This window comes from Hyunsoonleella aestuarii, assembly GCF_006148925.1.
In the GTDB taxonomy this organism is placed as follows: domain Bacteria; phylum Bacteroidota; class Bacteroidia; order Flavobacteriales; family Flavobacteriaceae; genus Algibacter_D; species Algibacter_D aestuarii.
In genome coordinates this window covers 976713-1092055 of the sequence record NZ_VAWB01000001.1, presented here as the reverse complement: position 1 = coordinate 1092055, position 115343 = coordinate 976713, and the positions used below count along the sequence as shown (strand labels likewise).

General features: G+C 34.0%; 94 protein-coding genes and 1 tRNA gene (2 of these 95 cut by a window edge). 44 read left to right on the top strand and 51 right to left on the bottom strand.

The genetic code is table 11. The features are described 5' to 3' along the window. Together FEF17_RS04955 and FEF17_RS04950 are read right to left on the bottom strand one after the other, a co-directional pair. Positions 1-1656, bottom strand: the 5' portion of a protein-coding gene (locus FEF17_RS04955) for a SulP family inorganic anion transporter (protein ID WP_139001245.1). Its footprint begins 543 nt before the window's first position; only the first 1656 of its 2199 coding nucleotides appear in the window; the start codon lies at positions 1654-1656; the stop codon falls past the left edge of the window. Continuing rightward, positions 1653-2501: a universal stress protein gene (locus FEF17_RS04950; RefSeq protein WP_139001244.1), complete on the bottom strand. Its 849-nt coding sequence runs from the start codon at positions 2499-2501 to the stop codon at positions 1653-1655. Before FEF17_RS04950 ends, FEF17_RS04955 begins: the two co-directional genes overlap by 4 nt. Before the next feature lie 96 nt (positions 2502-2597). Between FEF17_RS04950 and FEF17_RS04945 the strand changes: the two genes are divergently transcribed. Then, positions 2598-4439, top strand: coding sequence for a cation:proton antiporter (locus FEF17_RS04945; protein WP_139002139.1), 1842 nt, complete (start codon positions 2598-2600; stop codon positions 4437-4439). Positions 4440-4499: 60 nt separating this feature from the next. Here the strand turns inward: FEF17_RS04945 and FEF17_RS04940 are convergent, their stop codons facing one another. The 6 genes from FEF17_RS04940 to glgA all read right to left on the bottom strand — a co-directional run bounded on the left by FEF17_RS04940 (position 4500) and on the right by glgA (position 15050). Further along, the gene (locus tag FEF17_RS04940; RefSeq protein WP_139001243.1) at positions 4500-6902 is read right to left on the bottom strand and encodes a glycoside hydrolase family 31 protein; all 2403 of its coding nucleotides are present in this window, start codon (positions 6900-6902) and stop codon (positions 4500-4502) included. A gap of 140 nt (positions 6903-7042) precedes the next feature. Further along, complete coding sequence (gene glgB, locus FEF17_RS04935; protein WP_139001242.1) at positions 7043-8950, bottom strand: 1,4-alpha-glucan branching protein GlgB; 1908 nt, start codon at positions 8948-8950, stop codon at positions 7043-7045. Between the two features lie 3 nt (positions 8951-8953). After that, positions 8954-10576 carry a trehalose synthase gene (locus FEF17_RS04930; RefSeq protein ID WP_139001241.1) on the bottom strand — a complete coding sequence of 541 codons (1623 nt, stop codon included), beginning with the start codon at positions 10574-10576 and terminating at the stop codon, positions 8954-8956. Between the two features lie 8 nt (positions 10577-10584). Beyond that, a complete protein-coding gene (locus FEF17_RS04925; protein ID WP_139001240.1) occupies positions 10585-12522 on the bottom strand; it encodes an alpha-1,4-glucan--maltose-1-phosphate maltosyltransferase in 1938 nt (645 codons plus the stop codon). A 39-nt stretch (positions 12523-12561) separates the two neighbouring features. Continuing rightward, a complete protein-coding gene (locus FEF17_RS04920) occupies positions 12562-13830 on the bottom strand; it encodes a glucose-1-phosphate adenylyltransferase (protein WP_139001239.1) in 1269 nt (422 codons plus the stop codon). A 17-nt stretch (positions 13831-13847) separates the two neighbouring features. Then, positions 13848-15050, bottom strand: coding sequence for a glycogen synthase (gene glgA / locus FEF17_RS04915; RefSeq protein ID WP_139001238.1), 1203 nt, complete (start codon positions 15048-15050; stop codon positions 13848-13850). Between the two features lie 722 nt (positions 15051-15772). Between glgA and FEF17_RS04910 the strand changes: the two genes are divergently transcribed. Next, on the top strand, positions 15773-16045 hold the full coding sequence (locus FEF17_RS04910; RefSeq protein WP_139001237.1) for a hypothetical protein: 273 nt from the start codon (positions 15773-15775) through the stop codon (positions 16043-16045). A 39-nt stretch (positions 16046-16084) separates the two neighbouring features. Here FEF17_RS04910 and lepA read toward each other — a convergent pair whose 3' ends face one another. Further along, positions 16085-17881, bottom strand: a complete 1797-nt coding sequence (gene lepA, locus FEF17_RS04905; RefSeq protein ID WP_139001236.1) for a translation elongation factor 4 — start codon at positions 17879-17881, stop codon at positions 16085-16087. A gap of 125 nt (positions 17882-18006) precedes the next feature. On the opposite strand from lepA, the gene dusB reads away from it, so the two are divergent. Beyond that, positions 18007-19002, top strand: a complete 996-nt coding sequence (dusB, locus tag FEF17_RS04900; protein ID WP_139002138.1) for a tRNA dihydrouridine synthase DusB — start codon at positions 18007-18009, stop codon at positions 19000-19002. Between the two features lie 3 nt (positions 19003-19005). Here dusB and FEF17_RS04895 read toward each other — a convergent pair whose 3' ends face one another. Both FEF17_RS04895 and rbfA read right to left on the bottom strand, forming a co-directional pair. After that, positions 19006-20223: an ABC transporter permease gene (locus FEF17_RS04895; RefSeq protein WP_139001235.1), complete on the bottom strand. Its 1218-nt coding sequence runs from the start codon at positions 20221-20223 to the stop codon at positions 19006-19008. Further along, positions 20224-20619: a 30S ribosome-binding factor RbfA gene (gene rbfA, locus FEF17_RS04890; protein ID WP_139001234.1), complete on the bottom strand. Its 396-nt coding sequence runs from the start codon at positions 20617-20619 to the stop codon at positions 20224-20226. A 121-nt stretch (positions 20620-20740) separates the two neighbouring features. On the opposite strand from rbfA, the gene mce reads away from it, so the two are divergent. After that, positions 20741-21145 carry a methylmalonyl-CoA epimerase gene (gene mce, locus FEF17_RS04885; protein WP_139001233.1) on the top strand — a complete coding sequence of 135 codons (405 nt, stop codon included), beginning with the start codon at positions 20741-20743 and terminating at the stop codon, positions 21143-21145. Between the two features lie 49 nt (positions 21146-21194). Then, positions 21195-21268 (top strand) — tRNA-Ile (locus FEF17_RS04880). A gap of 85 nt (positions 21269-21353) precedes the next feature. Here the strand turns inward: FEF17_RS04880 and FEF17_RS04875 are convergent. From FEF17_RS04875 to FEF17_RS04860, 4 genes are all read right to left on the bottom strand, one after another. Next, positions 21354-22082, bottom strand: coding sequence for an SOS response-associated peptidase (locus tag FEF17_RS04875; protein WP_139001232.1), 729 nt, complete (start codon positions 22080-22082; stop codon positions 21354-21356). A gap of 85 nt (positions 22083-22167) precedes the next feature. Continuing rightward, the gene (locus tag FEF17_RS04870) at positions 22168-23190 is read right to left on the bottom strand and encodes a LacI family DNA-binding transcriptional regulator (protein WP_139001231.1); all 1023 of its coding nucleotides are present in this window, start codon (positions 23188-23190) and stop codon (positions 22168-22170) included. 49 nt (positions 23191-23239) lie between these two features. Then, positions 23240-25276: a kojibiose hydrolase gene (locus tag FEF17_RS04865; protein ID WP_170180967.1), complete on the bottom strand. Its 2037-nt coding sequence runs from the start codon at positions 25274-25276 to the stop codon at positions 23240-23242. Between the two features lie 152 nt (positions 25277-25428). After that, positions 25429-25860: a DoxX family membrane protein gene (locus FEF17_RS04860; RefSeq protein WP_139001230.1), complete on the bottom strand. Its 432-nt coding sequence runs from the start codon at positions 25858-25860 to the stop codon at positions 25429-25431. 235 nt (positions 25861-26095) lie between these two features. On the opposite strand from FEF17_RS04860, the gene FEF17_RS04855 reads away from it, so the two are divergent. The 20 genes from FEF17_RS04855 to FEF17_RS04760 all read left to right on the top strand — a co-directional run bounded on the left by FEF17_RS04855 (position 26096) and on the right by FEF17_RS04760 (position 62404). Beyond that, complete coding sequence (locus FEF17_RS04855; protein WP_139001229.1) at positions 26096-27421, top strand: sugar porter family MFS transporter; 1326 nt, start codon at positions 26096-26098, stop codon at positions 27419-27421. Then, the gene (locus FEF17_RS04850) at positions 27411-29024 is read left to right on the top strand and encodes a glycoside hydrolase family 32 protein (RefSeq protein WP_139001228.1); all 1614 of its coding nucleotides are present in this window, start codon (positions 27411-27413) and stop codon (positions 29022-29024) included. The genes FEF17_RS04855 and FEF17_RS04850 overlap by 11 nt, the downstream gene beginning before the upstream one ends. A gap of 14 nt (positions 29025-29038) precedes the next feature. Further along, positions 29039-29920 (top strand): carbohydrate kinase family protein, encoded by an 882-nt coding sequence (locus tag FEF17_RS04845; RefSeq protein WP_139001227.1) that lies wholly within the window; start codon positions 29039-29041, stop codon positions 29918-29920. A gap of 534 nt (positions 29921-30454) precedes the next feature. Further along, the gene (locus FEF17_RS04840) at positions 30455-33547 is read left to right on the top strand and encodes a SusC/RagA family TonB-linked outer membrane protein (protein WP_139001226.1); all 3093 of its coding nucleotides are present in this window, start codon (positions 30455-30457) and stop codon (positions 33545-33547) included. A 13-nt stretch (positions 33548-33560) separates the two neighbouring features. Further along, positions 33561-35117: a RagB/SusD family nutrient uptake outer membrane protein gene (locus FEF17_RS04835; protein ID WP_139001225.1), complete on the top strand. Its 1557-nt coding sequence runs from the start codon at positions 33561-33563 to the stop codon at positions 35115-35117. Between the two features lie 92 nt (positions 35118-35209). Continuing rightward, entirely contained in the window at positions 35210-38515 is a 3306-nt protein-coding gene (locus FEF17_RS04830) for a VCBS repeat-containing protein (RefSeq protein WP_139001224.1), read from the top strand. Beyond that, positions 38512-41874: a VCBS repeat-containing protein gene (locus FEF17_RS04825; RefSeq protein WP_139001223.1), complete on the top strand. Its 3363-nt coding sequence runs from the start codon at positions 38512-38514 to the stop codon at positions 41872-41874. The genes FEF17_RS04830 and FEF17_RS04825 overlap by 4 nt, the downstream gene beginning before the upstream one ends. Further along, a complete protein-coding gene (locus FEF17_RS04820; RefSeq protein WP_139001222.1) occupies positions 41867-45115 on the top strand; it encodes a VCBS repeat-containing protein in 3249 nt (1082 codons plus the stop codon). Before FEF17_RS04825 ends, FEF17_RS04820 begins: the two co-directional genes overlap by 8 nt. Before the next feature lie 10 nt (positions 45116-45125). Further along, positions 45126-46460, top strand: a complete 1335-nt coding sequence (locus FEF17_RS04815) for a vanadium-dependent haloperoxidase (protein ID WP_139001221.1) — start codon at positions 45126-45128, stop codon at positions 46458-46460. Continuing rightward, a complete protein-coding gene (locus FEF17_RS04810) occupies positions 46461-47378 on the top strand; it encodes a GyrI-like domain-containing protein (RefSeq protein WP_139001220.1) in 918 nt (305 codons plus the stop codon). A 167-nt stretch (positions 47379-47545) separates the two neighbouring features. Next, positions 47546-49294, top strand: a complete 1749-nt coding sequence (locus FEF17_RS04805) for a glycoside hydrolase family 13 protein (RefSeq protein WP_139001219.1) — start codon at positions 47546-47548, stop codon at positions 49292-49294. Beyond that, complete coding sequence (locus tag FEF17_RS04800; protein WP_139001218.1) at positions 49287-51965, top strand: alpha-L-rhamnosidase-related protein; 2679 nt, start codon at positions 49287-49289, stop codon at positions 51963-51965. Before FEF17_RS04805 ends, FEF17_RS04800 begins: the two co-directional genes overlap by 8 nt. 31 nt (positions 51966-51996) lie before the next feature. Further along, positions 51997-53310 (top strand): MFS transporter, encoded by a 1314-nt coding sequence (locus FEF17_RS04795; RefSeq protein WP_139001217.1) that lies wholly within the window; start codon positions 51997-51999, stop codon positions 53308-53310. Between the two features lie 18 nt (positions 53311-53328). Continuing rightward, entirely contained in the window at positions 53329-54561 is a 1233-nt protein-coding gene (locus FEF17_RS04790; protein WP_139001216.1) for an MFS transporter, read from the top strand. Next, the gene (locus FEF17_RS04785; RefSeq protein ID WP_139001215.1) at positions 54558-56432 is read left to right on the top strand and encodes an alpha,alpha-trehalase; all 1875 of its coding nucleotides are present in this window, start codon (positions 54558-54560) and stop codon (positions 56430-56432) included. The genes FEF17_RS04790 and FEF17_RS04785 overlap by 4 nt, the downstream gene beginning before the upstream one ends. 3 nt (positions 56433-56435) lie before the next feature. Then, the gene (locus FEF17_RS04780; protein WP_139001214.1) at positions 56436-57611 is read left to right on the top strand and encodes an MFS transporter; all 1176 of its coding nucleotides are present in this window, start codon (positions 56436-56438) and stop codon (positions 57609-57611) included. Between the two features lie 76 nt (positions 57612-57687). Further along, entirely contained in the window at positions 57688-59058 is a 1371-nt protein-coding gene (locus FEF17_RS04775; RefSeq protein WP_139001213.1) for an alpha-amylase family glycosyl hydrolase, read from the top strand. A gap of 150 nt (positions 59059-59208) precedes the next feature. Then, positions 59209-60135: a carbohydrate kinase family protein gene (locus FEF17_RS04770; RefSeq protein WP_139001212.1), complete on the top strand. Its 927-nt coding sequence runs from the start codon at positions 59209-59211 to the stop codon at positions 60133-60135. Positions 60136-60149: 14 nt separating this feature from the next. Next, entirely contained in the window at positions 60150-61886 is a 1737-nt protein-coding gene (locus FEF17_RS04765; protein ID WP_139001211.1) for an alpha-amylase family glycosyl hydrolase, read from the top strand. Positions 61887-62185: 299 nt separating this feature from the next. Then, on the top strand, positions 62186-62404 hold the full coding sequence (locus FEF17_RS04760) for a hypothetical protein (RefSeq protein WP_139001210.1): 219 nt from the start codon (positions 62186-62188) through the stop codon (positions 62402-62404). Here FEF17_RS04760 and FEF17_RS04755 read toward each other — a convergent pair. Next, positions 62401-63000: a riboflavin synthase gene (locus tag FEF17_RS04755; protein ID WP_139001209.1), complete on the bottom strand. Its 600-nt coding sequence runs from the start codon at positions 62998-63000 to the stop codon at positions 62401-62403. The two genes, FEF17_RS04760 and FEF17_RS04755, sit on opposite strands and share 4 nt — an antisense overlap. Before the next feature lie 154 nt (positions 63001-63154). On the opposite strand from FEF17_RS04755, the gene pdxA reads away from it, so the two are divergent. From pdxA to FEF17_RS04715, 8 genes are all read left to right on the top strand, one after another. Continuing rightward, on the top strand, positions 63155-64207 hold the full coding sequence (gene pdxA, locus FEF17_RS04750; RefSeq protein WP_139001208.1) for a 4-hydroxythreonine-4-phosphate dehydrogenase PdxA: 1053 nt from the start codon (positions 63155-63157) through the stop codon (positions 64205-64207). Between the two features lie 103 nt (positions 64208-64310). After that, positions 64311-64850 carry a YceD family protein gene (locus tag FEF17_RS04745; RefSeq protein ID WP_139002136.1) on the top strand — a complete coding sequence of 180 codons (540 nt, stop codon included), beginning with the start codon at positions 64311-64313 and terminating at the stop codon, positions 64848-64850. A 9-nt stretch (positions 64851-64859) separates the two neighbouring features. Further along, positions 64860-65063: a 50S ribosomal protein L32 gene (rpmF, locus tag FEF17_RS04740; RefSeq protein WP_042240381.1), complete on the top strand. Its 204-nt coding sequence runs from the start codon at positions 64860-64862 to the stop codon at positions 65061-65063. A 180-nt stretch (positions 65064-65243) separates the two neighbouring features. Next, positions 65244-66236, top strand: a complete 993-nt coding sequence (locus FEF17_RS04735) for a beta-ketoacyl-ACP synthase III (RefSeq protein ID WP_139001207.1) — start codon at positions 65244-65246, stop codon at positions 66234-66236. A gap of 31 nt (positions 66237-66267) precedes the next feature. After that, a complete protein-coding gene (accB, locus tag FEF17_RS04730; protein ID WP_139001206.1) occupies positions 66268-66759 on the top strand; it encodes an acetyl-CoA carboxylase biotin carboxyl carrier protein in 492 nt (163 codons plus the stop codon). Between the two features lie 86 nt (positions 66760-66845). Then, positions 66846-68198 carry an acetyl-CoA carboxylase biotin carboxylase subunit gene (accC, locus tag FEF17_RS04725; RefSeq protein ID WP_139001205.1) on the top strand — a complete coding sequence of 451 codons (1353 nt, stop codon included), beginning with the start codon at positions 66846-66848 and terminating at the stop codon, positions 68196-68198. Between the two features lie 232 nt (positions 68199-68430). Continuing rightward, on the top strand, positions 68431-69543 hold the full coding sequence (locus FEF17_RS04720) for an NAD(P)/FAD-dependent oxidoreductase (RefSeq protein ID WP_139001204.1): 1113 nt from the start codon (positions 68431-68433) through the stop codon (positions 69541-69543). Further along, entirely contained in the window at positions 69543-69992 is a 450-nt protein-coding gene (locus FEF17_RS04715) for a 3-oxoacyl-ACP synthase (RefSeq protein WP_139001203.1), read from the top strand. Before FEF17_RS04720 ends, FEF17_RS04715 begins: the two co-directional genes overlap by 1 nt. Positions 69993-70000: 8 nt before the next feature. Here FEF17_RS04715 and FEF17_RS04710 read toward each other — a convergent pair whose 3' ends face one another. The 6 genes from FEF17_RS04710 to FEF17_RS04685 form a co-directional block, all read right to left on the bottom strand. Continuing rightward, complete coding sequence (locus tag FEF17_RS04710) at positions 70001-70909, bottom strand: ABC transporter ATP-binding protein (RefSeq protein ID WP_139001202.1); 909 nt, start codon at positions 70907-70909, stop codon at positions 70001-70003. Positions 70910-70978: 69 nt separating this feature from the next. Continuing rightward, positions 70979-73135, bottom strand: coding sequence for a prolyl oligopeptidase family serine peptidase (locus FEF17_RS04705; protein ID WP_139001201.1), 2157 nt, complete (start codon positions 73133-73135; stop codon positions 70979-70981). A gap of 92 nt (positions 73136-73227) precedes the next feature. Further along, positions 73228-74217, bottom strand: a complete 990-nt coding sequence (locus FEF17_RS04700) for an aspartate-semialdehyde dehydrogenase (protein WP_139001200.1) — start codon at positions 74215-74217, stop codon at positions 73228-73230. 138 nt (positions 74218-74355) lie between these two features. Then, positions 74356-74757: a large-conductance mechanosensitive channel protein MscL gene (mscL, locus tag FEF17_RS04695; protein WP_139001199.1), complete on the bottom strand. Its 402-nt coding sequence runs from the start codon at positions 74755-74757 to the stop codon at positions 74356-74358. A gap of 71 nt (positions 74758-74828) precedes the next feature. After that, on the bottom strand, positions 74829-75935 hold the full coding sequence (alr, locus tag FEF17_RS04690) for an alanine racemase (protein WP_139001198.1): 1107 nt from the start codon (positions 75933-75935) through the stop codon (positions 74829-74831). Continuing rightward, positions 75928-76575 (bottom strand): thymidine kinase, encoded by a 648-nt coding sequence (locus FEF17_RS04685; RefSeq protein WP_139001197.1) that lies wholly within the window; start codon positions 76573-76575, stop codon positions 75928-75930. The genes alr and FEF17_RS04685 overlap by 8 nt, the downstream gene beginning before the upstream one ends. Before the next feature lie 226 nt (positions 76576-76801). On the opposite strand from FEF17_RS04685, the gene FEF17_RS04680 reads away from it, so the two are divergent. From FEF17_RS04680 to FEF17_RS04670, 3 genes are read left to right on the top strand one after another with little or no spacing between them, the layout of a single operon-like run. Further along, entirely contained in the window at positions 76802-77545 is a 744-nt protein-coding gene (locus FEF17_RS04680) for a DUF8457 domain-containing protein (RefSeq protein WP_139001196.1), read from the top strand. Next, positions 77545-78216, top strand: coding sequence for a 16S rRNA (cytidine(1402)-2'-O)-methyltransferase (gene rsmI / locus FEF17_RS04675; protein ID WP_139001195.1), 672 nt, complete (start codon positions 77545-77547; stop codon positions 78214-78216). Before FEF17_RS04680 ends, rsmI begins: the two co-directional genes overlap by 1 nt. A gap of 33 nt (positions 78217-78249) precedes the next feature. Beyond that, positions 78250-78819 carry a uracil-DNA glycosylase family protein gene (locus FEF17_RS04670; protein ID WP_139001194.1) on the top strand — a complete coding sequence of 190 codons (570 nt, stop codon included), beginning with the start codon at positions 78250-78252 and terminating at the stop codon, positions 78817-78819. Positions 78820-78874: 55 nt separating this feature from the next. Here the strand turns inward: FEF17_RS04670 and FEF17_RS04665 are convergent, their stop codons facing one another. Further along, the gene (locus FEF17_RS04665) at positions 78875-79657 is read right to left on the bottom strand and encodes a toxin-antitoxin system YwqK family antitoxin (protein ID WP_170180966.1); all 783 of its coding nucleotides are present in this window, start codon (positions 79655-79657) and stop codon (positions 78875-78877) included. A 4-nt stretch (positions 79658-79661) separates the two neighbouring features. Then, a complete protein-coding gene (locus tag FEF17_RS04660) occupies positions 79662-80252 on the bottom strand; it encodes a carboxymuconolactone decarboxylase family protein (protein ID WP_139001192.1) in 591 nt (196 codons plus the stop codon). A 58-nt stretch (positions 80253-80310) separates the two neighbouring features. Here FEF17_RS04660 and FEF17_RS04655 point away from each other — a divergent pair, with 58 nt between their 5' ends. The 3 genes from FEF17_RS04655 to FEF17_RS04645 are packed head-to-tail and all read left to right on the top strand — an operon-like array spanning position 80311 to position 83748. Then, a complete protein-coding gene (locus tag FEF17_RS04655; RefSeq protein WP_139001191.1) occupies positions 80311-80739 on the top strand; it encodes an OsmC family protein in 429 nt (142 codons plus the stop codon). Between the two features lie 43 nt (positions 80740-80782). After that, positions 80783-82477 (top strand): single-stranded-DNA-specific exonuclease RecJ, encoded by a 1695-nt coding sequence (gene recJ, locus FEF17_RS04650; RefSeq protein WP_139001190.1) that lies wholly within the window; start codon positions 80783-80785, stop codon positions 82475-82477. Positions 82478-82479: 2 nt separating this feature from the next. Next, entirely contained in the window at positions 82480-83748 is a 1269-nt protein-coding gene (locus FEF17_RS04645; protein ID WP_139001189.1) for an MFS transporter, read from the top strand. Here FEF17_RS04645 and FEF17_RS04640 read toward each other — a convergent pair. The 5 genes from FEF17_RS04640 to FEF17_RS04625 form a co-directional block, all read right to left on the bottom strand. Further along, complete coding sequence (locus tag FEF17_RS04640) at positions 83745-84497, bottom strand: UDP-2,3-diacylglucosamine diphosphatase (protein WP_139001188.1); 753 nt, start codon at positions 84495-84497, stop codon at positions 83745-83747. The genes FEF17_RS04645 and FEF17_RS04640 overlap by 4 nt on opposite strands. A gap of 273 nt (positions 84498-84770) precedes the next feature. Next, on the bottom strand, positions 84771-85226 hold the full coding sequence (locus tag FEF17_RS04635) for a 6-pyruvoyl trahydropterin synthase family protein (RefSeq protein ID WP_139001187.1): 456 nt from the start codon (positions 85224-85226) through the stop codon (positions 84771-84773). 100 nt (positions 85227-85326) lie between these two features. Next, positions 85327-85497 (bottom strand): hypothetical protein, encoded by a 171-nt coding sequence (locus FEF17_RS14270; protein WP_170180965.1) that lies wholly within the window; start codon positions 85495-85497, stop codon positions 85327-85329. 23 nt (positions 85498-85520) lie between these two features. Beyond that, positions 85521-86855, bottom strand: a complete 1335-nt coding sequence (locus tag FEF17_RS04630) for an MATE family efflux transporter (protein ID WP_139001186.1) — start codon at positions 86853-86855, stop codon at positions 85521-85523. Then, positions 86852-87352, bottom strand: a complete 501-nt coding sequence (locus FEF17_RS04625; RefSeq protein WP_139001185.1) for a GNAT family N-acetyltransferase — start codon at positions 87350-87352, stop codon at positions 86852-86854. The genes FEF17_RS04630 and FEF17_RS04625 overlap by 4 nt, the downstream gene beginning before the upstream one ends. Positions 87353-87412: 60 nt before the next feature. Here FEF17_RS04625 and FEF17_RS04620 point away from each other — a divergent pair, with 60 nt between their 5' ends. Then, positions 87413-88207: a universal stress protein gene (locus FEF17_RS04620; protein ID WP_139001184.1), complete on the top strand. Its 795-nt coding sequence runs from the start codon at positions 87413-87415 to the stop codon at positions 88205-88207. A 117-nt stretch (positions 88208-88324) separates the two neighbouring features. Here the strand turns inward: FEF17_RS04620 and FEF17_RS04615 are convergent, their stop codons facing one another. Beyond that, the gene (locus tag FEF17_RS04615) at positions 88325-89746 is read right to left on the bottom strand and encodes a clostripain-related cysteine peptidase (protein ID WP_139001183.1); all 1422 of its coding nucleotides are present in this window, start codon (positions 89744-89746) and stop codon (positions 88325-88327) included. 165 nt (positions 89747-89911) lie between these two features. Continuing rightward, on the bottom strand, positions 89912-90907 hold the full coding sequence (locus FEF17_RS04610) for a GlxA family transcriptional regulator (RefSeq protein ID WP_139001182.1): 996 nt from the start codon (positions 90905-90907) through the stop codon (positions 89912-89914). Positions 90908-91036: 129 nt separating this feature from the next. Between FEF17_RS04610 and FEF17_RS04605 the strand changes: the two genes are divergently transcribed. The 4 genes from FEF17_RS04605 (at position 91037) to FEF17_RS04590 (ending at position 94534) form a co-directional block, all read left to right on the top strand. Beyond that, entirely contained in the window at positions 91037-91408 is a 372-nt protein-coding gene (locus FEF17_RS04605; RefSeq protein WP_139001181.1) for a hypothetical protein, read from the top strand. A 274-nt stretch (positions 91409-91682) separates the two neighbouring features. Continuing rightward, positions 91683-92600: a hypothetical protein gene (locus FEF17_RS04600; protein ID WP_139001180.1), complete on the top strand. Its 918-nt coding sequence runs from the start codon at positions 91683-91685 to the stop codon at positions 92598-92600. Positions 92601-92783: 183 nt separating this feature from the next. Next, positions 92784-93296: a fasciclin domain-containing protein gene (locus tag FEF17_RS04595; protein WP_139001179.1), complete on the top strand. Its 513-nt coding sequence runs from the start codon at positions 92784-92786 to the stop codon at positions 93294-93296. Between the two features lie 323 nt (positions 93297-93619). After that, positions 93620-94534, top strand: a complete 915-nt coding sequence (locus FEF17_RS04590) for an FISUMP domain-containing protein (RefSeq protein WP_139001178.1) — start codon at positions 93620-93622, stop codon at positions 94532-94534. 487 nt (positions 94535-95021) lie between these two features. On the opposite strand, the gene FEF17_RS04585 is transcribed toward FEF17_RS04590, so the two are convergent. The 20 genes from FEF17_RS04585 to FEF17_RS04490 form a co-directional block, all read right to left on the bottom strand. Next, complete coding sequence (locus FEF17_RS04585; RefSeq protein ID WP_139001177.1) at positions 95022-97181, bottom strand: S9 family peptidase; 2160 nt, start codon at positions 97179-97181, stop codon at positions 95022-95024. 30 nt (positions 97182-97211) lie between these two features. Next, entirely contained in the window at positions 97212-98879 is a 1668-nt protein-coding gene (locus FEF17_RS04580; protein WP_139001176.1) for a DUF885 domain-containing protein, read from the bottom strand. Between the two features lie 110 nt (positions 98880-98989). Next, positions 98990-100039 (bottom strand): serine hydrolase domain-containing protein, encoded by a 1050-nt coding sequence (locus FEF17_RS04575; protein ID WP_139001175.1) that lies wholly within the window; start codon positions 100037-100039, stop codon positions 98990-98992. Between the two features lie 163 nt (positions 100040-100202). After that, complete coding sequence (locus tag FEF17_RS04570; RefSeq protein ID WP_139001174.1) at positions 100203-100574, bottom strand: nuclear transport factor 2 family protein; 372 nt, start codon at positions 100572-100574, stop codon at positions 100203-100205. 174 nt (positions 100575-100748) lie between these two features. Beyond that, positions 100749-101276, bottom strand: a complete 528-nt coding sequence (locus FEF17_RS04565) for a nuclear transport factor 2 family protein (RefSeq protein ID WP_170180964.1) — start codon at positions 101274-101276, stop codon at positions 100749-100751. A 195-nt stretch (positions 101277-101471) separates the two neighbouring features. Further along, positions 101472-101843, bottom strand: a complete 372-nt coding sequence (locus FEF17_RS04560) for a hypothetical protein (RefSeq protein WP_139001172.1) — start codon at positions 101841-101843, stop codon at positions 101472-101474. 163 nt (positions 101844-102006) lie between these two features. Further along, positions 102007-102819, bottom strand: coding sequence for an NIPSNAP family protein (locus FEF17_RS04555; RefSeq protein ID WP_139001171.1), 813 nt, complete (start codon positions 102817-102819; stop codon positions 102007-102009). Positions 102820-102957: 138 nt separating this feature from the next. Continuing rightward, positions 102958-103650 carry a hypothetical protein gene (locus FEF17_RS04550; protein ID WP_246046783.1) on the bottom strand — a complete coding sequence of 231 codons (693 nt, stop codon included), beginning with the start codon at positions 103648-103650 and terminating at the stop codon, positions 102958-102960. 98 nt (positions 103651-103748) lie between these two features. Continuing rightward, complete coding sequence (locus tag FEF17_RS04545) at positions 103749-104513, bottom strand: DUF6090 family protein (protein ID WP_139001170.1); 765 nt, start codon at positions 104511-104513, stop codon at positions 103749-103751. 171 nt (positions 104514-104684) lie between these two features. After that, entirely contained in the window at positions 104685-105467 is a 783-nt protein-coding gene (locus tag FEF17_RS04540) for a carboxylesterase family protein (protein ID WP_139001169.1), read from the bottom strand. Between the two features lie 183 nt (positions 105468-105650). Further along, positions 105651-106697: a proline iminopeptidase-family hydrolase gene (locus FEF17_RS04535; protein ID WP_139001168.1), complete on the bottom strand. Its 1047-nt coding sequence runs from the start codon at positions 106695-106697 to the stop codon at positions 105651-105653. 99 nt (positions 106698-106796) lie between these two features. After that, the gene (locus tag FEF17_RS04530; protein WP_139001167.1) at positions 106797-107345 is read right to left on the bottom strand and encodes a hypothetical protein; all 549 of its coding nucleotides are present in this window, start codon (positions 107343-107345) and stop codon (positions 106797-106799) included. A 146-nt stretch (positions 107346-107491) separates the two neighbouring features. After that, positions 107492-109018 (bottom strand): serine hydrolase, encoded by a 1527-nt coding sequence (locus FEF17_RS04525; protein ID WP_139001166.1) that lies wholly within the window; start codon positions 109016-109018, stop codon positions 107492-107494. A gap of 187 nt (positions 109019-109205) precedes the next feature. Continuing rightward, a complete protein-coding gene (locus tag FEF17_RS04520) occupies positions 109206-109724 on the bottom strand; it encodes a hypothetical protein (protein WP_139001165.1) in 519 nt (172 codons plus the stop codon). A 235-nt stretch (positions 109725-109959) separates the two neighbouring features. Further along, positions 109960-110388: an acyltransferase gene (locus tag FEF17_RS04515; protein ID WP_139001164.1), complete on the bottom strand. Its 429-nt coding sequence runs from the start codon at positions 110386-110388 to the stop codon at positions 109960-109962. A 170-nt stretch (positions 110389-110558) separates the two neighbouring features. Beyond that, positions 110559-111755, bottom strand: coding sequence for a serine hydrolase domain-containing protein (locus FEF17_RS04510; protein WP_139001163.1), 1197 nt, complete (start codon positions 111753-111755; stop codon positions 110559-110561). Between the two features lie 146 nt (positions 111756-111901). Beyond that, positions 111902-112834, bottom strand: coding sequence for a sterol desaturase family protein (locus tag FEF17_RS04505; protein WP_139001162.1), 933 nt, complete (start codon positions 112832-112834; stop codon positions 111902-111904). Between the two features lie 241 nt (positions 112835-113075). Next, positions 113076-113870: a cation efflux transmembrane domain-containing protein gene (locus FEF17_RS04500; protein WP_139001161.1), complete on the bottom strand. Its 795-nt coding sequence runs from the start codon at positions 113868-113870 to the stop codon at positions 113076-113078. Between the two features lie 171 nt (positions 113871-114041). After that, positions 114042-114716 carry a hypothetical protein gene (locus tag FEF17_RS04495; protein WP_139001156.1) on the bottom strand — a complete coding sequence of 225 codons (675 nt, stop codon included), beginning with the start codon at positions 114714-114716 and terminating at the stop codon, positions 114042-114044. A gap of 199 nt (positions 114717-114915) precedes the next feature. After that, positions 114916-115343, bottom strand: partial view of a type ISP restriction/modification enzyme gene (locus FEF17_RS04490; protein ID WP_139001160.1) — the 3' portion only. The gene runs 2758 nt beyond the window's last position; the window shows 428 of its 3186 coding nt (coding positions 2759-3186); the start codon falls outside the window, past its right edge; it ends in the stop codon at positions 114916-114918.

The window sequence follows — 115343 nt, the reverse complement described above, 5'->3', positions numbered from 1 at the left end:
TTCCATACTTGTCTGACGCCTGGTGAGACTGTTTTTAATTATTTTAGGAACAGGCAGCAAACGTCTTGAAGCAAATGGGTGTTTAGAATCTGTATCGTGCATGTCTAAGCCAATAACATCAAAATGACCGCCACGTTTAGAAAATAACTCCTGATAGTTATTAATATTTTCCATGATAGTATCGTCTACAAATTCACACATGGAAAAATCCACTATAACATCTTCATCTTCTGGAACAGCGTCGAGGTGTTTTTTTAATCGGAAATAATTCAAAAAACTACAAAAATGCTTGACGCTAACGTAGTAACTACCATTCTCTTCTTCTTTAAACATTAAAACATTAGGTTTTAACACATTTCTTAAAAAGAGTCCAGCACTTTTATTTACGATAATATGAATAATAAAGGTTGTAATCACGCCAGATATTATACCTGTTATTAATCCAATTTTTAAAGTTAAAATTAGTGTAACAAAGAAGATTATAAGTTGTTCTTTCCCTATAGAAAACATTTTGGTAACAACTTTCGGTGACGCTAATTTATAACCTGTATAAACCAAAATTGCCATTAATGCAGGAAGCGGAATTCGGGTTAATTGTGTGCTAAAGAAAACAATAAAAAGGACTAAAAAAAGTGCATGAAAGAAATTGGAAGATCTATTGGAGGCGCCTTGATTTACATTTACAGAGCTACGCGCTATTACCGTTACAACATTTAAGCCGCCTAGAAAACCACTACCTATGGTTGCTATCCCCAGAGCTTTTAAATCTTTATTAACATTAGAGCGTCTTTTTTCTGGATCCAGCTTATCTACTGCTTTTATACTCAATAATGATTCGATACCGGAAATTAAGGTAAGAGCTAAAACACTCCCTAAAAAGGAGAAGCTTAGAATACCACTAAAATCGGGGCGAGGTAAATCTGCAATAATAGCTTGGATGGTTGGTATACCAGAAATCATATACTCCTTAGAGATAGGATTAGTCTCATGCAGCCCTATTTCAAAATAATAGCTGAATCCAATAGAGAGAATAACAATCCACATTGGAGCGGGTATAAGCTGCAAATATTTATTTCTAATTTTAGAATAAAATATCATAATCGTTAAACTTATAATACCAGCTAATGCAGCGAATATCAAACCCTTGTTTCCATAATGAAGAGCGTCATTTATGGTATATGGAATTTCTATTAAATAATCTACAGTATCTTCTCTATTAATTTTATGAGCAAGCATAATATGAAATTGCTTTCCCAGAATAATTAACCCTATAGCGGCTAGCATGCCTTGAATTGCAGAAGAAGGAAAAAAATCTGCAAGCGCTCCCATTCTAAAAAAACCAAGCATTAAGAGCAATATTCCAGAACAAATAATTGCCACATAAGTGCTTTCCAAGCCTAAAGTGGAGATAGCAACAAGTAAAACACCTACTAAGCCATTTCCAGGTCCCGAAATGGTAACATGGCTGCCCCCTAAAATAGAAACTACAATACCGCCAACAACAGCGGCAATGACTCCAGAAATTGGGGGAGCTTCACTTGCCATAGCTAGCCCTAAACCTAGCGGCAATGCAATAAGGCTTACTACGAAACCTGAAAACATATTTTTAGGTAAAGCCTTTAAAAAGTCTTGTATGTTATTTTTTCTCGGGCTCATTGCAGAATTAATACATCGGTTGGTAATTCGGTTAAAATATGCTCAATATCATGTGGGAATAACCTATCCCAAAATGTCATTTTAGAAGGCGCATTCATTACTAAAAGGTCTGCTCGAGACACTTGAGCATAATGACCGATGGAATACCCTTTTTTACCAAAAATAGGCTGCAACTTTATGGTTTTCCCTTTGGTGTGTTCTTCTGGAATATGACTAATAATTTCTTTTATTCTAGAGTTTTCGCGAAGCTTAATACGTTCTTTAATAATATTAGCGCGCCTTAATGATTTATCGTCTTCAACTTTAACAGAAACTTGATCTTCTTTAATTTCTTCAACAATCGTAATTTTTTCAGAATTTAACTTATGTGAAACATAAAACGCCGCTTTAATGGTTTCTTCTGTTTTAGGGTGTTTTAAGCCATTTACAACAATATGCTGACAAGTAATACGGTCAACAGAAGGTTTAATAAGAAGTAAAACAGAACATGCCGCTTGACGAGTGATTTTTCTAGCAATAGAGCCGACATAATATTTTAGTAAGCGCTCTCTTTGAACAGCTCCTAATATTAATAAATCTATACTCTTTTCTTTTGAAGTCGATAATATAACTTCAACCGGGTCACCTGTTTTGAATACAACCTCGTAATCTAAATGGTCTTTTTTAAAAGCGTTTAGAATAACTTTAAGCGCCTTTATTTTATCTTCTGAAAATTCCCCAACGTGTATTAAAAATAATTTCGACTGAAAAAATACAGACAGTCTTGCTGCTTCATAAAGGTTTGCTTTTAGGTTGGGCGAAAAAGCAATTCCTATTCCAATACTTTTGAATGGTTTTATGGACACATTATAAATTTAGCGAAAAGTTGAAAGATAATATTTTTAAAAAACATGGAATCATCTGTTTTGTTTAAATTAGTGTTTTTTAAAACAAAATCAAATATGTTAGAACTAGCAGGAATCATTATTTTAGGCATATTAGCACAATGGTTCGCATGGAAATTTAAGATACCAGCTATTTTACCATTAATATTAATAGGTTTATTAGTTGGGCCAATTGCAGCAGAGTTTTTGTCTGAAGACGGCACTAAATGGATAGAGCCTATTTGGAATGGTGAAAAGGGACTATTTCCAGGAGAAGGTTTGTTTTACTTCGTTTCACTAGCTATCAGTATTATCCTTTTTGAAGGAGGCTTAACATTAAAGCGGGCTGAAATAAAAAATGTTGGACCTGTTATAACGAAGCTAATCACATTAGGCTCTGCGGTAACATTTTTTGGAGCAGGCATGTTAGCATATTTCATTTTTAATTTAAGCTGGGAGCTCTCGTTTTTATTTGCAGGCCTTATTATTGTTACTGGACCAACGGTAATAACACCAATTCTACGAAACATACCTCTAAAAAAAGATATTTCTACAGTTTTAAAATGGGAAGGCATTTTAATTGATCCAATTGGCGCCTTGGTTGCGGTATTGGTTTTTGAATTTATTAGTGTAGAAGGTGACAGCGGGTTTACTAAAACAGCTTTAATTGAGTTTGGAAAGATTATTCTTTTTGGAACCACTTTTGGGTTTACGTTTGCGCATGCTTTAGCATTTGCAATCAATAAGAAATTGATTCCACATTACCTTTTAAATGTGGTCTCATTATCTACTGTTTTATTGGTTTTTGTAGAGTCTGAAATTTTTGCTCATGAGTCGGGATTACTTGCCGTAGTTGTTATGGGAATGGTATTGGGTAATGGAAAATTAAATAATATTAAGGAGTTATTATACTTTAAAGAATCACTTAGTGTTTTACTCATTTCCATTTTATTTATTCTGTTGGCAGCTAATATTAATATTGAAGACTTAATGCTGCTTTACACCTGGAAAACAGCCCTATTGTTTGCTTTAGTTGTTTTTATAATTCGACCTATTGCTGTTTTTGCAAGTACTTATAATTCGAAACTAAAATTTAATGAGAAACTCTTTATTAGTTGGGTGGGGCCAAGAGGAATTGTGGCGGCAGGAATCGCATCTCTTTTTGGAAGTAAACTTATTAAGCAAGGTGTTGAGGGGGCAGAATATATTACGCCTTTGGTTTTTATGATTGTTCTTGGAACCGTTTTATTGAACGCTACAACTGCACGTTTGTTTGCGAAATTGGTTGGTGTATTTCTTAAAAAATCTGAAGGTATTTTAATTGTTGGGGCTTCAAAAATATCTCGTTTACTTGGACATTATTTAGTAAACAATAACCGTCATGTTGTGCTTATTGATAGTAATGAGAATAATATTGAAATGGCTAAAGAGCTTGGTTTGGAGGCTATTAGCACAAATATTTATTCTGAAACGCTTACTGATAATATAGAATTAAATGATGTTGGGTATTTAATGGCGTTAACAGGAAACCCAGATATTAATAAATATGCTATAAATAAGTTTAGTAAACAATTTGGGGAGAACGGAGCGTTTAGATTAGTAAGCGCCAAAGAAATGGAAGATGATACCAATAACCCAAAAGAGGGATTGTTTTCTCATAAGGATGATTACAATAGGTTGATGGATGTAACCCAAAAACATCCTTCTATTCAAGAAATTGATTTGAAAGACAAAAATCATTACAAGAAGCTTATTGAAACATCAAATAAAGACGAAAACATCATCCCTTTGTTTGTAAAAGACAATAAGGGAGAGCTTCATATAATCTCGTCCTACAATTTAGGGTTTGAAAATATTCAAAAAGGATATCAACTTGTTTATTTAGGGAAAGCTTTGGATCCTGAAAAAGGTAATTCCTAAAAATTAAAGAAGCCTCAAAGTATAAGTAAGTGAGGCTTTTAGGTATTGAAAACTTGTTGTCTATGACATAATATGAAGCTCTGTAAATTCTTTAGTAAGCACTAAAGTGTTATCACCGTTAAGCTTTATATCTTTAAAAGCAATTTCTTCATTATCAATTTGCACTTTAGAAATTTTAAAAGGCAAACCGTGTAAATTTAATTTGAACATTTTATAAGTCGTTATAAATTTTCCGGATTTATGTTGCTGGATTATAAGTTCATCCTTTTTACCATGCAACTTAAAATTTCTTAAACTGTAACGCCCTTTAATGTAATCGTATCCATCCGTATCATCTTCATAAACCATAGAAATTTCTTTTCCAGATTTATAGTAAACATCTAGTAATAATTCATCAATGGTTTTTTCACCAACGTATTGTTGAATAGGGTATTTAGGAATGATTGCTCCTTCCTTAACAAAAATTGGCATACTATCTAAATCTGCATCAACCCATAACTCTTGTCCACCGTTTACTATCTCATCGGTCCAGAAATTATACCATTTCCCTCTAGGAACATATAAGCGCCTTCCTTTTTGATTAGGACCCGTTATTGGGCAAATTAATATTTTTTCACCAAAAATAAATTCATCATTTCTATAGTGTGTTTGCGGGTCCTCTTGGTCATATAATACCAATGATTTAAGGATGGGGATTCCTTCTGAAGCATAATTCCAAAAAGCAGTATACAAGTAAGGTAATAATTGATATCTTATTTCAATAAATTTTCTCACTACATCCGTAATAGTGTCTCCAAAAGTCCACGGCTCCTGATCACCATGATCACCAGAAGAATGCGTTCTGCAGAACGGATGGAAGACCCCTAACTGAATCCATCTAGCATATAATTCGCCATTTGGTTGCTCGGCAAAACCGCCTATATCTGATCCAATAAAGGAGAACCCAGACATACACATGCGTTGAGCTTGAAGGTTCGCAATATTTAGGTGATCCCATGTTGCAACGTTGTCTCCAGTCCAACTTGAAGTATAACGTTGCGTTCCAGAATAAGCAGCTCTTGTAATTACAAAAGGTCTTTTAGGGTAACAGAATTTTTTAAGACCCTGGTAAGTAGCACGAGCCATTTGCATTCCATAAACATTATGAGCCTTTCTATGAGAACAAGGATTACCGTCGTAATCATGCCTTACATCGTTAGGAAATGTCTTACCAGGAACATCCATAACCGCAGGTTCATTCATATCGTTCCAAACACCTTTTACACCGATATCTTCAATTAGTTCTTTAAAAAGATTAGACCACCATTCTCTTACTTCTGGCCGAGTAAAGTCTGGGAAATAACATTCACCAGGCCAGACTTTGCCTTTCATGTATGGGCCATCTGCACGCTTACAGAAGTAATCCTTTTCTAATCCTTCTTTAAACACAGAATATTCCATGTCTATTTTAATTCCGGGATCAATAATAACAATAGTTTTAAAGCCGTCATCTTCAAGCTCTTTGACCATGCGCTTTGGGTTAGGAAAATTTTCTTCACTCCATGTAAAACATCTAAACCCTTCCATGTAATCAATATCCAGATAAATCGCATCACAAGGTATTTGTAATTCTCTAAATTTAGCGGTGATTTCCTTAACGTTAGATTCTGGATAATAACTCCATTTACACTGGTGATATCCTAAAGCCCACAATGCGGGCATTGCATGTGGTTTACCTGTTAAATCTGTGTAGTTAGCAACAACTTCAGACATTTCTGGGCCATAAATAAAATAGTAATTCATTTCGCCACCGTGAGCCCAAAAGCTTGTTATATTTCTACGTTCATTACAAAAATCGAAAAACGATCTAAACGTATTATCAAAGAAAATACCATAAGCTTTTTTGTTGTGTAAAGCCGTGTAAAAAGGTATTGCCTTGTAAATGGGATCTGTATCTCTCCCGTAAGCATAAGAATCTGTTACCCAATTCTCAAAACGCTTGCCTTTTAAATTATTATCTACCGGCTTATCTCCTAAACCATAATAACTTTCACCCGGCTGAGCTGTTTTAGACATTTTCACTACATCACCTCCGAACTCATAACTTTCTTCCCAATGAAAACCAAGCTCATCTTCACAAATTAAACTTTTATTTTTTGCATCAAAAATGGAGATTCTCAAATCCTCTTTTGAAACTTTACAAATGAGCTTCTTTGTTGTAATAATATAATGGCTATCGTCTGCAGCCACCTCAAGGTAATTGTAACCACGGCTTGCGTATTTTGTTATTGCATACGAAAAATCATTCTCAAAAATTCCAGTAGTGGTATATCTAAACCTTAAAACACTATCTCTACGAACAGTTATCTGTAAAACGACACCGTTTTCTGCTTTAAAAGACAGGACGTTTAGATTTTTCTCGTAGCTGGTTATTTTAGAAGGGAATAGGTTTCCTTTAAATTCTAATTCCGTATTTAATATCATAAATCCTCAAATTTATTGATCAACGAAAATAGTAAATAAATTAGGCTTTTAGGATTTAAAAATTACAAAAATACCATTGATTGTTTGTGCAAAAATCAAACAATCAATGGTATAATTATAAAAACTCCAAATTTTTCTTATCACAGAAATTTAAAGACAGTTACGGCTAATGGAGGTAGTGTAACTTCGGCAGAATAATCTTTACCATTCCAATGCTCTTTTTTAATAGTTATTTGTCTTGTATTTGAAACACCGCTACCGCCAAAGGCTTTGGAATCACTATTAAAAATTTCTTTTATTTTACCTTTAACAGGAAGACCAATTTTGTAGTTTTCTCTAATAGAAGGTGTTAAATTACAAATAACAACGACGTTTTCTTCTTCTTTATAGCCTTTTCTTATATAAGAAATAACACAGTTTTCATGGTCATCATAACTAATCCATTCAAAACCTTCTCCACTAAATCCTTTTTCATAAAGAGCTGGAGTGGTTTTATAAAGTTTATTTAGTTCTTTATAATAATTTTGAGTGTCTTGGTGTGTTTTAAATTCTAATAAATTCCAATCTAAACTTTCCTGGAAATTCCACTCGTTATATTGCCCAAATTCACCACCCATAAATAAGAGCTTTGTGCCAGGGTGGGTAAACATATAACCATAAAGTAGACGAAGATTCGCAAAGCGTTGCCATTCGTCACCAGGCATTCTCCCTAAAATTGAGTTTTTACCATATACCACTTCATCATGGGAAAGAGGTAACATAAAATTCTCTGTAAATGCGTAGGCTAAGCTAAATGTGATTTCGTTATGATGGTACTTTCTGTAAACTGGGTCTTTCGCAAAATACTCTAGGGTATCATGCATCCACCCCATCATCCACTTCATTCCAAAACCTAAACCTCCAACAAAGGTGGGCTTAGACACCATAGGGAATGCTGTAGATTCTTCGGCAATGGTCTGGACATCTGGAAATGATGCATAAATTTCTTCGTTAAGTTCCTTTAAGAAGCTAATAACAGCAAGATTTTCTCTGCCGCCATAAATGTTTGGCTCCCATTCACCATCTTCTCGAGAGTAATCTAAGAAAAGCATCGACGCTACAGCATCAACACGCAAACCGTCAGCATGGTATTGGTCTATCCAAAACACAGCATTACTAATAAGGAAAGAGCGAACCTCATTACGTTCGTAATTAAAAATTAAACTCTTCCAGTCTTGATGATATCCTTTTCGTTTATCTGGATGCTCATATAAATGCGAACCATCAAAGAACCCTAACCCGTGCGCATCTTCAGGGAAATGGGATGGCACCCAATCCAAAATAAGACCAACACCAGCTTGATGTAATTTATCCACTAAATATTTAAATTCTTCTGGATATCCAAAACGAGAGGTTGGTGCGAAATATCCTGTAAGTTGATATCCCCAAGACGGATCGTAAGGATATTCCATAATAGGCATGAGCTCCACATGGGTAAAATTCATTTCGCTAACATATTTTACTAAATCGTCTGCCAATTCAAAATAGGACATGAATCGATCTTCTTCAATTTGTTTTTTCCAAGAACCTAAATGGACTTCATAAACAGAAAATGGTGCATCAATTGCATTATTCTTTTTACGGGTTTTCATCCAATCCTTATCTTTCCATTTGTAACCATCATCCCAAACTATAGAGGCGGTTCTTGGAGGGTGTTCGAAACGTCTTGCGTATGGATCTGCTTTTTCAGTCTTTATGTCATTATTATGGCTTTGGATTTTATACTTGTAACTCGTTCCTTTACCAATTAGCGGGATAAAACCTTCCCATATACCACTAGAATCCCATCTAACATTAAGCTGATGTTCGCCTTCCATCCAATAGTTGAAATCGCCAATAACAGATACTTGTTTTGCTGTAGGAGCCCAAACAGCAAAATAAACCCCGTCTATACCGTCTACAGTTACTAGGTGAGAGCCAAATTTTTCGTAGAGCCTAAAATGCTTCCCAGCCTTAAAGAGATTAATATCAAATTCTGTAAATAAACTGTGAACTTTTACTTGAGCCATAAATTAATGATTTATAATATTTGATATTCCTTTTAATGGAATAACCGCCCATTTTGGGCGTGAATTAAGTTCGTAACCCAATTCGTAAATTGCTTTTTCTAGTAAGCAGTATTTTAATATGAATATACGTTCTTGATTGTATCCTAAATTTAAATTTGCATTTTGTGTTAAGGTAACATAGGTGCCTAAAAATAGTCCTGTAATATAACGGTATAAAATCTCTCCACCTTTAAATAAGTTATTCTGACTAGATGGATAACTATCTTTATTATTAAAAATAGTGGCATAAATTGCATAGTGAAATGACCTGAACAAACCAGCTACATCTTTTAACGGTGGTTGCTTTACTTTTCTGTCTCTTATAGTGCTTTCTGGCTCACCTTCGAAATCTAAAATATAAAAATCATTATTCTCAACTAATACTTGCCCTAAATGATAATCGCCATGAATCCTTATGCGTTCTCCTTTAAGCTTTGTCCAGTCAAAATCCACAAAACGTTTTCTAATACTATTTTTTTTATCGAGAAATTCTTTTGCTAAATCTAAAGCCAAACCATCAAGCTTGTGCATGTTGTTTTCAACAGTATTTAATCTGTTTTGAAATTGGTAAAGCATTTTATTTTTTAACCACACTTCATAATCACCATTATAGTGTTCTGGTGTAAAGGCCGTCTCTTCGAATTCTGAACCAAGAGCAATATGCATTTCTGCGGTACGCTTAGCTAAAGTTTGAACTTTTAAAAATAAATTTAATCCAGCCCAATCAATAATTTGTGGTGGAATATTTTCGATGCTTAATCGCTCATATAAGTCAATATTAGGTAAAGATTCAATATCGATACTCTTATATTCTAAGTTAGAAAAGACTTTATGTAGTTCTTTAAGCATATAATCCCAAGAATCCCCCTCATTTGGAATCATCTCCTGCATTAATCCTATTGTAATATTGGAGTTTTCAGAATCTACCAAATTAATACTACCTAAATAAGAAGGTGTGTTTCTGAAACCTTTTTTTTCTGATAAAAAACGACTCATTTCATAATCAGGATTCTTATCAGCAAAAATTCGCCTAAAAAACTTTAACACATACTTTTCATTATAAACTAGCGATGTATTACTTTGCTCTAAACCCATAAACCGAGATGATTCATAGGATTTATTTTCAAACCCATGACTTTTATGGTACTGTACTTTTGTAGTATCTATTGGATCTGCCGTAGCAATTCGTTCAAAAACTAACTTTCTAAAAGCTTCTAGATTGGCAGCATCAATTATGTATCCTCTCTGGTTGTTAATTTCAATAGGCAGAATTCTGTCGTGTTGTGCAAAATTATCATCTGTTACGAATGCAATAGGCAGAAAATAATGCTGATAAAAAGCTTCAACAAAATTTACTTCTAGAATAAGTCCGTAATATACTTCGCCTTTCTGCTGAATTTTAAAAAATTCAGCTAGTTCTATATATTTCAGTTTACTAGCCTTACCAGCATACCACCTCTGTTTAACAATATATTCCTCTAAAACATCCGACAAAAAAATCTGAACAAACTCGCTGCTGTCCAGCAATTCTTCCCAAGTTTTATTAAACTGAAAGGCGGGGGTATTATCTGTTGCAGCCGTTTCCATTATATGTCCTACTTATTAATCTTGAAGATGTGAAATGGCAGTGTTGGGTGTAATTCAACAAAGCTCCATTCGTTGTACCAATTGTAACGGCTATCGGTGATTAGATCATGCATTTCTAGGTTGTGACCAGGGTGAATACCTAATTCATATAAAGGCAACTGTACAGTCCCTTGCTGAGAATTATAAGCATCTAAACTAATAACTACAAAGATTTCATTGGTTCTATCATCATTCCACTTGTAGAACGCTAATAAATTGTTGTTTTCAACATGACAGAACTTAATATTATTAGTTTGCTGAAGAGCCTCATTATGGTTTCTTATATAATTAATCTTAGCAATAATGGTTATTAACTTGTTTTGAATAGTCCAATCGTAGTGAGTAATTTGAAACTTTTCAGAATTTAAGTACTCTTCTTTTCCTAGTAAAGAATCTGAAAGCATATATTCAAATACAGGACCATATATACCAATGCATGAACTTAAAGTTGCAGCAAGCGCATAGCGCTGTATATGCTTAGATTCGTTCGCTCCTTGTAAATGATATGGGTTAATGTCTGGTGTATTTGGCCAAAAATTGGGTTGCATGTATTCTTTTAGCTCACTTTGGGTAAGCTCATTTATGTATTCAATTAATTCATGCTTAGAATTACGCCATGTGAAATATGTATACGACTGGGCATAACCTTGTTTTGCTAGTTGTTGCATAACTTTTGGAGCTGTAAAGGCTTCAGCTAAAAATATAACATCCGGATGGGACGCCTTAACATTTTTTATAATCCAATTCCAAAAGTTAAATGGTTTTGTATGCGGGTTATCTACCCTAAAGATTTTAATACCACAATCAATCCAATATAGTAAAATGTCTAAACACTCGCTCCAAAGCGCTTTATAATCCTCGCTTTCCCAATAAATTGGTAAGATATCTTGGTATTTTTTTGGAGGGTTTTCAGCATATTGAACAGTGCCATCGGGACGCCACTTAAACCATTTAGGATGTTCTTTTACCCATGGATGGTCTGGTGCTGCTTGAAGAGCATAATCCATTGCAATCTCCAAATCATTGTCTTTTGCTCGTTGTATTAAAGACTTAAAATCGTCAAGAGATCCAAGTTGTGGATGAATATCTTTGTGCCCACCATGTTTGGAGCCAATACCCCATGTAGAACCAACATCACCTACAACTGCTTCGGTTGTGTTATTTTTACCTTTTCTGTTAACCTCTCCTATCGGATTTATAGGGGGTAAATAAACTACATCAAACCCCATGTTTTTAACTCTAGGAAGCAAACGTTCACAATCTTTAAAAGTACCATGAACACCTTCTTTTTCTGAAGTGGAACGCGGGAAAAACTCATACCAAGTACTAAACCTAGCTTTTTTTCTGTCCACGTAAACTTTATATTCTGGGGACGTTTGGTCAAGAAACTTAATAGGGTTATTAAAAAACAGTTGAAATAGTTTATCTGAAGTCGCTTCGGTAATAGCTTCACCATAATCATTTTCATTTTTAAAAATATTATGTAAATGCAGGAGGTAGGCTTTGTCCTTTCCTTTGACCCTTCTTGAAACGGCCTGCACATAATCTGCTCCTTCTAGAAGTTCTGAAACAACATGTTGTCCGTCATCAATTTTTCGAATAAGGCCATGCCTCCAATTTAAAGCATAATCTACCCAAGCTTGGACTTTATAGCTATAATATCCTTGTTTTTCAACTTTAAAAGTTGCTTGCCACTCATCGTTTGAAACCAGATTCATTCTAATTTCACTCCAAGATTTATCACTTTCGTGCCTGTAAAGCACAGACGCACTAAGAACATCATGTCCATCTGCAAGAATATGAGCTTCTACATTAACAAGCTCGTTTACGACACGCTTTATGTAAAATTTGCCACAATTTACACTGGGGGATACATAATCAATGACAACTCTTCTTTGGTCCTTCATATCAGGTTGGTTATAGAAAAAATAAAAGGTTTTAGATAATTATTGAATGGTTGTGTTCTTTGGAATAACAGCGCCCTTTTTAATAACAACGATGCCGTCTTTAACGAAATAGGTGTCAGTTTCCGTATCTTCTAAATGCTTGCCTCCGTTAATTCTAACATCATCTCCAATACGGCAATTTTTATCAATAATTGCATTTTTTATGAAACAACGTTGACCAATACCCATTAAAATCTCAACCTTATTCTTATCTATTTCTTCTAATGTTTCGTAGTGGTCACAGCCCATCATGTAGGTGTTAATAATCGTCGAATCGTCACCAATTCTTGAGCGGATTCCAATAACAGATTGTTCTATTTTCGCTGCGCTAATAATACAACCCTCTGCAATTACAGTTTTTTCAAGTATAGTTCCTGCTAATTTTGTTGTAGGAAGCATTCTGGCACGTGTATAAATTCGTTTCTTTTTGTCGTATAAATCAAACTGTGGAATATCGGCGGTAAGTCCAATATTGGCTTCGAAAAACGAATCAATATTTCCTATATCTGTCCAATAACCTTCATATTGATAACTTAAAGTCTTGTGCTTATCAATGGCTTGAGGAATAATTTCTTTACCAAAGTCATTCGTGTCTGGGCTTTCCATGAGTTTAGTTAATAAACTTTTATTGAAAACATAAATACCCATTGAGGCTAAATAGTTTCTTCCTTGGTTTTTCATTTCGTCACTTACCTCCGATGTCCAATCTGGAAGTAAGTCGGCACTAGGTTTTTCAATAAATGATTTAATAACGTTGGCATCATCAGACTTAAGAATACCAAATTCGGTAGCTTCTTTAGCATTAACAGGAATTGTTGCAATTGAAATTTCAGCACCATTTTCCTGATGAGCCCTAATCATTTGTTGATAATCCATTTGATATAATTGATCCCCTGATAAAATTAAGAAATACTCAAAATCATGGCTTAAAAAATGATGCATACTTTGCCTCACCGCATCTGCTGTGCCTTGAAACCATGTTTTATTTTGTGGTGTTTGTTCCGCGGCCAATACATCAACAAAAGCACTACTAAAAAAACTAAAATGATAGGTGTTTTTTATGTGACGATTTAATGAGGCAGAATTAAACTGTGTTAATACGAACATGCGTTTAATATCTGAATTAATACAGTTAGAAATAGGAATATCTACTAGCCTGTACTTTCCAGCAATAGGAACAGCCGGCTTTGACCTGTCTTTTGTAAGTGGATATAATCTTGAACCTTGACCGCCACCTAATATTATGGCTAAAACCTTATTATTAATCATATTTAGTTATTTTTATTTTATAGTAAAGATTTATATAATTCTTTCACTTGTTTTGCTATGGCGATCCAATCGAAATAATCCTCAACACGTTTACGACCATTTTTGGCCATATTTTCTCTTAACTCTTTGTCGTTAATTACTTTATTAACTCCATCAGCTAAATCACGCGCAAATTTTTCTGGATCGATTGGCTCAAAAGGCGCTTCATTTTGCTGTTCAAGTGGTATTAAAATTCCTGTCTCACCGTCAACAACAACCTCTTTAATGCCTCCAACTGCACTTGCTACTACCGCCGTGTTGCAAGCCATGGCTTCAATGTTTATAATTCCAAAAGGCTCATAAATAGAAGGGCAGCAAAAAACATCAGCATGTGAATAAAGCTGAATGATTTCTTCTTTGGTTACCATTTTATCTATCCATATCACGTTGTCTCGCGTCTTTTTAACTTCGTTTACTGCAGCCTCCATTTCTTCACCAATTTCTTTAGTATCTGGAGCACCAGCACAAAGTACGATTTGTGTTTCAGGATCTATGTATTTAATAGCATTTACCAAATGAATGATTCCTTTCTGACGGGTAATTCTTCCAACAAAAAGAACATATGGCTTGGATTTATCAATACTATATTCATCTAAAGTAGATGTTTCAGAAGTTGTAACGTACTGCTGAAGATTGATGCCATTATAGATAACATGCACTTTGTTTTCGTCGACGTCAAAATGTTTTATAACATCTTCTTTTGTCTCTTCTGAAACCGCAATAAGCGCGTCAGCCATTTCAATGGCTGTTTTTTCAACCCATGAAGAAGCATCATAACCCCTGCCTAATTGTTCTCTTTTCCATGGTCTTAAAGGCTCAAGAGAGTGGGTCGTAATAACCAACGGAACACCATAACACAACTTTGCAACAATTCCAGCAAAATGTGCGTACCAAGTATGACAATGAACCACATCTGCATCAATTGGTTCTGCATTCATATGAATACATGTACTCAACGTCTTAAAAACAGATTTTAATTTATCATCGGCATCCTCAAAAATAGGATTATCAAACAGATAGCCTTTCACAATAGGATTACCAGTATTATCATCCTGATCACCAAAACACCTCACATCCATCTCCATTAATTCAGCTAATTCTTCAGCTAAATATTCAACATGAACCCCAGCGCCACCATAAACATAAGGTGGAAATTCTCGAGTGTAAAAAAGTGCTTTCATATAGTTGGTTTTATTTCGCTTAGATGATTTTTCAAATTAGTTTGCTTTGAGTTAATTATTCTGATAATTTGTCAATAAATCACTTAATTCCACATCAAAAAAAATAAAATTAATAAACAAAAGACCTTTTTTCTAGTGTTAATTTAAAAAATTATAAAAACTGTTTTTTGCAAGCCATTTTATTGAAAATCAAGCAAATCATTGCCTGAAATTCGTAAAATTGTTAATAACAATTTTTGACTCAGAATATGTTTTTTACAAACCATTAAACAGCCAAAACTTAATAAGGCTATGGCTTCTGAGCAAGTTTAGCCATAAACAACGGTTGTAATGTTATAAACATACGAAATAATTGTTAACAAATTTAGGCGGTTATTATTTTTGAGGAATATAAGGCAGAAACACTTTTAATGGAAATTATCGATAAAAAACCTTTGAGAAAACACTATTTTACTTGTAATCATTCAAACAAATTTAATCTTTACAATCGGAATGTAGGCTTGAGCTTAAGAGTGATTTTTTCATTCAATCAACTCTAAAATACATAATACCCAAATAAGAATTTAGCAATTAACATTATTACTTCATGTCAAATATGTTTATTTTAAGGGTTACTATTATTATATCATAAATATTTGTTTTAAATCTGTAATTATGTCTCTAATAATTGCTAGAGCTAAAAAGAAGGGCTTTATTGTAGATTATAACCAAAAACCAACCAAATGAAAAAAATAGCTTTAAGTACATTTTTTGCTGGATTACTATTATTTAATTCTTGTAGTAGTAGTGATGATGAAAATAAACCGCTCGAAGAATGCCAAACCTGTAATTTAGAGATTTTAGGAGAGTCTATAACCTCAGAAATTTGTGATAATGGCGATGGAACAATAACACTTACAACATTAGGGCAAGAAGAAGTAGAGGAGCTTGATGAAGGCGTCACATTTGCCCAATTTATTGCCGCTTTTGAAGAATTTGGCGCAACGTGTAATTAATGTTTTGAAACCTCATGAAATATTCATGAGGTTTCTATTTTAATCATTCAATTTTAAAACGGCCATAAATGCCTGTTGAGGAATTTCCACATTACCTACTTGGCGCATACGTTTTTTACCTTTCTTTTGTTTTTCAAGCAATTTACGCTTACGAGAAATATCTCCACCATAACATTTCGCAGTTACATCTTTACGAAGCGCTTTAATAGTTTCCCTAGAGATAATTTTGGCACCAATTGCAGCTTGTACTGGAATATCGAATTGCTGACGCGGAATCAATTCCTTTAATTTTTCACACATTTTACGACCAATATATTGAGCATTATCGGCATGTATCAATGCAGAAAGCGCATCAACCGTCTGAGCATTTAATAAAATATCTAAACGAACTAATTTCGATGGTTTCATCCCGATCGGATGATAATCGAAAGAGGCATAACCTTTCGAAACTGTTTTTAATCGATCGTAAAAATCGAAGACAATTTCGGCCAAAGGCATTTCAAACGTTAATTCAACGCGTTCTGTAGTTAAATAGGTTTGATTTGTAATATTTCCGCGTTTCTCAATACAAAGCGACATGACGTTTCCAACAAAATCTGCTTTTGTAATGATTGTTGCCTTTATGTATGGCTCCTCAACACGATTTAATGTAGAAGGTTCGGGTAAATCAGACGGATTATTTACGATGATTGCTTCGTCTGGATTTTTATTGGTATACGCATGATACGATACGTTTGGTACTGTTGTAATAACCGTCATATCAAACTCACGCTCTAGGCGCTCTTGGATAATTTCCATGTGTAACATACCCAAAAATCCACAACGGAAACCAAACCCTAGTGCCGCAGAACTTTCGGGTTGAAACACCAAAGAAGCATCATTCAATTGTAGTTTTTCCATGGAAGCTCTTAAGTCTTCATAATCCTCCGTATCTACTGGATAAATCCCAGCAAACACCATGGGTTTTACATCTTCAAATCCTTCTACAATATTGGTGGTAGGTTTTGCGAAATCTGTTATAGTATCACCAACTTTTACTTCTTTTGCAGTTTTAATACCTGTAATAAGGTAGCCAACATCTCCAGCTTTAACCGATTGTTTTGCAACCTGGTTAAGTTTTAATGTGCCTATTTCATCGGCATAGTAATCTTTATTGGTAGCAACAAATTTGATGTGCTGTCCTTTTTTAATCTCACCATTAAACACTCTAAAATAAGTTTCGATCCCTCGAAAGGTATTGTAAACTGAGTCAAAAATTAAAGCCTGTAAAGGCGCTGTCGGGTCTCCTTTTGGAGCAGGAATACGTTTAATAATTGCTGCCAAAACATTGTCTACACCAAAACCAGTTTTCCCGCTGGCGTGGATAACCTCTTCTGGTGTACATCCCAATAAATCTACAATATCATCTGTAACCTCCTCTGGATTTGCACTTGGTAAGTCAACCTTATTTAAGACCGGAATAATTTCTAAATCGTTTTCTAAAGCTAGATATAGATTAGAAATTGTTTGTGCTTGAATACTTTGAGCCGCGTCTACAATTAAAAGCGCTCCTTCACATGCTGCGATAGAACGTGATACTTCGTATGAGAAATCTACGTGACCAGGAGTGTCGATTAAATTTAAAACATATTTTTCACCTTCATATTCATAGTCCATTTGGATGGCGTGCGATTTAATAGTAATGCCTCGTTCACGTTCCAAATCCATATTATCTAATAATTGATCTTGTTTTTCTCTATCAGTCACAGAACCTGTATAGTCTAACAAGCGGTCTGCCAATGTGCTTTTGCCGTGATCAATATGCGCAATTATGCAAAAATTTCTGATGTTTTTCATACTCGGAATCTTCATAAAAAAGATTCTGCAAATATAGTTGATTTTTATTCAGAGCGATTAGGTTTTTATAACCCAGAATGTCTTTTAACTAAAAAGATGTAATTTTGCGCCAAATTGAAAATAAAGTGGTAAAAATAGACAAGATAGAACTTCCAGATTTCCCATTGCTTTTAGCGCCTATGGAGGATGTAAGCGACCCACCATTTCGTGCGCTGTGTAAGGAGCAGGGGGCAGATGTTGTCTATACCGAATTTGTGTCTAGCGAAGGGTTAATACGTAACGCTGCTAAAAGTGTTATGAAGCTGGATATTTATGAAAAAGAACGACCCGTAGGTATCCAAATTTTTGGAGCAAATCTAGACAGCATGCTACAGACCATTGATATTGTAGAAAAGTCTAACCCAGATATTATTGATATAAACTTTGGTTGTCCTGTAAAAAAGGTAGTAAGTAAGGGTGCTGGCGCAGGTATTTTAAAAGATATCTGTTTAATGGAAAAGCTAACAGCGGAAATGGTAAAACGCACTAATTTACCAATTACTGTAAAAACCCGCTTAGGCTGGGATCATGATTCTATAAAAATTGTTGAGGTTGCTGAGCGTCTCCAAGACGTGGGCTGTAAGGCTATTGCTATACACGGGCGTACACGGGCACAGATGTATAAAGGTAACGCAGATTGGAAGCCAATTGCCGCAGTAAAAAATAATCCACGAATGCATATTCCTGTTTTTGGAAATGGTGATGTTGACACTCCAGAAAAGGCAGTTGAAATGAGAGATAGTTATGGGTTGGATGGCGCTATGATTGGACGAGCTAGTATTGGTAATCCTTGGTTTTTTAAACAAGTAAAGCACTATTTTGAAACAGGAAATTATTTAGCTCCTATTTCTTTAGAAGAGCGTGTTGAAGCTGCGCGTAGGCATCTACAAATGTCAATAGATTGGAAGGGTGAAATTCTAGGTGTTTTTGAGACACGGAGACATTACACCAATTATTTCAAAGGGATTCCACATTTCAAAGAATATCGAATGAAAATGGTAACGAGTGATCGATCTGAAGATGTTTTTGCTGCCTTTGATGAGGTGCTGGAGAAATTCTCAGACTATCAGTTTACGAGTTAAAGTTTATGTTGATTGAATTAGTTTTTTAGTAATTCTTGAAGATGCTATTTTAGAAGCTAATATTCCTAAAATTGAAATAGTTAAAAACACTAACAAAAGATTTCCAAACTTAATCTTCACAGGGTAAGGTAGTGAGGGTGTAATAAATACTTTTAAAGTTTCTGGGCCGTAAATTTGATTCATAGTTAGCAATAAACCAACACCTATACCAAGTAGCCCTCCTAGAATACTCATTAAGCTTCCTTGATAAAAAAATATTTTTCTAATGTCTTTGGGCGTAACTCCTATATTAAATAATGTTGCAAGGTTTTTCCTTTTATCCAAAATCATCATTATTATCGAGCCTATAACATTAAATAGCGCGATAATTAATACCAATGTAAAAATGAGATAAACAGCAAGGTTTTCGGTATTTAGCATTTTGTAAAGCGCGTCATTTAATTGCGCTCTATTTTTTATGACAATCCTATTACCGAGAATATTATTAAGCTTTTCTCGTACAACGTTTTCATCTGACCCTTCTTTAAGTTTTATTTCGACTGAAGAAATTTCATTGCTATCATAACCTAATAGATGTCGTGCGAGATCAATAGAAGCGTAAACATAAGTATCATCTAATTTTTCATTTATTGAAAAAACACCAACATTAATGGCGCTAACGGTGTTAAAGGCCTTTTCAATAGAATTTATAGCACCTTTTCCTGGTTTAGGAACATATATGTTTATGTCTTTTGCATAATCTAAAACGCCAAAAGACAAATTTCTTGAAATTCCAGAACCAACTACTATTTGATTGGTTTTTTCACTCAACCAACTGCCTTGATCAATAATAGAGTCTATAGGGTTTACCTTTTCAAAATTCTTGTCTACACCTTTGATATATGCGCTGGGATAAGTTTTATCATCGGCGACAATGAAGATGCGTTCTTCAATAATTTTTGAAAACAATGCAATTTCTTCTATGGCATTAAGCTCATTAATATCTTCTTCAGATAAAATAAAAGATTTACCTGTTGAAGCCTCAACTTTTAAATCGGGGTCTACAATGGTTGAAAATTGAATTGTAAAATCTTTTAATCCAGCAAAGCCAGAGAGCACAACAAAGAGTGAAGCTGCACCCAAGATAACACCAATAATTGCTAAAATGGTTATGAAGTTAATAGCATTATTACTGCTTTTAGAGCGCAGATATCTTTTAGCTATGTAAAGCGACGCATTCAACTAAGATTTTTTTCTTTTATCAAGTAAATCTGGATTGTCAAGCGGATTGTCTTTTCCTTTCAAAGACTGCTCAATTTTGTCGATATACTCAAGAGAATCATCTATAAAGAATTCCAATTGAGGCATGCGCCTTAATTGGTGTTTAGTCCTTTGTGCGAGCTCATGTTTTATTAAAGAACTGTTAGACTTAATGCCTTTAAGTAATTCAGATCCTTTTTCGTTTGGGAAAACACTCAAGTATACTTTTGCAACCGATAAATCTACAGTAACCTTCACTTTGGTAACAGATATCAATACACCTCGCATACCACCGTGTGTGGCCGCATTTTGTAACACTTCTGCTAAATCACGTTGTAAAACCGATGCAATCTTTCGTTGTCTTTGACTTTCTTCCATGATGCAAAAATAACGGATATTTAAGGATTATGTTACTTTTGGTTCGGTATTTTCATATCTTGTATAGAGGTTTCGAATATTAATTTAAAAAGTAAGTTTTAATTAAACGAAGATTCTACTAATGAAAAAAATAGAACATATTGGAATAGCAGTAAAAAACCTTGAAGATTCTAATAAATTGTTTTCTAAGTTGTTTGGAAAAGACCACTACAAGACTGAGGTTGTAGAAAGTGAAGGTGTTAAAACGTCCTTTTTTAAAGTTGGTAAAAATAAAATTGAATTATTAGAAGCTACAAATGAAGAAAGTCCAATCGCAAAGTTTATAGAAAAGAAAGGTGAAGGTGTTCACCATATTGCTTTTGATGTAAAGGATATAAATACTGAAGTCGAACGATTAAAAAAAGAAGACTTTGTGGTGTTAAATGATACTCCCAAAAAAGGAGCAGATAACAAGCTGGTTGTGTTTTTACATCCAAAATCCACAAATGGTGTTTTAATAGAGCTTTGTCAAGAGATAAAGAAATAATTTTCTTGCTAAGAAATAAAATAAGTAGTAATATTGCACTCCAATTTCGGGTCCTATAACTCAGTTGGTTAGAGTATCTGACTCATAATCAGAAAGTCCCTGGTTCGAGCCCAGGTGGGACCACAAATAGAAATTGTAAAGCCTTGTAGACATATTGTTTATAAGGCTTTTTTAGTCAACAGAAATAATTTGATGGCAGAAATCCTAATTAAAACAGAGTTTGCTTAGTCACCTTTTCTACAATATACGGTCTATTAGTATTAACACCTTTTTTATATAAATCCCTACTTACCTGATGCGCTTTGAATTTTTTGGTCGAAAAACCAAACGCCATTAATTCATTAATTTGTGACTGATTCATTCCATCATCAAACCAATCTTCTAAAACACTATCATCAAGGACTAAAGGCATTCTTTTCTTTTTATTGTGTACTTCAGAAAAGAAATCATTTGCCTCTACAGTTAAAATAGTTGTTGTTAGTTCTTCATCAAGTTCATTATACAAACCAGCAAATAAAAATAAGTCGCCTTCCGGAAATTCCTCGGTCGGTTGAAAGCAAAAATATGGTAAGGCAATTCCGTTTTCATGATGAGGTTCATAAAAACCATCTGCAAGAATTAAACACCTCTTTTCGTTTGCGCTATTTTTGAAGGAAGCTTTCTCAAAAATGCTTTCCGAACGTGCGTTTAAAGTATTACTTTTTTTTCTAAATTCAACTGAGTTATGACTTGCCCAATCTGGAATTAAACCCCATGATGCCGGATAAATTTTGTCGTGTTCATCCATTTTAATGATATACAAATTTCCATGAGTAAATCCGTTAAGATGGAAGTATGGGTTGTATTCATTAGGTGTTTCTATTTTAACACCAGATTGATTTAATAATCGCTGCTCAACTTTCTCTCTTTCTTTTCTTAAAGCTGTCGAATAACACATGTAACTAAGTTACAAAAATAGAATATTTATTAACGCTAAAATTATGCTTAAATCTTAATTAAAATGAGTTTTGACAATTATGAATTTAACATGAGTTTCTAAGAACCAACTCTGTATCAATAGTAATTTTTTGATGCTCAATTGCCGTGTCGTTTAATTTAGCGTCTATTTCATTGAATAAGATTTCAACCGCTTTAGTACCCATGTTATAGGCATTTTGTTCAATTGAAGATAGAGACGGTGTAACAACCGATGCCATAAACCAATTGCTAAACCCAATTAAGGCTATTTGCTCAGGGATTTTAATATTCTTTTTATTGAAATAATTAATGGCACCAATAGCTAATAAATCATTTACGGTAAATAGAGCATCAACATTGTCACCATGATCTTGCATTAATTTTTCAGCATTTGAATAACCCTCTGAAAAGTCTGAATTACTATTACATAAATAAACCAGAGAAGGGTCAAATTCAATATTATGATCTAATAAAGCCTTTTTGTACCCAAGAAAACGATCAATTGAATTTTGAGGGTTAAGATCTCCTCTAAAATGAGCAATACGTTTATATCCTTTTTTTATTAAATAACTAACGGCATCATAGGCTGCTTTTCTGTCATCAATGATAACTTTCGAGCAATCTACAAGTTTGGCTATTTTATCGAAAAGAACTAAGGGGATCTCATAATCTATTATTTTTTGTAAATGCTTGAAGTCTCTAGTGTGATTAGATAAAGAGATAAGCATGCCGTCTACTCCTTTGTTTAGTAATAGGTCTACTTGTTTCTTTTCAAGTTCGTAATCTTCATTCGATTGCATTATAATTACCATATAATCTCTATTCTCGGCTTCTTTAAGAATAGCATCAAGAATATTTGAAAAGAAATAGTGCACCATTGCAGGAATAATAACACCAATAGTTTTGGATTGCTGTTTTCTTAAACCAACAGCAAATGAATTAGGCACGTAATTCAATTCATCGGCTAAACTCTTAACAAGTTCACGGGTTTTTTCACTTACATCCGGATAGCCTTTTAAGGCTTTCGAAACTGTAGTTACAGATAAACCCAATTGCTTTGCAAGATCCTTTAACGTTACGGGTTTCATAATTGAACTTAAAAAGTTAAAGAAAGTTACAACAATTTATTCTTACCCTTTAGTTTTTAACAGTATAATTTTCTTTGTCTGGACCTACCCCTTTAATTGTTAATGAGTTCCATTGCTTCGGAAGAATAGGAGCTTTCTGAATAATACCCTCTTCTGTTAAATGCAACCCAGCAAAACCGAATAAAACGGTTTGTAACATACCACCAGCACCTGTAGCAAAATAAGGTAAATCTGCTGTTGCAGTTTCAGAAAGGGCACCGAACGGAGGTCTTTTATTGGGTTCGTAACTTTCTTTAAATAAACGGAAGGCATTTTCAGCATCACCAAGTCGTGCATAGATAACCGCAAACACCGATTTACCCATAGCTGGTCCTTCCTTGGCAAGTTTAGGCTCGTAATACCTTAAATCTTTTAATATGGTCTCTTTATCAGAAATTACATCAAGAGGAAATGACAATAGGTTTACATCTGCCTGTTTTATGATGTCGCCATCGTATTTGCTATGCTCCATAGTTGTGCCATCTGGAAACTTGTAAATTTTTATATTTTTTGCAACTTCTGCCCACATAGGATTTGGAGTTGCATTAGTTTCCTTTGCAGCCAAAACAGCATATTCAAGAGCAGTAATGGCAGATCCGTTTGTAAATGCATTGTCATCTACATTGGGAGCAAATTCATTAGCGCCAACAACATTTTTAATAGAATAAGAACCGTCTTCATTTTTTACAGAACGACTTACCCAATAATCGGCTACTTCTTTTAACATTGGGTACCCTCTTTCCACGAGCCAAGACCTATTTCTTGTTACGCGATAATAGTTCCAAAATGCAATAGCAACATCTGCTGTAATATGATGTTCGAATGTGCCGGTTAATGCCCAAGCTGGAGTAGCTTCTTCTCCAGTGTCGTCACTTTCCCAAGGGAACATGGCGCCTTTAAATCCAAAATTGATAGCCTTCTGTTTGGCTTTCTCTAACCGGTCTGAACGATAATTAACTAATGACCTAGCAATATCCTGATTAAGTAAAAGTAACGGCGGAAACATCCATAATTCGGTATCCCAGAAAATATGGCCATTATAGTTCTGAGAAGATAAGCCCATTGGGGCAATACTTAAATTAGAATCGCCTCTGCCAAAAGCATATAAATGGTACAATGCTAAACGAATGTCTTGTTGCGATTGCAAATCACCTTCAACTATTATATCACCTTCCCAGAGTTCTTCCCATAAATTGTTATGCTGAATAATTAAATCTTTTTTAGGTGTTAATAAATTGAAAATCACAAAGCGTTCTGACTCAGATTGAGGGTCATTAAAATCTTGAGTGGAGCATTGTGCTCCTGTCCACGCAAATTCTAGATTATCATCCTTTTTAACAGACATTTCAAAAGATAAACGATTATCGTATTCTGAAACCTTGTTATTAACTAGTTCCGGCCTTTGATGTTCATCACCACTATTTAAATTGTGCCAGATAAATGTCGCAGACGTTGCCACCGTATGGCGTTCTAGCCTGCTTTTAGCGACAGTTTGTAAAATAGGCATGGTAACTTCTAGATCTCTCAAAACCCTGAAAGTACTCACTGGTTTTTTATATTCTTCAGGAGTTTCAATAATTCCAGTAACTTTTACATTAATATCTTCTTTTGCAGAGATTTTGAAATCGATATAGCCAGAATAGGGAACATTTCTAAGGGCATAAATCTTGTATGAAACACTTGCTTTATTGTTATATAAGAAAGACGTTTCGAAGTAAGCCTCTTTCATATTTATAGTCTGTTTCCAATTACTAATGTTATCTGAACTAAGTTTAACATTATCAATTTCTACTTCTAAGTTGCCAAAATTCATTCCTTTTAAGATTCTACTTACTCCTAAAGGCGATTCTTTATCATAAACATTATTTAGAATAATTTGTTCTGTTTGAAATAGCTTTTCCGAAGGTAAAATTCCTATTCGACCATTGGCTACTGCAATACCAGTATAATTAGTGTTTACATCGGTTGTAATATTCCAACCGTCGTTCTGTGCATTCATTGTCATTACTGCAGACATGAATACTATTGTGAAAATTAATCTAATCATAATTTTTTCTTTTAATTGATTGCACCAAAAGGTATTAATCAATAATTTTTAAAAGGCTTATTATTAATTTTTATTGACATTACAATAAGTTATTTATTTTATCTTAAGAGAAAATCAAAGCAATTAATAATGTTTAACTTCTCTTGAGTTATTTAAGTACGTCTTAAGGCAGTTGAATCTGGGAGCTTATATAATGTGATTAAAGCAGCAATAATGATAATATTCTTAAATATATATTGACCGAGTAGTGTAAAAGAATACGGCGCGACAGAAAAAGACATCTCTGAAAAGGCAAAAAGAGGTATAAAAGTGAGAATAATGTGAGCAAAAGTTACTTTTAGCACAAGTCTTCTTTTAATGTTTAAAATTAGCATGATTCCAATTAAAGTTTCCAAAAGAGCCAATAAAATTATGGAAACACTCTTCGGTATTAAATGTAGTGTAATGATGTCAATTGTGTTTTGGGCTAAACTTTCTGCGGGACTTTGAAGTGGGAAAAACTTTAAAGTACCAAACCATAGATATACAATGCCAATTGTAATGGCTAAAATATGGTTGGTTTTAATTAGTCTAATAATTGCCATAACTTTATTTTACAAGTTGCACAATGGAGTAAAACATATTCTTGAAGAAAGAACCAATGACTGCTAAAGTCATTTTTATTTTGGTAATTTCCAAATTAGATTATAATAAAAAGGGCTTAAGCTTTCGAAATCGATTTCGGTGTTTAATAATGACCTTTTAAAAGTTATAATCGAACTTTATTAAGATTAAGAAGTAAATTTATTAAACCGATTTGGTATTATTTAAATAAAATATATGAATAATAAAATTTTAATTTGGTCAGTAACCGCTGCTTTAGCAGGATTTCTTTTTGGGTTTGATACTGTTGTAATTTCAGGCGCAGATAAGAAATTACAAGCTCTTTGGGGCTCTTCTGATGCTTTTCATGGAACCGTGGTAATGGCAATGGCATTATGGGGAACTGTAGTAGGAGCATTATTTGGAGGTATTCCTACTAACCGCTTAGGTAGAAAGAAAACCTTAATAATTATAGGGGTTTTATATACAGTTTCAGCAGTTGGCTCAGCATTGGCCAACGACCCTTTTGTGTTTGCTTTTTTTAGATTTGTTGGCGGTCTTGGCGTTGGAGCATCTACCATTGCTGCACCAGCTTATATTTCGGAAATAGCACCAGCTAAGGACAGAGGAAGGCTCGTAGCCTTATACCAATTCAATATTGTTTTCGGGATTTTAATAGCGTTCTTATCAAACTATTTGTTAAATGGCATTGGTGAGCATGCATGGAGGTGGATGGTTGGCGTCGAGGCTTTTCCGGCAGTAATATATACCGTATTGATGTTGAGCGTTCCAAAAAGTCCAAGATGGTTACTGTCAAAATCTAGAAACGATGAAGCCAAAAAAGTTTTATCAATAATAAATCCAAATGAGGACACAGAAAAATTATTATTAGGTCTTCAATCTTCAAATCAAGCAGAAATAAAAAATGAAAATATTTTTTTAAAGAAATATAGGTTGCCATTAACCTTGGCGTTCTTAATAGCCATGTTTAATCAGTTATCTGGGATTAATGCGTTTTTATATTATGCTCCGAGAATTTTCGAGGAAGCTGGTTTAGGAGAAAGTACAGCGTTATTGAGCAGCATAGGTATTGGGGTTACAAATTTAGTGTTCACACTTTTAGGCGTCTTTTTAATAGATAGGTTAGGTAGAAAAACATTAATGTATTTTGGTTCTGTGGGGTATATAATTTCGCTAGGACTTGTTGCTTGTGCCTTTTTCTTTGAATGGACAGGAATGGCAGTGCCTATCTTTTTGTTTTTATTTATTGCATCCCACGCTATAGGACAAGGTGCGGTAATTTGGGTTTTTATTTCTGAAATATTTCCAAATCATTTAAGAGCTTCAGGGCAATCTTTTGGCAGCTCCACACATTGGTTTTTGGCAGCATTAATTCCTGCATTAATCCCGCTGTTGTTTTCAACTATTGGAGCTGGAGTTGTATTCCTGTTTTTTGCTATTATGATGGTTTTCCAACTATTATTTGTGATTTTTATGATGCCAGAAACAAAAGGAGTTTCGCTTGAAGAATTAAGTAAAAAATTAATTAAAGATGAAAAATAAAAAACAGTTTTACACAATATGTGTTCTTTTATTCGCTTCATTTTTTATTGCTTTTGGTTGCAAAAAAAATATTAAAACGAATGATATAGAAGAAATAACAACTCCAACAGAAGTTAATAAGGAAGAAACCTTATACAGGCCTAATTTTCATTTTTCTCCCAAAGCTAATTGGATGAATGATCCTAATGGGATGTTTTATTTAAATGGTAAATATCATTTATATTTTCAATATTATCCAGACGGCAATGTTTGGGGTCCAATGCATTGGGGACATGCCGTTAGTGAAGACATGGTTACTTGGGAAGAACAACCCATTGCACTTTACCCAGACGATTTAGGGCTTATTTTTTCAGGAAGTGCCGTAGTTGATAAAAACAATACTTCCGGATTTGGAAAAGATGGTATCGCTCCAGTAGTTGCCATTTTCACCTATCACAACATGCAAGGAGAAAAAGAAGGGAAAATAGATTTTCAAACCCAAGCCATCGCTTATTCATTAGATGAAGGAATGACCTGGACTAAGTATGACAAAAATCCAGTAATTTCTAACCCAGGTATAAAGGACTTTAGAGACCCAAAAGTGATTTGGGATGATAAAAGTAGCAAATGGATAATGGCTTTAGCAGCTGGAAATAAAATAATGTTTTACAGTTCCATTAATTTAAAAAACTGGAATTTTGAGTCAGAATTTGGAGAGTTTTTAGGCGCACATGGTGGTGTTTGGGAGTGCCCAGATTTATTTCCATTAAAAATTGATGGAAGTGATACAAGCAAATGGGTGCTAATAGTTAGTATCAACCCTGGTGGGCCAAATGGCGGTAGCGCCACGCAATATTTTGTAGGGGATTTTGATGGCAACAAGTTTGTTCTGGATGAGGACTTTTCTAATCAATTGCAGAAACAGAATGCTGTATGGTTAGATTACGGCAAAGATAATTACGCGGGTGTCACGTGGTCTAATATTCCAAAATCTGATGGACGAAAACTGTTTATTGGTTGGATGTCTAATTGGGATTACGCACGAGAAGTACCCACTTTTAAATGGCGTAGTACCATGACTATTCCAAGAGAACTTAAACTAAGAAAAACGGAAAAGGAGTATTATTTACAAAATTTACCAGTTAGCGAACTGTATAAGCATGCCTCAAAGAGCATCAAAAAAGATTCATTAAATGTCGACGGACTTAATGACATTTTTAGAAACGAAAATATAGATCTTTCAAAATTGAATTTAGAATTGAAATTGAACAACTTGAAAGAGAAAATTTATACTATAAATTTTCTCAACAAATCAGGTGATACGCTTTCGTTAGGATTAAATAATGTAGACAAGGCGTTTTTTCTGGATCGAAGAAAATCAGGAAAAGTAGATTTTTCCGAAAAGTTCGCGCCTAAAGTTTCTGAAGTTAAAACTGATGCAATTCATAAAGAATTAAAAGTTCAAATACTATTGGATAAAACATCTATTGAGGTTTTTTACAATGACGGGGAGGTGGTTATGACGGAATTATTTTTTCCAAATGAACCTATGGAAACGTTTTCGATTACAATTCATGATGATTACGTTTACTTAACAAATATAAAAGTTCAAGAATTTAAATAAATCTATATTTAGGAATGTCAAATATTGTTTGTTTTGGCGAGGTTTTGTGGGACGTATTTCCAACTTATAAAAAAATTGGTGGTGCACCACTTAATGTTGCTTTAAGGCTTAATTCTTTTGATAATGCTGTGACTATGATAAGCAGCGTAGGCGATGACGCTCTTGGTGTAGACCTCTTAAAGTACCTAGAAGATATTGGGTTCGATAAGTCGTTTATTCAAATTAATAAAGAATTTAAGACTAGTAAAGTGTTAGTAAGTTTAGACGAAACAGGGTCTGCCAATTACAGCATAGAATTCCCATGCGCATGGGATAATATTCATCTTGATGATAAGTTTTTAGATGTTGTAAAATATGCTGACGCTTTTGTTTTTGGTAGTTTGGTTTCAAGAAATACCGTTTCTTATAACACATTATTACAACTTCTGGATGTTGCGAAATTTAAAGTGTTTGATGTTAATTTAAGACCGCCTCATTATAAAATTGCAGTTTTATTTGAACTTATGCAAAAGGCCAATTTTATAAAATTTAATGATGACGAGTTATTTGAGATTTGTAAAGAATTGAATTTTAATTCCAATGACCTGCAAAAGAATATTGAATTTATATCTAAAGAAACAAACACAGAAGCTATTTGTGTAACACTAGGAGGTGATGGAGCTATATTATTTCAAGGTAAAAAATTTTATAGAAATAATGGTTACAAGGTTAAAGTAATAGATACAGTTGGCGCTGGAGATTCGTTTTTGGCAACTCTAATTCATCAAACTTTAAGAAATGGTAAACCAAGTGAAGCATTAAACTATTCATGTGTCGTTGGAGCAATTGTAGCATCGAAGTCAGGAGCAAATCCTAAGGTCACCTCTAGTGAGATTGACACATATTTAAAAAGATAAAGAACTCAGAAGATGTTAATAATGACACCTAAAGGTTTTTATAAAAAGCTTCAATTTCTTGCTAAGTACACATATTTTAATTAGTTTAATTGCTTATATAGTAATTTTTGTAGTAGATTTTTCTCAAAGTGTCAAAAATCGAAAACGTTTTCGGTGTTAATTTTAGCCTTTTGCACTCAATTTTTTGACACAAAAGAAAAGAAACTTCAAATTTGTTTTTCATGTTTTTTTTACGATGAATGTGCAGAGCGCCATTATTATCGTTTTAAAATGACCAAAAACACAGATGTGTATGGTTTTTGTATAGGTTTTTTTTAAAAAGATTTTTGAAAAAAAACGCATATTTGAAGCTACATTTAATTAAATGTTAAAATTGTTTGATTTTTTTCACTGAGTAATAACAAACAATATTGATTTTTTTTTTTGATAGTTTTAAAGCCGAATTGAAATAAATAAAGAATTTTAAGAGAAAATTTAATAATAAATCAACAACTAAAACAATAAATTAATTCACTAACTCAATACTAAATAAATATGAAAATTAAATTACTTAAAAATTTGACCCTTTTAGGATTTGTCTTATTTGGGGTATTTGCTTATGCGCAAACAGTTTCAGGTGTTGTGTCCGATAATTCAGGACCCTTACCAGGAGTAAACGTTTTTGTAAAAGGAACTACTATCGGAGCTCAGACAGACTTCGATGGGATTTACAAACTAGAAAACGTTTCTTCCGATGCGGTTATCGTGTTCAGTTTCTTAGGTTTCAAAACTCAAGAGGTAGCTGTAGGTAATCAAACCACAATTAATGTGACTTTGGAGGAAGATACCGCGCAACTTGATGAGGTTGTTATTATAGGTTATGGTACAACCACTGTGAAAGATGCAACAGGCTCTGTCGCTTCTGTAAAAGCAGAAGACTTTAACAAAGGGGTTATTGCTTCTCCAGAGCAACTTATTCAAGGTAAGACTGCTGGTGTGCAGATTGTTCAATCGAGTGGACAACCTGGTGCTGCAGTTAATATTAGAATTAGAGGTACAGCATCTATTAGATCTGGGAATAATCCATTATTTGTAGTAGACGGTGTTCCGTTAGCTGGTGATAGTACTTCTGCCGACGGCGCTGATATTGGTTTTGGTTCCAGTAGTGCTTCTAACCCTTTAAACTTTATTAACCCTAATGATATTGAAAGCATTAGTGTTTTAAAAGATGCATCTTCAACCGCTATTTATGGTTCAAGAGGTGCAAATGGTGTTGTAATTATTACCACTAAATCTGGTAAAGGTGTTCAAGGCGATAGATGGGAATTCAATCAAACAATTAGTGTGTCTAAAGATCGTGAGAGATATGATCTTTTAAATGGACCTGAGTTCTTGCAAGCTGTTCAACAATATGGAGGTGATCCTGTTGGAGCCGATTATGGGAACAATACAGATTGGCAAGATTACCTTTTACAAACTGCCGTATCTAACAATACCAGTTTAGCTTATTCTAATTCATATGAAAACGGTAATGTAAGAGCTACTTTTGGTTACGGTTTACAAAATGGAATTATAAGAAATTCTGGTTTAGAAAGAATAACAGCTAGGGTAAATGCTAACCATCGTTTTTTCGACGATAAGTTAAAAGTTGGAATACAATCTACTTGGTCGCAAGAGAATAATTTTGGACCTGGCTTAAGTGGTAGTGCAGGTTTCCAAGGAGATTTATTAGGTGCAGCTTACTCTGCTAATCCAACATGGCCTACCGATCCTGATTTTGCTGAGACTAATGGATTAATTAGTCCTGCAACATTTTTCAATTATGTTAGTAGTAATACTGAGACAAGTAGAATTTTGTTAAATGGTTTTGCTGATTATCAAATTAGCTCTGAGTTTTCTGCGAAGTTGAATCTTGGATATGATAAATCCAATTCTACAAGAGATATTGCAGGAAGTGCTTTGGCAAGAAATATTGGTGATGGAATTTTTGGCGAAGGTCGTGCATACAAAGGAGATGTAAACACAGAGAATCAGTTATTGGAGTTAACAGTTAATTATAAAAAAGAATTTGGAAATTCTAAATTAGATGTGTTAGCAGGTTATTCATTTCAGAGCTTTAATAGAAATGGTTTTGATGCCACTGGATGGGGCTTTGGAACATTAGCTTTACAAGAAATGTACAGTGATATGGAAACTGCTATTGACTTAGTAGGAGGCGGCATCCAAGGAGGTTATCAGCAGTATGGCTATACTTCTAATGGTGTGTTTGTAAATAGGTTATTTCCAACGCCAGCAACAACTAATCAAGGTGGTCCAGCGGGGGTTCCTGTAAAGTCGCTTGCTGTTAATACTTATGACGTAACCGACGAATTACAGTCATATTTTGCTAGAATTAATTATACAATTGCAGACAAATACTTGTTTACTGGTACAATTAGAGCAGATGGTTCATCAAAATTTGGTGGGTCAAATCAGTATGGTTACTTCCCTTCTGGAGCCGTGGCTTGGAAAATAAACGAAGAAGATTTTATTGGGGACAATGTTTCCACTCTTAAAATTAGATTAAGTGCTGGTATAACTGGTAATCAAGATGGTTTAGGATATGGTAATTTTATTCAAAGAGAACGTTTTGCTGGAGCTGGTATTGAAAATAATGGAAATATAAATGTTCCAGGGTTATCTACAGTTTCGTTTGCTAACCCAGATTTAAGATGGGAAGAAACAGTTTCTTATGGTGCAGGTATAGATTTTGGTTTTAATAATGATAGGTTATCTGGTAGTATTGATGTATATAGAAGAGAAACTAATGATTTATTATTTTTAATTCAGGCCGCCCAACCTTCACCTCAACCAACGTTTTTTCAAAACTTAGATGCAACCTTATTAAATCAAGGTCTTGAATTTTCAATTGATTATGATGTTATTTATGAAGATGATCTAACGTGGAATGTTAATTTTAACATGGCTTATAACGAAAACGAATTACAAGATTTCGGAGGATTAATTCCAGCAGGAACTATTTATGGTCAAGGATTGTCGCAGGCGTTTTCTCAAATTTTAGCCGGAGGTCAACCTTTATTTTCGTATTTCTTAAGAGAATTTGAAGGATTTGATTCTAATGGACAGCCTATTGGTGATAATCAGACGTTTGTAGGTAAAAGCGCCTTACCTGATGTAACAGGTGGATTCTCTACATCAGTTACTTATAAAAACTGGGATTTCTCAGCCTATTTTAACGCTCAATTTGGTGGTTACAATTATTTTAATACGGAAAACGCTTTATTCACTGCTGGTTCTATCGCTGGTGGACGTAATGTTACTAGAAACGTATTAACCAATGGAGAAGCTGGAAATGCTGAAGCGGCAGTTTCTACGAGATTCTTATATAAAAGTGATTTTATCCGTTTTCAAAATGCAACCCTTGGGTACAATTTCGACCTAAAAGAAGGTGCTGCTTTTACAAATTTAAGATTATATGTTAACGGGCAGAATTTATTTGTAATAACCGATTACCCTGGTTTAGACCCTGAGGTAAGCACCTCTGCAGCAAATTCAGGCTTATTAAATGGATTACCAACTGCTGGTATTGATTATGCAGCTTATCCTAACCCAAGAACGATTACTTTAGGACTTAACGCACAATTTTAAAAAAAGAAAGAAAATGAAAAAAAGAACAAGTAAAATGAAAGTAACATTGTTATATGCATTTATAGCAATGTTTGTATTGTCATGTACCGATCTAGATTTGATTGTTGATGACTCGATTGTTTCTGAATCCACTGGAGATGGATTTACAGGAGTTGCTGATGCTCAGAGCTCATTGGATAATCTTTATAATGCAATTCGTGGTCAAATTGAACCACAGGATGGATATTATGCCTTACAAGAAGTTTCTTCTGATGAGTTGTTAATACCAACAAGAGGAACAGACTGGGGGGATAATGGTATATGGAGAGTATTACATACGCACACATGGCCTGCTTCTCACCAATATGTTTTGAATGTATGGAACGCCTTTAATTCAGATATATTTTTAGCAAATCAAATTATTGATTCAAGAAGTAATGCTCCTGCTGATGTATTGGCTCAAGCAAAGTTTTTAAGAGCATATAGTATGTGGGTTATCTTAGACCTTTATGGTCAAGTACCTTTTAGAGAAGTTGATGAAGGTCCAGAAATTAACCCAAGAGTTTTATCTAACACTGAGGCATTAGCATTTATATTACAAGATATCTCTGATGCAATGCCTGATTTACCAACTATTGGGCCTACTGGTACAACAAATTTGGCTAGTAAAGCTGCCGCAAACTTTTTAAAGGCTAGAGTTATGTTAAACGCTGGTATTTATAGAGGTGAGGGAGCGCCTAATAGCTCGGATATGGCTGACGTTATTTCTGCAGTTGATGCTATTGCAGCCGATGGATTTGCTTTGCAGTCTGGTTATTTCGATCTGTTTGATGGAACAGCAAATAATGAGCGTGTATGGTATACTACTGCTGGAACAGGAAATAGAATGTGGGGAGGATTACATTATAATATGCCGTCTACAGACAACAGTGGTGGTGGATGGAATGGATTTACTACTTTAGGAGCTTTTTATGATTCTTTTGAAGGAAATCCAAACTCAAACTATGTAGGTGATAATCAAGAAGAACGTAGAGGATGGGTTCCAGATGCGTCTAACGCTGATGCGACAAATCAAGGTTTCTTCTATGGTTTTGGTATTGGGCAACAATATAACGCTTCTGGTTCACCAATTCAGGCAAGAGCTAATAAACCACTAGTATTTACAAAAGACCTTCCAGGACTAGTAGGTAATAGTGATGTTACTGGTATACGTGTATTAAAATATCATCCATCGAATGGTGCTTTTTATGGAGGTGTTATTCTGTTTAGATATGCGGACGCTCTCTTAATGAAAGCTGAGGCTTTAATGCGTACTGGAGACGATCCTACCTCTTTGGTGAATGAGTTAAGAACCCTAAGAGGCGCTCAACCACTTGGTAGTGTTTCTGAAAGCGATTTATTAGCAGAACGTGGTAGAGAATTATATATTGAAATGGTTAGACGTACTGACTTAATCCGTTTCGGTAAATTTGTTGAGGAATATGAGTTTATGGATCCTAGCGCTGTAGGAGATGTAACTAAAAATTTATATCCAATTCCTGCAAATGCTTTATTATCTAACCCTAACTTAGTTCAAAACCCAGGGTACTAATAATATAGTATAAAAATTTTATAGAGTTTATTCAAAGAGGGTTTTATAGCCCTCTTTGTTTATTTAGTATCAAACTTGGTTATATTTGATCCATGCAAAAAATTAAATATTATCTGGTCTTATCAGTAATAATATGGTTCTCCTGTAAGAAAGATAGAGATGTTTTATTTACCGCTATTAGTACTGAGTCATCTCATATAGATTTTCAAAATACAATTTTTAATAAGCAGGATTTTAACATATTAAACTACCTTTATTTTTATAATGGAGCAGGTGTATCTGCTGCCGATTTTAATAATGATGGTTTTTGCGATTTGTACTTTGTCGCCAACCAAGCGGCCGATAAGTTATACCTAAATAAAGGAAATTTTGAATTTGAGGATATTACATTGTCCGCAAATATTGATAATAGCTCGAATTGGACAACTGGCTCAACGGTTATTGATATTAACAACGACGGTCTATTAGATATTTATATTAGTAAATTAGGCAATTATCCTGGTATAGATGGGCATAACTTATTATATGTAAATCAAGGGCTAAAAGAAGGAGTGCCAGTTTTTAAAGAGAGTGCAAGCGAGTATGGTCTTAACATTAAGACTTATGCTACTCAGGCCATTTTCTTAGATTATGATCAGGATTCCGATTTAGATATGTTCTTGTTAAACCATTCCACGCATCCAAATTCTAACTACGGTAAAGGTAAATACAGAACTAAATTAGATTCACTTTCTGGAGATAGATTTTATGAAAATGTTGACGGGAAGTTTAGCGATGTAAGTTTTGATTCTGGAATTTTTCAAGGCAAAATAGGTTATGGATTAGGAGTGTCTGCTGGAGATATTAATAATGATGGATACCCCGATATTTATGTTGGTAATGATTTTTTTGAAAATGACTATTTATATATCAATCAAAAAGATAAAACATTCAAGGATGTTATCTCCAATAATTATTTACAGCTTGGGCATACCTCTCATTTTTCAATGGGAAATGCAATTAGCGATATAAATAATGATGGTAACATGGATATTATTTCTCTTGACATGCTGCCAGAAAACTTAAAGACTTATAAAACTTCTGGCTTAGAGTACCCTTATCAAATGTATGAGTATTATTTGAAAAATGGTTATTCACCTCAATTCATGCAAAACACCTTACACATTAACAATGGAAATAATAGTTTTAGCGAAATAGCACACTTAGGTGGGGTTGCTGCTACAGAATGGTCATGGAGTCCAATAGTTTGCGATTTTGATAATGATGGCAATAAAGACATGTACATTACCAACGGTATTTTAGGAGCCACTAATGACATGGATTTTATTAATTTCATTTCGAATGAGAATATTCAAAAACAATTGGGTAAAAGTATATCTGACAAGAATTTGGCTTTATCTAATGAAATTCCACCTAAAAAAGTAAAGAATTATATTTTTAAGAATAAAGGGGATAATACGTTTTTAGACAAGACAGGAGATTGGACAAATGATAATGTTTCTTTTAGTAATGGTGGCGTTTATGCAGACCTTGACAATGATGGAGACATGGACTTGGTAATTAATAATATTAACGAGCCAGCTTTTATTTTAAAAAATAATTCAGAAAAGTATAACCCAGATAACAGGTTCTTAAAGATTAAGTTTAAGGGGCCTGAAAAAAATATATTTGGAATCGGATCAAAAGTAAAAGTTTATTTAAAAGATAAAATTATTACCGAAGAGAATTATACTACTAAAGGATATTTGTCGTCAGTGGAACCTTTAATGAATATAGGTTTAGGAGCATTCCCTAAAATTGATTCCCTAGAGGTTATTTGGTCTAATGGTGCTTTTCAAACAATTAAAGATATTCCAGCTAATTATAGAATCGAAGCAGATTTTAAAAATGCCTCAAAAAATTATTATGAGTATTATCAAAAATTAAAGCGTAAATCTTTATTAGTTAACTCTAGCCCTTTATTTGAGTTTACACATAAGGATCCTACTTCTATTGAGTTTAATAGGGATCCATTAATTCCTTATGCAAGTACAAACCACGGACCAAAAATGTCTGTAGCCGATATCAATGAAGATGGACTTGATGATCTATTTATTTGTGGAGCAAAGGCACAAAGTAGTCAATTGTTTATTCAAAACGAAAATGGGCAATTTATCTCTTATCAAGAAGATCTTTTTCTGAAAGACGCGATAAATGAGGATGTAAGTAGTATTTTTTTTGATGCAAATTTAGATGGGTTTCTAGATATTTTAGTGGTAAGTGGCGGCAACGAATTTAAAAATGGCAAACCATTGAATCCAAGATTGTATTTATATGATGGAAATGAATTTAAAAAGGATACCATTCAATTTAATAATGTCGAGGTTAATGCTTCAAAGGTTACAGCTGTAGACATTAATAATGATGGTTATTTAGATGTTTCAATATCATCAAACCTAGTTCCATGGAAATTTGGAAATACGCCAAAACAATATGTTTTTAAAAATAATGGAAAAGGGTCTTTTACCGATGTAAGTGAAACTTTTGCAAAAGACCTTCAGGGTGTTGGGAATGTCGAAGATATTGTGTGGATTGATATTAATAATGATACCTATGTAGATGCTTTGGTTTGCGGGCATTGGATGCCTATTTCTATATTTATAAATGATGGAGAAAAATTAGCGTTACATAAAGAAAGTAACCTTATTGAAACTAATGGCTGGTGGAATACAATTAAAGTTGCAGATTTTGATAAAGATGGAGATATGGATTTAGTAGTTGGAAACTGGGGTCTTAATACTAGGTTAAAAGCATCCAAAAATGAGCCAATAACACTTTATAATAATGATTTTGATAATAACGGGAATACAGATCCAATAATAACATATTATTATGAGGGACAAGAAACGCCATTTTCATCAAAAGATGAATTAGCAAAGCAACTGCCTTTTCTTAACAAAAAATTCTTAAGCTATAAAGATTTTGCAAACGCTTCGTTTTCTGAATTATTACCTCAAAATAAAATTGATGAGTCAAATAAAAAGCAAGTGTTCGATCTTTCTAGTAGTTATTTTGAAAACCTTGGTGACAACACGTTTAAGAAACATAAGTTGCCATTAATGACCCAAATTTCTTCAATAAACGCTTTGCATATAGATGACTATAATGATGATGGTTTTTTAGATATATTTTTAACGGGAAACACTTATGATATTAGTACACAATTAGGTAAATTAGACGCTTCACACGGTAGTATTTTGTTAAACAATAAAGAAGGTTTTTTTACACTCCTTAAAAATCAAGACTTCGATGTATCTGGTTCAGCAAGAGACATTCAGAAAATTAATTTTGATGATGAAACATACTATATCATCGCTATTAATAATGGTACACCTGTTTTTTTAAAGAAAAATAAATGAGATTACATTTAAAATTTACAAGCATTTTGTTGGCAATAGCTCTTGCGTTAATGCTCAATTCTTGCAATTCTGATAAGAAGGAAGAACAACGGCCTGAAGTTATAAATAAGCCCTTGTTTTCACTTACAAATCCGGAAGACACTGGTATAGACTTCACTAATGAGGTAATTAACCAAAAAGACATGAATATCTTTAAGTATAGAAATTTCTATAATGGAGGCGGCGTGTCTATTGGAGATATAAATAACGATGGACTCCCAGACGTATACCTTACTGCGAACATGGGAGAAAATAAACTCTATTTAAACAAAGGTGATTTTAGGTTTGAAGATATTTCACATAAAGCTGGGGTTCTTGGAAAAAAGCCATGGACTACAGGGGTTGTTATGGTCGACATAAATGGAGATGGGTTTTTAGATATTTATGTCTGTAATGCTGGCAATATGGAAGCAGATAATCATGATAACGAGTTGTTTATCAATAATGGAGATTTAACTTTTACAGAAAAAGCCAAAGAATACAATCTTGCGAAGTCTGGTTTTACTATACACGCCTCATTTTTTGATTATGATAAAGACGGCGATTTAGATGCATATATTTTAAACAATAGTAACATTCCTGTAAATACATTAGGATATGCAGAGCAAAGAGATAAAAGAGCAGAAAATTGGGAAAATGTTCCTGAAATCTTTCGTGGCATGGGAGATATGTTACTGCGAAATGATAACGGCTATTTTACAGATGTAAGTGAAGAAGCTGGAATTTATGGAAGTTTAATAGGTTTTGGGTTAGGTGTTTTGGTAAGTGATGTTAATGGAGATTTATATCCAGATATTTATGTGACCAATGATTTTTATGAGCGGGATTATCTCTACATAAATAATCATGATGGCACCTTTACAGAAGACATTAAAAATTGGGCATCTCATATAAATATTTCGGCAATGGGTGTGGATATGGCTGATGTAAATAATGATGGTAATATTGATGTTTTTGTAACTGACATGCTTCCAGAAAGTGATAAAAGAATTAAAACAGTAATGGAGTTTGAAGGATATAATATCTTCAAATTAAAGCAAGGGAAGGATTTCTATCAACAATACATTCAAAATTCATTACAGTTAAATAATGGCAATAAATCTTTTTCTGAAATAGCACACTTTAGTGGTGTTTCTGCCACAGATTGGAGCTGGGCAGGATTGATTTTTGATATGGATAATGACGGGTTTAAAGATATTTTTGTCACCAATGGTATTAATCATGATCTCACTGATTTGGACTTCATGGATTTTTTTGCCAATGACATATTACACAATATGGTATTAACAGGGCAAAAAGAAGAAATAGATTCCGTTATCAATAAAATGCCTATTAAGCCTCAACCAAATTATGCTTTTAAAAACAATGGAAACCTTACCTTTAATAACGCAAATAAAGAGTGGGGTTTCGAAACACCAACTTTATCGAATGGAGTGGCGTATGGTGATTTAGATAATGACGGCGATTTAGATTTAGTAGTAAATAATGTTAACATGAAATCGTTCATTTATGAAAACAACACTGAATCTTTAACCTCAAATAATTATATTAAGATAAAGCTTAATGGTAATACTCCTAACAATTTTGCAATTGGTAGCAAATTGGAATTGCACTCACAAAACAATATTATTGTGCAAGAACTAATGCCTTCAAGAGGGTTTCAATCATCCATGGATTATATTATGAATATTGGACTTGGAGATGTTAATACTATTGACTCCCTGCGCATAATTTGGCCGGATAATAAAACCCAGAAGCTTTTAAACGTAAAGGCTAATCAACAAATTACAGTTGAGCAATCAAGTGCAAAAGAAGTTTACAGACCAATTACACCTGGTAGTCAAGATGCATTTTTAAAAGAATTACAAAATGATGATTTAATAACCCATTCTGAGAATAATTATTCTGACTTCGATTATGAAGGTTTAATTTCTAAAATGTTATCTCAAGAAGGACCTGCAATGGCTATAGGTGATATTAATAACGACGGGAATGAAGATGTTTATATTGGAGGAGGATCATCTCAGTCTGGGGCTTTGTACTTAAATATCGGCGACGGTAAAGTTAGGTTATCTACTCAAAAATCTTTTTCGAAAGATGATATTTATGAAGATACTGCTGCGTCATTTTTTGATGTAGACGGCGATAGTGATTTAGATTTAATGGTGGGCTCAGGAAGCAATGAAGTAGGTCAAGATAAAAATAATGTTGCCAGACTTTATTTAAATGATGGACTTGGAAACTTTAAAAGATCAGAAGTCAAAATTCCAAACACTAGAAATAATATTTCTGTTATTAGCACAAATGATTATGATAATGACGGCGATATAGATGTTTTTATCGGCTCTAGGAGTGTTGTAGGAACTTACGGGCTCAATCCAGATCATTTGCTACTTATTAATGAAGGGGATGGCTCATTTGTTGACGGTACACAGAGATATGCATACGATTTAAAGGACGCTGGAATGATTACAGGGGCTGTGTGGGCAGATATAAATACTGATGGTAAGAAAGATTTAATTACCATTTCAGAATGGGACACGCCAAAAATATTTTTAAATAACGGGAAACAGCTCGTTAAATTCCAGTCTAGTTTAGATGATTTATCAGGTATGTGGAGCGCTATCGAAGTTTCCGATTTGGATAAGGATGGAGACTTAGATTTAATAATTGGTAATCAAGGCACGAACACCTTTTATAAAGCCTCTAAGGATAGCCCAATGAAATTATGGATTAATGATTTTGATGATAATGGTACTATAGAACAAATAACTACTCAGTTTGTTGATAATAAAGACTATCCAATTTTAATGAAAAAGGAATTGACTGGTCAGATGGTGAAACTTAAAAAACAAAATTTAAAGGCTTCAGAATATGCTTCAAAATCTATAGACCAATTATTTGCTCAAGATGTAATTGAGAACTCAATTGTAAAAACATTAAATATTGGAGAAACTATAATTGCTATAAATAATGGTAATGGTGTTTTTAATATAAAAGCCCTTCCAAAGGAAGTACAGTTTTCATGTGTTTGTGGTATTCTGTGTGAAGATGTAAATAATGACGGAAATATTGATCTTGTAATGGCAGGGAACAACTTTGAGTTTAAACCACAGTTTTCTCGATTGGATTCAAATTTTGGAAGTATATTATTGAACAATGGTGACTTAGAATTTGAATGGCAAGACTATAAAGAAAGCGGTTTTTTCATTAAAGGCGAAGTTAAACACTTGTTGCAATTCAAAGACAATGATGGAAGAGCATATATTATTGCAGCTATAAATAACGAAAAACCTAAAATATTTTTATTAAATGAGTAAATTCTATATTTCAATAGTATCATTTTTAATTTTATTTAGTTGTGGAGGTAAAGATGAAGTTATTTTTAGAAATACATCTCCTCAAAATACAGGTGTCGACTTTACAAATGCATTAACAGAAACAGATGATTTAAATATTTTGGATTATTTGTATTTCTATAATGGGGGTGGTGTAGCTGTTGGAGATATAAATAACGATGGTCTTTCAGATATTTATCTTTCAGGTAATCAGGTTAAGAATAGATTATTTTTAAATAAAGGGAACCTAAAGTTTGAAGATATTACAGAAAAAGCAAATGTTTTTGGCAATAGTACTTGGAACACAGGTGCAGTAATGGGAGATGTTAATGGAGATGGCTTTCTAGATATTTATGTCTGTGCTGTAGTAGGTATAAATGGATTTATAGGATACAATGAACTGTTTATTAATAATGGAGATAATACATTTACAGAAAGTGCGGCTAAATATGGATTAGATTTTGATACATTCAGCTCTTCCGCTGCTTTTTTAGATTTTGACCTTGATGGTGATTTAGATATTTATTTATTAAATCATGCCATTCACACCCAAGAATCTTTTGGAAGATCAAATTTAAGGTACAAAAGAAACTATCAAACAGGAGATAAGCTTTTACGTAATGATGGAAATAAGTTTATTGATGTGAGTGAAGAAGCCGGTATTTATGGAGGAATTAATGGCTATGGACTAGGGGTCTCAATTGCAGATTTTAATCAAGATGGATTTCCAGACATTTTTGTTGGTAACGATTTTCATGAAGATGATTATTATTATTTGAATAATGGAAATGGAGCATTTACCGAAAGTGGTAGAAACTATTTTGGTCACACTTCAAGGTTTTCAATGGGTAACGATGTTGCCGACATAAACCATGATGGTTGGCCAGATCTTATTTCGCTTGACATGCTTGCTGAAGATGAAACCGTGTTAAAATCTTCTGAAGGTGATGATAACATACAAATTCAAAAATTAAGAATTCAGCAATACGGATATAACTATCAGTTTACTCGTAATATGCTCTTTATAAATCAGCAAGACACTCCTTATTTGGAAACCGCTTTACTGAGTGGGATTTCTAGTACAGACTGGAGTTGGAGTGCGCTATTTGCAGATTACAATCAAGATGGAGAACAAGATTTATTTGTTTCAAACGGCATACCAAAACGACCAAACGACCTTGATTTTATAAAGTTTGCATCAAGTGATAAAATCCAAGTTAAAATTAGTAAAACAAAACTTGTCGATCAGGAAGCCCTAGATTTGATGCCCTCAGGCAAAGTTCATAATTACATTTTTAAAGGAACAGAGAGCTTTTCTTTTGAAGATAAATCGGGTTCTTGGATCACGGACGATAAAACTGTTTCTGGGGCAACAGCTCTAGGCGATTTGGACAACGATGGCGATTTAGACTTAGTGATAAATAATCTAAATTCACCAGTGTCAATTTATGAAAACACCATTAACGAGAAGGCAAATTTTTTAAAAATAAAGCTTAAATATAAAAAGCCTAACAGCCTTGGAATTGGAGCTAAAATATTTTTATACAGTAATGGTGTAATGCAATATAAAGAGTTATATACAGTTAGAGGTTTTCAGGCGTCTTCGGAACCAGTAATTCATTTTGGATTAGGGAATCAACAGATTGTTGATTCATTAAAAATTGTCTGGCCAAATAAAACATTTCAAACATCATCTAATGTTGAAGTAAATCAAACAATCGAAATAAACTTAGGTAATACATCAGTATTTAATTATGAAGTCTTAAAAGGAAATGACAAACAATTATTTAATAAGGTTGAAAATAATTTAGGAATTGATTTCACTCACAAAGAAGACAATTATGTAGACTCTAATAGGCAAAAATTAATTCCTTATCAAGTTTCAGATCGTGGTCCAGCTACCTCCGTTGGAGATTTAGATAATGATGGATTGGACGATATATTCTTTGGAAGCTCCAAACACATGCAGTCAAAAGTCTACTTAAATTCTAATGAAGAATTTTCCGAAGCTGAAATTGATATTTTAAAAAACGAATCTGTAAAAGAAGATGTTGTTTCTTTAATTGCTGATTTCAATAATGACAAAAGGAATGATATAGTTATAGGAACTGGAGGAGCAGATTTTTACAATAAAATGAAACCATTATTGGACAGTTATTATGTTTATAAGGATTCAAGTTTTACTTCACAAGCATTACCAAATTATTTTGAAAATGCTTCGGTTACCATTACGAATGATTTTGATAAGGATGGTGATCTTGATATTTTCGTTGGAAGTAATGTTGTTTCAAATGACTTTGGCAGCATTCCAAGTTCTTATATATTAAATAATGATAATGGTGAATTTTCATTAGCAGAAAATAAATCATTAGAAAAAGCGGGTATGATTACCGATGCCATTTGGGATGATTATAACAATGATGGCTATACCGATCTGATAGTTTTAGGAGAATGGATGGCGCCCAAGTTCTTCAAGAATGACAAAGGAAAGCTAAAAGAAGAAAAAGTTTATAATGAAGAACTAAATGGACTTTGGCAAAGTATTGAAGCGTTTGATATTGATAATGATGGTGACAAAGATTATTTATTAGGTAATTGGGGAAATAATACAAAATTCAAAGCCTCAAATGAGGCACCAATGATAATGTACTTTTCTGATTTTGATGGTAATGGTAGTACAGAAACTATAGTTTGCACAGAAAAAGAAGGTAAATACTATCCGTTGTTAAATTTCGATGACTTATCAACCCAAATAGTCAGTTTAAGAAAAAAATTTTCGTCATATAAAGATTTTGCTGGAAAACCAATCGAATTAGTTTTTGACAAGCAAGCTTTAGAAAAGGCTATTGAATTAGAGGTGCATGAACTGCGCTCAGGTTATTTAAGGAATGATGGTAATGGTTTTTCTTTTGTGCCTTTTAAAGAAGAGTTGCAAGTATCACCAATAACATGTTTTTTAAATTTTGATTTTGATCAAGATGGAAAAAATGAGGTACTCGCTGCAGGAAATTATTTTGGTGTTACGCCTTTTCATGGTAGATTTGATTCATTTCCAGGGGCAATTATAAAATCAAAGGAAGAGATTGTGCTAGGTAATAAATTAGGATTACAGTTAAGTAATTATTCTGCTAGACATCTCAACATAATAAATAATAAAGGCAAAAAGTATTTACTTGTAACTATTAATAATGATAGAGTCCAAGTATATGAGTTATCAAATTAATTCTTTAACAATGAATTCAACGAACAAGTTTTTAGTATTAATAGCATCTTTTCTAATAATCACATCTTGTGAAAAACAGTACGAACCGATAAAGGTTACTGCTAATAATTTTCATAATTCGGTCAATAGAGTTATCGATGTTATGATTCATGATATTTTTTCTCCTCCAGTAGCAAGTCGTGTATTTGCTTATCCTAACATAGCGGCTTACGAAATTATTGCCCAAAATGATGAAAACTATAATTCTTTAAGTGGTCAGATAAACACTCTTGGTAATATACCAAAACCTAAAAACGAAGACCAGATTAATTATCAGTTGGCTGCTTTTATGACACATCTCGACTTGAGCAAAAAACTTATTTTTTCTGAAGAAAAGTTAGACGTATATCAAGACAGCCTTTATAGTTTGTGGGAAACTGCTAATCCTATCGAGTTTGAAGAGGCAAAAGCTTATGCTTCTGATGTGACTGGATACATTTCGAATTGGATGGATAAAGATAATTATAATCAAACGCGAACTATGCCTAAGTATACGGTTAATTCCTCAGAAGATTGGAGGTGGCAACCGACTCCTCCATCGTATATGGATGGATTAGAACCTCATTGGAATAAGATTAGACCATTCGTGTTAGATTCAGCGTCTCAATTTAAACCAATTCCTCCTCCTGAATTTTCAATGGATAAGAACTCTAAATTTTATAAAGAGTTAAGAGAAGTCTATGAAATTACCAATGAAATGATTCAAATTGGAGATGAATCAGAGGAAGTCCAAATAGCAAAATTTTGGGATTGTAACCCTTATGTATCAGTAAACAGAGGGCACCTTATGTTTGCGGTTAAAAAAATCACACCTGGAGCACATTGGATTTTAATTACACAGATAGCATGTAAGAATACGGATTCAGATGTTAACAAATCAATTTATGCTTACACAAAATCGTCAATAGGAATTGCTGATGCTTTTATTAGTTGTTGGGATGAAAAATACCGAAGCAATTTAGTTAGACCAGAAACACTTATCAATAAATATTTTGATGATGAATGGAAACCAATATTACAAACACCACCGTTTCCTGAGTATACTAGTGGCCACTCCGTAGTGTCTGGTTCTGCTGCTACCGTGCTTACAGATGTATTTGGTGAAAATTTCACTTTTTTAGATGATAGTGAATTGCGATATGGACTACCAATTAGAACCTATAATTCCTTTAAGCAGGCTTCAGAAGAGGCGGCTATAAGCAGGATGTATGGTGGAATTCATTATAGAGCCGCGGTAGAGGAAGGAATAGGGCAAGGTAATAAAGTAGGCGATTTAGTTGTTGAAAGGTTGAATATGGTTAATTAAATGAAAGTAATAAAAATTTTAAAAATTCTTTCAATAGCAATTATTGCTATTGGGATATGGTATTTTTTCATCAAGGATTATAATTATAAGATTACCTTTAAAACCAAGCAAACTCCAGTTATAGTTTATAATGAAATTATTAACTGGAATGATGGGAGATCAAAAAGAGAGCAACAGGTTGTTTCAAATTTGAAAAAAACGCCATTTGAATCGGTTTACCAAGAATTAAAAAACGGAGATTCAATTGTAAATTTGAATTGGACAATTAAAAAGGAAAATGATAGTATTACGGTCGTAACGCTTAAAATCAAAGATTCTAAGAATAACTTTAGTCAAAATATTCGAGCATTATTTGGTAATAATGCGTTCATAGCAAAAAGAATATCAAAAGTTAAAGAGTTGAACAACAAAATAGAAGAGCAGAGTAAACGACATAAAATATCTTCTATATCAAAAACGAAAGTTCCATTTATTAACTGTGCATGTATTTCCTTAGAATCAGATTTATCAAGCAAAGCGTTGACTATGGTTAGCAATATTAGTGTTTTAACAGACTATGCTAAGAATAATAATATTGAATTATCTGGACATCCTTTTTCGGAAGTTACTTATTGGGACACAGAAAGTGAAAAAATTAAATTTAATTTTTGTTTTCCATTAGAGCATAGAGAAAAATATCCTGAGAATAAGCAACTGTTTTTTAAATCTATTAAAGAGCATCTTGCTTTAAAGACTGTGTTTAATGGAAATTATAACATGTCTCATTTAGGTTGGTATCGCATTTTAGATTATTCCAATAGAAATAATATTAATATAGAAAAGTCTATAATTGAGATATATTTGAATGATCCCCATCAGGGCGGCAATCCACTCGATTGGGAAGCCGAAATATACATGCCCATAAGAACGCAAGAATAAATTAGTTTAAGCCTCCTTTTCTTAGTAATTCTTGTTACGGCAGCTTCATTCGAAAACGATTTCGGTTAGTGAATTCCATTTTTTAGTCCTATAAAATTGCTAAATATGTTATTTATAGTGAACTTGTTAGGAATTCAATAAATTAACTTTAACGTTGTGCTTTTAACATGAAGAATTTAATCATTGTAGTTTTGACTATTATCTGCACAACAGCATGTAAGGATAAAGAAGATAAGACAGAATTGAAAGACCAAACAATTAATATAGAATCAAAAACTTGGTGGAAAGAAGGGGTTTTATATCAAATATATCCACAAAGCTTTAAGGATTCCGACGGTGATGGTTTTGGAGATTTTAAAGGAGTTATGGAAAAGCTTGATTATCTAGAAAGTTTGGGAATTACTATGGTTTGGATGAACCCGTTTTTTGAGTCTCCACTTGTTGATAATGGTTATGATGTTAGTAATTACCGAGCTATTCATCCTAGGTATGGCACCATGGAAGATTTTGAAAATATGTTAGCCGGCATGAAATCGCGGGGTATTAAATTTGTTCTCGATGTAGTTGTAAACCACAGTAGTAATGAGCATGATTGGTTTAAACAAGCAAGTAGCTCTAGAGAAAACGAATATTATAATTATTACCATTGGTGGCCAGCAGAAAAGGGCGAACCACCACACAGGCATAGTCTTTTTGACCCAGAAGGAGGTTGGGATTATGTTGAAGCTACAAATGCATATTATTTACACACTTTTGCAGAAGCACAGCCAGATTTAAATTGGGAGAACCCTAATGTTAGACAAGAAGTATATGATATTATGAAATTTTGGGCAAAAAAAGGGGTTGACGGTTTTCGTATGGATGCCTTTCAATTTGCAAGTAAGGATACTAGTTATCCAGAATTCCCTGAAGGCCACGAAAAAGATTTCATTAAATGGTATGCTATGCGACCTCAATTACACGAGTACTTAAACGAAATGTATAAGGAAGTTATGGAGCCTTATAATGTTTTTGCCGTTGCCGAAGGCGCGGGAACCACCTTACAAGACGCTCATGACCTTGTAGATGAAGATAGAAAGGAACTACAAACGGCCTATCACTTTGAGTATGTCGATATGGCGAGAACAACAGAGGGTTATACTTTAAAGCAATTTAAAGAGGTTTTTACTAAATGGGATAAGGCTTTTTCGGAAAAAGGATGGCTAGCTATTTTTCTATCTAATCATGATAATTCACGTTTGGTAAATAGATTTGGGAACCCAAGGCCAGAGTTTAGAACGGTATCTACACAAATGCTCAATACATTTCTATTGAGTATGCGAGGTACGCCATATACCTATTACGGAGACGAGTTAGGAATGACGAATATCGATATGCCAACCATTAAAGAATATGTCGATGTAGCAGCTTTAGGAGAATACCAAAGAGCCAAAGCAAATGGTGGAGATCTGGACGAGTTTATGAAGCAGCTTAACTATAATTCTCGTGAGAACTCACGAACACCGATGCAATGGAATGATGAAAAAAATGCTGGCTTTTCAACAGGAAACCCTTGGAAAAAAGTAAATGAAAATTTTACAAATATAAATGTAGCTGCTCAAGATAAAGATCCAAATAGTGTCTTAAATCACTTTAGGAAAATGGTTAAGTTAAGAAATGAGAATAAAATAATGGTTTATGGTGATTATCAATTGTTGGATGAAGACAACAATGAGACTTATGCGTTTACAAGAACGCTTGATGGAAGAGAATTATTAATATTATTGAATTTTACGGATCATGATTCTAAAATTGATTTTCCAGAAACCAAAAAAATAGAAGCGACACTCATAAATAACTACAACAGTTTATCAAATAATAATGGGATAGTTACATTAAAGCCTTATCAGGCTGTTATAAGTGAATTAAATGAATAACCAAATAAACAAAATAGCGCTATTTCTTATAGGGGTTATCTTGGTAATATCATGTCAAAAGAATGAATCTTCGACCGAAGAAAAATTATATGTATCCGAGAATTTTACAATTTATAAGGATAAAATTATTCAGGGTGAAAATGTAGCTAAAGCAATATTACCAACGCATTTAAAATCAAATTATAAAAGTCCGGTAAGTTCAACATTTTCAAGATTGTTAAAGTTTAAGTTTTCAATCAATGAAAAAGATAATGAATTACCGCCAGGTTTAGATCATTGGATCATAATTGGAGAAGATGAGCACGAGTCACCGGTGCTTACTTTCGGTGAAACACCTCAGTCTATACCAGATAACCCTGGAACGTTTCTACCAACTAATTACAATTACACTTTTAAAGTAGACGTATCTTCCGTATTGAACCAATTTGAAGAAAATGGTTATTACGAAACTTACGAAGGAACTAGAGTCGCTAATGAAGATTTTAAAGGGTTTTATATTGCAGGAGGCTCTGAGCCTTTATCTTGGGATTTTGTGAATTTGGATCAAAAAGGATTAGTTTTAAAACCTACCGAGGACCCAAACATATACAGTATCACAGTGACTTTGAATCCTTATGATGAAAGTGTTGCTCGAGATAAGGAATGGAAGTTGTCCGAAGATATTTCTAGTCGTCCAAAATACACATCACAACAACCTATAGTTGATGCCTTATTTAATCTGTCTTTAGAAGAGGCTATTAAAAATATTGAACCAGACAGTACTTTAAGAACAGGGGCAAAATGGGGAGGTGTTTGGACACGAGATGTGAGCTATTCAATTTTGCTAGCCTTTGCTTATCATGAACCAGAGGTTGCTAAGATTAGCTTGCGTAAGAAAGTTAAACGAGGACGTATCATTCAAGACACCGGCTCTGGTGGGGCATGGCCTGTGTCGACAGACAGAACAACATGGTGCTTGGCAGCTTGGGAAATTTACAAGGTAACGGGTGACAACGCTTGGCTTGACGAAGTTTATCCAATAATAAAAAACACTTTAGATGACGATTACAAAACGATTTATGACAATAGATTCGGATTGTATTCAGGCGAGTCCTCTTTTTTAGATTGGCGTGAACAAACGTATCCTAAATGGATGGACAACCGTGATATTTTTGTTTCACATAATTTAGGAACTAACGTGGTTCATTTTCAAGCGCATCGTATTTTAGTTGAAATGGCTAAAATTAAAGGCGAACCTTTTGAGGTATATAGCGATAGAGCTGAAGCTATAAAAAAGGGAATAAATGATTATCTATGGATTCAAGACAAAGGTTATTATGCTCAGTTTTTATATGGAAGAGGTGACCTAATATTATCTCCACGCTATGAAGCCTTGGGTGAAGCTTTAGCAATTTTATTTGATATAGCCGATTTAGATAAATCAGCATCAATTGTTTCAAAATCACCATTAACGGAATATGGTGCAACGTGCATATATCCTCAAATTCCAGGTATTCCACCTTATCACAACAACGGTATTTGGCCATTTGTGCAAGCCTATTGGAATTGGGCGGCTGCCAAAACAGGGAATGAAGCTGTTTTAAATCATGGACTGGCAAGTGTTTATCGTGCAGCGGGGTTGTTTCTTACAAACTATGAAAACATGGTTGCCGATACAGGAGATTTTTTAGGTACTGAAATAAATTCACATCGCATGCTTTGGAGTATGGCTGGTAATTTAGCCATGGTACATCGTGTGTTTATGGGTATGGAATTTAAAACGGATGGCTTATATATAAATCCCGTTGTTCCAAAATCTTATGGAGGTGAAAAAAATCTATCAAATTTTAAATATAGAAATTCAATTTTAAACATTGCTGTTAAGGGTTTTGGAAATAAAATTAAATCTGTAACCATTGATGCAAAGCCTACCGATAAGGCATTTATTTCATCTGATACCGAAGGTATGCATGATATTGTTATCGAGTTAGCAAAAAATGAATTCCCGCATCAAGACATTAATAGGGTTGAAAATCATTTCACACCAACTACTGTTTTGGCTTCAAAGGAAGAAGATGTTTTAAAATGGCAAGCGATTAAAGGAATAGATGAATATCGTATTTATAAAAATGGAGATTTATTTAAAACTACCGTTGATACTTTTCTTGAAACTGAAGCAGAAACGTATGCATCTTATATGGTAAGTGCGGTTGATGAAAAAGGTTACGAAGGATTTTCTAGCGAACCCGTTGTTTTTGCAAAGAATGTTCAGATATTTGAAATGGAAGATTTCGCATCTGCTTCAAAACTACCTTATAGTAACTTTTCAGGAAGAGGTTTTGTTGAGATTTCTTTAGATAAGAATAATGAGATTTTGATGCCTTTAAATATTGAAAAAGAAGGCGATTATTTATTAGATTTTAAATATTCTAATGGTAGTGGGCGATGGAATACTAACAATAAATGTGCAATAAGAAGTTTATCCATAAATAATGAATATGAAGGGGTAATAGTTATGCCTCAACGGGGAATGGATGAATGGTCAGACTGGGGTTTTACCAATAACCATAAAGTTAGATTGAATGCAGGGATAAACTCGGTAAAAATCCATTTTGAAGACTGGAATAATAATATGAATATTGATGTTAACTCTGCGATGTTGGATTATCTGCGGATTGTTAGCATAGATTAAAAAATAACTAACCAAACAAAAAAATAGATATATGAAGCTAACGAAACCTAAATTATCATTTTGGCAAATTTTTAATATGAATGTTGGATTCCTCGGGATTCAATATAGCTTCGGATTACAACAAACGGCAATAAATCCAATTTTTCTTTATTTAGGTGCTCCTGAAGATATGTTGCCAATTCTTAATATAGCTGGACCCGTAACGGGTTTAGTAGTGCAACCTATTATTGGTGCTATGTCCGATAAAACTTGGTCTCCTCGTTGGGGAAGAAGAAAGCCATATTTTTTAATAGGTGCCATTATTGGAAGTATTTGCTTATTTGCCTTTCCCACAAGCCCAGTCTTATGGTTTGCGGTTGGTTTGTTGTGGATTTTAGACGTTGGAAACAATATGGCTATGGAGCCTTACAGAGCTTTTGTGGGCGATAAACTTCCTGAAAAACAATTGAGTTTAGGATATCAAATGCAAAGCCTTTTTGTTGGTGCAGGCATTTTACTTGCCATGGGTTCAATTGTCTTGTTTCAAAAGATATTTGGTGCCGAGGCAGTTTCCGATAATGGTGTGATACCTACTTGGATGTATTATTCTTTTTCTTTAGGAGGCATATTATCAATTTCAACGGTATTATGGTCTGTTCTTAAAACTCCTGAAATACCGCCTTCAGAAGAGGAATTGTCAGAGATTAATGCAGCTAAGAGTAAGCCATTTATGGAACGGGTTTGGCAACCATTTAATGAAATTGGTCTAGCCATAAGAGAGATGCCAAAATTTATGTGGAAAATAAGTGCGGTATACTTATTTCAGTGGTACGCGTTATTTGTTTATTGGCAGTATATCACTCCTTTGTTTATGAAAACCATGGGTTACGGCATTTCTGATGCCGCTTCACAATCAGCTCAAATGAGTTTGACTTATAACATAGTAACGATGGTAGTAGCACTTGCTTTAGTACCTCTAACTTTAAAATTTGGAGGGAAGAAAGTGTATGCTTTTAGTTTAATAGGTACTGCAATAGCATTATTTTCAATTCCATTCATCGATAATATGACATTGGTATTAGCGCCTATGGTTTTGTTCGGAATTGGTTGGGCAGCTATGATGGGAATACCTTATACTATGGTTTCAAAAGCGGTACCTCAAGACAGAAGAGGTGTTTATATGGGTATTTTAAATATGATGATAGTTATACCAATGGGTATCGAAACACTAACCTTTGGCCTAATTTATAAGTATCTTTTAGGAGGAAATGCTATAAATGCTATTCTATTTGCAGGTGTCTTCTTTATTATTGCCGCTTTGCTAGCGTTTCGTTTAAACGAACCGAAGTCGGAAATAAACGAGTAATTTTAATACAATAAAATTATGAAAAATATAGGTATTAAAATTTCCATCTATCTCAATTACTTTGTGTTTGCTATTTTACTCAATAGTGTTGGTATTGTTATAGAAAAATCAATAGATGTTTATCAAGTCACAGAGTCTCAAGCCTCGGTTTTAGAAGCTTTTAAGGACTTACCAATTGCAATAGTTTCATTCATTATTGCTTCTTTTTTACCTCGATTTGGATATAAGAAAGCAATGCTCGCGGCATTAGCAATTGTGTTCTTTGGTTGTTTACAAATGGTATATGGGAATTCATTTTTTTACACCAAAGTTTTGTTCTTATCTATTGGTGTTAGTTTTGCTTTAATTAAACTGTCTGTTTATTCACTTATTGGGATACTAACTGAGACAAAAAAAGAACACGCTTCTCTTATGAGTTCTATTGAAGGTTTCTTTATGGTAGGTATAGCTTTAGCTTATTTCTTGTTCCCTGCCTTTTATTCGGAAGATGAAAATTCGTGGCTCAATGTTTATTACCTCTTGTGCGGGTTGATATTCCTATCATTTTTATTTCTCTTATTTTCTAAAGTGGAATATAAGGTTGAGGCAATAGGAACAAGCCTAAAGGATGATTTAAAGGAATCTTTGAAATTAATGATAGTTCCTCTTGTACTAGTTTTTATTATTTCGGCTTTCCTCTTTGTTATGATTGAGCAAGGGATTATGACATGGTTGCCAACATTTAATAAAAAGATATTTAATTTCAATTCTGTTTTAAGTGTACAAATGGCAAGTATTTTAGCCTTGTCCCTTGCCTTTGGGAGATTCATTGCTGGATTTCTAACTAAGTTTATGAACTGGGTGGTTCTAGTAATAATCTGCGTAGTTATTTCAGGTGGAATTTTAGTCTATATTTTGCCGCAGCTTCAGGGTGATATACAATCTGTTGGAGAAATATCTAGTCTTTCAGACGTTCCTTGGTTAGGTTTTATTTTGCCTCTAATAGGGTTGTTTATTGCGCCTATTTATCCGCTTTTAAATTCAACTGTACTAAGCTCTTTGCCCAAGAGTCTGCATTCACCAATGTCTGGATTAATTATCATATTTTCTGCTTTGGGCGGTACTATAGGTTCAAGAATTGTTGGAGAATTGTTTGAAAGTGTTGGTGGCGCAAGTGCTTTCTACTTTTTATTAATACCAATGGTGTTATTAATAATTTTTGTGTTACTAATTGATAGGATGTCTAAGAAGAAAGTACTCGTTGGATCATGAAATTTAAATTAGAAATTGATAAAGTTCTATCTCAGTTACTAAGTCAAGAAGACACGGATGGGGACAAGAAAATCACTATTGAAGATATTGGGCCTAAGTCGTTTCAATTAGTTTCACCCGAAGGAGAAACCTATCAAGTTTCGGGAACATATCACCTGTCAAATCTGCTTCAGGGTTTAGCTCGGGCTAAAGAAAATGGAGACATTGTTACTGAAATTTCAATCAATGAAATTGAGGAACTACCAGCTAATAGGATTTCAAGAATAATTCGAAACTATTTTTGGGCGGGCTTAACAAGAACAATGGACGTGGCGGGAATTAAAAACTTAATTCACGATTCTAAGAATGAGACCCTAATCTCTGACAAATTAAGAGTTTATATTCCTTTTAATGATGAAATTGTTTTTAATTATTACAAAGAGCTTGAATCTTCCTTTCCAATTGAAGTTATTAAATTACCAGAGAGCATAACACCTCAATATGTTAAATCGATAAATGATAAACCGGGTATATTATCTCTAAAAATTGAAGAGATTAATGGAAAGATGCAGGGTGTTCCATTTGTTGTTCCTGGAGGTCGTTTTAATGAGATGTACGGTTGGGACAGTTATTTCGAGTCTGTTGGGCTATTGTTAGATGATAAAGTCGAATTAGCTAAGTCTATGGCAGACAACTTTCAATATGAAATAGAGCATTATGGCAAAATTTTAAATGCAAATCGCTCTTATTACTTAACCAGAACACAACCGCCATTGTATTCTAGCTTGATTCGAGAAGTTTTTGAAAAAACTAATGATAAAGACTGGTTATTAAGTCATTTGAAAACAGCTATCAAAGAATATGAAACAGTTTGGATGGTTGAAGGAAAAAGATTGACTCCAAATGGATTAAATAGATTTTTAGCCGAAGGAATTGGTATAACTCCTGAAGCAGAGGAAGGGCATTATCATGCCATTTTAAAACCGTATGCGGATGCTATGGATATGACAATTGAGGCATATGAAAAGGCTTATGCAAATGGAGAAATTAAAAATAAAACCCTTGACAATTACTTTGTGCATGACAGAACGGTTAGAGAATCTGGACATGATACCTCATATAGAATCGAAGGCAATTGTGCAGATTTAAACTTGGTCGAATTAAACGCTATGCTTTATAAATATGAAAATGATTTTGCACATTTAATAAGCATACTGCTTAATAATGATGTAGAAGGTTTAAATATTGGCAACAGAATATATACCAGTGATTATTGGATAGAAAAAGCAAATTTCAGAAAACAATTATCGGATAAGTATTTGTGGAACGAAGATCAGGGCCTTTACTTTGATTATAACACAAAAACAAGTAATCAATCTCAATTTGTTTCAGCTACAACTTTTACACCTTTGTGGTCTAGTATGGCAAGTGAAGACCAAGCCAAAAACCTTGTAAAAAAAGGACTTAGCATTCTAAAAGAAAAAGGAGGAATAGCTGGAAGTACTGAGGAAAGTAGAGGAAAGCTGTCTGACGAAAGACCACCTAGACAATGGGACTATCCTAATGGTTGGGCACCACACCAAATGATGATTTGGAAAGGGCTTATTAACTATGGTTATCTTAATGAGGCTCAAGAACTTATCTATCGCTGGCTTTATATGATTACTAAGTGTGCTGTGGATTATAATGGAACGATTTGTGAAAAATATGACGTTGTAAAAGCCTCACATAAAGTAGATGCAGAGTATGGTAATGTTGGCGCTCAGTTTGAATATTTACCAAGAGAAGGATTTGGATGGATGAATGCCTCTTACCAATATGGTTTGTCAATACTTAATTCGGAAAACATCTTTAAATTAAACCAACTTATTGAACCAGATCAAATCTTTTAAAGAATGAGCTCGTTAAGACTTATCTTATCTAAATCAAGATACTTTTCGGTTGCGTGGGTGTTTTGTTCATTAAATATTATGATTGGAACCTGGGTGCTTTATATTCCACAGGTTAAGGCGAAGTTAAATTTAAACGATTCACAGATAGGGGTTGCTTTATTCTGTCTCGCTCTAGGCATTCTGGTGTTTCTTCCATTAGTGCCATTTATAACTAAAAAAGTAGGGTTAGGGAAATATACGATTATTGGGATTATTCTTTTTTCTCTGGCTTTTATAGGTCCATTATTGGCTACCAATTATGTTTTTTTATGTGTTGCACTATTCATTGTCGGGATATTTTCTGGAAGTACCGATGTAGCAATGAACGCACTCGTGTCAAGAATTGAAAAAGAAGATAGTAAAAATATTATGTCCTCTGCTCATGGTTTTTTTAGTTTAGGAGGTGCAATTGGAGCAATATTAGGGTCATTTTTAATGATGTATTTTACGAATCCTATATTTCACATGACTCTAATGGCTACCATAGTAATTACAATAAATATTGGCCTATCAAAACATTATCTTAAGATTAATGAAGAGCATAATGTTTCCAAAGAAAAGGAACCTTTTAAGCTAACAACATTCACCCCTTTAATAATTGTTGCTTTTTTGGCATTTGTAATTATGAGCAGTGAAGGAGCTATTGAGCATTGGAGCTCTTTATATTTATTTGAGGTTGTTGGGATTACAACAGATAATCTTGCTGGGTTAGGGTTCATTTTATTTTCTGCTACCATGACAATTGGGAGATTTTTTGGGGATGGCGTAAGCGCTAGAATAGGGTCAACAAAAACAATATTGTTTGGTTGTGTTTTAGCTTGTGTTGGCTATTTGTGTGTATTATTTAATACTCTAATCATAACAGTTATTGGTTTTGGTGTTATAGGGCTTGGATTATCTGTAATTGTACCAGAGTTGTTTAGAATAGCAGGGAAGGCTAAAAATGTATCCGCTTCATCGGCTATTTCTTTTGTGTCAGGAATTGGTTTTATTGGATTTTTATTAGGCCCTGTAGTTTTAGGTTTTATTTCCGATGCATATAGTTTAGAAATGAGTTTTATAACCTTATTGATATTAACCGTATTGGCTTTATTAACCTCATTTCTAAAATTAAGATTAAGCAAAATTAAGATAGAATAGTTGCTTTTGATTATTTCTATCAAGTCATAAATAATTAAATAATGATTCACATGTTTTGTGATTTAAACTACATATTATGAAAAAATTCATTTTCTTTTTTGTCGCTTTTATAGCTTTATCTGCTTGTAAAAATCAATCGGATAAAGGCACAATTGTTTCAGAACCTATTAAAACTAATGAGAATACATTTCCAGAAAAGCTAAACGGTTCTACCATTTACGAAGTAAATATTAGGCAGTTTACACCAGAAGGAACGTTTAAGGCATTCTCAGAACATTTACCAAGGCTAAAGGACTTAGGGGTAGATGTTCTTTGGCTTATGCCTATACATCCTATTAGCGAAACAAATAGAAAAGGAACATTAGGGAGTTACTATGCACCAAAAGATTACTCAGCTGTAAACCCAGAATTTGGAACGGTAGATGATTTTAAGGAGCTTCTTAAAAAAGCTCAAGACATGGGGTTCTATTTAATTTTAGATTGGGTTCCAAACCATACAGGACGTGATCACCCTTGGGTTACAGAACACCCTGACTTTTATATTAGAGATGCAGAAGGAAATGTGACTTACGAGTCTATGAGTCCTACTGATGTTTGGTGGGATACAGCTTTATTAGATAATAACAACCCTGAAACTCGTAAAGCAATGATTAATGAAATGCGTTATTGGGTAGAAATGGGTATTGATGGGTTTCGATTAGATCACGGATGCGGTGATAAGATCCCATTGTATCTATGGGAAGAGGCTAGGGCCGAATTAGACCCAATAAAAGAACTATTTTGGTTAGCCGAATGTGGGCATGAAACATTCATATTAGATGGAAGTTATGCTGATGAATTTGAAGTGATTATGCGTGAGGTAGCTGAAGGCAAGAAAAAAGCTAATGCCTTGTCAAACTGGATTGATGAGGATATGTTTAAGCACGGCAGAACAGCATTGCGTATGACCTATACATCTAACCATGACTTGAACTCATGGAACGGTACCGTTTTCGAACGATTTGGAGAAGGCCACAAAACCTTTGCAACTTTCGTTTTTACCGCTTATGGATTCCCGCTTATTCTTGGAGGTCAAGAAGCTGGAATGGATAAAAGACTTGAGTTTTTTGAAAAAGACCCAATGGTTTGGACAGACTCTCTAAATCTTCAACCTTTTTATAAATCATTAGTTGACCTTAAAAAGAAAAATAAAGCTATTTGGGCTGGTGATGAAGGGGGGTTCCCTATTTCAATTGAGAGTAATGAAGATGTTATAGGGTTTTACCGAGAAGTTGAGAATAGCAAAGTTATTGCAATTTTTAATTTCACTTCAAAAGAGCAGTCTGTTGAAATAACCAACAATAAAGCATACGGAAGTTTTAAAGATTATTTTACAAATAAAGCAGTTAAGATTGATGATAATCCATTGAGTTTAAAACCGTGGGAGTACATGGTTTTTGTGAAGTAGTTTGAGCATTGAAGAGAGATTTGGAAACCTAAAATCGAAATCGTTTTCGGTATAATCTTTATCAGTTTCGAATGGAATTATTTTATACAGTAACACAGACATTATATTTTTGAAAAACATGTTATTAATTATAAGTAAATACATCAGGTTTTGGAAGATATAGATATTTTATGTGTGGGCGAAGTGCTTATTGATTTTATTGGTCATCAAGCAGGAGAACTTATTAATAGCACGAAAGATTATCACAGATATTTGGGAGGTTCTCCAGCAAATGTTGCGATGAATTCATCACGACTAGGTTTAAATGCAGTGTTGGTTTCTACAATTGGTCGAGATGGTTTTGGAGAATACATTTTTGATAGGCTAAAAGGTGTAGGTGTAAACACAGAATTTATTAATGAAATTGAGTCAAAACCCACGAGTGTTATTTTTGTTTCAAGATCAGAAGGAACACCAGACTTTATTCCTTTTCGAGCGGCAGACAGTTATATTGAAGCTCATCAGATATCGGAAAAAACTCTTCAGAAATCTAAAATATTTCATACCACATGTTTTGCTTTAAGCAAAGAACCAGCACAATCTGTAATTCTAAACAAAGCTAAAGAAGCTTATAATTTGGGCTGTAAATTGAGTATTGATGTTAATTATTCAAGTAAGTTATGGAACTCAAGGGAAGAAGCTGTAAATGTTATCACAACGTACTGTAAATACAACCCCTTGATAAAGATTAGTGAAGATGATATGCTACGCTTATTTGAGCAGCACTTATCTCATTCCGAAATATTCGATTTTTTTCATAATCTAGGCGTAGAAACCGTTTGTTTAACGCTTGGAAGCAAGGGGGTAAAGCTGTCTCAGCACAAAAAACCTGTTATAGAATTACCAGCAATAAAAATTGAGAAGGTTGTTGATGCTACAGGCGCTGGTGATGCATTTTGGTCTGGATTTTTATTCGCACAGATAAAAAAGAAACCTGTAAAAGAATGTTTAGAAATAGCATTAAAATTGGCTGCTTTAAAGCTCCAAAATGTTGGAAGATTACCCGATAATATTGATATTTTATCAAAACTTTTATAGCAAGATTATTTAAAATGAAGCAAGAATATAAAGGGATTTCAAATGGAGTCATGCTTAACGCTTATCCAGATAGTATAGGGTCCAGATTAAGTGATACAATTGTAATGCTCAAAAAACCGGAATTGCAAGATGTTTTTTCTTTTTTTTACGTGTTACCAACCTTCTTTAATAGTGATTTAGATAGAGGGTTTTCTATCATCGACTATAATTTGAATAATGAGTTGGTTTCAGATGAAGATTTAAAAGCTTTGCATGAATTAAATATTAGGCTTAAGTTTGATATCGTTTTAAATCATTTATCTGTAGCATCCCCCCAGTTTAATGATTTGCTAAAAAACGGAACGGAATCTAAATACAAAGATTTTTTTATAAACTGGAATACGTTTTGGGAAGGTCATGGTAAAATGAATGAACAGGGTGTCGTTATCCCAAAAGATGAGCACTTACAAAAATTATTTATGCGTAAGGCGGGGCTACCTATTTTAAAGGTTCGGTTTCCAGATGGAACAGAACAACCCTATTGGAATACTTTTTATCAAAAAATAGAATATAACCATATTGACCCAGTCGACTTGTCTAATATTAAGGGACTAAATCATGCTAATGCAGAATCGATTTGTTCTGAAATAAATTTGGCGATTGGCAATGGAGTTGAGTTATCCAGCTTAGATTTTAATGAATTAATAGAGTCTAAGAAAGAAGTCCTTGATATTGTTGAGTCCAAGCGAAGTTATTTAGGTCAAATGGATGTTAATGCCAAGTCTAGCCTAGTTTGGGATTTTTATAATGAAACTTTGTGTAAACTTAAAGGTTTTGGCTGCGAAATATTAAGGCTGGATGCTTTTGCGTATTTGCATAAAGAAATTGGGCAATCTAATTTTTTTAATACACCTGGAACTTGGGAATATTTAGACCGAATCAATCAAATAGCTAAAAAAAACAACTTAAAACTACTTCCAGAAATTCATGCAGAATATGGACTACATCTTCACGATCAAATTGCAGAAGAAGGTTATCAAATTTACGATTTTTTCCTCCCTGGCTTGGTTATTCATACACTTGAGACACAAAACAGTTCTGCCCTAATAAATTGGGCTAAGGAAATTATTAAGAATAATTTTACCTGCGTTAACATGTTAGGTTGTCATGATGGGATTCCAGTTTTAGATTTAAAAGGAAAAGAAGTAGGTGGAAATTACAATGAAGGACTATTAGCAGATATCGAAATAGATAGTTTAATGAATTTGATTATTCAACGAGGTGGTAGAGTAAAGAATTTATATGATGCCGAAGGCAAAAAACTATCCTACTATCAGGTAAATGCAACTTTTTTTAGTGCGATTGGAGAAGATGAACAAAAATTATTGCTTGCAAGAGCGATCCAAATGTTTATGCCTGGGATTCCTCAAGTTTGGTATTTAGATTTGTTTGCTGGTAAAAATGATTATGAAGCTGCAGATAGAGCCGGAAGTGGGGGTCACAAGGAGATTAATAGAACTAATCTTTCTAATGAAGAAATTGAAGCGGGATTAAAAAGAAACGTGGTTATTAATCAACTTAATATGATGCGGATAAGAAATACAAATAAGGCGTTTACAGGAAGCTTGATTATTAAAGAGGAGAATAAAGACTACATTAATTTGAAGTGGGAAAAAGAAAGTGATTTTGCCCATTTAAAAGTTAACCTAAGGGCTTTAAGTTTTTCAATAAAGCATAAATTTGATGGAAATATCGAAGAATTAATTTTTTAAAAATCTTACCGTTTCTTATGCGGAAGAGATTTTTTTCTGGATATGCAGAAAGACTTAATAATAATTTAATTTACAAGTCTTTTTAAATTATATATATTTGTTAAGTAATTGTAAAAAAGAGGGATAGCTTTTTTAGAAAAACAGTTTTTTTGATGAGTGAAGTTACTCAGTAGGAAACATGGTTTTTTACGTCAAAATTTACGTTTCATCGATAATATTTGTTTTTTGTCGGTGTTATTTCGATTAAAAACGGTAAGAATTTTTAGTTAAACCGCTTTTTTTTATACATTTGCCACCCCATGACACTACGAAATAAAAGAATATTTGCCTCAATCTTATTTGTATTAATAAGTGTAGTTTGTATTGCGCAACAAACTAAGGATGGAAATAATCCTCCCCAACCACTTCCTCCTCCACCTCCTCCAGGCCTTTCAGTTGGTGTTGACGCAACGTTTTTAATTTGTTTAGCATTAATTTATGGTACGTGGCGTTTACTAAAAAAAGATGTCAAAATTTAATCATTATCTGGTTTCAAGGACATAAGTCTTGCTACATATTTACCAAGGACGTCAAACTCTAGATTTACAATTGTCCCAATTTCAAATTCATTAAAATTCGTGTGTTCATAGGTATAAGGTATAATAGCCACACTAAAGGAGTTGTTTTTAGAATTTATAACCGTTAAACTGGTTCCGTTAATTGTTATTGAACCTTTTTCAATAGTCACATTATTTAAATTAGGGTCATAATTAAAGCTAAAGACCCAACTCCCGTTTTCATTTTTTATATTTGTACATGTTGCTACTTGGTCTACATGCCCTTGAACAATATGGCCATCAAGCCTGTCACCTAATTTCATAGCACGTTCAAGATTTACCTTATCACCAACTTCTAAAAAATTAAGATTAGTTTTAATTAGGGTTTCTTTAATCGCGGTTACTGTATATGTTTTTTCGTTTATTAAAACAACAGTTAGGCAAATACCGTTATGAGAAACACTTTGGTCAATTTTTAGTTCGGGAGTTAAATCACTTTTTATAGTAATATGCAAGTTGTCCTTGTCTTGCTCTAAATTAGTTACATGCCCTATTGACTCAATAATTCCTGTAAACATAGTATTATCTGTTTATTTGGTTAAATTTGCCAATTCAAAAGTACGTGAATTTTTTCATTTAGAATTTAAGAAAACACTAATTGAAAAATATTTAATACAAGCATAAGTGGTTATTTTACATTAAGAAAATCACAAACAAAATTTATCATTTTTAATGGAACATATAGAAAATATTAAAGTAGGTATATCCATAGGAGATTTAAATGGTATAGGAGGTGAAATTGTTTTAAAAACCTTTGAAGATAATAGAAGTTTAGAATTTTGTACCCCAGTAGTTTTTGCATCAATCAAAGTGATGACTTTTTTAAAGAATCATTTTAATTCTGAAATCAATTTTCATAGTATAAATACTCTGGATCAGATTTCCGAGGGGAAAGTTAACGTATTTAATTGTTGGAAAGAACCTGTTAATATAGATTTTGGTAAAGAAGACCCAAAGATAGGAGCATACGCAATAAAGTCTTTCATAGCGGCCACAAACGCTCTTAAGAATCACAAAATCGATGTTCTAGTAACAGCACCTATAAATAAGCACAACATACAGTCGGAAAAATTTAATTTTCCAGGACATACCGATTATTTAGATCAGCAATTAGAAGGTGAGAGCTTAATGTTTATGGTTACTGATTCTTTGAGGGTTGGTCTTTTAACAGATCATGTGCCAGTTAAGGAGGTTTCAAATCAAATCAACGAAGCATTAATTACTAAAAAACTTGATACTGTTTATAATTCGCTTAGGAAGGATTTTAGGATAAATAAGCCAAAAATAGCAGTGCTTGGTATTAACCCACATACAGGAGATAACGGTGTTATTGGTAATGAAGATGATGACGTTATGAGGCCTGCTTTAAAGAAGATAAAAGAATCTGGAAAATTAGTTTTCGGGCCGTATGCCGCGGATAGTTTTTTTGGCTCAAATAACTACAAAAATTTTGATGCAATTATAGCCTCTTATCACGATCAAGGCTTAATACCATTTAAAACACTTTCATTTGGTCAAGGCGTGAATTTTACCGGAGGACTTAATAGGATTCGAACATCTCCAGATCACGGAACTGCTTATGAAGTCGCTGGAAAGGGAATAGCAGATGAAAATTCTTTTAAAGAAGCTGTTTTTACTGCTATTAAAATTTTTAAAAATAGATTTGATTTTGAGCAACTTACATCAAATCCATTAAAAAAAGCACCAAGAAATTCACGCAAGTAAATAGTGTTGAAATAAGCATTAGAGATATAAACAAAAAAATGTTTATAAGTCATGCAACGTAAATAAAAATTTATATATTTGCAGGCTCAAAATAGATGTGATGATGAAGCCAATGACAGAGTTTACAATTCCATTTGTAGGGCTAAAAGTAGCGACACATCATTTTGATTATAAAATTGAGCAAGCGTTCTTTGAACATTTTGAGTATAAAGATTTTAACAATGTAAAAGTTGATGTAAAAGTTGCTTTAACCAAAAAACCAACATTATTAGAATTACATTTTAAAGTTTCAGGATTAGTGAACATTAATTGCGATGTGACTAACGAACCTTACAACCAAAAGATTAATAATGAATTTGATTTGGTGGTTAAATTTGGTGATGAATATAATGATGAGAATATTGACATTCTAATATTGCCGCATGGCTCTTATGAACTTAATATTCAACAATATCTATATGAACTTATTATTTTGGCTGTGCCAATTAAAAGAATTCATCCTGGTGTTAAAGATGGAACATTAGATTCAGACATACTTAAAAAGTTAGAAGAATTAAGCCCTAGGCTTAATGAAGATAAAGAAACCCATGAGGAGAATGATCCGCGTTGGGACAAATTGAAAAAATTATTAACGGATAAATAAAAACATAAAATGGCACATCCTAAAAGAAAAATCTCTAAAACTAGAAGAGATAAAAGAAGAACTCATTATAAAGCAACTGCGCCACAGATTGCTACATGTCCAACAACTGGAGAAGCTCATTTATATCATAGAGCTCACTGGCATGAAGGAAAATTGTATTACAGAGGTCAAGTATTGATTGACAACTCTGAAGAGACAGAAAATTTAGCATAGTAAATATGCATTTATATTACAAAACGCTCACATGTGAGCGTTTTTTTTATGAATACTTTTTCAAAAACACAAAAACTAACTATTTTACGTGTTTTTAAATGAAAATTTAGTAGTTTTCACAAAACTTTGGGCATTTATGTCCAATTTTGATGATATTTTGGTCGAATTAACTAAAAAGTTATGAGTAAAATTTCAGCAGCGATTACAGCTGTAGGTGGCTATGTGCCAGAGTACGTATTAACCAATCAAATACTTGAGACTATGGTTGATACTAATGACGAATGGATTACTTCTCGTACAGGAATTAAAGAGCGAAGAATACTTAAAGAAGAAGGAAAAGGAACATCTTTTTTAGCAATTCAAGCAGCGAAAGACCTTATTAATAAAAAAGGCATTAACCCAAAAGATATAGAATTAGTTATTGTTGCCACGGCAACACCAGATATGAAAGCTGCTTCAACGGCTTCTTTTACAGCATCTGAAATTGGAGCTACAAACGCTTTCTCTTTCGATATGGATGCCGCTTGTTCTAGTTTTTTATACGGGATGTCGGTAGCAGCTAGCTACATTGAGTCTGGAAGATATAAAAACGTTTTACTAATTGGGGCCGATAAAATGTCGTCTATTATAAACTACAAAGACAGGGCAACTTGTATTATTTTTGGTGATGGTGCTGGAGCTGTATTGTTTGAGCCAAACACTGAAAATTTAGGCTTTCAAGATGAATATTTAAGAAGTGACGGTACAGGTAGAGAGTTTTTACAAGCCACTTATGGTGGTTCATCTTTCCCGCTTACTCCAGAGTCTATGGAGCAAGGAGGACAGTACGCATTTCAAGAAGGAAGAACAGTTTTTAAAAATGCCGTTTTTAATATGGCGGATGCTACCGTTAAAATATTAGAACGAAACAACCTAAACAAAGAGAGTGTTGATTGGCTTGTTGCTCATCAAGCAAATAAGCGCATTATTGACGCTACTGCACAACGTATAGAATTAGAAGATGAAAAGGTGATGATGAACATCCATAAATATGGGAATACAACATCTGCAACCTTACCACTCCTTTTAAATGATTATGAATCTAAACTAAAAAAGGGCGATAACTTAATATTTGCTGCTTTTGGGGGAGGATTCAATTGGGGTGCCATTTATTTAAAATGGGCCTATAATTAATTAAACTAACCATTAACTAATTAGCATAATTATGGATATTAAAGAGATTCAAAACTTAATTAAATTTGTTGCAAAATCTGGCGCAAGTGAGGTTAAATTAGAGATGGATGATATTAAAATCACCATAAAAACTGGATCAGATTCAGAAACAACAGTTGTTCATCAAGCAGCTCCTATTGCTCAGATACCTCAAATGGCGCCGCCATCAGCTGCTATTGTACCGGCCACAACAGAGGCAGCTGCACCTGCAACACCAGCCGCTAAAGCGGATGATGATTCAAAATATATTACCATTAAATCACCAATAATAGGGACTTTCTATAGAAAACCATCTCCAGATAAACCTTTGTTTGTTGAGGTAGGACAAACTATTGCCGAAGGTGATGTGTTATGTATTATAGAGGCCATGAAACTTTTCAATGAAATAGAATCTGAAGTTTCAGGTAAAATTGTAAAGATTTTAGTTGATGACTCTTCACCAGTTGAGTTCGACCAACCATTATTTTTAGTAGACCCATCATAGCCTATTAAAAATTCCGATATACAAATCTCAAAATCCAATATTTGGAATTTGGCGATTGGAATTTGTAATTTTTAATTCAAGAAGTTATGTTTAAAAAAATATTAATAGCAAATAGAGGAGAGATAGCACTTCGTGTTATTAGAACTTGTAAAGAAATGGGTATTAAAACAGTGGCAGTTTATTCGACAGCCGATCGTGAAAGCTTGCATGTTAAGTTTGCCGATGAAGCTGTTTGTATAGGGCCACCTTCTAGTGCAGAGTCCTATTTAAAAATGTCGAATATAATATCTGCAGCGGAAATAACAAATGCAGATGCCATTCACCCAGGTTACGGATTTTTATCTGAAAATGCTAAATTTTCAAAAATCTGTGAAGAGCACGGTATAAAATTTATTGGAGCTTCGGCCGAAATGATTGATAAAATGGGTGATAAGGCAAACGCCAAAGCAACCATGAAGGCTGCCGGTGTTCCTTGTGTCCCAGGTAGTGAAGGGGTTATTGAATCGTTCGAAGAATGTAAAAAGCTTGCTAAAGAAACAGGATATCCTGTAATGCTAAAAGCTTCAGCAGGTGGTGGTGGAAAAGGGATGCGAGGTGTATTCAAGCCGGAAGACCTTAAAGACGCTTGGGATTCTGCAAGACAAGAATCTAAAGCAGCTTTTGGGAATGACGATATGTACATGGAAAAGCTTATTGAAGAGCCAAGGCATATTGAAATTCAAGTAGTTGGAGACTCTCGTGGAAAAGCATGTCATCTTTCAGAAAGAGACTGTTCTGTACAACGTCGTCATCAAAAACTAACCGAAGAAACACCTTCGCCTTTTATGACGGACGAACTCCGTGAAAAAATGGGGTTAGCCGCAGTAAGAGCGGCCGAATATATTAAATATGAAGGTGCAGGAACGGTTGAGTTTTTAGTTGATAAGCATCGTAATTTCTATTTTATGGAAATGAATACACGAATTCAAGTTGAGCACCCTATAACCGAACAAGTAATAGATTTCGATTTGATTCGCGAACAAATATTAGTAGCTGCAGGTGTGCCAATTTCTGGAAAGCACTATACGCCAAAATTACACTCTATTGAGTGTCGAATTAACGCTGAAGATCCATATAATGGTTTTAGACCATCCCCAGGGGTTATTCATACATTACATGCTCCAGGAGGTCATGGCGTCCGTTTAGATACGCATGTTTACGCGGGTTACGCAATTCCGCCTAATTATGATTCTATGATTGCCAAGTTAATAACCACGGCACAAACTAGAGAAGAGGCTATAAATAAAATGAAGCGAGCGTTAGATGAATTTGTAATAGAAGGTATTAAAACAACTATTCCATTTCATCGTCAGCTTATGGATCATCCAGATTATTTGGCAGGCAATTATACCACCAAGTTTATGGAAGATTTTAAGATGAAACCTCAAACAGATAATTAAATAAGACTCCGAAAGTAATTTCGGAGTTTTTTTATGGTGTTGTCGCTCCTTTAATCGCGGTCAGGCTATCCATTATATCTTTCTTGTGCTGAAATTGTTTTAGTATCTAATCTAGTATTTTCAATATACTAAATATAGTTCAACATTAAACTTTAGGTTAAGCACAAAAAAGGAGGCCATTTCTATCCTTAACACAGTATAGAACTTCAATTTAAAATTCTAACTTAGCTTAATGAACTTTTCATATTGGGAAATAAAAACATGGCTTTCAAAAACCGATTTCTGTATAGTCGGTAGCGGTATTGTTGGACTTAATTGTGCGTTACATTTAAAAGAACTTTATCCCGAATCGAGAATTCTGGTGCTCGAAAAAGGGATGTTACCGCAAGGTGCAAGCACAAAGAATGCAGGATTTGCTTGCTTTGGAAGCCTTAGTGAGATTTTAGATGATTTAAAATCGCATTCTCAAGAAGAAGTAACAGAATTGGTTGAAAAACGCTATGAAGGTTTAAAACTATTAAGAAAAACATTAGGGGATAATAAAATAAACTATAAAAATAATGGCGGATTTGAACTGTTTACCCGCGAGGATGTCGAGTTATTTGAAAGTTGTTTAGAAAATAGAGAAGCAATTAATAAGATGCTATTTCCAATTTTTAAAGAGGATGTTTTTAGTTTAAAAGATAATATTTTCAATTTTAAAAATATTCAAAACCAATACATTTTAAATACTTTCGAAGGACAAATTGATACGGGTAAGATGATGGAGGCTTTGTTACAAAAAGCCCACTCAAAGGGGATTAAAATATTAAATAATATTGTTATCGAAGAATTTGTTGAGAACGGAAATTCAGTAAAACTAAAAACGAATCAATTTGAAATTTCTACGTCTAAACTACTAATCGCTACCAATGGTTTTGCTGCACAGTTTATTGGTCAAAAAGTTAAGCCGGCAAGAGCTCAGGTTTTAATTACCAAACCCATAGAAAATTTACACATAAAGGGCACATTTCATTTAGATAAAGGATATTATTATTTTAGAAATATAGACAATAGGATTCTTCTGGGAGGTGGACGAAACCTTGATTTTAAAGGAGAAGAGACTGTAAATTTTGGGTTAACAGATTTAATTCAAAATAAACTAGAAAACCTTTTAATAAATACAATCCTTCCAAATACTCCTTTTGAGGTAGAACACAGATGGAGTGGTATTATGGGTGTTGGAAACCAAAAAAGAGCGATTGTAAGGCCAATTAGTGACAATGTTTTTTGTGGTGTACGTTTGGGAGGTATGGGTGTTGCTATTGGGAGTTTAGTTGGAAAGGAGTTAGCAGAATTATTGTAATGACATTAAAAGAGAATTTATATAATCAATGTTTGGTATTTATTGATAATCGATTTCAAACAATTAAAAACACAATTAATGAGATTCAAGAATCGTTGCTTGCTGAAACTAAAAGTAGCGCAGGAGATAAGCACGAAACAGGTAGAGCGATGCTGCAACTGGAGCGAGAAAAGGCAGGAGCTCAACTGGCCGAAATTAATAAGGTAAAAGAAAGTCTTGCTAAAATAGATATAAATTGTTCTTCAGAAATTATTGGGCTGGGTAGTCTTGTTTACACATCACACTTCAATTATTTTATTGCCATTAGTGCTGGAGAATTAAAAGTTAATGATGAAAGGTTTTATGCCATTTCGCCTAGTACACCAATTGGAAATTTATTAATTGGTAAAAAGGCGAGAGATGAGATTGTTTTTAGAAACCAGAAATCTTTAATAGAAAAAGTATTATAGGTTTCGAGCTAATTTATTTTGAGACAAATACTTTCGTTTTTGTTTAATGCAAAATCATGTTCAAAGAATACCTTTTCTTTGTTTAGTGTCGCTTCAATCAAATAATAGTTTCCTTTAAAATAGCTGTGCAAAACAATGGCTTTAAGTGATGATTTTGCTATAACTTTTAACTGATGGGCGTAAACAATTTGATTGTCAATAACATTAAACTCTCCAAAAAAGGAAGCAATTAGCGGACATATTGGATAGTTATACAGCGCTTCTGGTGAATCATTAACAATAACTTTTTGGTTGTTTAAAATTATCATGTTATCAGCAAAACCAAGAACATCTTCCTTATCATGTGTAGCTACAATACAGGTTATGTTTTTATCTTTTAAATATTTAAAAACACTGCGTCTAAGACTTTGTTTTTTGAAATTATCAATATGACTAAAAGGCTCATCTAGTAAAATGATTTCTGGCTCTTTGGCTAGAGCACGTGCAAGAGCAACGCGTTGTTTTTGACCACCACTCAATATCTTCACTTTGGTATGAGCAAACTCAGTTAGTTCTACAACTTCAAGTAATTCAGCAATGCGTTGTTGCTTTTTTTCTGGGTAAAAATTGGAAAGAAATTTTCCAATGTTTTCTGAAACACTTATAAAGGGCATTAAATCAAATTCTTGAGCCACAGATTTCATAAAATCGTAACCAACAACTAAGTTGTATTTAGGTCCTAAAACTTCTTGATTTTTCCAAAAAATATGGCCCTGGTCTAAATCGTATTCGCCATACAAAACTTTTAAAAGGGTGCTTTTCCCAGAGCCACTTTCTCCAATTACGGCAAGATTTTCTCCAGATTTAACCTCAAATGAAACGTCTTTTAAAACGGGAGTTTTTTTATAAGAAAAAGTAATATGATTTACCTGTAACATAGCGAAGCAAAAATAGCATAAAAAAATACGCTTCAGTAATTGAAGCGTATTTTAAGAGAATGATTTCGATTATCCTTTTATTTTGTTAGTGGCTTTATTTGGCAAAACTTCAAATCCCATGTTGTATAATGCAAATCCATAAATATCGGTATATTGTTCAATAGTTTTACTAACGGGAGTTCCAGCGCCATGACCAGCATCTGTTTCAATGCGAATTAACGCAGGATTATTTCCTGCTTGTTTACTTTGTAATTCTGCTGCAAATTTAAAACTATGAGCAGGCACAACGCGGTCATCATGATCACTAGTAGTTATTAAAGTTGCTGGATACTGAACACCTTCTTTTACATTATGAATTGGTGAATAGCCTTTCAAATACTCAAACATTTCTTTACTGTCTTCTGAAGTACCATAATCATAAGACCATGCAGCCCCAATAGTAAATTTATGATATCGTAACATGTCCAACACCCCTGCAGCAGGTAAAGCTACTTTAGCTAAATCCGGTCTTTGGGTTATTACCGCACCTACCAATAAGCCTCCATTCGAGCCACCTCGAATTGCTAAATAGTCCGATGAGGTATATTTTTTATCAATAAGGTATTCACCTGCGGCGATAAAATCGTCAAATACATTTTGTTTTTGCATTTTAGTTCCTGCTTCATGCCATGCTTTTCCATATTCACCACCACCTCGTAAGTTTGCAACGGCATAAATACCACCTTGTTCCATCCATACGGCATTAGTAATGCTAAAATTAGGTGTCTGACTAATATTAAATCCGCCATAACCGTACAGAATAGTTGGGTTTTTACCGTTAAGTTCTAATCCTTTTTTATAGGTAATCATCATAGGTACTTTTGTGCCGTCTTTTGATGTGAAAAATACCTGGTGACTTTCATAGTCATTACTGTTGAAAGCTATAGAGGGTTTCCAGCGTAATTCTGTTTCTCCTGTTTCTAAATTTAGCTTATAAATACTTGGGGGTGTATTATAATTTGTAAAAGTGAAATAGTCTACTTTTTCATCTTTTTTACTACCAAAACCACCTGCTGTTCCCTCTCCTGGAAGCACTATTTCTCTAACTAAAGACCCATCAAAATGGAATTGCTTTACATATGATATAGCATCAATCATATAATGCGCTATGATGTAGTTTCCACTAATTGATGGCGTTAAGACATTATCCGTTTCTGGAATAACGTCGCTCCAATTTTCTGGATTGGGTTTTGCAATATCTAATGAAACAATTCTTCTGTTTGGGGCGTCTAAATTTGTAAGAAGAAAGAGTTTAGTGCCTTGATTATCTATAACCAGTGTTTCACTATCTAAGTTGTCTAAGACCCTTATAAATAGACTATTTGAGTTTGAAAGATCTTTAACCAATAACTTATTACCTGAGGAAGATTCTGCCGGTAAAACAATAAGATACTTATCATCTCTAGTCACATAAGATCGAATATACCTATGTTTTTCTTTCTCTTTACTTCCATAAACTAGAATGTCTTCTTTTTGAGGTGTGCCCAATTTATGATAGTATACTTTATGGTAATTGTTTTCCTCTGAAAGCTCACTTCCTTTCGGTTTATCGTAGCTGGAATAGTAAAAACCTTCATTTTTGTACCATGACGTTCCGCTAAATTTTATATTTTTTAATGTGTCTCCAATAACTTCTTTCGTTTCAGCATTGAGTACTACTACTTTTCTCCAATCACTACCGCCTTCTGAAATCGAATAGGCTGCAATTTTACCATTCTTAGAAAAGCTTAAACTCCCTAATGAAACGGTTCCATCTTCAGAAAATGTATTAGGGTCTAAAAACACTTCAGGTTCTTCATTGCCCTTTTTTCTATATATTACATTCTGATTTTGTAAACCATCATTTTTATAAAAGTATTCGTAATCACCTTCTATAAATGGCTTTCCCAGTTTTTCATAATTCCATAAGCTAGACAATCGTTCTTTTAATTCTTCTCTAAAAGGTATTTTATCTAAATAGCTAAAAGTTGCCTTATTTTGGGACTTTACCCAATTTTCTGTTTCTTCACTTCTATCGTCTTCCAGCCAACGGTATGGGTCTTTTACTTCTGTTCCAAAATAAGTGTTTAAAGTATCAACTGTTTTAGTTTTAGGATAATTCACTGCAATAATATTAGTTTTTTGTGACTCATTTTTACATGCCAGTAATATGAAAAAAGCGCTTATGATAATTACGGTCTTCTTCATGATTGATGAGTTTTTAAGTAACCAAAAGTACATAAAAAAACTCCTGCATTTTCATACAGGAGTTTTATATTAAAATCTTAGATTTTAAATAATTACACTAATTTATTATCGATTAAATATTCAGCAATTTGAATAGTATTTGTTGCAGCTCCTTTACGTAAATTGTCTGCAACAATCCACATATTTAAAGTATTTGCTTGTGTTTCATCTCTTCTAATACGTCCAACAAAAACCTCGTCTTTATTGTGTGCATAGATGGGCATAGGATAGGTGTTTGTATCTGTGTTATCTTGAACAACAACTCCAGGGGTTTGGCTTAAAAGCTTACGAACATCAGATAAATCGAAATCATTTTCAAACTCAATATTTACAGATTCGGAATGCCCTCCAGCTGTTGGGATTCTTACCGCCGTTGCCGATACTGAGAACGTACGGTCGTTCATAATTTTTTGAGGCTCTCTAGCTAGTTTCATTTCTTCTTTAGTATATCCGTTTTCCTCAAAAACATCACAATGAGGTAATGCATTTCTTCCAATTGGGTATGGATACGCCATTTCACCCTCAATACCTGCGATTTCATTTTCCAATTGTCTTACCGCTTTAACACCAGTACCAGAAACAGATTGGTAGGTAGATACTATTACACGCTTCATTTTATACTTTTTATGAAGTGGATTTAACGCCATAACTAGCTGAATAGTTGAACAGTTAGGATTAGCAATAATTTTATCGTCTTTGGTAAGTTCACTAGCATTAATTTCTGGAACCACTAATTTTTTAGTTGGATCCATTCTCCAAGCCGAAGAATTATCAACCACCGTTGTACCGGCTTCAGCAAATTTAGGAGCCCATTCTAGTGAGGTTTCACCCCCAGCTGAAAACAAGGCGATATCTGGACGCATAGAAACAGCGGTTTCTAATCCAACCACGGTATAATCGATTCCTTTATATTGTAATTTTTTTCCAACTGAGCGCTCTGAGGCTACAGGAATTAATTCTGTTACAGGAAAATTACGTTCTTCAAGAACTTTTAGCATCACTTCGCCAACCATTCCAGTGGCTCCAACAACTGCTACTTTCATTTTTATTTATTTTTAATAACGTTTCGTTCGACAAAACTAAGTATTAATTCTTTTTTAGAATCTAAAAAAAGCCCTTGTTTTCTTTAAACAAGGGCTTTTTAACAACAAATAACATCTTGTTATTTAATTAACATAATGTTATTTTTTTAACAAATCTCTGATTTCACCAAGCAACTCCTCTTGAGTTGGTCCAGCAGGAGCCTCTGGGGCTGCCTCTTCTTTCTTCTTCATTTTATTAACGCCTTTCACAACCATAAACATTACAAAAGCAACAATAATAAAGTCGATTACGTTCGTTAAAAATGTTCCATATTCTAAAAACACTTCACCTACCATTTCACCAGCGTCGTTTAATGCACCATCTTTTAGTTTATATCTTAAAGCTTTAAAATCAGAATCGAAAATCAAACCAACTAGAGGAGATACGATACCTCCAGTAAACGCAGTAACTACTTCCTTAAAAGCGGCACCCATAACAAAACCAACTGCAATGTCGACTAAGTTGCCTTTCATTGCAAACTCTTTAAATTCTTTTAACATTTTTATAAATTATTAGTTAGATAAGTCACTAAAATAGTGAAAATTAACAAATTTAACATTTGTTAAGGATCTTATTTTATAAAGACTCTTTTTACGCGCTGTGAAATAGACGTGATTAGTTCGTACGAAATTGTGTTTGCTGTATTGGCAAAATCTTCGGCTGTTTTATCTTTTCCAAAAACAATAACTTCATCCCCTTCTTCACAATCGATGTCCGTAATGTTTACCATAATCATGTCCATACATACATTTCCGATAATAGGAGCCGTCTTTCCATTAATAAGCACATAGCCTTTGCCGTTTCCATATTGTCTGCCTATTCCGTCGGCATGACCAATGGGAAGTGTTGCGGTCTTAAGAAAACCAACCGATTTGAATCCGCGATTATAACCAACCGATTCGCCTTTTTCTATCCTATGAATTTGAGAAATAATTGTTTTTAACGTGGCTATAGGCTTGAGTGGTTTATTCTCCTTTTTAGAATTACCAAAACCGTATAATCCAATACCACTTCTAACCATATCCAAATGGGCTTCAGGATAATTTAGAATACCAGAGGTGTTACATATATGAAGCATGGGTTTGTAGCCAATCGTTTCTGAAAAACGGCTAGCTATCGTTTTAAATGTTTTAATCTGATTTTTGGTAAATTCTTTTTCGTTTAAATCTTCACTAGCTGCCAGATGAGAAAAAATAGATTTTACTTTTACACTTTTAGTGGCTTTTAATTTACTAGCAATATAATCGACATCGTTTTCCCAAAATCCAAGACGATTTAATCCAGTATTAAACTTTATATGAACAGGATATTCCTTTTGTTTTTCACCTGAAGCTACTGTCAAAAACTCATTTAAAATTTTAGAGTTGTACAGACTTGGTTCTAAACAATTAGCAATAAGTGTTTTGAAATTGACCGGTTGAGGATGAAGTACCAAAATAGGTTTGGTTATGCCAGATTCTCGCAATGCAACACCTTCTTTAGTGTAGGCGACTGCAAAATAATCAGTATTTAAATCTTGCAAATACTTAGCTATTTCACAAGCATCGCTACCATAACCATAAGCTTTAACCACTGCCAAAAATTGTGTACCAGATTGTAATTTAGATTTTAGATGATCGAAATTATGTTTAAGAGCATTTAAATCTATTTCAAGAAGAGTTTCTTGCGCTTTAGGCATTCGAATTTTTAGTTTTAGAAGTAATCTCTTCAGCGTCGTTAACCTTCATGTTACGGACTTTATCTCGCATAGATGCTTTATAATAAGCAGCTCGACTTAAGGGCTCATATTCGTCTACTTCACCAAGAAGGACTAAATTATCATTTCTCGATTTTCGATAACTATACTGGGCAAGATTTCCTGTTCTTGTGCACACTGCATGCACTTTAGTGACATATTCTGCCGTAGCCATTAAATTGGGCATAGGACCAAATGGGTTTCCTTTAAAATCCATATCCAGACCTGCAACAATAACGCGAACACCTTTATTTGCCAAATCATTACAAATTCTAACAATCTCATCATCAAAGAACTGTGCCTCATCAATACCTACAACATCACAACCATCAGCCAAAATTGGAATATTTGCCGCCGCTGGAACTGGTGTAGAGCGAATTTCGTTAGCATCATGAGAAACAACCATGTCTTCATTGTAACGAACATCAATTGCGGGTTTAAAAATCTCAACTTTTTGCCTTGCGAATTGTGCACGTTTTAGTCGTCGGATTAATTCTTCAGTTTTTCCAGAAAACATGGAGCCGCAGATAACTTCTATCCATCCAAATTGTTCTTTATGATTTACTGTATTTTCGAGAAACATTTCGTAATTTTAACTCAGTATTTTAGTGTAATTCTAAAATATCTTTAGTACTAAACGTAGCAATTATTCGTTTGTATAAAGGTGGCGTAAATTTATTAAAAATCAAAAGTCTAAATCGTATTTAATTTTAAAAATTATAAAAACATTCATACACATATCCTACGAACAAGATTATTATTGTTAGAATACAATTGTTGGCTATTGAAGAACATTTAAAAAGGAATAGATGAAAAAGAAGCTAGAGTCAGAATTAATTAGCATAGCACATAGAATATTAAAACTAAAAGGAAAAGAAGATGTTATTAAATTGCATGCAGAAGTGTCTGCTCTTTATGAAAAGATATCTGTTTTAAAATTTGCTCATGAAAACTTTGAAGACGATTTTCCCACTATTGGCAACGACTCTTCTTTTTTCGGCATGTTAGATACAGCCTTTAATAATAAGGTTAGCGATAATATAGAGGTTGAAGATAAAATTTACATCAATCTTGATGATACTCGAGAAGAAGCCATTTCAGAACCTCTTATGGAAACCATAAAAGATATGGTTGCACAGATGCCACAAGAGACGCAGCAGGTTGATGCTATTTTTGAAGAGGCTATTTTAAGAACACCGGTTAGTAAAAGGAACCTAGAAGATATTACTGCAGGCTTTAGTGAGATGCCTGTTTTTGAACCAGTTTCTGAAGTTGAAAAACGGCTCTCTGATGAAAAAAAGTCGCTTAATGACAAACTCAAAGGAGTCGGACTCAATATAGGGCTTAACGATAAAATAGCTTTTATAAAGCATTTGTTTGACGGGAAAAATGAGGATTACGATCGTGTAATTTCTCAGCTTAATACGTCAATATCTTTTAGTGATGCTAAACGTTTTATTGAAGAGATTGTTAAACCAGATTATAATAACTGGAAAGGCAAAGAGGAGTTTGAAGAACGCTTTATTGCAATTATAGAAAGTCGCTTTAGTTAATGAGTAAACTTTACATTGTTCCCACACCAATAGGAAATTTAAAAGACATAACTTTTAGAGCTATTGAAGTTTTAAAAAATGTTGATTTTATTCTTGCCGAAGATACCAGAACCTCTGGTAAATTATTAAAGCATTTTGAAATAGCAACCCATATGCAATCCCACCACATGCATAATGAACATAAAACGGTTGATTCAATAATCGAAAAACTTAAATCGGGGACTGAAGTAGCATTAATTAGTGATGCTGGTACACCTGCAATATCCGACCCTGGATATTTACTATCTAGAGCTTGCATCGAAAACAATATTGAAGTAGAATGTTTACCTGGAGCAACCGCTTTTGTTCCAGCTTTGGTAAATTCTGGACTCCCAAACGATAAGTTTGTATTCGAAGGGTTTTTACCTGTTAAAAAGGGACGGCAAACCAGATTATTATTACTTGCGGTAGAAACGCGAACTATGATTTTTTACGAAAGCCCTCATAAATTAGTTAAAACTTTAGGTCATTTTTGTGAGTATTTTGGTGAAGATAGACAAGTCTCAGTCTCACGAGAACTTACTAAATTATATGAAGAAACCATTCGTGGAACAGCCAAAGATGTTTTACACCATTATTTTCAAAAACCACCTAAAGGAGAGATTGTTGTTGTTGTTGCTGGTAAAAAATAATGTTATTTTGAGCACAGTCGAAACATCTAATTAATGAAAGACTTACTCGAAAACATAAAACAATGCACTATCTGCGAAAACCATTTAGCCTTGGGACCAAGACCAGTTGTTTCTGCACATCCCGACTCTAAAATTGTTATTATTGGTCAAGCACCTGGAACTAAAGTGCATGCAAGTGGGATACCATGGGATGATGCCTCTGGAAAACAATTACGGAATTGGCTCGATGTAACTGTTGAGGAGTTTTATGATGAAACTAAGTTTGCAATTATCCCTATGGGTTTTTGTTACCCCGGAAAAGAAAAAACAGGCGATTTACCTCCAAGGCCAGAATGTGCACCACAATGGCACAAACCTTTATTTGACGAACTTAAAAATATCGAGCAGGTTATTTTAATTGGCATGTATGCTCAAAACTATTATTTAGGTAAAAAAGCAAAGAATACATTAACCGAAACCGTTAGAAATTATAACGAATATTTACCAAGGTATTTACCATTGCCACACCCATCACCACGCAATCGATTTTGGTTAACTAATAACCCTTGGTTTATGGATGAGGTGTTACCAGAGTTGAGAAAAAATGTGAAGTCAATTTTATAATTATGAGACTACTTTATTGCGTTCGTTAGGACGTAGTTTGTAAAAATAAAGACCTCTAAAGTTGCCGCATATACTGAAAATACTTCATTGTCTCTTGTGGATTGGCTTTAACATCAATACGCTTAATCTCATCGCCATTTTCATTTAATTCGATAAGGAAACTTTTTTCTCCATCATCTAACATTCTCAAATAGACATTTAGGGAGCCATCTTCATAATAAAATTTCATGGCTTCAAAATCGTCGTAAGTAGATGAGATTTGTTCCGAAAAAACTTTACCCCCTTTAACGTATTGGGTTATTTTTCGGCCATCTTTAATAAACATTTGAGAATCAATTTCTCCAATTTGATTATATGAAATAGATTCAATTATTTCTTCATTTTTAATTGTCGACTCAGAACTTATTTGCCCATTTTCAAAGTAACCAATACTTTTTCCATACAGCAGGCCTTGATTATAAGTCTTATGTGTTTTTATTTTGCCAGATAACGAATAAATTTTTTCGTTACCGTGGAGCTTTCCATTTTGATATTGAGAATGGGAGAAAATTTCTCCATTAGAGTGAAAAACGATATAATCACCATTTAAGACACCCTCTTTAACACTAAACTCTTCCCATTTTGAAGTTTTGTTACCAATTACATAGTAACCATCCATGACTTCTTTAGTTTCATTAAGACGATAAACCCCAATACCATTATAGGAGTCGACGAAATAAGAGTTTCGGGGCAGTAGCTCAAAGCTAGAACTGTCTTTATTTGCTTTTTCTTTACATGCAGAAATAACCCAAATAAGGGTAAGGATTAAGCAAGTCTTTTTTAGAAATAGGTTCTTCATAAGGCTAAACATGTTTTCCTTTCTCCCAACCATGTTTCCCTAAATACTGTTCGCCACTCTCCACAGCACCACCTTCTATTGAAGTCCCCATGGAATCGTTCCAGCGGTTTAAGTAACCAAACAATGAAATGACACCAAGCATTTCTACGATTTCACCTTCATTCCAATGTTCATAAAGGCGTTCTTTTATAGTCTCATCAACAGCATTAGGCACTAGGGATGCTGCTAAACTAAAGTCTAAAGCCGCACGTTCTGCTTCACTAAATGCATGATGTGTTCTATATTCCCAAATATTATCAAGTTGTTCTTCTTCTGCTCCGTAACGTTCCGCGGCTCGAATGGCGTGTGCTTGACAATAACGACACCCAGTCGAGTTACTCGAAACCCAAGCAATCATACGCTTTAAGGCTGAGGTTACCCTGCCTTCATTAGCCATTACAGCTTTGTTTAAATTAATAAAGGCTTTGCTAATTGCAGGGCGCCGCTGCATGGTTAATACCGAATTTGGACAGAATCCAAGCGTCTCATTAAAAAACTCTGCAAGCTTTTTTGTTTCTAAATCATGGTCGGCAGATAATGGTGTAACTAAAGGCATGGTTTTATTTTTTAATAGTATTTTTGAAGCTACAATTAACAAAAAATAATTAAGAATAATGGCAGTTCAAGTGACAACAACATGGCTGGGAGAGATGCGGTTTGAAAGTACAAATCCATCAGGGCATAATTTATTTATAGATACGGGTGAAGAAAGTGGCGGCAAAGGAGAAGGGTATCGCCCAAAAGCATTAATGTTATCTGGCCTAGCAGGGTGTTCTGGATTAGATGTTGCTGCATTGATAAAAAAAATGAAACTAAAAGTAGATGATTTTAATATTCAAATAGAAGCAAACCTAACTGAAGAACATCCAAAATATTATGATAAAGTTGCGATGCACTTTAATTTTTTTGGTGATGATTTAAATGAAAAAAAATTACAGCGTGCTGTTGATTTATCGGTTGAAAAATATTGTGGAGTTATGGAGATGTTCAGGCAGTTTGCCGAAGTTAAAATAGAAACACATTTTCTGAAAAAAGCAAACTAAAGGGGTTTTGTTAAAACCTTTTTTACACTTAAAACCTTTTTAAATGCGTTGGACGCTAAAACCAAAACCTGAAACTGATAAGGTTAAACAGTTACAAGAAGCTCTAAATGTTGATGAGCTTGTCTCAGTTTTATTGGTACACCGCGGTATTGAGACTTACGACAAAGCAAAGCAATTTTTTAGACCAAGTTTAAGCGATCTTCATAATCCTTTTTTGATGAAGGATATGGATATAGCCGTTAATAGAATTGAAGCTGCAATTCAGCAAAATGAGAATATCTTGGTTTATGGAGATTACGATGTAGATGGCACTACATCGGTGGCTTTATTAAGCTCATATTTAAAAACTAGAACAGATAAGGTTGCTACTTACATTCCTGATCGTTATGAAGAAGGCTATGGCATTTCATACAAGGGAATTGATTTTGCAGAAGACAATGGTTTTACATTAATAGTTGCCTTAGATTGTGGAATAAAAGCAATCGATAAAGTTAATTACGCTCGTAAAAAAGATATCGATTTTATTATATGTGATCACCATAGGCCAGCGGAAAATATTCCAGATGCCATTGCGGTTTTAGATCCTAAAAGAGAAGATTGTAACTATCCATTTAAGGAATTATGTGGTTGCGGCGTAGGGTTTAAATTGGTGCAAGCTTTGGCTTTAAATGAAGGTAAAAAAACAGACGACTTAGTCCATTATCTGGATTTAGTTGCTACAGCAATTGCCGCAGATATTGTCCCAATAACTGGAGAGAACAGAGTACTGGCATATTTTGGGTTGCAAGTTATTAATGAAGCACCACGAACAGGCATAAAAACTTTAATTGCTCAAGTAAAGAAAAAGGAACTTACAATTACAGACGTTGTTTTTATTATTGCTCCTAGAATTAATGCCGCTGGACGCATGAAGCATGGCAACCATGCCGTTACCCTGCTAAATGAAGAAGATGAAGCTTTAGCTGAAACGTATGCTTCAGAAATTGAAACTTTTAATACAGACAGACGCGATGCCGATAAACAAATTACTGAAGAAGCTCTCAAACAAATTGAAGCACAAGAAGAACAAGAACGTTTTACTACTGTTGTTTACCATGAAAATTGGCATAAAGGTGTTATTGGTATTGTCGCTTCTCGATTAATCGAGACCTATTACAGACCTACCCTAGTTTTTACAAAAAGTGGTGATATGCTCTCAGCGTCTGCACGCTCTGTTTCTGGGTTCGATGTCTACAATGCTTTGGAAGCTTGTTCGGAATTTATAGAACAATTTGGAGGGCATAAATATGCAGCTGGATTAACACTTAAGGAAGAAAACTATCAAAGTTTTAAGGATAAATTTGAAGCAGTTGTAAAAGACACTATTGACACAAATTTACTTACACCAGAAGTTAAGGTTGATTCTAAAATTGATTTAAGTAATATAGATAATCGCTTGTGGCGTATATTGCGTCAGTTTGCTCCTTTTGGCCCTGGAAACATGACACCAGTCTTTATGACCGAAAACCTCTTTGACACGGGATATGGTAAATGTGTTGGAGAGGATAATAAGCATTTAAGAATTACGGTCACTCAAAAAGTAACAAATGCTAAATTTGTGTGTATTGGCTTTGGATTAGGAGATAAATTGGATCTTATTTCCAATAAGAAAACTTTTACTGCCGTATATTCTATTGATGAAAACGAATGGCAAGGAAACATTTCGCTTCAATTAAAATTGAGAGATATTAAGATTTAGTTATGGCAGTAAACGATCCATATGCAGCTTTAAGGATAAAAGAATTCAACATTTTTTTGTTAGTGAGGTTTTTGTTGGTTTTTGGTTGGTCTATGCAGTTTATTGTTATTGAATGGCAGGTTTACAGTATGACTAAAGATCCCTTATCATTAGGAATTATTGGGCTAATGGAAATTATCCCTGCATTTACTATGGCATTGTTTGCTGGACATATTGTAGACCAGAGAGAAAAACGAAATTTATTTGCGGTCTGTATAGCGGCTTTTTCATTAATAAGCTTGGGTTTATTTTTATTAACCTGGGAGCAATTTGTTGACAATTGGGAAACAAAATGGATTTTATATTCTATTTATGCCTTGGTGTTTTTTGGGGGATTTTTACGTTCCTTTTTTGGCCCTACCATTTTTTCTTTAGTAGCACTTATTGTTCCAAAAAAAATATACCCTAACGCCGCAACTTGGAGTACTAGTACATGGAAAACAGCGGCTGTTTTAGGTGCTTTATTTGGTGGGTTTTTTATAAGTTGGATTGGTGTTGATATGACCTTATGTGTTGTTTTTGTTCTAGTCATGTTGTCTTTAATATTAACTTTTTTAATAAAAAAGAAACCCATTTTAAACAAGAATATTGGAGAACCTGTAAAAGAAAGCTTAAAAGCAGGCGTTCGTTTTGTGTTTAATAACAAAGCTATTTTAGGGGCGTTAACTTTAGATATGATTGCGGTTCTCTTTGGAGGAACAGTAGCAATTTTATCTGTTTTTGCTCAAGATGTTTTAAAAGTTGGAAGTGAAGGATTTGGTATTTTGAATGCGTCAATTTCCATGGGTAGTATAGTGACCATGTTTGCTACAACGTATATCCCAATAAGTAAGAAAACAGGAAAAAAATTACTCGTTTCGGTTTTTATATTTGGACTTAGTATTATAGCTTTTGGATTATCATCTATTTTTTGGGTGAGTGTTTTAGCCTTATTTATTAGTGGCGCTGCCGATGGTATTTCCATGGTGATTAGACAAACTATTTTGCAATTAAAGACTCCAGATGACATGCGTGGCCGTGTGTCTTCTGTAAATTCTATGTTTGTTGGATCTTCGAACGAACTAGGAGCTTTCGAAAGCGGATTGGCAGCAAAATTAATTGGCCCAGTTGCTGCGGTAGTTTTTGGTGGTACAATGACCCTGATAACAGTTTTTGCAGTAGGTTTAAAAAACCCAGTTTTAAGAGATTTGGATTTAACGAAGGATATGCTTGTAAGTGAAATAGAGGATTAGTATTCTTTAAGCTCTAGATTTTCTCCATCAAAAACACCATAGGTGTAATATTGAATCCAATCACCAAGGTTAATATATTTTGAATTTTCATTAAGCGCAATTTCCATTGGTAAATGTCTATGCCCAAACACAAAGAATTCACGATGCTTATCTTGCAGTTTACGTTTGCAATAATGTACCAACCATTCGTTTTCTTCTCCTAGAAATTTAGCATCATCGTCTCCTGAAATCAATTTGTTTTTAACGGACATATATTGAGCCAAACGCACTCCTAAATCAGGATGCAACCACCTAAATAACCATTTAAAAAAAGGATTAGTGAACACCTTTTTCATGCGTTTATAACCTTTATCACCAGGTCCTAAACCATCACCATGGCCAACAAAAAAATGTTTATTGTTGAAAATAAATTCTTTGGGTTTGTGATAAACGGGAATACCCAGTTCTTCTTCAAAATAGCCATTCATCCAAAGATCGTGATTGCCGACAAAATAATGAATAGGAATTCCTGAGTCTGATATTTCGGCTAGCTTACCTAAAGTTCTTGTAAAACCTCGAGGGACTACTTTTTTATATTCCATCCAGAAATCGAATAAGTCACCAAGAAGAAAAATAACAGCAGCGTCTTCCTTTATCTCGTCTAACCATGCTACAAATTTCTTTTCGCGCGGTAAAGACGCTTCTCTTGTCGGGGCGCCTAAATGGTTATCTGAAGCGAAATATATTTTCTTGCCTTTTGGAATTTGCATGTTGTAAATATAGTACATTCCTACGAAGACAGGAATCTCTTTTTTTGTTATGGAAAGGGTTTTTATGGATAAGAAGAAATTGAAGGTTAAGGAAGGTTTTAGCTGAAAAATCCGCGTTAGCGATTACAGCAGTATGTTTAAAATCCTTTTTAAAGCTTTTTTAAACTATGTTTTGGTAAGCATTATACTTAGCAGATTGCCACAGTCGGTACTCCTTCGCAATGTCACTTTAAAAAAATTCAGTAGTGAAAGCGCACCCCTTGAGGTAACGTCCTAATTATTATCGTAAGCAAACCATTCCGCAAATGAACTTTCTGTTTCTTGAAGTTTTAAAGAATGCAAACTAATTTGCTTTGGTAAACGCTTTTTAATTTTTCTAGCAAAATCGATAACCATCATTTCGCTTGTTGGTTGGTAATCTACAAGCAAAACATTGTGTCCGCGATCGCCTAATTCCTTTGCAAGTTCAACGTGCGGTGTATTTTTGTTGAAAACTGTGGCATGATCGAACACATTGACAATTTCTTCTTTCACTATGCTTTTTAAATCCTTAAAGTCAATAACCATACCGTATTTCACATGGTTTTTATCATGAATGGGTTTACCAATTACAGTAACATCTAATTTATAACTGTGTCCGTGTACATTTTTACATTTACCGTCATAGCCGTAAAGTGCATGACCTGTTTCGAATGAAAATTGCTTTGTGATACGAATGTTATTGCCCATTATTTCCTTTTTCTTCTGTTAACAGCGTAAACGATAATTAAAATTAAGGCTAGTAAAAGAAACAATCCGTTTCCACTAAAAAATGACAGAATATCCATAATTAATGATTCTTATTTTTGTTATACCTATACATTAAATAGGCTAATGCTACTAAAACAACAAAAGGAAGCATGGCTCCTATAAAAACACCTATTTCGTAACCTTTATCTGGAGCGTTTTTAATTTTTTCTTCTATATCTACTTGCTGAAGAAAAGCGAAAAATAGACTCATGTGTTTCATGTTGTCCTGCAAAGTTAATTGTTTTGAGAAAGCGGCATAAACATTTTTCTAAATTTTATAAGAAGTGGTAAGCCTCTTACAATCATCCAAAAGGTTAATGCTATAAATATGCCTTTGAGTTTTAAATCGAGATCGTCTAGTAAGTATAGAATTGGGATAAAGACCAAAAAGGTTGAAAGTAGAAGAATGTTTCTTAGGGTTTTCATTTCTCCTAAACCCTTAAAAACACCATCGAAAATAAAAGCAATAGCGCAAATAGGCTGCATAATAAGGACAATCCAAAAGACATTGTAAAATTCCTTTAGCACTTCTGGGGCCTTTGTAAATAATAATCCAATAGGTTTGTAAATTACAGCTCCAATTATAGCTAAAATAACTCCCATAACCACACCAATTTTTATTAATTTTTTACTGAGTATCATTAAATTTTTATAGTCTTTAGCCCCTAAGAGTTTACCAGAAAGGATATTTCCTGCACTGGAATAACCATCAATCATGAACGCTCCTAAAAACCATAAATTAATAGCTATGGTGTAAGCAGCTATATAGTTTTTGCCATAACCAGTTGCAAATCTTGTTGCAAAATAGAGTGTAATGTTAAGGGCTAGCGTTCTAACAAAAAGATTTAAAATCATAATGATGAAGCGCTTAATTTCTTTATTAAAAGGAAGGGTAAGCTTTAAAGGAATGCTTGTTTTTTTTATTAGGAAGTAAACTGAAAATACAGCCATTAAAATTTGTGCAATTACACTAGCATAAGCAGCACCCTTTATATTTAAGGCCGGGATATAACCTGCTATGCCATAAACTAAAACGACATCCAAAACAATATTTGATAAAGCTCCAATTATAGCAATTAACATCGGATAATAGGTGTTTTGAAGCCCTCTAAACGTGCCAAAAACGGCAATGGTGAAGAGGGTAAATGGGAATCCGAAAACACGAATTTTGTAATAATCGACACTGTAGTTTAAAATTAAGTCTGAGGCATTGTAAAGCTTGAAAATCTGATTTGCAAAAGGGTAAGTACTTACAATTATTAGTACACTTAAGGAAGTAATTATAAAAATAGCTTGAGCAGGAAGGTTTTTAACTGACTCTAAATTGTTAGCTCCAACATATTGTGAAACAATGGATGAAATGGCGCTTCTAGTCTGTCCTAAAATCCAGATAAGCATAGAGAGAAATGTACCTACAATACCCACTGCGGCTAGTGACTCTATAGGGTTAACATCTATATTGCCTACTATGGCTGTGTCTGTTATGGATAGAATAGGCTCGGATATTCCAGAAATTAGGGCTGGCACCGCAAGTTTATTTATATGTTTTAAGCTAATGTTTGTGTTCACAATACAAGTTCGTAACAATGAAACGGATACTCACTTTGTTTAGGGAAATATATATCACCCAAACGCTTATAGCCTCTCAATTTGTAAAACGTATTATTTCTTTTATTTTGAGAAAATGTATCTAGTCTTACCGAAGTAAAATGGTTTTCTTTTCCAAAAGTTTCAGCAAAGGTCATTAGTTTTTGAGCGAATCCTTTTCCCTGATGTTTTGGATGAATGGCAAGCCGATGAATATAAATGTTGTTCCCATTTTTAGTTAACCAGTCAATAGGATAATATTCTTCATCCATTAAAGATGAAATTACAACGCACCCAGAAATCTTACCATTATGTTCGAGTACGTATAATTCACCACGTTCAACATCTCCTAAAAAGGCTTCTTTACTAGGGTAAAATTCGTTCCATTGAAAGATTTTTTTAGAAATCATATACAATGCACAAGCTTTTGTTATTTCAAGAATATTTTCGATATCTGATATAGCTCCTTTTCGAATCATTTAAATGTTTTACTTTTGCATAAATATCGCTAAAAAATTAGTCAACAAACTATAATTATTATGAAGAATATTTTAGTTCCCGTAGGATCATCGAAAAACGCATTAAGTCATCTCCAATATGCAGTTGATTTTGCTAGTGCTTTTGGCGCCAAACTTTATGTGGTACAAGTATATAACGTTTACACCAAAGCAGGCACGATGATAAAGGTAGATCAAATAATTGAAAGAGAAAGTAAAGCTTTTTTAGAGAATTTAGTTTCTAAAACAGACACGAAGGATGTTGATGTTATTGTAAAAACTTTAAAGGGTAATTTAATTGATGTTTTAGAATTAGCTTGTAAGGCTGGTGAGGTAGATTTAGTTTTAGTTGAACCTAGAACCAATTCTATTAAAGACGAAGTATATTTAGGCAAAACTTCGGGCAAAATAATTAAGCAGATGGATGTGCCCTCACTTATAGTTCCGGAAGGGTATAAATTTAGTAAACCTTCAAGTATTTTAATGGCCATTAAATCGGCAATAATTAAAAAAGAAAACGTACTTAAACCTCTAACAGCGATAAAAGATAAGTTTAATGTCTCGGTAGATTTACTATTGGTGAAAACGCCATATCATAAGGAGGCAGATTTTGACCTTAATACCGATTTATTAGGTATCGTTAATAATATTACTCAAACAGAAAATGCTACGACCTTCCAAGGTGTTTTAGAGCATTTCCAATCGCATAACCCTGATATGCTTTGTGTAGTGCGAAGAAAAAGAGGGTTTTTTGCCAAAAAATGGGAAAAGAATACCATTTTGAAAAAGGACTTTCATAGTAGCATTCCTGTCCTAGTTTTAAGTGGGTTGAAATAATTTATAGGGTATGTAGCTCAGTTGGCTGTAGCGAATTACAAATGTGTATCTCTTTAGTTATGATAACGTTTTGGCTAAACTGCGTTTTAATGCAGTTTAGGTTATGTTCTTTTTAGGTTACCACTGATAATTATTGACACCACCCGACTCCTCATTGGATTCATCGAACAAATAGTCTAAAAGTTCAAAAAAATTATCAACTTGATTGTTAGCTCTGATTGCCCCATCAATACACCAATCATATTGCCCGTAGGAATTCTCATTAGATGATCTGTTATCTGGGTGAAACCAACCGCAATGATTCCAAAATGTTCTGCCTGATTGAGAAAATACGTTATCCCCTTGTGGGATGATTTGATACACGCCATTTTTCCCATTTAAGAAGTTATTAGTCTCAGGCAAGTAACCTTGCCCATAATACGAATTTAGAACCAAGTTATCAAGTGAAATGCATACTTCATTGGCCTTTAATCTTGTTTCTTTACTAAAGAAAACGTTATCAGCAATTTGAATCCAAAAGTGATAGGCATCAATGTACGGAAAAGTCAATTGAGCAATTTCAATATCACTGTTTGTGTTGTGGTAATACCCCAGGGTGTTCTTAATTATTGCATTTATGGAATCCTTATTTTCATGAGCTAACAACTTGGAAGCTTCATCTACTTTTGTTTTCACATTTTCTATTTTGGTATTGTCTAATAAGCCCCAAGAAGCCCAACCTTGATTATCATAAATCTCTTCAATTATCAATTTAGAAAAATCAAGAGGAGTCATATTATTGGGATTTATATTCCTTTCTATTCCTCCATCAAAAAAATTAGAGTCAAGATCCAATTTATTATTTTCATTGTCTGATAAACGATCAAGTATTGCATCATAAGCCCAAGCTCCAGAAAGAGGCGATGATGCTAACACGTAATCTGCTGAAAAAGAATTATTATTAGGACGCCATTCATATAAATTTTCCAAACCAGCCATTGAACAAACATCCAGTCCTAATATATCTACAGATTCCTCATTTGTTAATACATATGACATCTCACCAGGGTATAGGCGATCCATTTTTCCATCTTCTGCATCTGGACACATTCCAATTCCATTTCCATGCGACCGAAGTACTAGCATGTAGTTATTAGCAGGATAATATTTTTTACAGTACTGGACGAACTTCTTTAATGTTAGGGCTTCTGCCATATTGCCTTCAAATAACCGATTAGCTTTTATTTGGGGAAAGAATTCTTTGCCATCTAACCTTTTATATGTTTCATAATTAATTTCATAGAGTCTTGTATCAGTGAAATTGCCGTCTAATGTTACGGAATCCTCTGAAAAGCCTTCAATCCGATCAATGAGGGTGATTAACTTGTATTCATTTGATCTTTTTCCTTGCTTCATTTCTTCTATGTCACTCAACAAATCAATTTCTGACGAATTTGAGCCGACGGCATAGTGCATAATAGTCCATTCCTTTTTAGTCTGTGAGAAGGTATCTTTGACTACAAACATTAATACGATTAGTGAAATAAAAATATGCTTCATAATTTATTATCTTAATTAAATACAACGTGTTCGTGTATGATTTGGCAAGCTTAGTCACAGATCGGTTTTAGGTTATCCTGAAGTTTAAAAGTAGCAAAATTTAAATAGCTAATGAATCCGCTTGCTGAATTATATGCGTTGTTAGGTTTAGTTATTTCTCAATTGCTAAGATGCAAAAGCCATTTCTCGGTTGTACTTTTTTTGATATTCTTTTGGGGAAAGCCCTGAGTACCTTCTAAAAGTAGTTCTAAAAGCTTTTTCATCATTATACCCAATAAAATACATCACCTCGAGTATTGATTTTGCTGTACTTTCGAGTTGCTTTTTTGCAGCTTCAACCTTGACTCTACGTATATATTCGATTGGCGTATTAAATGTCGCCTTTTTGAATCTCCTTAAAAAGCTGCGAGAACCTAAATTAACGACATCTGCAATTTGCTCTACACTCAATTTGTTTTTAAAATTATTTTCAATGTATTCTTGAGCTTTATGAATTGCTGCATCAGAATGATCCTTCTGCCCATTAAAAATAATGAACTCACTCTGGCTTTTTCTATCAAAATCAATTTCAGCAATTTTAGAACACCAAATCGCAGTTTCTCTTCCAAAATATCGTTCAATCAAGTATAGAGTAAAATTTAATATGGAATATGCGCCACCACTTGAATAAATTCCATTATCCTCACAAATTATTTTTTCTTGTATAAGGTTTACTTTAGGATACCTTTGTTTAAATAGGTCGTGAGCAGTCCAATGAGTTGTACAGGACTTTCCATTTAACAATCCTGTTTCAGCTAATAAAAATGACCCTTTGCACAAACTGGCAAGTTCTGCTCCGTTCTTAATTCGTTGTTCTTTAATCCAATGAACAAACTTAATGTTTTGTTGGACTTCCAAAACTAAATCTCCACTAATTGGAGAAATAATAATCAAGTCTGTTTTATCTATGTCACTAATAGTTGCTGTTGGTTGGATACTGAATAGACCTTGATACAATACAGGTTCTAGTGTTAAACCCACTAAATCAATTTTGAATGGTTTTTTGTGAGATTTACTTAACTGCATTGAATAGGAAATTGCCATATTCAACAAGTTGTAAGGTGCAATAATTGTATCTACAATGCTATTACCAGATGGGACTAAAACGCTTATGTGTTTCATTTTTATTCTTTAGACAAATGTAATTAAAATAGGTGACGGAAACAACCCTTTAAAATGTCGTAAAAGACATATATACAAATTATCAATGCGACATATATTTGTATTATTATAAATTTAAAATCAGTAATTATGATAAATCAAGAAGTAATGGTAGTATATAAGTGGACTGCCAAAGAGGGACAATCTGAAACACTTAAGGGAATATATAGAGAAGTTTCACAGCAAATGGAAGACAATGAACCTGATGCAAAACACGTAGAATGTTATTTTGATCAAACATCTTCAACGTTAGTCGTTATGGATTTATTTGCAAATGCAAGTGCTGTTGGATTTCATCTTGGAACAACGGCTGCTGGACACTTTGAAAACTTACTTTCAATTGCTAACCCAGGTGAGTTCTTATTTTGTGGTGAAATTCCTGAAGTAATGAAACAAGCTGCATTAAGTATGGGTCTTAAAGCAACTTTCGCTCCTCGAGTATTTGGATTCCAGAGAGAATAATCTAAAAGTGAACGGAATGGGTTTTTCATCCCGTTTTTTAATTAAACCTAAGGTGTGCGTGTATGGTTAGTAGTGTTAGCACTAAGATGGCAAAAAGAGTCCAACGTGTTGGAAAATCCACTGGAATTTTCAGATAGTTCTTAGACAATATGAACTATAAAGGGTGTTAGCCTTTCGTTATAAGCATTCTGACGTAATCATTTATTATTATAATAACTTGTAACATTTGAGTTCGTTTTATGTCTATATAAAGAATCACCAACACTAAATAATTTTGATATTAAATAAAAAGCTTACAATTCTTCTATTTTTAATTATTCCAATTGTAATGTGTGCTCAATCGGAAATTATCTTTAATGGGATTCATTTGGAAGATTCGTTAGAAGAAGTAATACAAAAAATACGAGAGATATCAGATGGCTCAAATCTCATTTCCGTTGATAATCCAACATTCCCATTAGCGAAGGTTAAAGAGGATCATTTTGTCTGTACCAAAGTTAAAACAGAAAAAGGCTTAATTGAAAGTGCTGTTTTTACTTTCGCGGATAATAAACTTACTTATATAGAAGCGAGAGGAAATTCATATAATACTTTTATTAGCAAGCGTAAAGATACTGCTCGAACATATATGGATTATGAAGTTTATCTTAAGGATAAATTATTTTTAAAAAAGGAAAGGGATATTGCTTGGATAATGACTGAAGAAGCAATGCACACAAATTTATTTACTTGGGAAAATCCATATCTAAAATCTGATTGTGAGACAAATGCTAAATCCAGTCATTCTTTTGAAATCCCCGTATTTCTTAAAATGGGAGCATCCATGAATGATTTAAAACCAATACTTGAATCCAATAGTGACTTTATTAGTATCGAAGAATTAGATGGTTCAGATCCGAACGCCCAATTACAAATAAATTGCTTTGGTGTCGATTATTTAGGCTTTCCAAGAAAAATCGAAGCTCGCTTTGGAAATAGTAAACTTAATGTAGTTTGGATTTTAACAGCAAAAGGGGAAGAAGATAGAATACGTAAAGCTTTAACCAAACAATATGGCAAGCCAATCTTTGTAAACGATAATTGGGAAATCTTCAATAATTGGCAAGTTGCTATAAGAAAAGATAAGCCAGAAATTTTACTTATGGAAGAGAAAATAGGGCGAGACTATAAAACAAGTTATTTTAAGCAATAACTAATCTCTTATTTTTTTTAAGAATTAGCTCCTTGGGGTGGTCATAATGAAGCACAACGGTCTTATGCGTTCGTTATTTATTTTCGAGTTTATTTATAATGTTTAATAAAAAGTTAAAAAAGTTAAACAAAATAATATGTTTGTTACCTTTACAAAGTATTAAAACTTAAAAAACAATAAATTATGAAAAAGTTAGTCCTTATTTTAACAATTACAATGACATTAGCCTTATCTAAAAATGCTACTGCACAAGAAACAATAGTTGATGTGGCAGTTGGAAACGAAGATTTTACAACATTAGTAACTGCTTTAAAAGCAGCCGATTTAGTTGGTGCTTTGCAAGGAGATGGACCATTCACTGTTTTTGCTCCAACAAACGATGCATTTGCAAAAATTGATTCGAAAACATTAAATTCTCTATTAGAAACAAAAAATCAAAAAGAATTAGCTAATATTTTAACATATCATGTAGTATCTAGTAAGATAACTGCAAATGATGTTATAGATGCTTTAAAGAATGGGAATGGAACTGTTGAGTTAAAAGCGTTAAATGGTCAAGTACTGACTGTAATTCAAAAAGACGAAAAAATTTGGTTGAAAGACGTAAATGGAAATTATAGTGAAATTGTTGCAACAGATGTGATGGGTAGTAATGGTGTAATTCATGTAATAAACACGGTAGCGATGCCTAAGTAAGCGGAAATTATTTGTTATGAAAAATGAAAGCCTCGATAATTCGAGGCTTTCTTATTGAACTAATTTTTCTAAAGAATTTTATCATTGGTTGGCGGTTTCTGATAATTAAGCACAACGTGTTTGTGTATGATTTCGTTTTTTATTTTCAATTTAATTGTTTATATTCTAGTTCCATTATTCGCATGTTTAATGCTCTTATAGTTTGATAATATTTGCTCCATATTCATAATTTAGGTTACAATCAAATATACGCAATTCGTCGTATTGATTTTATTTTTATAAAATCGTAATTATGTAATTAATGATAATAAATAATTGGAACTATGAAAAAGAACTACTTTATTTTTTTATTGAGTTTATCAAGCTTTGTAACTTTTGCTCAAGTAGACGATATTGATGGAAACTCTTACGCAACAGTAATTATTGGGACACAAGAGTGGATGGCAGAAAATTTAAATACAACGAGATTTTCAAATGGTGATCCGATACCTAATATAACAGATATAAATGCATTTTATAATGCAGGTGACCCAGCCTGGGCCTATTATGCTAATAATATTAGCAATGGTGATATTTATGGAAAACTTTACAATGGACTAGTAGCAGTAGACAGTCGTAATTGTTGTCCTACTGGTTGGAAAGTGCCTACTGATTCTGACTGGACAACACTGGTTGATTTTATGGGAGGAGAGGCTGTAGCAGGCACAAAACTAAAGAACAGTACCGTTTGGAACGGCACAGATGAGGTAGGTTTTAACGCTATGCCAGGTGGTTTACGCTATGCACTTGCTGGGGATTTAAATGAAGGGACTCTATTTGGTCAAGGTTTTTGGTGGAGTTCTGAATACTCAAGTAGCGTTGACATATTCTTTTATCGGACAGAAACCTTTGCGCCTAATTTTTATAGAAGTGCTGAAAATTATACATTGGGTATGTCCATTCGTTGCATTAAAGACGCAAGCTTAGGGTTAAATGAAAACGTTAGTGATTTTCAAGATAGTTTTGTGTCTCCGAATCCTTTTTCTTCAAGAGCTACTTTAGTCCTAAACAAAAAAATCGAAGGAAGTATAACTATCAAAATATTCAATACATATGGTCAAAAGGTAAAAGAAGTTTTTGAATCGGCTAACAACTCTATAACTATAGATGGAACTGCATTATCTGAAGGGTTTTACTTCTATACGGTAAATACAAGTGACAACAGAATATTAAATGGAAAATTTATTATTAAGAATTAGTAGTATTTGTGCATAATGTTTTATAAAGAATTATTCATTTTAAAATATTTAATATCATCTGGTATTTTCTTTTTTTCTGAAAATTTCTGTCATTGATTGGTCATAATAAAGGCTAACTGTTCAGTATAACCGTCAGTTACAGGATTAAATTTAATAATTTTAGGATAAGCACCAACGTTAGCAATTACGGCGGATTCGACTACGTTCGAATCCGCCGTAATTGCGGTTATACATTGTTAGCCTTTCGTTATTTCTTTATTTATTAATTCAACTACTTTTTGTTCAAATCTTTCATTCTTTTAAACTAATTTAGTTGAAAATACATTGACTATAAGTATTCCTAACTTTGTGAAAACAATGGAGGTTAAACGGTATAGTGCAAATACCATCAAAACCTACAACTCTGTTGTAAAAATTACAGAAGGGTATTTCAACAAACCTTTAGTTCGTGTTCCCCAACGTCTGGTAACAAGACACCTACAAATATCTACTCAGATGGCTTGGCTAGGTATCGGTCGAAGTATTCGATTAGTTTACCAAAGAGGTAGCGATCGTAATTCCGCTCACGGCTCCATCCATGCGTCGCACCCGGTGCAAAAGCAAAGTCGAAGTTCTTACCCTGTTTAATCAGTTCTTCAGCTAACATGGCCGTAGTCTTAAATGGGACCACATGATCCTGCATGCCGTGGATCAACAGGAGTTTATCTTGCAGATTCGCTGCGTACTTGAGCGCTTTTCTTTCGAAGATCTCAGGGTGTGTCTGTGGGGTACGAACAATCGCAACATCGTCTGTGCCAAAGAACACTGGGTCCACAGCTGCAGCTGCAGCAACGCCTACCTGGAATAAGCCGGGCTTCTTCAACAACGAATAAACGGAGAGAGTGCCACCGTAGCTGCTGCCCCAGATACCGATGCGATCGGGGTCAACATAATCCAGTGACTCCATGTAGGCAACGGCACTTGCATAATCCTCTATGTCCTGGGCGGCAAATCCTAGCAGGAACTCTTCACGGAATGCTCGACCATACCCGTTGCTGCCTCGTGAATCCACCTGCACAACAATATACCCCTTCTTGACCAGCAGTTGCTGTACGAGGCTGTAGTTACCGGCCCAGCGGTTCCTCGCTGTATTCGAATAGACGGGCCCAAACAGCACTGGATACTTCTTACCGAGTTGCATGTTGGTAGGTTTCAGAATCCGGGCATGCAGTAAGCAGTCATCTGCAAGACTGGGGAAACTCACGTATTCGGCACCCACCCAGGTTCGCTCAGTGAAGGCGGGCAAAGGCGAGTTGGTTATTCGCTTAGCGCCACCACCGTTGGCACTCATCAGGTAAAGCTCCGATGGGGATGTGTCGTTGCTGTGCATAAACACCAAGTTCCGGCCGTCAGGTGAGGGGTAGCCAACATTCCGACCGGCAAGATTCGTTACCTGCTCTGGATTGCCACCTGACTTTTTTAGGCTATATACGTGTTGTTCGTACGGATTAACACCATTGCCTGTATAAAACAGTGCTTTACCAGCAATGCTCGGGGCCGATAGCACATCGTAGGCCGGATCTGTAAGTAGCTGCGGGCGATCCTTAGAAGATGAGACATCAATCGAGTAAAGGCCGTAGCGATCACCCATATCACTTAAGAAAATAACCTTCTTTCCATCCGGATGCCAAGTTGATCCAAATGATGTATACATACGGCTCTCTCGAACACCTCGCCAAATCTCGCGTAGTTGACTTTCTCCGGGAGCAACGACAAACAGCTTGCGTTCAACCGCCGTGTCGGATGCGGTATCAATCAGCAGTGCACCGTCCGATGACCAGTTGAAGTCGATAACCTGGTTGACCTGTGGGTCTGGCAAATCAAGGTAGACAATGTTACCGCTTGCTAAATCGAGGAGGCCAACTCTGCGAATCTCGTTTGGATCGCCTGGGTAACCTCTGCGGACCTCGTTGGAGTTGCTTTCTTCAGCGAGGTAATCCGGGAACGGAACCTTTCGCATCTCACGTCTGTCAACGGAGTGAAATGCAATTGTCTTGCCATCTGGGGACCACTTGTATGTTGGCCCACTCCAGATGCCTGGACCGATTTCACGTTCCGGTCGGCTGTAAAGCCCCTTCGGTAATTTGGAGAGACTGGCGATACCGATCTCTGTGAGCTGCCGATTCTGTTTGGAAGAGAAGTCCGCAAGCCACAGGTCACCGTTCCGTATATAAGCTACTTGCTTGCCGCTTGGCGATATCGACAGATTATGTGCACCAGTCTCGACGGGCATCAACTGGAGGTCGTTTCCTTGACTCAGTGATGTCTGCCATAGGTCGTTGCCTCGCAGGCTGACAATGGTGTTTGCATCGGTCCAGACAATATCGCGTACTGACGCAGATTCCGCATCGGAACTGAGGGCCACTTTCTTTCCGTCGCTTGTGAATACCCAGAGTCTACGCCCGGAACTTCCCGGTTCACTCCAGGAAAAGGCGAAGTGCTCGCTGTTCGGTGCCCAAGCAGGACGGGATGGTGTTGTTCCTGTCAGTTTTGGCGTTGAGAATAGGTCATCAAGGGTGAGATCATTTTCCTGTGCTTTGATTGTTACGGTCATCGCCATGTATAGGACTATTATTACCCATGTTTGGCAAAAAGAGATATGTTTCATTTGTTTGTGTTAATAATTGTCTAAACCTACTTACTTCATCATGATTATGTGATCTGAATTACCGGTCATTTCCCACTGTGTTAATGCCACAGGGATATTACCAATGCGATTGATGCTATCAAAGAATTCACTGAGTTCGAATGCCTCTCCATTTCGCTCTTTGTTAAGTGCATATTCTGCCATAGCGGCTTCCAGCAAGTACTTACCCGTGATATAGCTTGTGCCATACCCCGGCTGTCTTAAATACAAGTGCTGCTCAAATATCAATAGCTCTTTTTCAGTTTTCATCCAACCTCGAGGAGTATATTCAGAATGTATGCCACCGGCCTCTTCCATGGTCATTTCATTGGCGTGCGCATAGAGAGAACCTAATCCTCTAGCAGCCCTTTGTGCGATCATGATGTAGACGATCTCACGGACTCTAGGGTCATCATCATATAAGCCAGCATCCATAAACATTTCTTCCACTGCAGTGGCAGTACCCTCATTTCGAGAATCGAAGATGTTGTACAACAGTGCTCCTTTTCTGATCTCACTTGGATTAGGCTCATTGTCCATTCTGGCCAGTTCGAACCAATGATAAAAGTGAGAGAAGAGTGGGCGAGGGTCATAATGAGAGGTGATATAGAAGAAGTTTCTTTTTTCCTCCGGAACAAAAGTACCCAAGTGCTCTCTTAAAGCAGGATTGAAATAATCCTTTACCGTTAGTATATCCTCATTTTCTAAAAAGCTTATCAAACTCTTGGCTGCGCGATCGGCAAGGGCATCATAACTCTTTGGTGAATTTACGGCTATCAGTTCGGGGAGATTACGATTGCGATGTTCTTCCAATTTCAAAGCCGACCATGCACGAGCAAGTTCTCTTTTTAGGATCATCACTTCATCTCCCCAAGTAAGCGGAACCAAATGCACATTTTGCAAATACCAAGTGTAGTTGTCCTTGCCAATACCTGAAGGTCCTGTTTTCTTATCTGATTCTGCTTCCAGCCATTCTACCAATTGATTTGTAGAAGTTTGGGCTTTTTCAATAGCGGACATAATTTCTTCATCAGCACTTACACCTGCAGCACTTTTCATGTCATCAAGTACTTCAGATTGCTCCTTGATATCTCTGATACCCGTGATCCAGAGGTCTCTAGCATTGCCTGTAAGATTGGTTTTGGCTTGTGTGTTCAATGGTGGGATTACAGCCAGATCATTGAGCATTCTTTCACGTTCTGCATTTCTCAGCGGAAATTCATAGGTCCACAATTCCAAGGTGCCATGATTAGTGGGGCCTTCATGCGCTGGTACATCACTTTTGTAGGTCCATATGGTCTTGTAGAAAGCAGGGTCGCGTTCCCATGGCTTCAGTACGCGATAGTTAAAATCAAAACCGTTCATCTCTGCCCAGACGACCATCCAATCCACTTTATTGGGGATAGACCAGTCAGTAGTGTCAATTGCAGCATGGCGTGCTCTTAATTGATCAAAAGCCGACATTCGCTGAGTGAAAGTAGCTTTCCGGTAATCGGGTGCGCCTTCAAGTTTTGGAGGCATTTCGAAGGTTCTCCATTCTTTAAATAAAGCAACTAAATCCTGATAGTCTTTGGAAGTAAGGTTTTCAGTTTTGGTTTCCCTGGTCCTTTCTTTTTTATCCGTTTGACAGCTAAAAAAGAGCATTAATAAAAGAGAAAAAATGATGGTAGTTGTTCTCATATGTTGATGGTGTTTTTTCTTATTTTGGTCACAATGAAGGGTAACGGGTTAGTATCTCGAGCGGACGACAAAAGGAAGTCTGATCTGATATACATTGTTGGCAACAGTTATTATGGATTGTATAATTCAATCGCCTTTTTTAACAGATTTAACCTTACTTGCCCACTGTTAATCCTATTATAAGCTGCTTTTGTTTTATATGCCACCACCACATTTACTTCTGGATATATAGCTATTGCTTGTCCCATTGCTCCTAATGCTGCATAGGCATTATTAAATCTTTCATCATTCATATCTTCAAAGAGCCACCACATATAACCGTAACCAAAATTAACTCCAGTATTCTTAAATACTGGGACATTATTATTGATTTCTTGATAAGTCGTTCTTTGCATTATCATTTCGTCAACCCAATTTTCTGATATAATTTGTTGACCATTCCACTTTCCCTTGTTAATCATTAATAATCCAATTCTAGCCATATCTCTGGTTGAGAACCACATAGGATAGGCCAAATATTTTGATTTAGTTGTGTCTCCTTCTTTGACTTGTAGCAATCTATTCCAATCTTGCATTCCTAAAGGTATTGCTAATTGCTTTTCAACTTCATCATAGATATTTTTTTGTGTTTCTTGTTCAAACACATATCCAGCTACATTAAAATCCCAATTACTATACAACCAATATTTTCCAGGCTCTACTGAACCTCTTTTGGGGGCAAATTCTTGCATGCCACCCGCATACCCTTCAGGGTGATAGACACCAGATCTTGCAGAAATTAAATCTTTTATTGTTGCTTTTTGCTCAACAGGTAAAATTCCCTCAACATCATCTATTCCAATTTGTTCAATTGTTTTATTTAAGTCAATAGTCCCATTCTCAACGTATTTACCGTAGAGCATAGCCAAAACACTTTTCCGACATGAAGCTATGTAGCTATTTTCTTCTATATCACCATATTCAAATAAAATTTGTCCGTTGTGTATTATGATAAGCCCAGTTACTTTTGTGCTATCGATAATATAATTATTGAATTCCATTAAAGCGGTTGAGTCCCATCCAGAGGCTTCTGAATTTGTATTATAAGTCCATTCATTTTGAGCAAGAACGGAACTTGTAATAGTTAAGAGTACAGTAAATAGTAGTAGTAATTTTTTCATAACACTCTCTTTTTAATTGTTGCCAACTGTGAGTATAAGAATAGTTACGGGTTTACGCGCGAGGATTTTCCGTAGGAAAATCAGACGTAGTAAACTTGCAACTACCTTTGGTTAAGCCCAAAATTGAGCAGTTATTTTTATACATTGTTGTACGCAGGTTTTTTTATAGCTGTTCCACTAGTATTCTGGCGGTAACAGTATCATATATAATTTTCAGTTTACTAATCTTATTTTGATTATCGAATTCAATAATGTCAACTACATCAGATTCAACTTTTTTATTATTTTTTAAAGTCCATTTATAGGTAAAATAAAGAGCTAAATTGTTTGAGTCATTTTCTTCAAAAATTCCTTTTAAGCTAAGTTCAGAATTTGATGTATCACTATTTAATTCACGATAAAATTCATCAGCCTTTTTTATTCCGTATAGTGGTGAATCAACCATTCCATTTTGATTGAATAATGCAACTACTTGTCCAATATTTCCATTTTCAAGATGAGTTATATATTGCTTTGCTATTCCCTTTTTAGTCATTATTTCATCAATTTAAAATTTCAGAGTTTGTTTCTCAGCTTGCGCACAACGTGTTCGTTTATGGTTAGTTGCGTTGGCTAGGACTAAGTTAGTAAACAAAAACGAACCAGAGGAAAATCCGTAGGATTTTCCGAGTACACACAGAATAGCAATTGACTATACACGTTGTTGGCATTAGTTTTTAATTACTTTTTGATGATCATAACTAAAAACCCTTTTTAATTTCCATTCATTGTCTTCTAGAATCCAAAGATGAATGAATTTTGCATTAGTCTTTAGTTCAGTTGGTAATTTATCCTCGACTTTATAAAACTGGTGATCGCCTTTTTGAATTGTTCCATAAAGCTCATTTTCCTCATGAAGAGGAAAAACCTCCATTGAATTGGTTACTAATTTTCGATGAGTATTACTACAAATCCAAGATAGGTCTTCTACCATAATATCAGAAGCTAATTCATCAGATTCATTCAAAAGAGCACCTCCTTGATCATGATAGAATTCAAAATCTTTACTTAAAAGTTTTCGCCCCATTACACTATCACATTTATTATATGCAACCTTAAAGAAAAGACTGTCTAATGATTTAATCTTATAAAAAAGGTCAGTATGTTTTTCGGAAGTTTTTGTTGATGTTTGTTTCAGTATTGAATTATCATCTATCCTTTTATTGGATTGGTCATCATTACATCCAAAATGAAACATGGATATCAAAAATATTTTTATAAACAACCTCATGAGTGATGTGTAATAATTAATGCCAACGGTTCGTATAACCGTCAGTTACGGCTAAATTTACTTTAAATTTCGGTTGGCACAGGCGTAGCAATTACGTAGTGGATTCGGACGTAGTCGAATCCGCAGTAATTGCGGTTATACATTGTTGTGCATAGTATTTTTTCAATATCCAGTTCCACTAAATTTCCGAGTTATTGTGTCATTTTGTATTTCAAATTCAACCCAACGGTCAAGTGCTCCACCATTTGTATAATAGCCAAAACCTCGTGATTCCTTAATTCCGTTTGAACGAGTGAATTCTAACGTATAACTTCCGTCGCTCTTATTGTTTTTCATTGATAAGAATTCCGAAACACTTTGATTCGGTTCAATTTTGTCAAATTCCATTACTGCTAACTTTTCAGATGTAGAGAATTTTACGTTTTCAATTGGAAAATCAGATTTGTTTTCAATCGTAAATTCAATTCCGTTTTCTTTCAGTAGATAACACGAATTTAAAGTCAGAAGTAATATTATAGCAATGAGTTTTTTCATAGTATGCACAACGGTCTCGGCTATGATTAGTTGCGTGGTTTAGCACTAACTTTTGAAAGTACGCCAAACTGAAAATCCGCGAGGATTTTCAAACCTAGGCGATAACAAGCGATTACTTGTAGCCATTGTTGTCGGTTCGTTTTTTGTCCATTTATATGAACAATTAATAATCTGAATATTCGGTAGGAAAAAGGAAGATTATATCAAATTTAGAAACATTATTTTGGTATTTAGAAATATGTTTCATTTCATTCCATTCAGGAGAAGCAACAAAATCTTCCCAATGTTTATCCCTACTTACTTGATCAGAGAAAGCTGTCATATACATTAAATTTGGCATTATAGAACCCGAAATGACCTCTCCATAAAAAACTGCATTAAACTCGAGACGTTCAAAAAGTTTTATTTCTCCAGCATCATTAAACATTTCGACTTTATTTTTCAAGTATGCTTCGGTAGGCGATCCATAACTCCGTAATTCATAGATTCGCCCTGCTCTTGGACTATTTAATTTAGACGGTCTCATTGCTGGAAAGCCTTTAAAAGCAGACATTATTGTTGACTCAATTCGCCAATAAGGTTCTTGATCATAAGATGCATTTAAATAATCTCTTCCGGCTATTAAATATTGCTCGTCACTATTAAGTTGATCTTCAAGGCCAATTAATTGTTCAATCGAACTAAAAGGAGTAAGAACATATGTTTTTTGAATAGTATCAGTGTCATTTGGTCTTAATTTGAATACACCAATATTATTTATTCCCAATCTTTTTACTCCAGGTAAATACGCTTCTTTAAGGTACTTATCAGTTACAATTACCTGGTCCTCTGAATCAAATGTGTAGACCTTAAGTTGATAATATTCTCTGTTAGACTCTGGCGATTTATTTTCTGTGACCTCTTTAGAATTCGAATCCTTACAGTTTGTAAGAACTAAAATGAAGAGCATTAGTGGAAGAAGTTTGATTATTTTCATGATGTGTATTTTATTAATGACCGACAACGTGCTTGTGTATGGTTAGTTGCATGTTTCAACAACTAATTTAGTAAACAAAAACGAACGCGTGAAAATTCCTTCGGAATTTTCCAAATAAGCACTTGCCAAAGTAATTAATTATACACGTTGTTGTAGCGTGTTTTTTTCTTTCATTTTATAATTAATTCTGACTGTCCAGGAAAGTATCAGAATGAAAGCAGCTTTTTGAATTATAGGACCGTATTGAATTAGGTCTTCGTTGTAGTAAAAAAAGTTATTTAACCCGATAATTGCTATACAAATTATTCCCATTAACTTGAGGAAAGTCAATTGTCTATTGTGTAGTGCTCTAATCATTCCTATTATTACCACTGTTCCAGATAAACTCAAAACAGTGGTCATGATATCATGATATTCAGAAAATATGAAAGGGGCAGATAACATTGCCAAAGCACCAGAAATTTTAATTGTCATTTTCCAAATTTTATGATTTTCAAAGTAGTTTGCAAATTGAAAGAAAAATATAATCATACTACTACAAAGAATTACTATTCCTGTAATTGCAACTGGTTGTGCTTCATTTTTAATTCCGTTCAACCCATCGTCTCGCATTAAGTTACACCAGTAATTGTTGGACCAATCAAATCCTACTGAGTTAAAGTCTGCCTGTGAACCTCCAGGATATAATTGAGAAGCATAAATATAAATACCTATAAAAAGTAATATACCTATAGTCGGTAGAAATTTTAATATTCCTTTTGGGTTTACCATAATTCTCTCTTCTAATAAATGTGCTAAGGTTTGTGTATGGTTATTTGCGTGGTTAAGCAACTAATTTAGTAAACAAAAACGGACGAAAGAAAATTCCGAAGGAATTTCCAAGTAAGCACTGGTCAAAGCAATGAATTATACATGTTGTTGTGCTTTCGTTATTTTTTAATTTCTGAATCTATCTGTTTGAGTAATTGCTCCATGTATATTTTTAATTTTTGGTATTCCATTTGCTGTCCTTCCGATACAAATATTTTTTGCCTTAAAATATTTAGAAAAAACACGTTATCTTGATATTCCTTAATTGACTTTGAATTTATTTTAGATTTATTAATATCAACTTTAGTAAAATTCTCATAACCTTCAAGTCCATCGTTACTTTGTGGTACATGATCAAAATTTAGCATAAATGGTGCCATTATATTCCTTGTATAGTCAGACATCGCAGAATCCCAACCTTTATAATTATTATTGTAATATTTGGTAATAGAGTCCGTTAGTATTTTGTTTTGAATGTATTCTATTTGTCCTGATGAAACAATATTATTGAATGTTGTTTTGTTATGATTAAAGAAATTCACAGCAAGTAAACCTCTTAAATTTTTGCGAAAGTTTTGAAGATCTGTAACTGTATTTCCAAGGATGACATCAATAACAAAGGTAAGCTCTTTTTTGCTTCTATTATTGTATTCCATTTGGGTTACAATGCTTGAGATATCAGTATTAATATCAGCTTTCAATCGTTTAAGAATAAATTGTTCTTGAACTATTATTTTACGGTTCTCATTCCAATTGTTAATGGATAAGGCGATCAAAATCCCAATGACAACAAGAACAATTTCTCCAAATGCATATTTAATATACTTTCCAGTTTTTCCTTCTGAAAGTAAATTTTGTCTAATTTTTCTAAAGAATTTTATCATTGGTTAGTAGTTTCTCATAATGAAGCACAACGTTTGGCGCTAAGAATAGTAAGGGTTTTGGAACACTACTCTTTCTGCTCAGCTATTTGGTTTATCGTTCAATTTACTCTTCAGCTCGCATTATTTTTAGCGTGTGTTGGCTGCTGTTTTTTTATGTTAACATGATACAACTTACTTATGTTGTCTGAACAACCATTCAATCATTAGCGGATCACTATACGCAGCTAACCACGAAAAATGCCCTACTTCTGGATATTGAGTAAACCCTGGATGGGCACCAGCCTTTGTTAAAGATTTCACCATATTAAGCGAAATTATCGGATCAAACACCGGATCCTCCGATCCCTGAAAAATCCATATGGGGATATGTGCTATGGAAGCTGCTTTTGACATATCGCCAACGCCACATACCGGAGCAGCGGCAGCAAATAAATTGGGGTGCCTTGCAATAGCGTCAAAGGTCCCGGTTCCTCCCGACGAAAGACCGGTAATATAAATGCGATTTGTATCAATGGGGTGCTTTTCAGCAAGCTGGTAGATAAGCTGAATGACAAGTTCCATTGCTTTAGAAGGATTGGGCTGAAGTTGTATTTCTTTAGTCTTTTCATCATAGTTAAAATTTCCCCAATCCATGTTTTCCGGGCATTGAGGGGCCATTACAAAAGCTGGATGCATTATCATCGCTTGGTCTGTTGCAAAATTCATGACACCCCATTTTAATTGAGATTCATTATCATTTCCGCGTTCACCTGCACCATGTAAAAAGATTACAAGAGGAAACTTACGCAAAGGATTAGCATCTGGATAAAGTAATCGATAATTTAAAGTATCTCCCTCATTATTTATATACTCATTAAAACTAAATCGGGATGGTTGAGCAAGTAGGAGGTTTGTACTCAAACAAAATAACAAAGTTAATATTAAAGATACCAGTTTTATATCTGAGCTTTTCATATTTTAAATTTTATAACAATATACATCTCATTTTTTACAAAATTACAGCTAACGGTCTCTGCTATGAGTAGTAGCGTGATTTAGCAATTTACTTTAAAAGTTCACACCAAACTGAAAAACCGCGAGGATTTTCAGAAGTAAGCGAGAACAAGCAATTACTTATAGTCATTATTGTGGTTCATTTTAATTGAATTTTCCATGATCTACATCTTTAATAAATCTTATTACCGCTGGGAAAAAAGTTCCAGGGTCATCAAATTGAGATAGATGACTACCGTTGGTAGTAATGCTGCGACCATTTTGTACTTGAGATGCCATCCATTCCATATATTTTGGATCCATAGTATCATATTTAGCGCCTAACATTAAAGTTGGAATTTTAATTTCTTTCAGTCTGTCGGAAACATCCCAATCGCTTAATGTAGCTTCATCAGTAATACCAAATTCACTCGGTCCTTGCATATAGACGTAAATTTCTGGGTTGAGATGTTCAAATAAGAGGTGAACTGATTTTGGCCATTCTTCTAAAGGTTTGCGTAAAATATGCTCAGTATAAAAATGTTTCATTAAGAGCTCTTCGTATCTCGGATTAGCATAATCTTTATTGGCTTCAATTTCTTTTATTTCTTTCAGAACATCATTAGGTAGTTGTGGTCCTAATACTTCTTGTGCATATTTATTGTATTCGGGAACACTCGCCACCATATTTGAGACTATTAACGCTTTTAAATTATCCTGATATTTTAAAGCATATTCCAAGGCTAATATTCCACCCCAAGACTGACCAAGTAAATAAAAGTTGTCTTTATTTAGATTTAAAGCTTTTCTAACTTGTTCAACTTCTTCGACAAAGTGTTCTGTAGTCCATAGTGTTGAATCATTAGGTTTGTCACTATAGTAGGAATCGAGTTGGTCGTAATAAATATATTCAATTTCTTCATTTGGTAAGTAACCATCAAAATTTCCAAATTCTTCATGAGTTCCTCCAGGACCACCATGAAGTAATAATACACGCATTTTTGGATTATTCCCCATACGTTTTGTATAGACGTTAAAAGCGCCTTTTGGTGTTTCGATTGGAATCATTTTAATTCCACCAGTAACCTGGTCATCATTATTGGAATAATCAAAGTAACTACTCTTATCTGTTGTGTTATTGTTATTTTGCTTATCAACACAACTCATAATGAGAAGTAGAATAATAAGTGCAGAAAATGTTAAATATTTCATGACTGTATTTATTTTGGTTAGTGTTTTATTTAATGAACCACAACGTCTAGTATATGAGGCGTTTTATGGCTTATATACATTGTTGTGCATAGTTTTAATTTAGATAATTCTAATATGAAGGATTTGATCTGACAATACCAAGATTGAACTAACAACCATTATAATTATAGTTGTCCACATATTAAATTTCCAACTTAATTTATACTTGTTTGAAATCTTATAAACCAAAAAAAATAAGATCATACTTACAAGTATAGATATTGTAAAAACTCCTAATCCAAAGTATTCACTTATTCTTCCTTCATCATTGGGATTGATGAAATTCATCCCTCCTGCAAGCAACCTCATGTATAAAGGAGTGAACAAGAAGGGGTAAAATGACTTACTCCAGTTTCTTTTAATAAGAATCATAAACACAATTACTGCTTGCATAATAGTGATTAAAGGTCCCGAAGCTGAAACATAGATATTATGCAATTCAGTATATTTTTGACCGGATATTGGTGATACTGTGTTTAGTGTCAAAACTGATTCATATCCAAGTGATTCACTTGTAATCCAATGTGTAAATTCATGGATAATCCAGGTAAAAAATACAGCACTTATACAAGCTAAAAGATATTTCCAAGTTATTTTCTGATCAGTCATATTTCATAAATTATGCACAACGGTTTGTGTATGATTAGTTGCGGAAAAGGGCGTCAGTCATTTTCCGCTGTATTGGCAAGTTAATTAATTCAAGTGAATTTCCGATGAGGAAATTCCGCAGCAATTAATTATACACGGTGTTATACTCAGTTTTTATTTTTCAAAACATTCAGTTCTCCAAAATCAACATCCAGTAAATTTTCTTGATCGAATGAGAAACCTAATATTTCTCTTTTAGCACTAAAATTGAAAGTTAAAAACCCATCAGGAACGCGAATGTCATACCAATCGATTTTAAAGGTGTCAAAATGCCAATGTTTCAATTTCCCTCTGAATACTTTAGTATGTGAAAACGCGATTTCTAATTCATTTTCACCTATTTTCTTTATAAGTATTTCACCATACATCTTATCGGTATATTTTCCAGTATAGTCTTTGATTGCCAATGAAGGGTTAGTATTTATAGATCTTGAAATATTTTTTGAAGATGCTCTTTTTTCTTTAATGTTATTTGCCCGCCATTCTTTTACTCTAGAGTAAAAATTGTCAGAGAGAGGTTCATTAAGAAGCTCACTCAATAACAATGCTCTCAAGAAAAAAGTTGATGGTTCTTTCGAGGTGTTTGTAAGTATGATAAACCCCACATTCATGTCCTTTATCATTACCAACTGAGCGGACATCCCGTCAATTCCACCACTATGTTCTATTATCTTGTGCCCATTAACTGGCGTGAGCCACCAACCGAACCCATAGGAAGAAAATTCATTTTTGAACATTCCTCCATCTGCATAAATAATTTGTGGCTTAAAAATTTCCTTGATAATTTTCGGACTAACCACGGTGTCATTATCAATTACTCCATTATTCAATAACAATTTCATATAATTCGACATTTCAGTTGCAGAGGAATAGATGAATCCACCAGGTGCAAGATTGTCTCCTTTTTCTTGAATTATTGCAACTTTTTTATATTCTTCATTCCAAATATGTGGCTGCGCGAGATTTATGTTAGCTTCTCGTTCCTTAGAGAAAGATGTGCTGTTGTTCATTTTAAGTTTGTCAAACACACGTTCTCTTAGGAAATCATCCCAGGATATTCCAGAAACTACTTTAACTATCTCAGAAGCAATAACGTACATAACATTTTGATATGCTGGCTTTTCTCTATAGCTTGACTCAGGCTCCAAATATTTGAGTCGTTTTATTATTTCTTCCCTAGAATAATCTGAGTGATACCAAAGTGTTCCACCACTGACATCTTTAAGACCACTTCTATGTGTAAGTAAATCTCTAATTGTAAAATTATCTGTTACGTAAGGGGCATACAATTCAAAATAGGGTAGATACTCTTTAACTTTATCATCCCAATTAATTTTTCCTTCATCAACTAAAATTCCCAACGTTAGGGCAGTAAAAGATTTAGAAATCGAACCTATTCCAAAAAGAGTGTTTTCATCAACTTTTCTTTCTTTTAGTATTTCCAATTTTCCATACCCTTTGGAAAATATTACAGAATCATTCCTAATGATACCTATCGAAAGCCCGGGAATTTCGAAGTCTTTTATTACTTGGTCAATTTGTAAATCAAGTGAATCTAATTGTATTTGTTGGGCGAATGAAGTAGAGAATAATAATAACCCAATTATGGAAAGGATGTTCATTTTGATTTTCATATTTTTTGTAATTGCGTATAACGTGTTTGTGTATGATGTCGTTGCGTGTTTCAGCAACTAATTTAGCAAATACAAACCGAATAGAATCCCGATAGCTATCCGGACGCAAGGATTTTCGTAAGTAGGCAATACCCAAGCAATTAATTATAGACGTCGTTACCTGTAGTTTGCATTACTATTATTTTCATTAATTCATTTTGAAGAGATCCTTAGGTTCAAAAGGGCAGGCTTCTAAATTTTGCATATTCTGAGACCAAGTTACACTTGTGATTTTCCATGTATTATTCATTAGAATTAGAGACCAGTATTCAGTTCCCCAATTTTGAATTTTTGAATTAACATTGAAACTGTAGTCAAATGATATAGTTGCAAATTCATTTAGCACATCTATTTTAACGTTATAAAATTTTTCTTCACTTCCATCTTTCAATTCTTCAAAGAAAGTCTTGTAATTACTAGTTTGAAATGTGAAATCAGGTTTTTGTTGAAGCACTCTTTTTTTAGTCTCTCCTGTTATAATTGCTGCCCAAGTAATAGAATCATGCAAAAATAAATTAGAAAATTTTTCAAAATCATTACGCTCTATTATTGATACTCTAAAAACATCAATTACTTTTTCCAATTCCACGTTAGAATCTTTAGTTGTTTGAGCATTTATAAAAAAGAAAGAAAGGAAAAAGCTAAAAAATATTAATTTGATTCTCATAAAAGTATATTTATTTAAACATCTATACAATGATGACGACAAAGTCTGAAAATTGTAACTTAAATTGAAATAATAGATTATTCTTAATAATTATTTGTAGAAATTATGATATAGTTTTAAATATTTAATATCATTCTCAGAATTACAGGTAACGGTTATATATAAAATTAGTGTTTTACATTGATTTTATAGGTTGTTGTAATTAGTTTATTCATTTTAGCAATTCTCCTTTGTTTTAGATTCTTATTTGGTAAGCTAGAATTAAGCAACCTAATATGATAGCTATGTTTATACCAGCTCTAACAATCCATGGAAATTTTGAGTAATCAATTTTCGCATAGTCACTTAAAATTACACCAAGACCCATAAATAAAAACCATGGGGTTAGAAGTAGGATAAATTTCCATTTTAATAACATGATAACAAGGTCATGGATAAATCCACAAACAATAAAAGTCATTAACAGGGATATTGCTTGGGGTAAGATGAGTTTAAGGGGTTTGAATATATATTTCCCTAGATAGAAACCCCAGATTGGATTCCAGTATTGCCAAAATATTGAAAACTTTCCCGCTCCCAGAGAACGATTCAACATATTACGAAGTGAATGACTGTTACCCAAAGGCACACCATTTCTTCTTTTTACGTAATCAGATAAATTCAAATTAACAGTTTATATATTCTGTGCTTTAATTAATTACAACGGTTTTGTGTATGATTTCGTTGCGTGTTTAAACACTAAAGTTAGCAAATAAATCACAGATAGAAAGTCCACGAGGACTTTCGTAAGTAGGCTATAACTAGCAATGAATTATACATATTGTTGGCAAATCGTTATTTAGTGTTAAGACTATTGTAAACTTCTTTTTCGAATAGACGATAAAAATCAAAAGATACTTTATCATTGAAAGGAAAAAGCTGTGTAAAATATACTATGGCTATCCCTTTGTCATTATCCAATGTGTAATAAGAATTAGCCATTCCAGCCCAATAGGCAGAACCTTTGGTTCTGATCAACTCGTCCTCATTATTTTCAATTGCCCATGATAACGAATAAACATCAGAATTATCGGGGAATCCACCCAATATATCAACCATACCACCTTCAATTACATTATAACTTAACGTTAATCCATTGGGCAGTTGATTTTTGAACATTAACTCAACGATTTCGGGTTTTAAAATTTGACCACCATAATATTTGCCATTATTCTTAATGCATTCAAGAAATGTTAAATAATCCTTTGGTGAACCAAACAAACCGCCACCTGCGTTATATTCAGCAACTGGTTTAGTTGGAATACGAGAATACTCTTTAAAACCAACTGAGTCTCGAATTCCCCAAGAAACAATATTTTCTTTCAAATTTTCAGGAACATTAAACCAAGTGCTATTCATTTTTAAAGGCCCAGTAATATTTTTTCTTAAGTAAGTTTCAAGGTCTTCACCACTTATTTTTTCAATAACCTTTCCAACCCAATCTAAATTCGTTCCGTATTCCCATTTTTCACCACTTTCGAATAATCTGGGCAGGTCAGCATAATTCCATCCTGTTTTATCAAATTTTTGAAGGCGTTCGTCCAAGAAATCATATCCAAATCCAGCAGTGTGGGTTAATAAGTTTCTCAAAGTTATTGATTTATTAGCTTTAACAAGTTCTCCATTTTTGGTCATAATAGGAATAGATGTCATTTCAGGCATAAGTTCGTCTAAAGGGTCATCTAGTCCAATTAATCCTTTTTCAACAAGTTGCAATGCGGCAACAGAGGATATGGCCTTTGTCATTGAAAAAATCCTAAAGATGTTGTTTTCATTTATTGTGTCTTTCCCTCCCCAAATTGATGGCCCAAACGCATACCAGCTTATTTTTCCTTCTCTGTTACTACAACCCATAAGCGCAGCAGGAAGGTTACTTTTTTGAAAGTAAGATTTCAGTGGTAATTCATTAATTACAACATTGCTTCCTTCTTTTTCAGTTTTGCATCCAGCTAATATTGAGATGGCAATTAGCGCAAATAGTAATTTTTTCATAATTGAATGGTTTTGGTTAGTTTAATGTTTGCCAACGTGTTTGTATAAGAATAGTTGCGGTTTTGTGTGCAAGGATTTTCCGAAGGAAAATCAGACGTAACAAAACTGCAACACCCCTTGTTTAAGCACCAATCTAGCAATTATTTTTATACATTGTTGGCAATAGTTCTTTTTTTATCGATTAACTTTTCTTGCAATTCTTTACTTGTTTCTGTGCTTCCGTCATGACTCCACCCTGGACGATAAAAGACATACTTTAAGCGAATTTGTAAACTCAGATGTCTTTTATTTATAAAAAAATCTTTTAAAATTGAATTCCATTCGTGAAAAATAATATTAAATAAACCCGTGCTTTTTTGGTTTTCTGTTAATCCAAATTTTATTTCTTCATAATCTTCAGTCGTTTTCTCAGCTTGAAATGTGCCAAATATCTTGTCCCATATGATTAAAACCGTACCTAAGTTTTTGTCTAAATACATAATATTTGATGCATGGTGAACTCTATGATGGGATGGTGTAACAAATATTTTTCCAAAAAAACCAAAATTATATTTAATAAATTTAGTATGACAGAACACTCCATAAATTTGACCTAATGCATAAGCAAACATAATATGCAATGAAGGAACTCCCATTATTGCCAATGGAATAAAAAATAAATATCGATAAAGAGGCTGAAAAACAGAAGAGCGAAACCCTGTAGTTAAATTATAGTATTTAGAATTATGATGAGTTACATGTACCGCCCAAAAGAAACGAGAATGATGATCAACATAATGTTGGATGTAATATAAAAAATCTTGAAAAACAAAAACAAAAACCCAGTAAATTAATGTTTGATTTTCCCACGTTAATAAATGATGTTGATAGAAAAAACCTAAAACAAATAATGAAATAACTTTCATTATTAAATCAAGTCCAATATTTATTGCAGCAAAATATACGTTTGTAAATGTATCTTTAAATGTATAATTTTTTTTCTGGTAATAGTAGCTTACAAGAATTTCAAATATGATAATAACTGCAAAAAATGGAGTGCTCCATTTATATAACACTTCTTGATTTAGTAAACTATCCATATTTATTATATTTATGTAATATTAAGTATTATATATAAGTGTAATATAAATGTTTATATTTAAGTTATGCTTGATAAATTTATAGATATAATTAATTATTGCCAACGGTCTCGGCTATGAGTAGTTGCGTGAAAATCCGCAAGGATTTTCCTATTAAGAAACCAAGATAGCAAAAGTGCGAGGATTTTCGAAAGAAAATCCGAAGCAATGAATTATAGCCATTGTTGTGGTTAGTGTTTATTTATTTACTCAATTTTAAAATTCTAAATGCTCCTTGAATTACCAAAGCAAAAACGATTGTTCCGATAATCAAATCAGGTTTGTTTGAACTTAACCAATTTACCAAAATTCCTGCGATTATTACTCCCAAATTGATAATCACATCATTTGAAGTGAAAATCATGCTCGCTTTCATATGAGCCTCTTCTTTGCTTTTTGACTGTTGTAAAATGTAAAGGCAAATTCCGTTTGCAATAAGTGCAAAAATCGAAACGATAATCATTGTTGAAAAATCGGGAAGTTTCTCGTCTCCGAAAAATCTCCTTAAGACTTCCACAAATCCAATAATAGCAAGTGTTATTTGAAAATATCCAGCAAGTTTAGCAATCCGTTTTTTTCTTGTCAGAGTTGCGCCAACCGCAAAAAGACTGATTCCATAAACGAAACTGTCGGCAAGCATATCCAAACTGTCAGCAACCAATCCCATTGATTTTGAAATGAGTCCAGTAGTCATTTCAATGAGGAAAAATGCAAAGTTAATTCCAAGTACAGTCCAAAGTAGTTTTTTCTGGTTTGCGTTTTCAATAAATTCTGTTTGGTCGGTTTGTTCGGTCGAGATTTTCCTTCCGCCTAAATTCAGTTCTAGAACGGACTTTTCAATTTGGTCGATTTGTCCGCTGTGAAAAACAGTCAGTTTTCGGTTCGGAATGTCAAAGTCCAAATTCGCAATATTTGAGATTCCGTCCAATTTCATTCGGATTAGATTTTCCTCGGAAGGACAATCCATTTTGGTAATCTCAAATATCGTTTTGTTCATTCACTTTCTCGGTTTTGGGACATTAACCACAACGGTCTAGTATAACTGTCTGTTACGAGTTAATATGCGTTAATTTTCGGTTTGGTATAGACTTTAGCAATTCCGAGTGGATTCGGATGTGGTCGAATCCGCCGTAATTGCGGTTATACATTGTTGTGCATTGGCTCTTATTCAATTCTGTAGTTTTAAGTTTTTGGTATTAATTTTTCCGCTACTAATTTCCACATCATTAACTCTGTAAAAAAGTTTACCATCTCTTAAATTTAGGCCTGCTCGTACAACTCCTTCATATCCTTCACTAAAAAGAGCTACAATATAAAAAAAGCTCGTTTCCTTTGTGTTGATAGTTTTTTGTAACGAAACTTGTTTTAGAAATATGCTATCCAAAACAGCTTCCAAATCAGATAGTCCATAATCTGACAATGACATTTTATCAATATTCATTTCCTCTTTTGGAAGAAATATTTTGAAATAGTCTGTTGGTGAGGATTGAAGCTCGAATGAAGAGGAAGGAATCTCAATGGATAGTTCAAAGGAATTATCTGTTTCATTAATTATTTGAGTCCAAAAAATACGATAATTATAGTTCTCTCCATTAGGGTCAGTATATTTCATTCCTCCCTTTGGTAAACCATTCCGTATTATCAATTTCTTACCTGTCTCAGCATATTCATATTCAGTATCAATAAACTTTGTATAGTTGACGGTTTCCAATTTTTGGTTTTTGACACTATGTGTTGATTCCAGTTTAGTTGTATCAACTAAATCAGGTGTTGACTTATTTGCTCGTTTACAGGAAAGAAGTCCTACAATCGCAATTGTTGATATGATAATACTTTTCTTCATTTTTTCCGAATCGGTCAAGCTTGTGCACAACGGTCTGTATAAGATGTCGTAGCCATCCCGCAGGGTGGCTATGCATTTTATACCTTGTTGTATGCCGTTTTTATTTTATTCATTTTGTTTTCAGCGTTGGAAAAACATACTCTTTGACAAGTTTTGGCTCGAGTGGTTGGCTTTTGAGCGACTTGGCAATGTGTATGTTTTAGTTAGGGCTAAATAGTTCATTGGATAATACTTGTTCAACTTCTAAATCTAATTCTACAACTTTTTCAATATATAAGGAGATTTTGGATATCAGGGTTTCAAGCTCTAATAATTTGTCGACCTGAAGGGACCTTCTATAATATTGGAATGAATGCATTTTTAACCATTCTTTTAAAACACTATAGCCAGAAATTTCAAAATCAATAACGTCAGAAGCAATATCTGTATATTGTTTTACTATCCCCCCAGACTCATTTTTCAAACATATTGTGTTTTCCTCAAAACTATATTTGTGATATAAAACTTCGTTTTCCTCAATTGTGATATCAGGAATTGTGTAGCTTGATTTTTCAATATTTGCAAGAGTACTTCCAAATTCTGAGACACTAGTAAAAAGAGACTTATCCTTTGTTATAGGAATTTTGG

Coding starts and splice junctions, on each gene's coding strand:
- FEF17_RS04930 (WP_139001241.1), bottom strand. CDS start 10,576: ATGGAAACGGCTGCAACAGATAATACCCCCGCCTTTCAGTTTAATAAA.
- recJ (WP_139001190.1), top strand. CDS start 80,783: ATGCGTTGGACGCTAAAACCAAAACCTGAAACTGATAAGGTTAAACAG.
- FEF17_RS04660 (WP_139001192.1), bottom strand. CDS start 80,252: ATGCCTTTAGTTACACCATTATCTGCCGACCATGATTTAGAAACAAAA.
- FEF17_RS04510 (WP_139001163.1), bottom strand. CDS start 111,755: ATGAAAAAATTACTATTTGCGCTAATTGCCATCTCAATATTAGCTGGA.
- FEF17_RS04525 (WP_139001166.1), bottom strand. CDS start 109,018: ATGAAAATCAAAATGAACATCCTTTCCATAATTGGGTTATTATTATTC.
- FEF17_RS04585 (WP_139001177.1), bottom strand. CDS start 97,181: ATGAAACATATCTCTTTTTGCCAAACATGGGTAATAATAGTCCTATAC.
- FEF17_RS04810 (WP_139001220.1), top strand. CDS start 46,461: ATGAAAGTAATAAAAATTTTAAAAATTCTTTCAATAGCAATTATTGCT.
- FEF17_RS04735 (WP_139001207.1), top strand. CDS start 65,244: ATGAGTAAAATTTCAGCAGCGATTACAGCTGTAGGTGGCTATGTGCCA.
- FEF17_RS04945 (WP_139002139.1), top strand. CDS start 2,598: ATGTTAGAACTAGCAGGAATCATTATTTTAGGCATATTAGCACAATGG.
- FEF17_RS04670 (WP_139001194.1), top strand. CDS start 78,250: ATGAAAGACTTACTCGAAAACATAAAACAATGCACTATCTGCGAAAAC.
- alr (WP_139001198.1), bottom strand. CDS start 75,935: ATGCCTAAAGCGCAAGAAACTCTTCTTGAAATAGATTTAAATGCTCTT.
- FEF17_RS04940 (WP_139001243.1), bottom strand. CDS start 6,902: ATGATATTAAATACGGAATTAGAATTTAAAGGAAACCTATTCCCTTCT.
- FEF17_RS04505 (WP_139001162.1), bottom strand. CDS start 112,834: ATGGATAGTTTACTAAATCAAGAAGTGTTATATAAATGGAGCACTCCA.
- accB (WP_139001206.1), top strand. CDS start 66,268: ATGGATATTAAAGAGATTCAAAACTTAATTAAATTTGTTGCAAAATCT.
- FEF17_RS04815 (WP_139001221.1), top strand. CDS start 45,126: ATGAATTCAACGAACAAGTTTTTAGTATTAATAGCATCTTTTCTAATA.
- FEF17_RS04870 (WP_139001231.1), bottom strand. CDS start 23,190: ATGAAACCCGTAACGTTAAAGGATCTTGCAAAGCAATTGGGTTTATCT.
- FEF17_RS04665 (WP_170180966.1), bottom strand. CDS start 79,657: ATGAAGAACCTATTTCTAAAAAAGACTTGCTTAATCCTTACCCTTATT.
- FEF17_RS04590 (WP_139001178.1), top strand. CDS start 93,620: ATGAAAAAGAACTACTTTATTTTTTTATTGAGTTTATCAAGCTTTGTA.
- FEF17_RS04700 (WP_139001200.1), bottom strand. CDS start 74,217: ATGAAAGTAGCAGTTGTTGGAGCCACTGGAATGGTTGGCGAAGTGATG.
- rpmF (WP_042240381.1), top strand. CDS start 64,860: ATGGCACATCCTAAAAGAAAAATCTCTAAAACTAGAAGAGATAAAAGA.
- FEF17_RS04860 (WP_139001230.1), bottom strand. CDS start 25,860: ATGGCAATTATTAGACTAATTAAAACCAACCATATTTTAGCCATTACA.
- FEF17_RS04795 (WP_139001217.1), top strand. CDS start 51,997: ATGAAGCTAACGAAACCTAAATTATCATTTTGGCAAATTTTTAATATG.
- FEF17_RS04605 (WP_139001181.1), top strand. CDS start 91,037: ATGATAAATCAAGAAGTAATGGTAGTATATAAGTGGACTGCCAAAGAG.
- FEF17_RS04805 (WP_139001219.1), top strand. CDS start 47,546: ATGAAGAATTTAATCATTGTAGTTTTGACTATTATCTGCACAACAGCA.
- FEF17_RS04555 (WP_139001171.1), bottom strand. CDS start 102,819: ATGAAAATAATCAAACTTCTTCCACTAATGCTCTTCATTTTAGTTCTT.
- FEF17_RS04715 (WP_139001203.1), top strand. CDS start 69,543: ATGACATTAAAAGAGAATTTATATAATCAATGTTTGGTATTTATTGAT.
- FEF17_RS04845 (WP_139001227.1), top strand. CDS start 29,039: ATGTCAAATATTGTTTGTTTTGGCGAGGTTTTGTGGGACGTATTTCCA.
- FEF17_RS04720 (WP_139001204.1), top strand. CDS start 68,431: ATGAACTTTTCATATTGGGAAATAAAAACATGGCTTTCAAAAACCGAT.
- FEF17_RS04685 (WP_139001197.1), bottom strand. CDS start 76,575: ATGTTTCTCGAAAATACAGTAAATCATAAAGAACAATTTGGATGGATA.
- FEF17_RS04820 (WP_139001222.1), top strand. CDS start 41,867: ATGAGTAAATTCTATATTTCAATAGTATCATTTTTAATTTTATTTAGT.
- FEF17_RS04855 (WP_139001229.1), top strand. CDS start 26,096: ATGAATAATAAAATTTTAATTTGGTCAGTAACCGCTGCTTTAGCAGGA.
- FEF17_RS04760 (WP_139001210.1), top strand. CDS start 62,186: ATGACACTACGAAATAAAAGAATATTTGCCTCAATCTTATTTGTATTA.
- FEF17_RS04635 (WP_139001187.1), bottom strand. CDS start 85,226: ATGGGCAATAACATTCGTATCACAAAGCAATTTTCATTCGAAACAGGT.
- FEF17_RS04850 (WP_139001228.1), top strand. CDS start 27,411: ATGAAAAATAAAAAACAGTTTTACACAATATGTGTTCTTTTATTCGCT.
- FEF17_RS04755 (WP_139001209.1), bottom strand. CDS start 63,000: ATGTTTACAGGAATTATTGAGTCAATAGGGCATGTAACTAATTTAGAG.
- FEF17_RS04825 (WP_139001223.1), top strand. CDS start 38,512: ATGAGATTACATTTAAAATTTACAAGCATTTTGTTGGCAATAGCTCTT.
- glgA (WP_139001238.1), bottom strand. CDS start 15,050: ATGAAAGCACTTTTTTACACTCGAGAATTTCCACCTTATGTTTATGGT.
- mce (WP_139001233.1), top strand. CDS start 20,741: ATGAAAAAAATAGAACATATTGGAATAGCAGTAAAAAACCTTGAAGAT.
- FEF17_RS04780 (WP_139001214.1), top strand. CDS start 56,436: ATGAGCTCGTTAAGACTTATCTTATCTAAATCAAGATACTTTTCGGTT.
- FEF17_RS04705 (WP_139001201.1), bottom strand. CDS start 73,135: ATGAAGAAGACCGTAATTATCATAAGCGCTTTTTTCATATTACTGGCA.
- FEF17_RS04925 (WP_139001240.1), bottom strand. CDS start 12,522: ATGAAGGACCAAAGAAGAGTTGTCATTGATTATGTATCCCCCAGTGTA.
- glgB (WP_139001242.1), bottom strand. CDS start 8,950: ATGGCTCAAGTAAAAGTTCACAGTTTATTTACAGAATTTGATATTAAT.
- FEF17_RS04595 (WP_139001179.1), top strand. CDS start 92,784: ATGAAAAAGTTAGTCCTTATTTTAACAATTACAATGACATTAGCCTTA.
- FEF17_RS04560 (WP_139001172.1), bottom strand. CDS start 101,843: ATGAAAAAACTCATTGCTATAATATTACTTCTGACTTTAAATTCGTGT.
- FEF17_RS04495 (WP_139001156.1), bottom strand. CDS start 114,716: ATGAAGAAAAGTATTATCATATCAACAATTGCGATTGTAGGACTTCTT.
- FEF17_RS04680 (WP_139001196.1), top strand. CDS start 76,802: ATGAAAAAGAAGCTAGAGTCAGAATTAATTAGCATAGCACATAGAATA.
- FEF17_RS04535 (WP_139001168.1), bottom strand. CDS start 106,697: ATGAAATATTTAACATTTTCTGCACTTATTATTCTACTTCTCATTATG.
- FEF17_RS04835 (WP_139001225.1), top strand. CDS start 33,561: ATGAAAAAAAGAACAAGTAAAATGAAAGTAACATTGTTATATGCATTT.
- FEF17_RS04785 (WP_139001215.1), top strand. CDS start 54,558: ATGAAATTTAAATTAGAAATTGATAAAGTTCTATCTCAGTTACTAAGT.
- FEF17_RS04565 (WP_170180964.1), bottom strand. CDS start 101,276: ATGTTTCATTTTGGATGTAATGATGACCAATCCAATAAAAGGATAGAT.
- FEF17_RS04545 (WP_139001170.1), bottom strand. CDS start 104,513: ATGATAAAATTCTTTAGAAAAATTAGACAAAATTTACTTTCAGAAGGA.
- FEF17_RS04575 (WP_139001175.1), bottom strand. CDS start 100,039: ATGAAAAAATTACTACTACTATTTACTGTACTCTTAACTATTACAAGT.
- FEF17_RS04920 (WP_139001239.1), bottom strand. CDS start 13,830: ATGATTAATAATAAGGTTTTAGCCATAATATTAGGTGGCGGTCAAGGT.
- FEF17_RS04775 (WP_139001213.1), top strand. CDS start 57,688: ATGAAAAAATTCATTTTCTTTTTTGTCGCTTTTATAGCTTTATCTGCT.
- FEF17_RS04790 (WP_139001216.1), top strand. CDS start 53,329: ATGAAAAATATAGGTATTAAAATTTCCATCTATCTCAATTACTTTGTG.
- FEF17_RS04765 (WP_139001211.1), top strand. CDS start 60,150: ATGAAGCAAGAATATAAAGGGATTTCAAATGGAGTCATGCTTAACGCT.
- rsmI (WP_139001195.1), top strand. CDS start 77,545: ATGAGTAAACTTTACATTGTTCCCACACCAATAGGAAATTTAAAAGAC.
- FEF17_RS04800 (WP_139001218.1), top strand. CDS start 49,287: ATGAATAACCAAATAAACAAAATAGCGCTATTTCTTATAGGGGTTATC.
- accC (WP_139001205.1), top strand. CDS start 66,846: ATGTTTAAAAAAATATTAATAGCAAATAGAGGAGAGATAGCACTTCGT.
- FEF17_RS04710 (WP_139001202.1), bottom strand. CDS start 70,909: ATGTTACAGGTAAATCATATTACTTTTTCTTATAAAAAAACTCCCGTT.
- FEF17_RS04570 (WP_139001174.1), bottom strand. CDS start 100,574: ATGACTAAAAAGGGAATAGCAAAGCAATATATAACTCATCTTGAAAAT.
- FEF17_RS04580 (WP_139001176.1), bottom strand. CDS start 98,879: ATGAGAACAACTACCATCATTTTTTCTCTTTTATTAATGCTCTTTTTT.
- FEF17_RS04530 (WP_139001167.1), bottom strand. CDS start 107,345: ATGACTGATCAGAAAATAACTTGGAAATATCTTTTAGCTTGTATAAGT.
- mscL (WP_139001199.1), bottom strand. CDS start 74,757: ATGTTAAAAGAATTTAAAGAGTTTGCAATGAAAGGCAACTTAGTCGAC.
- FEF17_RS04615 (WP_139001183.1), bottom strand. CDS start 89,746: ATGAAGCATATTTTTATTTCACTAATCGTATTAATGTTTGTAGTCAAA.
- pdxA (WP_139001208.1), top strand. CDS start 63,155: ATGGAACATATAGAAAATATTAAAGTAGGTATATCCATAGGAGATTTA.
- FEF17_RS04610 (WP_139001182.1), bottom strand. CDS start 90,907: ATGAAACACATAAGCGTTTTAGTCCCATCTGGTAATAGCATTGTAGAT.
- FEF17_RS04520 (WP_139001165.1), bottom strand. CDS start 109,724: ATGAGAATCAAATTAATATTTTTTAGCTTTTTCCTTTCTTTCTTTTTT.
- FEF17_RS04865 (WP_170180967.1), bottom strand. CDS start 25,276: ATGATTAGATTAATTTTCACAATAGTATTCATGTCTGCAGTAATGACA.
- FEF17_RS04500 (WP_139001161.1), bottom strand. CDS start 113,870: ATGAACAAAACGATATTTGAGATTACCAAAATGGATTGTCCTTCCGAG.
- lepA (WP_139001236.1), bottom strand. CDS start 17,881: ATGAAAAACATCAGAAATTTTTGCATAATTGCGCATATTGATCACGGC.
- FEF17_RS04645 (WP_139001189.1), top strand. CDS start 82,480: ATGGCAGTAAACGATCCATATGCAGCTTTAAGGATAAAAGAATTCAAC.
- rbfA (WP_139001234.1), bottom strand. CDS start 20,619: ATGGAAGAAAGTCAAAGACAACGAAAGATTGCATCGGTTTTACAACGT.
- FEF17_RS04840 (WP_139001226.1), top strand. CDS start 30,455: ATGAAAATTAAATTACTTAAAAATTTGACCCTTTTAGGATTTGTCTTA.
- FEF17_RS04910 (WP_139001237.1), top strand. CDS start 15,773: ATGAAAAAAATAGCTTTAAGTACATTTTTTGCTGGATTACTATTATTT.
- FEF17_RS04655 (WP_139001191.1), top strand. CDS start 80,311: ATGGCAGTTCAAGTGACAACAACATGGCTGGGAGAGATGCGGTTTGAA.
- FEF17_RS04540 (WP_139001169.1), bottom strand. CDS start 105,467: ATGAAAAGCTCAGATATAAAACTGGTATCTTTAATATTAACTTTGTTA.
- FEF17_RS04830 (WP_139001224.1), top strand. CDS start 35,210: ATGCAAAAAATTAAATATTATCTGGTCTTATCAGTAATAATATGGTTC.
- FEF17_RS04625 (WP_139001185.1), bottom strand. CDS start 87,352: ATGATTCGAAAAGGAGCTATATCAGATATCGAAAATATTCTTGAAATA.
- FEF17_RS04620 (WP_139001184.1), top strand. CDS start 87,413: ATGAAGAATATTTTAGTTCCCGTAGGATCATCGAAAAACGCATTAAGT.
- FEF17_RS04745 (WP_139002136.1), top strand. CDS start 64,311: ATGAAGCCAATGACAGAGTTTACAATTCCATTTGTAGGGCTAAAAGTA.
- FEF17_RS04640 (WP_139001188.1), bottom strand. CDS start 84,497: ATGCAAATTCCAAAAGGCAAGAAAATATATTTCGCTTCAGATAACCAT.
- FEF17_RS14270 (WP_170180965.1), bottom strand. CDS start 85,497: ATGAGTCTATTTTTCGCTTTTCTTCAGCAAGTAGATATAGAAGAAAAA.
- FEF17_RS04875 (WP_139001232.1), bottom strand. CDS start 22,082: ATGTGTTATTCGACAGCTTTAAGAAAAGAAAGAGAGAAAGTTGAGCAG.